This window comes from Polaromonas sp. P1_E12 (assembly GCF_056405975.1).
The window spans coordinates 1-114,314 of the sequence record NZ_JBFUBB010000002.1 but is presented as its reverse complement, the minus strand read 5'-3'; the positions used below and the strand labels follow the sequence as shown (position 1 = coordinate 114,314).

The 114,314-nt window shown below is 62.9% G+C and carries 99 protein-coding genes, 1 tRNA gene and 1 pseudogene; 55 read left to right on the top strand and 46 right to left on the bottom strand.

Annotation, left to right across the window (positions count from 1 at the left end):
• The first annotated feature begins 40 nt into the window (after nt 1–40).
• Nucleotides 41–706, top strand: coding sequence for a YiaD family glycine zipper/OmpA-like lipoprotein (locus tag AC1D13_RS06295; protein WP_477689195.1), 666 nt, complete (start codon nt 41–43; stop codon nt 704–706).
• 147 nt (nt 707–853) lie between these two features.
• On the opposite strand, the gene AC1D13_RS06290 is transcribed toward AC1D13_RS06295, so the two are convergent.
• Complete coding sequence (locus tag AC1D13_RS06290) at nt 854–2,659, bottom strand: acetate--CoA ligase (RefSeq protein WP_477689194.1); 1,806 nt, start codon at nt 2,657–2,659, stop codon at nt 854–856.
• Nucleotides 2,660–2,667: 8 nt separating this feature from the next.
• Between AC1D13_RS06290 and AC1D13_RS06285 the strand changes: the two genes are divergently transcribed.
• The 7 genes from AC1D13_RS06285 (at nt 2,668) to AC1D13_RS06255 (ending at nt 10,687) form a co-directional block, all read left to right on the top strand.
• Nucleotides 2,668–3,603, top strand: coding sequence for an alpha/beta fold hydrolase (locus tag AC1D13_RS06285; RefSeq protein WP_477689193.1), 936 nt, complete (start codon nt 2,668–2,670; stop codon nt 3,601–3,603).
• Between the two features lie 73 nt (nt 3,604–3,676).
• Nucleotides 3,677–4,781, top strand: a protein-coding gene (gene prfB, locus AC1D13_RS06280) for a peptide chain release factor 2 (protein WP_457279890.1) whose coding sequence is annotated in 2 segments (ribosomal slippage) — nt 3,677–3,757 and nt 3,759–4,781 — 1,104 coding nt in all. Because the reading frame shifts where the segments join, the coding sequence is not laid out codon by codon here.
• 68 nt (nt 4,782–4,849) lie between these two features.
• Nucleotides 4,850–7,573 (top strand): aminopeptidase N, encoded by a 2,724-nt coding sequence (gene pepN / locus AC1D13_RS06275; protein ID WP_477689192.1) that lies wholly within the window; start codon nt 4,850–4,852, stop codon nt 7,571–7,573.
• Nucleotides 7,574–7,591: 18 nt separating this feature from the next.
• On the top strand, nt 7,592–8,449 hold the full coding sequence (locus tag AC1D13_RS06270; protein WP_477689191.1) for a tetratricopeptide repeat protein: 858 nt from the start codon (nt 7,592–7,594) through the stop codon (nt 8,447–8,449).
• A 59-nt stretch (nt 8,450–8,508) separates the two neighbouring features.
• Nucleotides 8,509–9,516, top strand: a complete 1,008-nt coding sequence (locus AC1D13_RS06265) for a class 1 fructose-bisphosphatase (RefSeq protein ID WP_477689190.1) — start codon at nt 8,509–8,511, stop codon at nt 9,514–9,516.
• 23 nt (nt 9,517–9,539) lie between these two features.
• A tRNA-Thr gene (locus tag AC1D13_RS06260) sits at nt 9,540–9,615 on the top strand.
• Between the two features lie 166 nt (nt 9,616–9,781).
• Nucleotides 9,782–10,687 (top strand): amino acid ABC transporter substrate-binding protein, encoded by a 906-nt coding sequence (locus AC1D13_RS06255; protein ID WP_477689189.1) that lies wholly within the window; start codon nt 9,782–9,784, stop codon nt 10,685–10,687.
• 41 nt (nt 10,688–10,728) lie between these two features.
• Here the strand turns inward: AC1D13_RS06255 and AC1D13_RS06250 are convergent, their stop codons facing one another.
• Both AC1D13_RS06250 and AC1D13_RS06245 read right to left on the bottom strand, forming a co-directional pair.
• Entirely contained in the window at nt 10,729–11,574 is an 846-nt protein-coding gene (locus tag AC1D13_RS06250; RefSeq protein ID WP_477689188.1) for a DUF2726 domain-containing protein, read from the bottom strand.
• A gap of 173 nt (nt 11,575–11,747) precedes the next feature.
• Nucleotides 11,748–13,085 carry a hemolysin family protein gene (locus AC1D13_RS06245; RefSeq protein WP_457279884.1) on the bottom strand — a complete coding sequence of 446 codons (1,338 nt, stop codon included), beginning with the start codon at nt 13,083–13,085 and terminating at the stop codon, nt 11,748–11,750.
• 23 nt (nt 13,086–13,108) lie between these two features.
• Between AC1D13_RS06245 and AC1D13_RS06240 the strand changes: the two genes are divergently transcribed.
• Nucleotides 13,109–13,975: a symmetrical bis(5'-nucleosyl)-tetraphosphatase gene (locus AC1D13_RS06240; protein WP_477689187.1), complete on the top strand. Its 867-nt coding sequence runs from the start codon at nt 13,109–13,111 to the stop codon at nt 13,973–13,975.
• Here the strand turns inward: AC1D13_RS06240 and AC1D13_RS06235 are convergent.
• The 3 genes from AC1D13_RS06235 to ypfJ form a co-directional block, all read right to left on the bottom strand.
• The gene (locus AC1D13_RS06235) at nt 13,972–14,892 is read right to left on the bottom strand and encodes a YihY/virulence factor BrkB family protein (protein ID WP_477689186.1); all 921 of its coding nucleotides are present in this window, start codon (nt 14,890–14,892) and stop codon (nt 13,972–13,974) included. The genes AC1D13_RS06240 and AC1D13_RS06235 overlap by 4 nt on opposite strands.
• A gap of 168 nt (nt 14,893–15,060) precedes the next feature.
• The gene (locus AC1D13_RS06230) at nt 15,061–16,506 is read right to left on the bottom strand and encodes a DEAD/DEAH box helicase (protein WP_457279881.1); all 1,446 of its coding nucleotides are present in this window, start codon (nt 16,504–16,506) and stop codon (nt 15,061–15,063) included.
• 345 nt (nt 16,507–16,851) lie between these two features.
• Nucleotides 16,852–17,727 (bottom strand): KPN_02809 family neutral zinc metallopeptidase, encoded by an 876-nt coding sequence (gene ypfJ / locus AC1D13_RS06225; protein ID WP_477665517.1) that lies wholly within the window; start codon nt 17,725–17,727, stop codon nt 16,852–16,854.
• 154 nt (nt 17,728–17,881) lie between these two features.
• On the opposite strand from ypfJ, the gene AC1D13_RS06220 reads away from it, so the two are divergent.
• Both AC1D13_RS06220 and pcp read left to right on the top strand, forming a co-directional pair.
• A complete protein-coding gene (locus tag AC1D13_RS06220; protein WP_477689185.1) occupies nt 17,882–18,604 on the top strand; it encodes a DUF4136 domain-containing protein in 723 nt (240 codons plus the stop codon).
• A 141-nt stretch (nt 18,605–18,745) separates the two neighbouring features.
• On the top strand, nt 18,746–19,426 hold the full coding sequence (pcp, locus tag AC1D13_RS06215; RefSeq protein WP_477689184.1) for a pyroglutamyl-peptidase I: 681 nt from the start codon (nt 18,746–18,748) through the stop codon (nt 19,424–19,426).
• Here pcp and AC1D13_RS06210 read toward each other — a convergent pair.
• Together AC1D13_RS06210 and AC1D13_RS06205 are read right to left on the bottom strand one after the other, a co-directional pair.
• The gene (locus tag AC1D13_RS06210; RefSeq protein WP_477689183.1) at nt 19,419–19,673 is read right to left on the bottom strand and encodes a hypothetical protein; all 255 of its coding nucleotides are present in this window, start codon (nt 19,671–19,673) and stop codon (nt 19,419–19,421) included. The genes pcp and AC1D13_RS06210 overlap by 8 nt on opposite strands.
• A gap of 52 nt (nt 19,674–19,725) precedes the next feature.
• Nucleotides 19,726–20,142: a hypothetical protein gene (locus tag AC1D13_RS06205; protein ID WP_477689182.1), complete on the bottom strand. Its 417-nt coding sequence runs from the start codon at nt 20,140–20,142 to the stop codon at nt 19,726–19,728.
• A 173-nt stretch (nt 20,143–20,315) separates the two neighbouring features.
• Between AC1D13_RS06205 and AC1D13_RS06200 the strand changes: the two genes are divergently transcribed.
• The 3 genes from AC1D13_RS06200 to AC1D13_RS06190 all read left to right on the top strand — a co-directional run bounded on the left by AC1D13_RS06200 (nt 20,316) and on the right by AC1D13_RS06190 (nt 22,783).
• Nucleotides 20,316–21,221 (top strand): delta(1)-pyrroline-2-carboxylate reductase family protein, encoded by a 906-nt coding sequence (locus AC1D13_RS06200; RefSeq protein WP_477689181.1) that lies wholly within the window; start codon nt 20,316–20,318, stop codon nt 21,219–21,221.
• A gap of 125 nt (nt 21,222–21,346) precedes the next feature.
• The gene (locus AC1D13_RS06195; protein WP_457279874.1) at nt 21,347–21,769 is read left to right on the top strand and encodes a universal stress protein; all 423 of its coding nucleotides are present in this window, start codon (nt 21,347–21,349) and stop codon (nt 21,767–21,769) included.
• 117 nt (nt 21,770–21,886) lie between these two features.
• A complete protein-coding gene (locus tag AC1D13_RS06190; protein ID WP_477689180.1) occupies nt 21,887–22,783 on the top strand; it encodes an alpha/beta hydrolase in 897 nt (298 codons plus the stop codon).
• Nucleotides 22,784–22,855: 72 nt separating this feature from the next.
• Here the strand turns inward: AC1D13_RS06190 and dcd are convergent, their stop codons facing one another.
• Nucleotides 22,856–23,428 (bottom strand): dCTP deaminase, encoded by a 573-nt coding sequence (dcd, locus tag AC1D13_RS06185; protein WP_457279872.1) that lies wholly within the window; start codon nt 23,426–23,428, stop codon nt 22,856–22,858.
• Nucleotides 23,429–23,724: 296 nt separating this feature from the next.
• Between dcd and AC1D13_RS06180 the strand changes: the two genes are divergently transcribed.
• Nucleotides 23,725–25,941: a PAS domain-containing protein gene (locus tag AC1D13_RS06180; protein WP_477689179.1), complete on the top strand. Its 2,217-nt coding sequence runs from the start codon at nt 23,725–23,727 to the stop codon at nt 25,939–25,941.
• A gap of 47 nt (nt 25,942–25,988) precedes the next feature.
• Here AC1D13_RS06180 and AC1D13_RS06175 read toward each other — a convergent pair whose 3' ends face one another.
• Entirely contained in the window at nt 25,989–26,882 is an 894-nt protein-coding gene (locus tag AC1D13_RS06175; RefSeq protein ID WP_457279870.1) for a response regulator, read from the bottom strand.
• Nucleotides 26,875–30,249, bottom strand: a complete 3,375-nt coding sequence (locus AC1D13_RS06170) for a hybrid sensor histidine kinase/response regulator (RefSeq protein ID WP_457279869.1) — start codon at nt 30,247–30,249, stop codon at nt 26,875–26,877. The genes AC1D13_RS06175 and AC1D13_RS06170 overlap by 8 nt, the downstream gene beginning before the upstream one ends.
• Nucleotides 30,250–30,481: 232 nt before the next feature.
• On the opposite strand from AC1D13_RS06170, the gene urtA reads away from it, so the two are divergent.
• The 8 genes from urtA to AC1D13_RS06130 all read left to right on the top strand — a co-directional run bounded on the left by urtA (nt 30,482) and on the right by AC1D13_RS06130 (nt 38,091).
• Nucleotides 30,482–31,744 carry an urea ABC transporter substrate-binding protein gene (urtA, locus tag AC1D13_RS06165; RefSeq protein ID WP_457279868.1) on the top strand — a complete coding sequence of 421 codons (1,263 nt, stop codon included), beginning with the start codon at nt 30,482–30,484 and terminating at the stop codon, nt 31,742–31,744.
• 131 nt (nt 31,745–31,875) lie between these two features.
• Complete coding sequence (gene urtB, locus AC1D13_RS06160) at nt 31,876–32,790, top strand: urea ABC transporter permease subunit UrtB (protein WP_457279867.1); 915 nt, start codon at nt 31,876–31,878, stop codon at nt 32,788–32,790.
• A 45-nt stretch (nt 32,791–32,835) separates the two neighbouring features.
• Complete coding sequence (gene urtC / locus AC1D13_RS06155) at nt 32,836–34,023, top strand: urea ABC transporter permease subunit UrtC (protein WP_477665510.1); 1,188 nt, start codon at nt 32,836–32,838, stop codon at nt 34,021–34,023.
• Between the two features lie 33 nt (nt 34,024–34,056).
• Nucleotides 34,057–34,800, top strand: a complete 744-nt coding sequence (urtD, locus tag AC1D13_RS06150; protein ID WP_457280956.1) for an urea ABC transporter ATP-binding protein UrtD — start codon at nt 34,057–34,059, stop codon at nt 34,798–34,800.
• Between the two features lie 25 nt (nt 34,801–34,825).
• Entirely contained in the window at nt 34,826–35,515 is a 690-nt protein-coding gene (urtE, locus tag AC1D13_RS06145) for an urea ABC transporter ATP-binding subunit UrtE (protein WP_457279865.1), read from the top strand.
• A gap of 43 nt (nt 35,516–35,558) precedes the next feature.
• The gene (fmdA, locus tag AC1D13_RS06140) at nt 35,559–36,788 is read left to right on the top strand and encodes a formamidase (protein ID WP_457279864.1); all 1,230 of its coding nucleotides are present in this window, start codon (nt 35,559–35,561) and stop codon (nt 36,786–36,788) included.
• A gap of 18 nt (nt 36,789–36,806) precedes the next feature.
• Complete coding sequence (locus tag AC1D13_RS06135; RefSeq protein ID WP_477689178.1) at nt 36,807–37,148, top strand: zinc ribbon domain-containing protein; 342 nt, start codon at nt 36,807–36,809, stop codon at nt 37,146–37,148.
• Nucleotides 37,149–37,404: 256 nt separating this feature from the next.
• Entirely contained in the window at nt 37,405–38,091 is a 687-nt protein-coding gene (locus tag AC1D13_RS06130) for a hypothetical protein (protein WP_457279862.1), read from the top strand.
• On the opposite strand, the gene guaD is transcribed toward AC1D13_RS06130, so the two are convergent.
• The 4 genes from guaD to AC1D13_RS06110 form a co-directional block, all read right to left on the bottom strand.
• Nucleotides 38,088–39,380 carry a guanine deaminase gene (gene guaD, locus AC1D13_RS06125; RefSeq protein ID WP_477689177.1) on the bottom strand — a complete coding sequence of 431 codons (1,293 nt, stop codon included), beginning with the start codon at nt 39,378–39,380 and terminating at the stop codon, nt 38,088–38,090. The genes AC1D13_RS06130 and guaD overlap by 4 nt on opposite strands.
• A gap of 88 nt (nt 39,381–39,468) precedes the next feature.
• On the bottom strand, nt 39,469–39,831 hold the full coding sequence (locus AC1D13_RS06120) for a 6-pyruvoyl trahydropterin synthase family protein (RefSeq protein ID WP_477689434.1): 363 nt from the start codon (nt 39,829–39,831) through the stop codon (nt 39,469–39,471).
• A 23-nt stretch (nt 39,832–39,854) separates the two neighbouring features.
• A complete protein-coding gene (gene queE, locus AC1D13_RS06115) occupies nt 39,855–40,490 on the bottom strand; it encodes a 7-carboxy-7-deazaguanine synthase (protein WP_477689176.1) in 636 nt (211 codons plus the stop codon).
• Nucleotides 40,491–40,750: 260 nt separating this feature from the next.
• Nucleotides 40,751–41,635 (bottom strand): LysR substrate-binding domain-containing protein, encoded by an 885-nt coding sequence (locus tag AC1D13_RS06110; RefSeq protein ID WP_477689175.1) that lies wholly within the window; start codon nt 41,633–41,635, stop codon nt 40,751–40,753.
• A 133-nt stretch (nt 41,636–41,768) separates the two neighbouring features.
• Between AC1D13_RS06110 and AC1D13_RS06105 the strand changes: the two genes are divergently transcribed.
• Nucleotides 41,769–42,173, top strand: a complete 405-nt coding sequence (locus AC1D13_RS06105) for a tautomerase family protein (RefSeq protein WP_477689174.1) — start codon at nt 41,769–41,771, stop codon at nt 42,171–42,173.
• Nucleotides 42,174–42,185: 12 nt separating this feature from the next.
• Here AC1D13_RS06105 and AC1D13_RS06100 read toward each other — a convergent pair whose 3' ends face one another.
• The 7 genes from AC1D13_RS06100 to AC1D13_RS06070 form a co-directional block, all read right to left on the bottom strand.
• Nucleotides 42,186–43,472 carry a YbfB/YjiJ family MFS transporter gene (locus AC1D13_RS06100; protein WP_457279857.1) on the bottom strand — a complete coding sequence of 429 codons (1,287 nt, stop codon included), beginning with the start codon at nt 43,470–43,472 and terminating at the stop codon, nt 42,186–42,188.
• Nucleotides 43,473–43,531: 59 nt separating this feature from the next.
• Entirely contained in the window at nt 43,532–44,584 is a 1,053-nt protein-coding gene (locus tag AC1D13_RS06095) for an adenosine deaminase (protein WP_457279856.1), read from the bottom strand.
• A gap of 108 nt (nt 44,585–44,692) precedes the next feature.
• A complete protein-coding gene (locus tag AC1D13_RS06090; protein WP_457279855.1) occupies nt 44,693–45,841 on the bottom strand; it encodes a BMP family ABC transporter substrate-binding protein in 1,149 nt (382 codons plus the stop codon).
• 99 nt (nt 45,842–45,940) lie between these two features.
• Complete coding sequence (locus tag AC1D13_RS06085) at nt 45,941–46,861, bottom strand: ABC transporter permease (RefSeq protein WP_457279854.1); 921 nt, start codon at nt 46,859–46,861, stop codon at nt 45,941–45,943.
• Complete coding sequence (locus tag AC1D13_RS06080) at nt 46,861–47,970, bottom strand: ABC transporter permease (protein ID WP_457279853.1); 1,110 nt, start codon at nt 47,968–47,970, stop codon at nt 46,861–46,863. The genes AC1D13_RS06085 and AC1D13_RS06080 overlap by 1 nt, the downstream gene beginning before the upstream one ends.
• Nucleotides 47,967–49,550: an ABC transporter ATP-binding protein gene (locus AC1D13_RS06075; RefSeq protein WP_457279852.1), complete on the bottom strand. Its 1,584-nt coding sequence runs from the start codon at nt 49,548–49,550 to the stop codon at nt 47,967–47,969. Before AC1D13_RS06075 ends, AC1D13_RS06080 begins: the two co-directional genes overlap by 4 nt.
• Before the next feature lie 77 nt (nt 49,551–49,627).
• Nucleotides 49,628–50,560, bottom strand: a complete 933-nt coding sequence (locus tag AC1D13_RS06070; RefSeq protein ID WP_477665507.1) for a LysR family transcriptional regulator — start codon at nt 50,558–50,560, stop codon at nt 49,628–49,630.
• A 70-nt stretch (nt 50,561–50,630) separates the two neighbouring features.
• Between AC1D13_RS06070 and xdhA the strand changes: the two genes are divergently transcribed.
• Genes xdhA through AC1D13_RS06055 form a run of 3 tightly spaced genes read left to right on the top strand, consistent with a single transcriptional unit; the run spans nt 50,631 to nt 55,118 of the window.
• Nucleotides 50,631–52,217: a xanthine dehydrogenase small subunit gene (xdhA, locus tag AC1D13_RS06065; RefSeq protein WP_457279850.1), complete on the top strand. Its 1,587-nt coding sequence runs from the start codon at nt 50,631–50,633 to the stop codon at nt 52,215–52,217.
• A complete protein-coding gene (xdhB, locus tag AC1D13_RS06060; protein WP_477689173.1) occupies nt 52,214–54,649 on the top strand; it encodes a xanthine dehydrogenase molybdopterin binding subunit in 2,436 nt (811 codons plus the stop codon). The genes xdhA and xdhB overlap by 4 nt, the downstream gene beginning before the upstream one ends.
• Before the next feature lie 49 nt (nt 54,650–54,698).
• On the top strand, nt 54,699–55,118 hold the full coding sequence (locus AC1D13_RS06055; protein ID WP_457279849.1) for a hypothetical protein: 420 nt from the start codon (nt 54,699–54,701) through the stop codon (nt 55,116–55,118).
• Between the two features lie 144 nt (nt 55,119–55,262).
• Here AC1D13_RS06055 and AC1D13_RS06050 read toward each other — a convergent pair whose 3' ends face one another.
• On the bottom strand, nt 55,263–55,601 hold the full coding sequence (locus AC1D13_RS06050; protein WP_477665506.1) for an antibiotic biosynthesis monooxygenase: 339 nt from the start codon (nt 55,599–55,601) through the stop codon (nt 55,263–55,265).
• 102 nt (nt 55,602–55,703) lie between these two features.
• On the opposite strand from AC1D13_RS06050, the gene soxR reads away from it, so the two are divergent.
• Nucleotides 55,704–56,180 (top strand): redox-sensitive transcriptional activator SoxR, encoded by a 477-nt coding sequence (gene soxR / locus AC1D13_RS06045; protein ID WP_457279847.1) that lies wholly within the window; start codon nt 55,704–55,706, stop codon nt 56,178–56,180.
• Here soxR and AC1D13_RS06040 read toward each other — a convergent pair.
• Entirely contained in the window at nt 56,177–57,439 is a 1,263-nt protein-coding gene (locus tag AC1D13_RS06040; RefSeq protein ID WP_457279846.1) for an Nramp family divalent metal transporter, read from the bottom strand. The genes soxR and AC1D13_RS06040 overlap by 4 nt on opposite strands.
• A gap of 384 nt (nt 57,440–57,823) precedes the next feature.
• On the opposite strand from AC1D13_RS06040, the gene AC1D13_RS06035 reads away from it, so the two are divergent.
• The 5 genes from AC1D13_RS06035 to AC1D13_RS06015 are packed head-to-tail and all read left to right on the top strand — an operon-like array spanning nt 57,824 to nt 61,989.
• Entirely contained in the window at nt 57,824–59,488 is a 1,665-nt protein-coding gene (locus AC1D13_RS06035) for a cbb3-type cytochrome c oxidase subunit I (RefSeq protein WP_477689172.1), read from the top strand.
• Nucleotides 59,478–60,080 carry a cbb3-type cytochrome c oxidase subunit II gene (locus AC1D13_RS06030; RefSeq protein ID WP_457279844.1) on the top strand — a complete coding sequence of 201 codons (603 nt, stop codon included), beginning with the start codon at nt 59,478–59,480 and terminating at the stop codon, nt 60,078–60,080. The genes AC1D13_RS06035 and AC1D13_RS06030 overlap by 11 nt, the downstream gene beginning before the upstream one ends.
• 18 nt (nt 60,081–60,098) lie before the next feature.
• Nucleotides 60,099–60,698, top strand: coding sequence for a c-type cytochrome (locus AC1D13_RS06025; protein ID WP_477689171.1), 600 nt, complete (start codon nt 60,099–60,101; stop codon nt 60,696–60,698).
• 35 nt (nt 60,699–60,733) lie between these two features.
• On the top strand, nt 60,734–61,366 hold the full coding sequence (locus AC1D13_RS06020) for an SCO family protein (RefSeq protein ID WP_477689170.1): 633 nt from the start codon (nt 60,734–60,736) through the stop codon (nt 61,364–61,366).
• Nucleotides 61,363–61,989, top strand: a complete 627-nt coding sequence (locus tag AC1D13_RS06015; protein WP_477689169.1) for a hypothetical protein — start codon at nt 61,363–61,365, stop codon at nt 61,987–61,989. The genes AC1D13_RS06020 and AC1D13_RS06015 overlap by 4 nt, the downstream gene beginning before the upstream one ends.
• Before the next feature lie 26 nt (nt 61,990–62,015).
• Here the strand turns inward: AC1D13_RS06015 and AC1D13_RS06010 are convergent, their stop codons facing one another.
• The 5 genes from AC1D13_RS06010 to AC1D13_RS05990 all read right to left on the bottom strand — a co-directional run bounded on the left by AC1D13_RS06010 (nt 62,016) and on the right by AC1D13_RS05990 (nt 68,204).
• Nucleotides 62,016–62,984 carry a hypothetical protein gene (locus AC1D13_RS06010; RefSeq protein WP_477689168.1) on the bottom strand — a complete coding sequence of 323 codons (969 nt, stop codon included), beginning with the start codon at nt 62,982–62,984 and terminating at the stop codon, nt 62,016–62,018.
• A gap of 119 nt (nt 62,985–63,103) precedes the next feature.
• Nucleotides 63,104–64,162, bottom strand: coding sequence for an RNA 3'-terminal phosphate cyclase (gene rtcA / locus AC1D13_RS06005; protein WP_457279839.1), 1,059 nt, complete (start codon nt 64,160–64,162; stop codon nt 63,104–63,106).
• A gap of 19 nt (nt 64,163–64,181) precedes the next feature.
• Nucleotides 64,182–64,823 carry a hypothetical protein gene (locus AC1D13_RS06000; protein ID WP_457279838.1) on the bottom strand — a complete coding sequence of 214 codons (642 nt, stop codon included), beginning with the start codon at nt 64,821–64,823 and terminating at the stop codon, nt 64,182–64,184.
• Nucleotides 64,810–66,042 carry an RtcB family protein gene (locus tag AC1D13_RS05995; protein ID WP_457279837.1) on the bottom strand — a complete coding sequence of 411 codons (1,233 nt, stop codon included), beginning with the start codon at nt 66,040–66,042 and terminating at the stop codon, nt 64,810–64,812. The genes AC1D13_RS06000 and AC1D13_RS05995 overlap by 14 nt, the downstream gene beginning before the upstream one ends.
• Before the next feature lie 608 nt (nt 66,043–66,650).
• The gene (locus tag AC1D13_RS05990; protein WP_457279836.1) at nt 66,651–68,204 is read right to left on the bottom strand and encodes a vWA domain-containing protein; all 1,554 of its coding nucleotides are present in this window, start codon (nt 68,202–68,204) and stop codon (nt 66,651–66,653) included.
• A gap of 199 nt (nt 68,205–68,403) precedes the next feature.
• Between AC1D13_RS05990 and rtcR the strand changes: the two are divergent.
• Nucleotides 68,404–69,933, top strand: a pseudogene (gene rtcR, locus AC1D13_RS05985) (RNA repair transcriptional activator RtcR); the annotation flags it as partial.
• Between the two features lie 103 nt (nt 69,934–70,036).
• On the opposite strand, the gene AC1D13_RS05980 reads toward rtcR, so the two are convergent.
• Nucleotides 70,037–70,648, bottom strand: coding sequence for a helix-turn-helix domain-containing protein (locus AC1D13_RS05980; RefSeq protein ID WP_457279835.1), 612 nt, complete (start codon nt 70,646–70,648; stop codon nt 70,037–70,039).
• Between the two features lie 75 nt (nt 70,649–70,723).
• Here AC1D13_RS05980 and AC1D13_RS05975 point away from each other — a divergent pair, with 75 nt between their 5' ends.
• The 3 genes from AC1D13_RS05975 (at nt 70,724) to AC1D13_RS05965 (ending at nt 74,643) form a co-directional block, all read left to right on the top strand.
• A complete protein-coding gene (locus tag AC1D13_RS05975; RefSeq protein WP_477689167.1) occupies nt 70,724–71,857 on the top strand; it encodes an NAD(P)/FAD-dependent oxidoreductase in 1,134 nt (377 codons plus the stop codon).
• Nucleotides 71,858–71,920: 63 nt separating this feature from the next.
• On the top strand, nt 71,921–72,919 hold the full coding sequence (locus tag AC1D13_RS05970) for a Bug family tripartite tricarboxylate transporter substrate binding protein (RefSeq protein WP_457279833.1): 999 nt from the start codon (nt 71,921–71,923) through the stop codon (nt 72,917–72,919).
• 206 nt (nt 72,920–73,125) lie between these two features.
• The gene (locus tag AC1D13_RS05965) at nt 73,126–74,643 is read left to right on the top strand and encodes an amidase (protein ID WP_477665501.1); all 1,518 of its coding nucleotides are present in this window, start codon (nt 73,126–73,128) and stop codon (nt 74,641–74,643) included.
• A 65-nt stretch (nt 74,644–74,708) separates the two neighbouring features.
• On the opposite strand, the gene AC1D13_RS05960 is transcribed toward AC1D13_RS05965, so the two are convergent.
• Nucleotides 74,709–76,067: a glycerate kinase type-2 family protein gene (locus AC1D13_RS05960; protein ID WP_477689166.1), complete on the bottom strand. Its 1,359-nt coding sequence runs from the start codon at nt 76,065–76,067 to the stop codon at nt 74,709–74,711.
• Nucleotides 76,068–76,200: 133 nt separating this feature from the next.
• Between AC1D13_RS05960 and AC1D13_RS05955 the strand changes: the two genes are divergently transcribed.
• Nucleotides 76,201–76,536 carry a DMT family transporter gene (locus tag AC1D13_RS05955; protein WP_457279830.1) on the top strand — a complete coding sequence of 112 codons (336 nt, stop codon included), beginning with the start codon at nt 76,201–76,203 and terminating at the stop codon, nt 76,534–76,536.
• 89 nt (nt 76,537–76,625) lie between these two features.
• Here the strand turns inward: AC1D13_RS05955 and AC1D13_RS05950 are convergent, their stop codons facing one another.
• Both AC1D13_RS05950 and AC1D13_RS05945 read right to left on the bottom strand, forming a co-directional pair.
• Nucleotides 76,626–77,606, bottom strand: coding sequence for a tripartite tricarboxylate transporter substrate binding protein (locus AC1D13_RS05950; RefSeq protein WP_477665499.1), 981 nt, complete (start codon nt 77,604–77,606; stop codon nt 76,626–76,628).
• Nucleotides 77,607–77,685: 79 nt separating this feature from the next.
• Nucleotides 77,686–78,774 (bottom strand): tartrate dehydrogenase, encoded by a 1,089-nt coding sequence (locus tag AC1D13_RS05945; protein WP_477665498.1) that lies wholly within the window; start codon nt 78,772–78,774, stop codon nt 77,686–77,688.
• A 101-nt stretch (nt 78,775–78,875) separates the two neighbouring features.
• Between AC1D13_RS05945 and AC1D13_RS05940 the strand changes: the two genes are divergently transcribed.
• Nucleotides 78,876–79,811 carry a LysR family transcriptional regulator gene (locus tag AC1D13_RS05940; RefSeq protein ID WP_477665497.1) on the top strand — a complete coding sequence of 312 codons (936 nt, stop codon included), beginning with the start codon at nt 78,876–78,878 and terminating at the stop codon, nt 79,809–79,811.
• A 12-nt stretch (nt 79,812–79,823) separates the two neighbouring features.
• On the opposite strand, the gene AC1D13_RS05935 is transcribed toward AC1D13_RS05940, so the two are convergent.
• Nucleotides 79,824–81,053: a urate hydroxylase PuuD gene (locus AC1D13_RS05935; RefSeq protein WP_477665496.1), complete on the bottom strand. Its 1,230-nt coding sequence runs from the start codon at nt 81,051–81,053 to the stop codon at nt 79,824–79,826.
• A 202-nt stretch (nt 81,054–81,255) separates the two neighbouring features.
• Nucleotides 81,256–82,092, bottom strand: a complete 837-nt coding sequence (gene xdhC, locus AC1D13_RS05930) for a xanthine dehydrogenase accessory protein XdhC (protein ID WP_477665495.1) — start codon at nt 82,090–82,092, stop codon at nt 81,256–81,258.
• A 170-nt stretch (nt 82,093–82,262) separates the two neighbouring features.
• Between xdhC and AC1D13_RS05925 the strand changes: the two genes are divergently transcribed.
• A complete protein-coding gene (locus AC1D13_RS05925) occupies nt 82,263–82,778 on the top strand; it encodes a hypothetical protein (protein ID WP_457279824.1) in 516 nt (171 codons plus the stop codon).
• 158 nt (nt 82,779–82,936) lie between these two features.
• Here the strand turns inward: AC1D13_RS05925 and AC1D13_RS05920 are convergent, their stop codons facing one another.
• Together AC1D13_RS05920 and uraH are read right to left on the bottom strand one after the other, a co-directional pair.
• Complete coding sequence (locus AC1D13_RS05920) at nt 82,937–83,986, bottom strand: tripartite tricarboxylate transporter substrate binding protein (protein ID WP_457279823.1); 1,050 nt, start codon at nt 83,984–83,986, stop codon at nt 82,937–82,939.
• 84 nt (nt 83,987–84,070) lie between these two features.
• The gene (uraH, locus tag AC1D13_RS05915; RefSeq protein ID WP_477689165.1) at nt 84,071–84,424 is read right to left on the bottom strand and encodes a hydroxyisourate hydrolase; all 354 of its coding nucleotides are present in this window, start codon (nt 84,422–84,424) and stop codon (nt 84,071–84,073) included.
• A 197-nt stretch (nt 84,425–84,621) separates the two neighbouring features.
• On the opposite strand from uraH, the gene AC1D13_RS05910 reads away from it, so the two are divergent.
• The 6 genes from AC1D13_RS05910 (at nt 84,622) to AC1D13_RS05885 (ending at nt 91,619) form a co-directional block, all read left to right on the top strand.
• On the top strand, nt 84,622–85,287 hold the full coding sequence (locus AC1D13_RS05910; RefSeq protein ID WP_457279821.1) for a GntR family transcriptional regulator: 666 nt from the start codon (nt 84,622–84,624) through the stop codon (nt 85,285–85,287).
• Between the two features lie 8 nt (nt 85,288–85,295).
• Nucleotides 85,296–86,231 carry an allantoinase PuuE gene (gene puuE / locus AC1D13_RS05905; protein ID WP_477689164.1) on the top strand — a complete coding sequence of 312 codons (936 nt, stop codon included), beginning with the start codon at nt 85,296–85,298 and terminating at the stop codon, nt 86,229–86,231.
• Between the two features lie 2 nt (nt 86,232–86,233).
• Nucleotides 86,234–88,009, top strand: coding sequence for a 2-oxo-4-hydroxy-4-carboxy-5-ureidoimidazoline decarboxylase (gene uraD, locus AC1D13_RS05900; RefSeq protein ID WP_477689163.1), 1,776 nt, complete (start codon nt 86,234–86,236; stop codon nt 88,007–88,009).
• Complete coding sequence (locus AC1D13_RS05895; protein ID WP_477689162.1) at nt 88,006–89,259, top strand: M20 family metallopeptidase; 1,254 nt, start codon at nt 88,006–88,008, stop codon at nt 89,257–89,259. The genes uraD and AC1D13_RS05895 overlap by 4 nt, the downstream gene beginning before the upstream one ends.
• Before the next feature lie 222 nt (nt 89,260–89,481).
• A complete protein-coding gene (locus AC1D13_RS05890) occupies nt 89,482–90,801 on the top strand; it encodes a C4-dicarboxylate transporter DctA (RefSeq protein WP_477689161.1) in 1,320 nt (439 codons plus the stop codon).
• A 95-nt stretch (nt 90,802–90,896) separates the two neighbouring features.
• A complete protein-coding gene (locus AC1D13_RS05885; protein WP_477689160.1) occupies nt 90,897–91,619 on the top strand; it encodes a GntR family transcriptional regulator in 723 nt (240 codons plus the stop codon).
• Nucleotides 91,620–91,734: 115 nt separating this feature from the next.
• On the opposite strand, the gene AC1D13_RS05880 is transcribed toward AC1D13_RS05885, so the two are convergent.
• From AC1D13_RS05880 to AC1D13_RS05870, 3 genes are read right to left on the bottom strand one after another with little or no spacing between them, the layout of a single operon-like run.
• Nucleotides 91,735–92,613 (bottom strand): phosphate/phosphite/phosphonate ABC transporter substrate-binding protein, encoded by an 879-nt coding sequence (locus AC1D13_RS05880; RefSeq protein WP_477689159.1) that lies wholly within the window; start codon nt 92,611–92,613, stop codon nt 91,735–91,737.
• On the bottom strand, nt 92,610–93,695 hold the full coding sequence (locus AC1D13_RS05875) for a hypothetical protein (RefSeq protein WP_457279816.1): 1,086 nt from the start codon (nt 93,693–93,695) through the stop codon (nt 92,610–92,612). Before AC1D13_RS05875 ends, AC1D13_RS05880 begins: the two co-directional genes overlap by 4 nt.
• Nucleotides 93,696–93,698: 3 nt before the next feature.
• Entirely contained in the window at nt 93,699–94,586 is an 888-nt protein-coding gene (locus tag AC1D13_RS05870) for a phosphate/phosphite/phosphonate ABC transporter substrate-binding protein (RefSeq protein WP_477689158.1), read from the bottom strand.
• 769 nt (nt 94,587–95,355) lie between these two features.
• On the opposite strand from AC1D13_RS05870, the gene AC1D13_RS05865 reads away from it, so the two are divergent.
• The 3 genes from AC1D13_RS05865 (at nt 95,356) to AC1D13_RS05855 (ending at nt 98,060) form a co-directional block, all read left to right on the top strand.
• Nucleotides 95,356–96,357, top strand: a complete 1,002-nt coding sequence (locus tag AC1D13_RS05865; RefSeq protein WP_457280953.1) for an ABC transporter substrate-binding protein — start codon at nt 95,356–95,358, stop codon at nt 96,355–96,357.
• 111 nt (nt 96,358–96,468) lie between these two features.
• A complete protein-coding gene (locus AC1D13_RS05860) occupies nt 96,469–97,290 on the top strand; it encodes an ABC transporter ATP-binding protein (RefSeq protein WP_457279814.1) in 822 nt (273 codons plus the stop codon).
• A 2-nt stretch (nt 97,291–97,292) separates the two neighbouring features.
• Complete coding sequence (locus tag AC1D13_RS05855; protein WP_457280952.1) at nt 97,293–98,060, top strand: ABC transporter permease; 768 nt, start codon at nt 97,293–97,295, stop codon at nt 98,058–98,060.
• Nucleotides 98,061–98,706: 646 nt separating this feature from the next.
• Here the strand turns inward: AC1D13_RS05855 and AC1D13_RS05850 are convergent.
• Entirely contained in the window at nt 98,707–99,195 is a 489-nt protein-coding gene (locus AC1D13_RS05850; RefSeq protein WP_457282094.1) for a cyanophycin metabolism-associated DUF1854 family protein, read from the bottom strand.
• Between the two features lie 14 nt (nt 99,196–99,209).
• Entirely contained in the window at nt 99,210–101,552 is a 2,343-nt protein-coding gene (locus tag AC1D13_RS05845) for a cyanophycin metabolism-associated ABC transporter (protein ID WP_457282267.1), read from the bottom strand.
• A gap of 321 nt (nt 101,553–101,873) precedes the next feature.
• On the opposite strand from AC1D13_RS05845, the gene AC1D13_RS05840 reads away from it, so the two are divergent.
• The 5 genes from AC1D13_RS05840 to AC1D13_RS05820 all read left to right on the top strand — a co-directional run bounded on the left by AC1D13_RS05840 (nt 101,874) and on the right by AC1D13_RS05820 (nt 109,145).
• Nucleotides 101,874–104,081, top strand: coding sequence for a cyanophycin synthetase (locus tag AC1D13_RS05840; protein WP_477689157.1), 2,208 nt, complete (start codon nt 101,874–101,876; stop codon nt 104,079–104,081).
• Nucleotides 104,081–106,687 (top strand): cyanophycin synthetase, encoded by a 2,607-nt coding sequence (cphA, locus tag AC1D13_RS05835; RefSeq protein ID WP_477689156.1) that lies wholly within the window; start codon nt 104,081–104,083, stop codon nt 106,685–106,687. Before AC1D13_RS05840 ends, cphA begins: the two co-directional genes overlap by 1 nt.
• Before the next feature lie 234 nt (nt 106,688–106,921).
• Nucleotides 106,922–107,752, top strand: a complete 831-nt coding sequence (locus tag AC1D13_RS05830; protein WP_477689155.1) for an urease accessory protein UreD — start codon at nt 106,922–106,924, stop codon at nt 107,750–107,752.
• A 257-nt stretch (nt 107,753–108,009) separates the two neighbouring features.
• Nucleotides 108,010–108,495: a hypothetical protein gene (locus tag AC1D13_RS05825; protein ID WP_457282098.1), complete on the top strand. Its 486-nt coding sequence runs from the start codon at nt 108,010–108,012 to the stop codon at nt 108,493–108,495.
• Nucleotides 108,496–108,797: 302 nt separating this feature from the next.
• Entirely contained in the window at nt 108,798–109,145 is a 348-nt protein-coding gene (locus AC1D13_RS05820; protein WP_457282099.1) for a hypothetical protein, read from the top strand.
• 73 nt (nt 109,146–109,218) lie between these two features.
• Here AC1D13_RS05820 and alaC read toward each other — a convergent pair whose 3' ends face one another.
• Nucleotides 109,219–110,454 carry an alanine transaminase gene (gene alaC / locus AC1D13_RS05815; protein ID WP_477689154.1) on the bottom strand — a complete coding sequence of 412 codons (1,236 nt, stop codon included), beginning with the start codon at nt 110,452–110,454 and terminating at the stop codon, nt 109,219–109,221.
• Nucleotides 110,455–110,629: 175 nt separating this feature from the next.
• On the opposite strand from alaC, the gene AC1D13_RS05810 reads away from it, so the two are divergent.
• The gene (locus tag AC1D13_RS05810) at nt 110,630–111,841 is read left to right on the top strand and encodes a cation:proton antiporter (protein WP_477689153.1); all 1,212 of its coding nucleotides are present in this window, start codon (nt 110,630–110,632) and stop codon (nt 111,839–111,841) included.
• On the opposite strand, the gene AC1D13_RS05805 is transcribed toward AC1D13_RS05810, so the two are convergent.
• From AC1D13_RS05805 to urtE (AC1D13_RS05795), 3 genes are all read right to left on the bottom strand, one after another.
• Nucleotides 111,822–112,280, bottom strand: a complete 459-nt coding sequence (locus AC1D13_RS05805; protein WP_477689152.1) for a ribosomal maturation YjgA family protein — start codon at nt 112,278–112,280, stop codon at nt 111,822–111,824. The two genes, AC1D13_RS05810 and AC1D13_RS05805, sit on opposite strands and share 20 nt — an antisense overlap.
• Nucleotides 112,267–113,112: a DUF817 domain-containing protein gene (locus AC1D13_RS05800; RefSeq protein WP_477689151.1), complete on the bottom strand. Its 846-nt coding sequence runs from the start codon at nt 113,110–113,112 to the stop codon at nt 112,267–112,269. The genes AC1D13_RS05805 and AC1D13_RS05800 overlap by 14 nt, the downstream gene beginning before the upstream one ends.
• A 156-nt stretch (nt 113,113–113,268) precedes the next feature.
• A complete protein-coding gene (gene urtE / locus AC1D13_RS05795) occupies nt 113,269–113,961 on the bottom strand; it encodes an urea ABC transporter ATP-binding subunit UrtE (protein ID WP_477665482.1) in 693 nt (230 codons plus the stop codon).
• Nucleotides 113,962–114,314 lie beyond the last annotated feature (353 nt).

The window sequence follows — 114,314 nt, the reverse complement described above, 5'->3', positions numbered from 1 at the left end:
TTCATTCCGATACCTACATTAACTTTCCGAGGAGCATTTCATGAACAAACTGACCATCACATCCATTACCTGTGCGGCGCTGGCTGCGTTGACCCTCTCCGGCTGCGCCAACATGAGCGAAACACAGCAAGGCACCGCCAAGGGCGCCGGTATTGGCGCCGTAGCAGGCGCGGTGCTGGGCGCAGCAACCGGCGGATCCAAAGGCGCAGCCACTGGTGCTGTTCTGGGCGGTGCTGTAGGCGCCGGCGGTGGTTATATCTGGTCCAAGAAAATGCAGGATCAGAAAGCTGCGATGGAAAGGGCGACTGTTGGTACCGGTGTGGCCGTCAGCCAGACCACCGACAACCGCCTGAAGCTCGACATCCCCAGCGACATTTCTTTTGACGTGGGCCGTTCCGCCATCAAGCCGAACTTCGCCCCCATCCTGAACCAGTTCGCCACCAGCCTGAACCAGAACCCGGTAACGACAGTGACCATCATCGGCCACACCGACAACACCGGCTCTGACGCCATCAACAACCCGCTGTCCATTGACCGTGCCGATTCGGCCCGCGACTACCTGGTCAGCCGCGGCGTGGCACGCACCCGCATCGTGACGGACGGCCGCGGTTCGCGCGAACCGGTGGCTGACAACAACTCACAGCAGGGCCGTGACAAGAACCGCCGCGTTGAAATCTACGTGGCTGAACAGGTCGCAGCCCGCTGATTGGCACACCCCTGTTGAGGCTCACTTCGTGTAGCCTCCTCTCCCCTTGCAGGGGACAGGCGCCTTGGGACTGGCAGAGCCAGATCCCGGCCCCTACTGGAAGGAAAAAAGCACCCTGCGGGGTGCTTTTTTTATGGCGGTTCGCTACTACGTTTTTGATGCTTTGAAACGCTCTTCTTCCTGCAGGCGCAGCACGCGCCTTTGCACCTTGCCAGTCGTAGTCATGGGCAGCGCATCAATGAACTCAATCTCCTTCGGATATTCGTAAGGCGCGAGCATGGTCTTGACGTGGGCTTGCAGCTGCAGCGTCAATTCATCATCAAATCGGGCTGTACCGCCCTGGTGGCTTGCGCGAGCAGCTATCAAATCAGGAGCAAGTACGACATACGCCTTGACGACTGCACCGCGCTCGCGGTCGGGCTTGGGCACCACGGCGGCGTTGGCGACGGCTGCGTGCTTGACCAGGCAGTTCTCGATTTCGCCGGGGCCGATGCGGTAGCCGGCGGCCTTGAAGACGTCGTCTGCGCGGCCTTCGTACCAGAGGTAGCCATCGGCATCGCGCCTTGCCAGGTCGCCTGTGCGGCACCAGTCGCCGGTGAACTTGCCGCGGGTGGACTCCTCTTTCTTCCAGTAGCCCAAAAAGAAAATCGGGTCCGGGTCGCCGTGGATGTCGTAGCGGTTGACCGACACATCGCCCGGCACGCCCACCGCGCATTCATTGCCTTCGTCGTCAATCACCGCCACACGGTGGCCCGGGTAGCCTTTGCCCATGCTGCCCGGCCGGGCAGACCAGAAGCGGCTGCAGTTGCCAACGACGTAGTTGATTTCGGTCTGCCCGAACATTTCATTGACGGTGACGCCGAGCTGATCCTTGCAGTACGCAAACACCGCATCGCCCACGGCTTCGCCGGCGCTCATCATGGCCTGCAGTTTCAGCTTGAAGTGCTGCCTGGGCCGGGGGTAGGCCTTCATCATGGCCTTGAGGGCCGTCGGGAACAAAAAGGTGTGCGTGACGCCCTGTTCCGCCATCAGGCTGAAGGCCAGCTCGGGGCTGAAACGGCCGTTGAAGGCGACGATGGGTCGGCCGAAGTAGAGGCTGGGCAGCAAGGCGTCCATCAGGCCGCCAGTCCACGCCCAGTCTGCCGGGGACCAGAAAACAGCGTCGGACTTTTTATTGGTTTTGCCGTCAAAGCCAAACCAGTTCTGGCTGCAGATGAAACCCGGCAGGTTGCCGATCAGCGCCCGGTGCGGCAGCAGTGCGCCCTTGGGCGGGCCGGTGGTCCCGCTGGTGTAGATCAGGATCGCCCCTTCGTCGGCCTTGGTCTTGACGGCGGTGAAGGCGCTCCTGTGTTTCGCCAACGCAGTTTCGTAGTCCACGTCACCCTTGCCCTGCGCCGTACCTGCTGCCACCACCGTGCGCAACGCCGGGCAGTTGCCGCGGATGGCATTCAGGCTGTCAATCGAACTTTCGTCGCAAATGGCCAGCACGGCATCGCTGTCCTGCAGGCGGTATTCGAGCGCGTCAGGGCCGAACAGCATGGACAGCGGCATGGCGACCGCCCCCATCTGGAAGACCGCCATGTAAGCCACAGCGGTTTCAAAACGTTGCGGCATCACGATGGCGACGCGGTCGCCGCGCTGAACGCCCAGGCCGGCCAGTACATGGCTCAAGGCATCGGCAGCGCCCTTCAGTTCCGAATAGGTATAAGAAACGGCTGCAGCGCCCGGCTGGTGAGCGCGAACAGCTATTCTTTTAGTAGCACCCGCCGTTGCACCTTCACCCCTGGCCCAGCGGCTGCAACATACTTCGGCGATGTTGAAGTGCTCGTCGACCTGCCAGCGGAAGCCGGAATGAAGCGCCGCGTACTGGTCGGCTTGCCCGACGGCGGGGGATTTGGGACCGGCCGGCTTGTCCCTGTTTTGACTGCGCGTCAACTCGTGTCTCTTTATCATGGGAACCAATGTACAAAGAAAAACGATCATCACGCAGCGAGTTTGTCCCTATACGTGGCTTGAGTTACCACGTGTGGCTCTGGGAAAGCGCAGCAGGCGCGAACCCGGCATTGCCGCCGCTGGTTCTGGTGCACGGCTGGATGGATGTGGCGGCCTCCTACCAGTTCATGGTGGACGCACTGTCGGATGCCTTCGTCAGCGGCCGGACCATCATCGCACCCGACTGGCGCGGTTTCGGGTTGACCGGCTCCGGCCCCGCAGGCAACCCTGCCGACAATTATTGGTTTCCCGATTACCTGGCGGACCTGGACTTTCTGCTCGACCACTACGCCGGCGACAAACCCGTTGATTTGGTAGGCCACAGCATGGGCGGCAATGTCGCCATGCTGTACGCGGGCGTACGGCCCGCACGCATCCGCAGGCTGGTCAACCTGGAGGGCTTTGGTCTGCCATCCACCCAAGCTGGGCAAGCCCCCGGCCGTTATGCCCAATGGATGAACGAACTCAAAAGCCTGCATCGGGGCGAGCTGGAACTCAAAGCCTATACCGACGTGGCCGGCGTGGCGCGCCGCCTGATGAGAACCAACCCGCGCCTGTCCGCCGACAAGGCCGGCTGGCTGGCCAGCCATTGGTCCCGGCCAAATGCCGAAGGGAAATGGGAGATTCTGGGAGAAGCTGCCCACAAGATCACCAGCGCGCAGCTCTACCGCGTCGACGAGGCCCTCGAGGTCTACCGCTGCATCAGTGCTCCGGTGCTGGCCGTCGAAGCGTCCGACGACTCCCTGGCCCTGTGGTGGAAGGAAAAATACACCCTGGCCGAGTACCACGAACGGCTCAAACAGGTCCGCCAGGCGCAGGTCGCGGTGATCCAGGATGCCGGCCACATGCTGCACCACGACCAGCCGGAACAGCTGGCAACACTGATTGAGGGGTTCTTGGCCTGAAAGGCCCTGCATCATGAGAAAATGTCGGGTTACGCCGCCCAATGCGGCTCCCACCATTTAGGACAGAAAAATCATGGACGCAGAACGCATCAACCTCATCAGCAACCAGCTCGTGGACCTCAGCAACCGGGTCAATGAACTTCGGGGGTATCTTTGACTACCCTGCCAAAGAACGTAAGCTGAACGAAGTCAACGCCGCACTGGAAGACCCGAAGGTCTGGGACAACCCCAAGCGCGCGCAGGAGCTCGGCAGGGAAAAGAAATCGCTGGAAGACGTGGTCCATGTGATCGACCGCCTGAGCGCCGAGCTGGCCGACAACACCGAACTCTTCGAGATGTCCAAGGCCGAAGGCGACGACGCCGGCATGCAGACGATTGAAGGCGAAGCCGCCAAGGTGGCTACGGAAGTCGAAAAGATGGAATTCCGCCGGATGTTCAACAACCCGGCCGACCCCCTGCCCTGCTTCCTCGACATCCAGGCCGGCGCCGGCGGCACCGAAGCCTGCGACTGGGCCAGCATGCTGCTGCGCCAGTACCTCAAATACGCGGAGCGCAAGGGTTTCAAGACCACGGTTGAAGACGAATCGCCCGGCGACACGGCCGGCATCAAGGGTGCGACCATCAAGATCGAGGGCGAGTACGCTTTCGGCCTGCTGCGCACCGAAACCGGCGTACACCGTCTGGTGCGCAAGTCGCCGTTCGACTCCTCCGGCGGGCGCCACACCTCGTTCGCTTCGGTGTTTGTCTACCCCGAGATCGATGACTCGATTGAAATCGAGATCAACCCTTCAGACGTGCGCACCGACACCTTCCGCGCCAGCGGCGCCGGCGGCCAGCACATCAACAAGACCGACTCGGCCGTGCGCCTGACGCACATTCCGACCGGCATCGTGGTGCAGTGCCAGGACGGCCGCAGCCAGCACAGCAACCGTGACGTGGCCTGGAAGCGCCTGCGTTCGCGTCTGTATGACTTCGAATTGCGCAAGCAGCAGGAAGCGCAGCAAAAACTCGAAGACACCAAGACCGACGTGGGTTGGGGCCACCAGATCCGCAGCTATGTGCTGGACAACAGCCGCATCAAGGACCTGCGCACCAATGTGGAAGTCTCGGCCACGCAGAAAGTGCTGGACGGCGACCTGGACGTGTTTATTGAAGCCTCACTCAAACAGGGTGTGTGAGGGCGTGTGAGCGCGTGCCTTTCGACGCGCTCGGGAAGTTGTGAAATTTTGATTTTCAGGAATTAACCATGCTGCATATGCTTGACGGAGCGAGCCCCGGCGCCGCGGTGGTCATCAACCGCGCCGACTACGTCGCGCCCGCCTACTGGATAGACACGGTCGACCTGTGCTTTGACCTGGACCCGCAGAAAACACGCGTGCTCAACAAGATGAGCCTGCGCCGCAACCCGGACGTGCCGGCACAAGCCCTGAAGCTGGACGGCGAAGAGCTCAATCTTTCGCGCGTGCTGGTGAACGGCCAGGGCACCTCCTTCAAGATGGAAGGCAACCAGCTGGTGCTGGAAAACCTGCCAGAAGGCACCGAGCCCTTTGAGCTGGAAATCTTCACCACGACCTGCCCCGCCAAAAACACCAAGCTGATGGGCCTGTACGTCAGCAACAACTCGTTCTTCACGCAGTGCGAGGCCGAAGGTTTCAGGCGCATCACCTACTTCCTGGACCGCCCGGACGTGATGGCCAGCTACACCGTGACCCTGCGCTCCGACAAGGCGCAGTACCCGGTGCTGCTGTCCAACGGAAACCTGGTCAGCCAGGGCCCGCTGGAGCCCGGCCCCAACGGCGCGCGGCATTTCGCCAAGTGGGTAGACCCGCACAAAAAGCCGAGCTACCTCTTTGCCCTGGTGGCCGGCCAGCTGGTGGCCCGCGAGCAGCGCGTCACCTCCCGCGCAGGCAAGGAGCACGTGCTGCAGGTTTATGTGCGCCCCGGCGACCTCGACAAAACCGAGCACGCGATGACATCGCTGATGCATTCGGTGGCATGGGACGAAGCCCGCTTCGGCCTGCCGCTGGACCTGGAGCGTTTCATGATCGTCGCCACCAGCGACTTCAACATGGGCGCCATGGAAAACAAGGGCCTGAACATCTTCAACACCAAGTACGTGCTGGCCAACCAGGCCACCGCCACCGACGTTGATTTCTCCAACATTGAAAGCGTGGTCGGCCACGAGTACTTCCACAACTGGACGGGCAACCGCGTGACCTGCCGCGACTGGTTCCAGCTCAGCCTGAAGGAAGGCCTGACGGTGTTCCGCGACCAGGAGTTCAGCCAGGATCTGTGCGGCGAGGCCTCGGCCCGCGCCGTCAAGCGCATTGAAGACGTGCGCGTGCTGCGCACCGCCCAGTTCCCCGAAGACGCCGGCCCCATGGCCCACCCGGTGCGGCCCGACAGCTACGTCGAGATCAGCAACTTCTACACCGTCACCATTTATGAAAAGGGCGCTGAAGTCGTCCGCATGATGCAGACCCTGGTGGGCCGTGAGGGCTTTGCCCGCGGCATGACGCTTTACTTTGAGCGCCACGACGGCCACGCCGTGACCTGCGACGACTTCGCGCAGGCGATTGCCGACGCCAACCCGATGTCGGACCTGGCGCGCCTCTTGCCGCAGTTCAAGCGCTGGTACAGCCAGGCCGGCACGCCGCGTGTGCACGCGCAGGGTGCTTATGACGCGGCGGCGCGCACCTACACCCTGACCTTGTCGCAAAGCTGCATGCCCACGGCAGGGCAAGCCGTGAAGGAGCCGTTTGTCATACCGGTCGGCCTGGGCCTGCTGGGCGCAGACGGCCAGGACTTGCCGCTGCAGCTGGCCGGTGAGAGCCAGGCACCTGCCCGCACCCGCACCGTGGTGCTGACGCAGGCCAGCGAAACGCTGACCTTCGTCAACATCGATGCCGAGCCGGTTCCCTCCATCCTGCGCGGCTTCACCGCCCCGGTGGTGCTGGAGTTTGACTACACCGACGCCCAGCTGCTGCATTTGCTGGCGCATGACAGCGACCCTTTCAACCGCTGGGAAGCCGGGCAACGCCTGGCCGTCAACCGCGCTATCAAATCAATAGCTGGTGGCGCAGGACCCGTAACGGCTGCGGTGCTGGATGATGCATATCTTGATGCGATGCGCCAGGTGCTGCGCCACCCCGCGCTGGACTCCGCATTTAAAGAACTGGTGCTGACGCTGCCGTCTGAGACCTACCTGGCCGAGCAGCTGGACGTGGTGGACCCGCAGCGCATTCATGCAGTGCGCGAAGCCATGCGGCAGCAGCTGGCCACAGCCCTGGCAGCCGACTGGCAAGCCGTGTACGAGGCCAACCACGACACCGGCGCTTACACGCCTGACCCGGCCTCCTCGGGCCGCCGCGCGCTCGCGGGAATGGCACTCACGCATCTGTGCCTGGCGGCGCAGGCTTCCGGCGATACCGTCTGGCCGGGCAAGACCCTGCAGCGCTTCAAGGACGCCGGCAACATGACAGACCGCTTCAACGCGCTGGCCGCCCTGGTCTCCAGCGGCCACGCGCTGGCCGCCGAGGCGCTGCCACTGTTCCACGCCATGTTCAAGGACGAAGCCCTGGTCATCGACAAATGGTTCGGCCTGCAAGCCGGCGCGCCCGACCGCGGCGGCAACATCCTGCAGGCCGTCAAACAACTGATGAAGCATGCCGACTTCAGCCTGCGCAACCCCAACCGCGCCCGCAGCGTGGTCAGCACTTACTGCCAGGGCAACCCCGCCGCGTTTCATCGCGCGGATGCCGCCGGTTATGTGTTCTGGAGCGACCGTGTGATGGAGCTCGACGCCATCAACCCGCAGGTGGCCGCCCGCCTGGCGCGCGCGCTGGACCGCTGGAGCAAGCTGGCCGAGCCCTACCGCAGCGCGGCGCGTGAAGCAATTGCACGCGTCGCGGCCAAGACCGACCTGAGCAAAGACACACACGAAGTCGTCTCTCGCGCACTGGCTGACTGAACGCGGACGGCACCCGCCATGGCATTCTTCACATTCACCACCCCCGCGCAGCGGTTTGCGAAGAAGTTCAACCCGCTGCGCGACACGGTGTACGACGCCAGCGGCATGTTCAGCGGTTCGCGCATGTCAGCCGACCTGGCCGCGCTGGAGCCCCTGGCCGAGACCCTGGGCGCCGACTCCGCCGAGCTGGCTGACTTGCTGTGGTTGCAGTTCGTGGTGTTCCACAAACGCCAGCTGGATGCCGAGGGCCTGCCCCTGGGCCTGCGCGCCCTGGCCATCCGCGCTGCCAAGGGCAGCCTCACGCCCACCGAGCGCTACGAACAGCATTACGCCATCGGCGAGTCGGCCCTGGAAGCCGAGGAGTACGACACCGCCGTCGAGCACCTTCAGCAGTCGGCCCATTGGGCTGCGCACGAAGGCGCCACGCTAGGCGTCGACCAGAAGCTGGGCATTCGCGAAGAGACAGGCTACGCCCTGCACGAGGCCGGCCGCTTCGCCGAGGCTGTGGCGCACAACCGGCAACTGCTGGCTGATGCACAAAGCGCCTTCGGCTCCGGCACGGACAAGCGCCTTTCCGGCCTCATCAACAACCTGGCGCAAAATACCTACGAGCTGGGCGAACATGCGCAGGCTCAGGCCTGGCTGCAACAGCGCCTGGCGCTGGGCCAGGCCTTGCAGGACACCGACATCTTGCTGGACACCTTGTTCCAGCTTGGCGTGCTCGCACACGAAACGGACCAGCCCGCCGAAGCGCGCGCCCTCTTCCAGCAACGCGTGGACATTGCCCGTGCGAAGGACGACGAGGACCTGCTGGACGACACCCTGGCCACGCTTGCCGAATTTGAAGAACGCGAACAGCAAGGCGAGCCTGGCTAAGCGCCCGCCCAGCCATACGCCGCCCAAACGAACTATCCCTCAACCGAATGGAGCCCCCCATGTCCCAAAAAATCTCCCTGACCCGCTACCTGATCGAGCAGCAGCGCATCGACGGTCACATTCCCTCGCAGCTTCGCTTGCTGCTCGAAGTGGTCGCCCGCGCCTGCAAGAGCATCAGCCAGGCCGTCAACAAGGGTGCGCTCGGCAGCGGCATGGGCAGCGCCGAAAGTGAGAACGTGCAGGGTGAGATCCAGAAGAAGCTGGACATCATTGCCAACGAAGTGCTGATTGAGGCCAATGAATGGGGCGGCCACCTGGCTGGCATGGCCAGCGAGGAAATGGAAGGCATTTACGTGGTGCCGAATCGCTACCCCCAGGGTGAATACCTGCTGCTGTTCGACCCGCTCGACGGCTCCAGCAATATCGACATCAACGTCAGCATTGGCACCATTTTCAGCGTGCTGAAAATGCCCGAGGGCGATCGCGGTGTGGATGAAGGCGACTTCCTGCAGGCCGGCCACAAGCAGGTAGCGGCGGGTTACTGCATCTACGGCCCGCAGACCACGCTGGTCCTGACGGTTGGCGACGGCGTCGCCATGTTCACGCTGGACCGTGAACAGGGCTCCTTCGTGCTGATCGAGGAAAACGTGCAGATCCCTGAAGACACCAAAGAGTTCGCCATCAACATGAGCAACATGCGCCACTGGGATGCCCCGGTCAAGCGCTACGTGGACGAGCTGCTGGCCGGCAAGGACGGTCCGCGCGGCAAGGACTTCAACATGCGCTGGATCGCCGCCATGGTGGCCGACGTGCACCGCATCCTGTGCCGCGGCGGCATCTTCCTCTACCCCTGGGACAAACGCGAGCCCGAAAAGGCCGGAAAACTGCGCCTGATGTACGAAGCCAACCCCATGAGCTGGCTCATCGAACAGGCCGGCGGCGCCGCCACCAACGGCAAACAACGCATCCTGGATTTGCAGCCCACCAAGCTGCATGAGCGCGTCAGCGTCATACTCGGCTCCAAAAATGAGGTCGAACGGGTGACCTCTTACCACTCCGGGCTATAATTGAAGGCTGTATTTGATACAAAGCCGGTGTAGCTCAGTCGGTAGAGCAGCTCATTCGTAATGAGAAGGTCGGGTGTTCGATTCATCTCTCCGGCACCAATTGAAGCCCCTGTTTCGCAAGGAACAGGGGCTTTTTTCATTAACCTCCGCCCAATGATTTCAGCGCAATGAATACCTTGGTCGTACCGGGAAAGTCATCCCCCCGCATTGTTTGCGTGCTTGGGCCTTTTCCATAAGAATAAAACCCAGCAACAGGGGGATTCGTATGGGGATAATTCCGCTTCGTCCTTTTCGACAACGGCTGTTTCCGGCCGTCCTGGCTATAGCGGCGATTGCCGTACCGCAGTGGGCTCAAGCGCAGGCCACACTGGAGAAAATCAAGAGCCGCGGGCAGATCAATGTGGGCTACCGCGCAAACTCCGCGCCCTTCTCGTTTCACCAGACGGCGGAAAAGCCTCTGGGCTATAGCATCGAATTCTGCAAGCCCATCATCGAGCGGCTCCGCCAGGCTGCCGGCAAGCCGAACCTGCCGGTACGGTATATCGAAACGTACGTGGACGCCCGCACACGCTTGCTGTCTGAAGGCAGTGTCGATTTGCTGTGCGAGAACGTAACCGACACACCGGAGCGCCGGGCGCGAATGGATTTCTCGACACCGATTTTTATCGAAGCCGTCCAGGTGGCGGTGCGCACCAAGGACAAACTCAGCGCGCTCGACCAACTGCAAGGCAAAAGCATTGTGGGCATTGCCGGCACCACCGTGGTTCCCGCGCTGGATCTCTACGCGCAGCAGCATTCATTGAAGTGGCAACACGCCAAGGCAGTCAACGCGGATGCCGCCCTCGGACAGTTGCAACTGGGCTGGGCGGCAGGGTACGCCCGTGACGGTGTGGCGCTCGCCGCGCAATTGGCGAGCCTGCCCAATGCAGGCGACTACCTGATCCTGCCGGAACGCCTGTCGGTAGAACCTATTGCCATCGCCTACCGCAAGGGGGATGCAGCCATGGGTGAGCTGGTCAATGGCTCTATCAAGGAATCCATGCGCAGCGGCGCAGCGCAGGGCTGGTATGAACAATGGTTTTTAAAACCCATGAAACCGGGCGGCAAACCGCTGACAGCCGTGATGCCGGCGGAAACGAAGGCATTGTTTGACACCGCGAAAGCAAATTGAGTAACGACTGAAAACCGCAACACCGCTGCGGCTTTAGACGTTCAGGCGTTGGTGCCGTTCGGCGTATCCGGCTCTTCCGGTGTGATGAAAGAGTCTTCCCACTGCACAGCAAAATTGTGGTCGGCGTTGTCATGAACAATGCCTGAACCGGTGCTGAGCGGGTCGAAATTGGTGAACCGTATCCTGCGGTTGCGTTCCAGCTTGGCTTGCAGGCTGCTTCGGGCTGCCGCGATGTCCATGCTGGCGACTTTTGGCGCGTCCTCCAGGAGGGTTCCGTTGGCTGCACGCATGGTATCGGGCACGGTGGCCATGTTGGCATCGGCGTCGGCATCCACCTCGACCGGCAAGGCCAGGGGAGGCTCGCCGAGCACGGCGGGTTCGTCGTCCGACAGGTCGATTTCTCCGAGGAACGCCGCGCGAACATCTTCCAGCGTGGGTAGGTTGCTCGCACGCACGACGGCGTAGGCAATCCCGCATTCTTCAAACAGCTTGCGCTTGAGGTCGCGGTTGCTGGCCTTGAGCCCCCGGGGACCGGGGACATCCAGGCAACCAATGACGGTTCCATCCGCGGCGCATACAGTGAAAGTGCAGTAAACGGTTTTCAGCAATTCAAAGGAACGCTGCCCTTCGGCTTCGGTTCGCGGCGAGACAAAGCGGATGACAGGGACTTTGATCAGGACATGGTGGTCAAAAAAGGCCCGCTGAAGCCAATGCCACACGTCCTGTTCGGCCTCCAGTAGCAGTGGCCTTGGCTGCAGGTGCCAATGCGTGGGAAGGCGCCTTTTTTTGCGCGCGGAACGCGCCAGCCAGCCATGGTGGCAGGCTGCTCCCGTCGCCATTGCAGACACCGCCGTCGCAGTGAGCGCCAACACAAAAACATCAAACATGAGTGCCTTAACTTTTTTTCAGTTTAAACACAGCCCCGTTAAGTTACAACTATTTACGTATGAAGGTGTTGTGAACGCGACTCATGTTGAATCCAATCTACCTAAAAGCGGCCTTTTTTCACATATATGTTCCGCCAATACAACCCAAGTGGTCTACTGGCAGAAACAAATATTTACATATTGGGATCGACCGGAATGGGGCTGGCCAGGATTTTGTCGATCCGCTTGCCATCAAGGTCAAGGACTTCGAAGCGCCAGCCCGCGCATTCCACCCGCTCGGCGGTTTTCAGCAACCGCCCCGAAACGCTTTGAAGCAGGCCGGCCACCGTGTTGTAGCGGCCCCGGCCTTCCTCGGGCAGTTCCCTGATATCCAGACGGGCTTTGAGTTCAGAGACAGGCATGACACCGTCAATGAGCCAGCTGCCGTCCTCTCTTTCGGTCGCCCACGCGTCCATCTGCGCGCCGGGCTGCAACTCACCGGTGATGGCTTCCAGCATGTCCATGGGCGTCATGAGACCCTGCACTACCCCGTATTCATCGACCACAAACACAATGCGGGTGGAACGGGCCCGGAACTGCTCCAGCAACTCCATGCCCGTGAGCGTTTCCGGCACGAAGACCGCCGGCACGGCATAAGCACCGATGCGGTCGGTCACCGAGGGTACCGCGCCCGAGCTCTGGCCGGAAGCGGCGGGCTGGATCTGGCCGCGCAGCGCGAGCAGCTTGGCCACATTGACCACGCCCACCACGTCATCAAGGCTGCCGCGGCAGACGGGGTACCACGAATGGCCGGTGGCGCCGGCCTTGTCGATGGCCTGGGCAATGGTATCGGAAGCATCGAGCCACTCAATGTCGGAACGCGGCAGCATCAGTGACGTGAGCAGGCGGTCATCCAGCAGAAACACGTTCTGCACCATCTGGTGTTCATGCTCCTCAATCAGGCCGGCGTCCACGCCCTCCTCCAGGCTGGCCGCGATCTCTTCTTCGGTGACGGCCCGGCCGGCGCTGTTGTCGATACGCAGCAGCTTGAGTACCGCCTGCGTGCTGATGGACAGCAGCCGGACAAAGGGTTTGAAGCCCGTCGCCACCCACATCATGGGCCTTGAAACCAGACGTGCGACGGTTTCCGGGTACAGCTGCCCGATGCGTTTGGGCACCAGCTCGCCAAAGACGATGGTGATGAAGGTGATGACTGTCACCACCAGCGCGGTGGCGGTGATCTCGGAGACGCGCGGCCGCACGCCGAAGGTCTGGATCCACGCCGCCAAACCGCTGCTGAAAGCCGCCTCGCCAATAATGCCGTTGAGCATGCCGATAGAGGTGATGCCGACCTGCACCGACGAAAGAAACTGCGTAGGGTTGTCCAGCAGCCCCAGGGCCGCCTGCGCGCCCTTGTCGCCGGATTCGCCCATGGCCGAGAGCCGGGCTTTGCGGCTCGAAGCCAGTGCCATCTCCGACATGGCAAACACACCGTTGAGCAAGGTCAGAAAAGCAATCAGGAAAAAGTCCATGGGGCCTGGCGCAAAATAAACACATGTCACTTTACTGTATCGGCGACCTGCAGGGTTGCCACGCACCTTTTCAGCGCTTGCTGGACAAGATCGATTTCTCGCCAAGCCGCGACACTCTCTACATCCTTGGCGACCTGGTCAACCGCGGCCCCGGCTCCCTGAAGGTGCTGCGCAGCCTCTCGGCATTGGGCGACGCTGCGCAATGCCTGCTCGGTAACCACGACCTGCACCTGCTGGCTGTGTGGCAAGGCGTGCGCAAGCCGGGCCGCAGCGACACCGTACAGGACATTCTGGAGGCCAAGGACAGCGAGGAACTGCTCGACTGGCTGCGCCACCGCGCCATGGCCATCCATCGCCACGGCTGGCTGATGGTGCATGCGGGCGTGCTGCCGCAATGGAATGCGGCGCAAACCGTGGCGCTGGGCTCAGAGGTGGAGCAGGTGCTGCGCGGCGGCCATCTCAAGGACTTCCTGCAGGCCATGTACGGCAACACGCCTGATCACTGGAGCGACAGCCTCAAGGGCGCCGACAGGCTGCGGGTCATCGTGAACGCACTCACGCGCCTGCGTTTTTGCACACCCGAAGGCGTGATGGACTTCAGCAGTACCGACGGCCCCGGCAGCGCGCCAGAAGGCCACCTGCCCTGGTTTGATGTTCCCGGCCGGGCCACAGCAGATACGCCGGTGGCGTTTGGCCATTGGTCTACGCTGGCCAGCGGCAAGAACAGCACACCCGCCCTGCGCAACAACACCTTGCCACTCGACACCGGCTGCGTGTGGGGCGGCTGCCTGACGGCGGCCAGATTGGGGACGGCGCCCGGCGAGTTTGAACTGGTCAGTGTGCAATGCGAAGAAGCGCAAAAACCTCGCAAGGCCGGCAAGCCGGCTTAAACCGGTTGCCGCGCGGCACTTGCCGCATCCGCCCAGGCCCGGGCCATGCTTGCAGCCAGCAACAGCACAGCCGACGAAAAGTAAATCCACATCAGGATCACCACCAGTGAGCCCGCCGCGCCATAGGCCGACACAATCGCAGCGGTCGAAAGATAAAAAGCCATCAGGTGCTTGCCGACCGCAAACAGGATGGCCCCCGCCGCGGAACCCATCACCAGATAGCGTAAAGCGGGCTTGGGGCCCACGCTCATTTTCATGAGCGCCACAAAGAGCACCACGCAAAAGCAGAAAGACACGACCTCATTGAGGACCCAGGCGATCTTCTCAATCGGCAAATAGCCGCCTGCCCAGCCTGAGAGAAGGCTCAGAAAAGTCGAGATCGCCAGCGAAACCAGCAAGAGAAAACCGAAGGCCAGGATGTAGGCCACACCTCGCAGCCGCAAAGAAGCGCTGTGCCACCATTTCTGCTGCGGCAGCTCACCACTGCCTTGCCGCCACAGGCGCTCAAACGCATCCTGCAGTTCGGCAAAGACGCCGGTCGCACCCGACAACAGCAGCGCAAAAGCAAACAGCGAAGCCGTGATGCCCTCTGAAGGAGCCTGGGCACTTGAAAGTGCCTGCTGTACCACCTGTGCGCCCTGCGCGCCGATGACGCTGCGGATCTGATCCACCAGGCTGGTTTCGATATACCGGCGGTCCAGCCACCAGCCGAGCACTGCCACCAGCAGCACCAGCAGCGGCGCCAGGCTGAGGATGCCGTAGAACGACATGGCCGCGCTCATGCGCATGCCGCCTGCATCAATCCAGTGGTCGATGGCCTGCCACAGGGGCCGGTAAAGAGGCCTGAAAATCTTCTGAAGGGAAGAAAGCGCGAAGGCCGGCGGGGCCTGAACATGCGGATCGGGTTTCTCCATCATCCCGAAAGCTTAGGAAACCCGCAGCAAAGACCCAACCGGACAGCAGCTCCCTGCACCGTAGGCGTGAACCGACGGGAGTATGGAAACTGGTGGAGGAAATCGGGTAGAGGCGCTGCTCAGCGCCCCGCAATGAACCGGTGCTGGACGGGCGCGCCCTAACCGGTTGTCTTAACCGGCTGTCTTGAACAGCGCTGCGACTTTTTTCTTCGGCTTGATATTGGCCGACACACTGCTGCGCGCGGGGGCGGCCTTGGCGGCAGCCTCCCAGGCGGGCGTGGCATCGGGCGCAGCGGTTGCTTCGTAGGGCTGGTCGAAGAACGGGTCACGCGGCGCCGCCGGCTGGCGATGCGGCGTGTACTCGCGCCGCTCCCGCGGCTGGCGCGCTTCACGCGCATGGCCGCCCTCTTCACCTTCACGGTACATGCGGCGGCCGTCATTGATACGGCCCTGCTCGCTGATCCGGGGCTGGTCTTCCTCGAACTCGATGGGCTCCAGCTCGATCTTGGTCTTGATCAGCTTCTCAATATCAGCCACAAGGCGCTGGTCGCTGCTGGCAACAAAACTCACAGCCAGGCCCGATGCGCCGGCCCGGCCGGTACGGCCGATGCGGTGCACGTAATCTTCGGCATTGAAGGGCACATCGAAGTTGAACACCGCGGGCACATCCTTGATGTCCAGGCCGCGCGCCGCCACGTCGGTGCACACCAGCAGGTCGACTTCGCCCTTCTTGAAGGCTTCCAGCGCCTTGAGGCGTTCGTCCTGGCTCTTGTCGCCGTGCAGCGCCGTGGTCTTGAGGCCTTCACGTTCCAGGGAACGCGCCAGCCGCGCGCAACCGAGCTTGCTGTTGACGAACACAAAAGCCTGCTTCATGCCGCGCTGTTTCAGGATCTGGTGCAGGGCACGGCGCTTGTCGTCAGCGCCCACGCTGTAGAAATGCTGCTCGACGGTAGAAGCCGTCGCGTTGGAGCGCGCCACTTCAATCGTGACCGGGTCCTGCAGGTAACTGGAAGCCAGGCGCTTGATTTCAGGCGAAAAAGTCGCCGAGAACAGCAAGGTGATGCGCTGCTTGGGCAGGTAGCTCAGGATGCGCTGCAGGTCGGGCAAGAAACCGATGTCCAGCATGCGGTCGGCTTCGTCGAGCACCACGTATTCGACCTGGTTGAGTACGGCGTTCTTGGCTTCAATGTGGTCAAGCAGACGACCCGGCGTGGCCACCAGCACTTCAACGCCTTTTTTGAGCTCGGCCGTCTGCGGCTTCATGTCCATGCCGCCAAACACCACGGTGCTGCGCAGATTGGTGTATTTGGCGTACAGCTCGACCTGCTGGGCCACCTGCACGGCGAGTTCGCGCGTGGGTAGCAGCACCAGCGCGCGCACCGGGTGGCGGGCTGGYGACGTCGAGGCGTTCTCGTGCTTCATCATGCGCTGCAGCAGGGGCAGCGCGAAAGCCGCGGTCTTGCCGGTGCCGGTTTGCGCGGCGCCCATGACGTCTTTACCCTGCAGGACGACCGGGATGGCCTGTTCCTGGATGGGCGTCATGGTTTCGTAGCCCATTTCGGCCACGGCGCGGGCCAGCGGTTCTGCCAGCGAAAGATTGGAAAAAGAGGATGTCATAAAAAGGCTTGGCGGTACTCTGCGGGTTGTCTTGCGAAGGGCGCGCGGACCGGCGCGCTGGCAGCCAACGGCACCGCTGCACCATTGGCAAGAAAGGGAGCGCGGCGGGCCGCCCGGCGTGGCACGGTCAGCGACCATGATGGGGCTGTTGCAGCGCTTCCTCAGCCTTCTATTGTCGCACTTTAGGCCCCGATGCCGGCTTTGCCGGCCCACTGCGCCTTCAGGGCCATTTGGGCCAGGGCAGCCACTGGGGCAATGCCCGTCTATTGCTATCTATTTTATAGCTACTTTCGCACGTCAGTAAAGGGCTACAGCCCGATTTCACTCTAAATTGTTGACTGCCGGCTAAATACTGCGGGCACTAAAGGTGTCGCAGGCCTTCATGCTGCCGGTTTTCAGGCCCGTGTCGAACCACCGCTGCCGCTGGGCGCTGGTGCCGTGGGTGAAGCTTTCCGGCACTACCGCGCCACCACCGGCCCGCTGCAGGGCATCGTCGCCGATTTTGGCGGCCGCGTTCATGGCCTCCTCCACGTCGCCCTGCTCCAGTATCTGGCGCGCGTTCTGTGCGTTGTGCGCCCAGACGCCGGCAAAACAGTCGGCCTGGAGCTCAAGGCGAACGCTCAGGGCGTTGTATTCGGCCTTGCTGACCCGCCCGCGCATCTGGTCCATCTTGCCGCTGATGCCGAGCAGGTTCTGCACATGGTGGCCCACCTCATGCGCGATCACATACGCCTGGGCGAAGTCGCCGGGTGCTCCCAACCGGCTACGGAGGGTTTCGTAAAAACCCAGGTCGATGTAGACCTTCTGGTCGCCCGGACAGTAAAACGGCCCCATGGCGGCCTGGCCCTGGCCGCAGGCCGTTTGCGTGGCGCCACGAAAGAGCACCAGCCGCGGTTTCTGGTAAGTGCCGCCGCCCTTGGCAAACACATCGGTCCAGACATCTTCGGTGTCCGCCAGCACGGTGGAGACGAATTTCGCCATGCGGTCATCGGCCGGCGGCTTGGGAGCCGGGCCCTGTTGTACCTGTGCCGGCGGTCCGCCGCCGCTGAGCAGGCTCAGAATGGTCATCGGGTTGATGCCGAAGATCCAGCCGCCGACCAGCGCCACCACGATGGTGCCGATGCCGACGCTGCGGCCCCCAAAGCCGAAGCCGCCTCCCCCGCCACCGCCGTCGCGCCGGTCTTCAACGTTGTCGGATTCGCGATTGCCTTCCCACTTCATGGTGTCTCCCTGTCTGTCATCCGTGCATACTGGCCTTTCCGGCCCGCTGCGGCACCTGCCCCAAAGCCCGGTCCGCTGTCAGCGCATGCGCCGACTTTACTTGAGCGGCCCCCCCGCCGTGGAACAAAATTGCACCCTGGTGTATCCATTCGTCATGACTACTTTTGCCCACCCAACGCCCGCAGGCCCCGGCACCCAGGGCGGCGCCATTTCCGTGTTTTTCCCGCTACGCCTGGCGCTTGCGGTGCTGCTGGCTGCGCTGCTGACGGCCTGCGCCAGCCCCATCACCACCCGCGTGACCAGCTTCAACCAGTGGCCGGCCGATACGGCAGGCGCGACCTTCAGCTACATCACGCCGGTGGACACGACACGGCAGCTGGAACAAGCCACCTATGAGGGCTATGTGCAGGCCGAACTGGAAAAGCGCGGCCTCAAACGCGCACCTGAAGGACAGACCGGGCGCCTGCACGTCGACGTGGCGGCCAGCAGCCGCAGCGAGGAAAAAACCTTTGTGCAGCCGGTTTACCAGGACAACTTTGTCTTCATGCCGCCCTACCGCGACGCCGCGGGCCGTCTTTACGCGGGCGGCTGGATGCCCGACCCTTTCGGGCCGCGCTATGTGGGTGACCGGCAGCTCAACATGACGGTCTACACCAACAGCCTGCGCGTGCGGCTGCTCGACACCCAGGGCACGCCGCCGGGCAAGCCGCCGCGTACGGTGTTCGAATCACGCGCCGTCTACGAGGGCGGCAGTGGCGACCTTCCGCTGGTCGTGCCTTACCTGGTTCGCGCCGTGTTTGACAACTTTCCCGGCCAGAACGGCCAGGTGCGCGTCGTGAAATTCGACAGCGAAACCGGCGCGCTGATCAAAAAGTAAGCTCAACCGCCGAACAATCGGGTGGAGCCCGGTCGCCCGTTTCACCCACCCGGAGGGCCGGTATCCGGCGCGGCAACGGGCACGGAAATGTCCGGATGGGCTGGGGATAGCCAAAACACTGCCGTCCTTCACAATGGCGGCATGCGCACAGCCCCTTCCGCTTCTTCGCTCCCCCGTGTCCTGCTCACCGGATTCGACCCCTTCGGCGACACCGGGCACAGCAGCCTGCCCCTCAACCCCAGCTGGCTGGCGGTGCAGGCGCTGGGCGGCAAGCGCATCGGCGGCCACCTCCTGGTGGCGGCGCAATTGCCCACCGTGTTTGGGGACTCCGTCACCGAACTCGTCCGGCTGATGGCCTTGCACAAGCCCGCGCTGGTCATTTGCGTGGGCCAGGCCGGCGGGCGCAGCGCGATTTCTCTGGAGCGCGTTGCCATCAACGTGAACGATGCACGCATTTCCGACAACTGCGGCAGTCAGCCCATCGACACGCCAGTGGTGGCAGGCGGGCCTGCCGCCTACTTCAGCAGCCTGCCCATCAAGGCCATGCTGCAGGCGCTGCAGGAAGCCGGTGTAGCGGCCGAGGTGTCACAGACTGCGGGCACCTTCGTCTGCAACCACGTGTTTTATGCGCTCATGCATGCGCTGGCCACCAGGCGCGGCTTGAAGCGCACGCGCGGCGGCTTCATCCATGTACCTTATGTTCCCGAACAGGGCAAACCCAGCCTGCCGCTGGAAGAAATTGTGCGCGGGTTGCGGCTGGCCATAGCAGCGGCGCTGGCCACGCCCCACGACATTGTCAAAGGCGCCGGGGCCGTCAATTAGCGTCTGGCGCTTCTGTGTTCTGCGGGGGTGCAGCAGGATCATCCCGCAGCAACCGCCACAGCAGGAAGGTGCCAACCACGGCGTTACCCAGCGCAAAACAGGTAACCAGCACCGTGGCCCAGGCATTCAAGGGACGGTTATGCACCACCCAGGCCAGCGCTGGCGACAAGGCATTAAGCGTGAGCATCAGCCAGAACAGGGGATTGCGCGGCTGGTAAAGGCGCGAGAGCGGACGTGACGGTTTCATCGTGGCCACATGCTAACCGCACCGGCCGCAAGACCTTCCGATGATTGCTGAATCAGCGGATAGCGAAGGACGCCGGCATAAAGCCCTGCGCCGGCTGCATTGGCAGCATGCTGCTGACAGTGGCGCCTGCTGCGTTGCTGGCCATCACACCGCTGGATTCCCCCGATGAATCGGCCACGACCTGACCTTTTTGCGCGCTGGCGATCACGGGCGGTAAGGCTGAGGCGGCCGCGACGCGGGCCTGCTGGATACAACCCTGGCGGGCGGCACCGGCGGTGTTTTCGATGCACTGCGCAATCGCCTGCACTTCAACCTGGCGCTGATAGTCGCGGATCCTGGCTTTGGTGACTTGCCCGTCCGCCACAAACGCGAAGGCTGCCAGCTGGCAAACAAACACCAGCCCAGCCGCTACCCAGAGCAGCGTCTTGTAAGGCATTTTGTCGAATTTTTGCAAGTGGTCAGAAAACATGGCAGGCCTCCCTGTGAACCTGTTTTCATCCTAGGGAAGTGTTTGCGGTTTCCATCCAGCACTTTTCCCGGGAATATGTAGGATAAAAACCTTTCATTTTTTTACGCGACGTAACGCCGGGCGCCGACACCTTCTCGTATCGCCCCTCCACTTCCTCCCTTTACCATGGCCCCATGACGCCCACGCTGCTCAGCCCCGCCCAGACCGCCGCCCGCCTGCCTTACCCATTGCTGGTCAGCGAGCTGACGCACCTGCTCAAGGACAGTTCCGTCCAGGTGCCGCCGCGCGTGGTGCAGCCCCTGCCCGGGGGCGGCAGCCTGTTTGTGATGCCGGCGCTGGACGACCGCACCGCGATCACCAAACTGATCACCTTCACGCCTGGCAATGCCGGCACCGGCCGACCCACTATCCAGGGCGACGTTGTGGTGTTTGACGTGGCCACCGGCAGTCGCCGGCTGATGCTCGACGGGCCCACCGTCACCGCCCGGCGCACGGCAGCCGTCTCACTGCTGGCCGCGCAGCGGCTGGCGCCCAACACGCACGGCCCCATGCTCATCGTCGGTGCCGGTGTCCAGGGACTTGCGCATCTGGAGGCTTATGCCGAAGGCCTGGGCGTGCACGAATTTCGCATCGCTTCGCGCAGCTACGCCAGCGCCCAGGCCCTGGTGCAGCATGCAGAGGCGCTGGGCGTGAACGCCCGCGTGGTGCACGACGCCGATGCTGCGCTGGCCGACTGCCCGCTGGCCGTTACCTGCACGCCGGCTGCCGCCGTAGTCCTCAGCGCGCTACCCCGGCCTGACGGCTTCATCAGCGCCGTTGGGGCTTTCACCCCTGCCATGATGGAACTGAGCGCCGCGTTATGCCAATACTTCGCGGCGAAGGGTTCGGTGTTTGTCGACACGGCTGATGCCATCCACGAGGCAGGGGACCTGCTGCAGGCCGGACTGGACGTGGCCCGCTTCGCCAGCCTGGGCGATGTGATACGCCAGGACACCAAAAAGCCCGCCGGGCCGGTGCTGTTTAAAAGCTGCGGCTGGGCAGGCTGGGACTTGGCCGCGGCACGGACAGCGCTGGCTTGAACGGCGCCAAGTCGGCACCTGGAGCCAAGCCATTTTCCCCGGACTGCAAGACGAAAACAGGCGCTCACCTACAGCGGTACGAGGGCGCTGGTGTTACGCTGATCCGATCACACCGGAGAAAAACCATGAAGATTCTGTTCGCCGCCGATGGCAGCAAATACACCAAAAAGGCCCTGGCCTTTCTGGTCAACCACGATGAACTCGCCGGTACCGAAGGCGAAGTGGTGGTGATCAATGTGCAGGCTCCCGTGCCGGGGCGCGTCAAGACCATGCTGGGTTCGGCCAACGTCACCGCCTACCACGCCGAAGAATCGCAAAAGGTGCTGGCGCCGATCGAGCGTTTCCTCCAGCGCCACAAGATGGCGTTTAGAACTCTCGCCGTGGTTGGCTCGCCCACCGCTGAAATACTGCGTGCCGCCAAGCGCGAAAAAGTGCACCTTATCGTGATGGGCACACACGGCCAGGGCCTGCTCAGCCGCGCGCTGATCGGCAGCGTGGCCCAGCGCGTGGTCGCCGAGTGCGAGATTCCGGTGTTGCTGGTCAAGTAGCAAGGTTCACCGAGGCCCAGTCCCGCCCCCGGGGCATCCGTTGAGCCGCTGCGTGAGAGCGCTTTCATGCGTCCGGGATTTACCGGATACTTGCCCTCACACAACAAGGAGCTCAAGATGGAGACAGGCATGGGGTTCAAGTCGATTCGCAAACTGCTGGGCTGGGTTTTACTGGCACTTGTTGCGGCTGGCGCACCGCTGTCGTTTGCCAGCGAGGTCACCGTCAGGTCCTTCAACTCAAAGGCCTTGAGCGCAGACTACCGCTACACCATTTACCTGCCGGACGACTATGAGAACGGCCGGCTGCGCTACCCGGTGCTGTTTCTGCTGCACGGCAACGGCGGCGACCACAATGACTGGCCGGTCAAAGGCCAGGTGCAGGCGACCATGGACACGCTGGTCAGGGAAGGCCGCGTCCAGCCGGCCATCATCGTGATGCCGGGCGGCGGCTCCACCTGGTGGGTGGACGGCAACAAGGACAAGGCCGAGACCGCGCTCATCAAGGAGCTCATCCCGCACATCGACACCAACTTCAGGACCATCACCGCGCGTGAAGGCCGCATGATCGCAGGGCTGTCCGCCGGCGGTTTCGGCACGGTGAACGCCGTTTTCAAGTACCCCGAGCTGTTTGTTTCCGCCGCGGCGTTGAGCCCGGCGATCTATTCACCGACACCCCCGGGCCACTCTTCGGCCATGCAGGTGGCGCCGTTTCAGGCAGGCGGCAAATTTGACCAGGCCTCGTGGGACCGCCTGAACTACACCGCCAGCTGGGAAGCCTACAAAAGCAAAAAAATCGTGGTACCCCTGTACATCAACAGCGGCGACCACGACACCTTTTCCATTGCCTACCACTCGGCCGGCCTGTTCCAGAAATTGTTTGAATACCAGCCCAAGCTGGTGGAGTACCGCGTCGTCGACGGCGACCATGAATGGCCGGTGTGGCGCGACACCATTGGCGACGCCATCAAATACATGAGCGGCTTTGCCAGCCGCCCCCAGGTCGCCAAACCCTGAGGCTGTAGAGGGCAGAAACGAAAACGGACGCCCTTTGCAGGCGTCCGTCCAAATCAGTCGTGTAGATGTCCGTTACGCCTTCGGCAAGGTCACCCCAACCTGCCCCTGGTACTTGCCGCCGCGGTCCTTGTAGCTGACCTCGCAGACGTCGTCCTTGTCGCTCTCGAAGAACAGCACCTGCGCGCAGCCCTCACCCGCGTAAATCTTGGCGGGCAGCGGCGTGGTATTGGAGAACTCCAGCGTTACATAACCTTCCCATTCGGGCTCAAACGGCGTGACGTTGACAATGATGCCGCAGCGCGCATAGGTGCTTTTGCCCAGGCAGATGGTCAGCACATTGCGCGGGATGCGGAAGTACTCCATGGTGCGGGCCAGCGCGAAGCTGTTGGGCGGGATGATGCAGCTGTCACCGTGGAAGTCGACAAAACTTTTTTCGTCAAAATTCTTCGGATCCACCACCGTGCTGTGGATGTTGGTGAAAACCTTGAACTCAGGCGCGCAGCGGATGTCATAGCCGTAGCTGCTGGTGCCGTAGCTGATGATCTTCTGGCCGTCCCGCTGGCGGATCTGGCCGGGTTCAAAAGGCTCGATCATGCCGTGCTGCTCGGACATGCGGCGTATCCATTTATCGCTCTTGATGCTCATGGGATGGGGCTCCTGTTGTGGCTGTGATTGTAAGTTGGGGTTGGAGCGCCACCCCCACTGACCGCCAGTCCGGAGACAGCCAGCCCTTCCTCACCAAGGGGCCTGTTGGCAAAAGCACGGGGCTGAGGGCTGTCGCTGCCCCACAATCCGATAAAACGCCAGGGACGCATGGACGGGGAAAGTGCCGCTGGTCAAGACATCACATTCCGCGTAACGTTGCCCCTACGACGGGCACAGGTGCAAGCTGAAGTGCCGTTTTCCCCTATCTGAAGCCGGTTCATGCGAGGCGCCCCACTATGAAAACAAGTTCTACCCAGAACAAGGACCGTATTCTTGTCGTGGACGGCAGTCTCGGAATTCACGATGCCTTTCACAAAATACTTGTTGAAGATGACAATGCACAGGGGAAATTCGAACTGGATGGTGCCCGCGACACACGCGAGGCGCTGGCCCTGGTACAACAGTCGCTTCTGGCTTCGCGCCCCTACACCGTGGCATTTATCGGTGTTTCTGGTACGGCTGGAGGAAATGCGCTCGAAATAGCACCTCAAATATGGGCGCTTGATCCGGGAGTCCAGATAGTGCTTTGCGCGGAGCGACTGGATTTTTCTTCTGATGCACTGTTCGCAGCCATGGGAGCCATGAATAGCAGGTGGCTGGTGCTCAAGACGCCGCTTGATCCCGTAGAAGTCATCCAATCGGCATACTCCCTGGCAGAGAAGTGGCATTTGCAACAACTCGCCGGGTCTCATCCAGGCGGGCACCCAGAGGCGGATGCCACGGAGAAGGGGAGCGCGGCGGCTGACTCCCAGATCAACGAGCAGGATTTGTTGCGCACGCTTCTGGACAACGCTCCCGATCACATTTATTTCAAGGATGCGCAGTCCCGCTTTCTCAAATGCAGCAAGGCACAGGCGCTGCAGTTTGGGGCATCACCGGAGGAGCTGGTGGGCAAGACGGATCACGATTTTTTTTCCGAAGAGCATGCGCGCCCCGCCTACGAGGATGAACAGGAAATCCTGCGCACAGGTCAGCCGATCATCGGCAAAGTGGAGAAGGAAACCTGGAAAGACGGACGCGGTGAATCCTGGAAGCTGAGTACAAAGATGCCACTGCGCAACAACGCCGGAGCCATCATTGGTACCTTCGGTATTTCCAAGGACATTACTGCCCTGAAGCAGACTGAAGCAGCGCTGGCGCATCACCGTGATTTGCTGGCTACGCTGATGGAGAGCTCACCAGATTCCATCTTCTTCAAAGATCTGAAATCACGTTTGGTAAAAGTCAGCCGCTCGGAGGTTCACAACCTCCTGCGGCTATCGATCAGCCGCTATCGCGCAGCACATCCGGACATGGGTGAGGAGACACTTCCACCGCATTTGGCCAGTGTGGAGGAGTTTGAAAAGTATGTGATTGGTAAAACCGATGCAGACATTTACGGCCAGGACAGGGCGAGTGAATTTAGCCACGACGAAGAAGAGATTATCCGGACGGGGAAACCCATCCTCGAAAAGAGCGAAAAAACCGTTCATCCTGATGGGCGTGTCGTCTGGTACCTCACCAACAAGGGGCCCTGGAGAGACAGGAACGGCACACTGATCGGAACCTTCGGGACTTCGAAAAACATGTCCGAATTGAAGGAGGCGGAACGAAAAATTGAAGAGGTTCAAGCCCAGCTGCTCACCACGGCGCGTCTGGCGGGCATGGCAGAGATCGCAACCAACGTGCTGCACAACGTGGGGAATGTTCTCAACAGCGTCAACGTGTCGGCCGAACTGATTGGCAGCCAGTTGCGGACGTCCAAGCTCAAGGGGCTCGCCCGCTCTGTGGGTTTGATGGACGCTCATACCGGAGATTTGGGGGAGTTTTTGACGCGGGACAGCAAGGGCAAGCTGTTACCCGCCTATCTGCGCGAGTTGGCGCGGACACTGGAGGCAGAGCATGAATCCATCGCGAAAGAACTCGACGCACTTTGCAGCAGTGTGGACCACATCAAACAGGTCATCGCGACCCAGCAATCATACGCAGGCACCCCGCGTGTCGTCGAATCCGCCAAGGTGGATGAGTTGCTGGACGACGCGCTGCGCATGAATGCGGATGCACTGACGCGTCACAAAGTGGATGTTGAAAAAAAATACGCAACGTTGCCCACCCTTTTGCTGGATCGGCAACGCGTTTTGCAGGTTCTGGTGAACCTGATCAGCAACGCCAAGCAGGCTTTTGGCACGATTACAGACAGGCGCCCGTTCATTACGCTCAATGCTGTTTTGCTGGAAGGGCCCGTGCTGCGCATCACGGTGACGGACAACGGGGAAGGCATTGCACCGGAGAACCTGACGCGCGTTTTCTCCCACGGCTTTACCACTCGCAAAAACGGGCATGGCTTTGGTCTGCACAGCTGCGTTCTGGCCGCGCAGGAAATGGGCGGTAGCTTGCAAGTCCACAGCGACGGCCCCGGGCAGGGCGCATCGTTCATCCTGGAGATTCCCGTCGCAACCGCGCAGGTTCATTGAACGCGCCAAAAAAAAGTTTTTTTCGCCCAGGCAGGGCTTGGGCCGGCTTAAAAAACATGCCCGGTCGCCAGTGCCGCGGCTGCTGCCCGTGTTTCCACGCCCAGCTTTTCAAAAATGTGCTCCAGGTGCTTGTTCACCGTGCGATGGCTCATGCCCAGGATGTCGCCGATGTCGCGGTTGGTCTTGCCCTTGGCCAGCCATGAGAGGACCTCGGTTTCCCGCGGCGTCAACGCGGCATTGGCCAGGCGCGAGGGCGAGGCGACATTCGCACCGCGCTGCTCCAGCAACAGCATGGTTTCGCCTATGCCGACCCGGCCCATGTTGCGCACCGACAGCTGCACGCCGGCCAGGGCCAGCAGCACCTCATCGGTGTCGCCTTCCAGCGCCGCATGGACCGCATCGGGCAACCGCCCCGGCTGCACACCGCCTCCGGCGCCTTGCAGCCACAGGGCCGCTTGGGGCGATCGCCAAGCGATGCGCCCGCGCGCATCGACCAGCACCACGCCGAAGCCGGCCACGTCCACGGCCTCACGCGCCAGCCGCGTAATGCGCGCATTGCGCGTATGGGTGTGCAGGCGCGCCACCACTTCCTGCGCGCGCAGCGGCTTGACGACGTAGTCGACACCGCCGCAGGCAAAACCTTCCAGCACGTGCGGCGTCTCCGACAAGCCTGTCATGAAGATCACCGGGATGTGCGCCATGGCGGGGTTGGCCTTGATCTGCCGGCAGGTGTCAAAGCCCGAGAGGCCGGGCATGACGGCGTCCAGCAGGATGGCGTCAGGCGCGACCAGCTCCAGGCGCTGCAGCGCCGAATCGCCGTCGCGCGCCACCAGCACGGTGTAGCCCTCGCCTTCCAGCGTGTCGCAGAGCATGCCCAGGCTGCTGGGGGCGTCGTCCACCACCAGCACGACAGGGCGTTGTTCTTCAGCGGCTTCAAGCATCGACGCCCTCCGTCAAATGATCGAGCAGCAACTCAAGCTCGCAGCGGCTCACAAAGCCGCGCAGCCGCGCGCAACTGGCGGCCAGCGTGGGGTCTTCGGTCGCGACGCGGTCCAGCAGGCGGTGCAGGCCGTGCACGTGGCCCAGCTTCACCAGCCGTATTAACCCCGCGCGGGCCTCCTCGGGCAGGCCCAGCGAACTCTCCCCAGCCGGGCTCGCCAGCGGCGCCGGGGAGACCACGGAGGTCACCCACTCCAGCCCCAGGTGGCGCTGCAGCGCGTCCATCAACTCGGATTCGAGCACCGGCTTGCCGACAAAGGCCTGGCAACCCGATGCCTTCAGGCGCGAGGCCTGGTTCTCGAACACATTGGCCGACACCACGATGATGGGCACCCCGGCATAACCCCGGCCGCGTATCTGCAGCGCGGTTTCCCAGCCATCCAGGTCGTCCATACTGATGTCCAGCAGGATGGCGTCGGGCACGCCGTCCTTGAGGCTGTCTATGCATTCCAGCCCGCTGGCCGCCTCTTTCACATCAAAGCCCAGCGGCGTGAGCATGCCGGCCAGCATCTGACGCTGCACTGGCTGGTCGTCCACCACCAGTAGCGTCCTGCGCTTGCCGAAGAAGCCGGCGATCTGGTGCGGCGGGTCGGCCAGTGGGCCGGGATCGTCGATCTCGCGCAGGTACAGGCGCACGCTGAAGGTGCTGCCCTTGTCAGGCTCGCTCTTCAGGCTCAGGTCGCCACCCATCAGCGCGGTCAGCAGCCCGGTGATGGTCAAGCCCAGGCCTGTGCCCGGCTCGCCGCGGCGGCGGCCCGCGGCGCCGCGTTCAAAAGGCAGGAAGATGCGCTGCTGGTCCTGCGGCGCGATGCCTATACCGGTGTCCACCACGTCGAATCGGATCACCTCGCGCCGACAGTCCACATGCAGCTTCACGCTCCCCGTGTCGGTGAACATCACCGCATTGCTCAGCAGGTTGATGATGATCTGGCGCAGCCGCTTGGCGTCGGCTTGCACCCAGGCCGGCATACGGCCGCTGTGGGTATAGAAAAAATCCACGCCCTTGGCTTCGGCCTGCGGCCGCACCATGCTGACCAGGCCTTCGAGGAAGTCGGGCAGTGGCACGGGGATCGGCTCCAGCCGCAACCGGCCGGCCTCGATGCGCGCCAGGTCGAGCAAACCGTCGACCAGTTGCAGCAGGTGCTCGCCACTGCGCTGTATGGTCTGCACGGCTTCGCGCGGCGTGCTGGCCAGCGCCTCGCTTTTGAGCAAAATCTGCGAATAACCCAGGATGCTGTTGAGCGGTGTGCGCAGCTCGTGCGTCATGCCGGCCACATAGCGCGTCTTGGCCTGGTTGGCCGACTCGGCCACTTCCTTGGCGGTCTGCAGCGCCGCGTCGGTGCGCTGGTGCGCCTCGATCTCGCGCGACAGCAGCTGGTTCTGCCGGTTCGACTCGTCCTGCGCCATGCGCCGGCTTTCGCTGCCGAGCACCACCCACCAGCTGCAGACAGCGACGATCAACAGCAACATGGCGAACACCTTCACGAAGGCCGAGCGCAGCAGGCCGGAGAGATCGCCCGACAGCGGGAAAGCCGTTTCCTGCGTGTACACCATGCCCATTACGGTGGCCAGCAGCGCGCACAGCGACAGCATCACCACCATGTAGTGGCCGACGCGAAAGTTGACCCGGCCCGACAGCGCGCCGGGCAGCAGCGTGCTTAAAAACTGTTCGGCCTGCTCGGCCGCGCGTGAGCGCGTCTTGCAGCGATCGTGGCAGCGCGACTCCAGCGTGCAGCACAGCGAGCAGATGGGCGCACCGTAGGCGGGGCAGCTGGCCATGTCCTCGGCCTCAAAGGCGTTCTCGCACACATGGCAATGCACCATCTGGCCCGGCGCGCCCATGGCCTGCGGCTTGCGCGCGATGTAATAACGCCCGCCGGTGAGCCAGGCCAGCAGCGGCGACAGCACCAGCGCCAGGCCCAGCGCGATAAAGGGCGAGAAGGCCTCGGCCTGCGGGCCCATGGCGCCGGTGTAGGCAAACACACCGGCCGTGGCGGCCAGCAGCATGGAGCCCAGGCCTACCGGGTTGATGTCGTAGAGGTGCGCGCGCTTGAACTCGATGCCCTTGGGACTCAGGCCCAGCGGTTTGTTGATCATCAGGTCGGCCACCAGCGCGCCGACCCAGGCGATGGCCACGTTGCCGTAAAGCCCCAGCACCTTTTCCAGCGCCGAGAACACATCCAGCGTCATCAGCAGCAAGGCGATAGTCACGTTAAAGACCAGCCACACGACGCGGCCCGGATGGCTGTGCGTGAGGCGCGCAAAAAAGTTGGACCATGCGAGCGAGCCCGCATAGGCGTTGGTCAGGTTGATCTTGAGCTGCGACACCACCACAAACAACACGGTGGCCGCCAGCACCCAGGCCGGGTTGCTGAAGACATACGCAAAACCTGCCAGGTACATCTGCGTCGGCTCCATGGCTCTGGCCGCCGGCAACTCATGCTGCAGCACCAGAAAAGCCAAAAAGGCGCCGCCCAGCATTTTCAGCATGCCCAGCACGATCCAGCCCGGCCCCGCCATCAGCACCGCGCCCCACCAGCGCACGCGGTTGACGTGGGTCTTTTCGGGCAGGAAACGCAAAAAGTCCACCTGCTCGCCGATCTGCACCACAAGCGAGAACGCCACCGTGGCGGCAGCACCAAACATGAGCGGATCGAACTCGCTGCTGCCCGACGTGCGCCCGGCCAGGCCGGTGAAGTCGAAAAAAGCCTGCGGGTTCTTCCACAGCACGGCCAGGTAAGGCAACAGCAGTAGCACGCCCCACAGCGGCTGTGTCCACATCTGTAGGCGCGAGATGAGCGTGATGCCGCGCACCACCAGGGGCACGATGACCACCGCGCTGATGACGTAACACCAGGCAATGGGAATATCGAGGTACATCTGCAGCGCCAGCGCCATGATGGCCGCCTCCAGCGCGAAGAAGATGAAAGTGAAGCTCGCGTAGATCAGCGATGTGATGGTGGAGCCCAGGTAACCGAAGCCCGCGCCGCGCGTGAGCAGGTCCATGTCCACGCCGTAACGCGCCGCGTAGTAGCTGATGGGCAGGCCGGTGAAAAAGGTGATCAGCCCCACCACCAGGATGGCCCACAACGCATTGGTAAAGCCGTAGTTCAGCGCAATGGCCGCGCCTATGGCCTCCAGTGCCAGAAACGACACCGCACCAAAAGCCGTGTTGCCCACGCGCCATTCCGACCACTTGCGAAAGCCGCGCGGCGTGTAGCGCAGCGCGTAGTCCTCGATGGATTCGTCGGCCACCCACGCGTTGTACTCGCGTCGAATACGAAAAATTTTCTGGGTGGCGATAGTCAAGAGAAATCTCCGTCGAACGGCCGGTTGGCTGCAACAGGTTCCGCAAGAAGTGTGCCCGCATCTGGTGCAACGCACCAAGACAGGTGGCTACGTTGATTGACGTATAGGGATGCGCAGCCCTTGTGAACATGATTCACCTGACCAGAACGTAAGCCTTCCTCTTTTTATTGCGTCAGTTTTCTCCCCTTCAACTTTTCACGTTTTCACTTTTCACCAACCGCAGGAGCCCAGCATGTCCAACGACGATCGCGATCCATCTTCCTTCATCAACCGCCGCCGCCTCATGCAGGGCGTCGCCGCGGCCCTGCCGCTGGCCGGCTTGCCAGGCTGGGCGCAAGCCCAGCAATTTCCCACAGCCAAGGTCAACACCACAAAGCTGGCCGTCACCGACACCGAAGTGACCGTGGGCCAGTTGCACTCGGCCACCGGCACCATGGCGATTTCCGAAACGGGCTCCATCCAGGCCGAGCAGCTCGCCATCGACCAGATCAACGCCATGGGCGGCGTGCTGGGCCGCAAGATCAAGGTCATCAAGGAAGACGGCGCCTCCGACTGGCCGACCTTCGCCGAAAAATCCAAGAAACTGCTGGTCAACGACAAGGTCGCCGCCGTGTTCGGCTGCTGGACCTCGGCCTCACGCAAGGCCGTGCTGCCCATCTTCGAAAAAGAAAACGGCATGCTCTACTACCCGACCTTTTACGAAGGCCTGGAGCAGAGCAAGAACGTGATCTACACCGGACAGGAAGCCACGCAGCAAATTCTCTACGGCCTGGACTGGGCTTCCAAAGAAAAGAAAGCCAAGACCTTCTTCCTGGTCGGATCCGATTACATCTGGCCGCGCACCTCGATGAAGATAGGCCGCAAGCACATTGAAAGCCACCTCACCGGCAGCAAGGTCGTCGGCGAAGAATACTACCCGCTGGGCCACACCAACTTCAACTCGCTGATCAACAAGATCAAGGTCGCCAAGCCCGACTGCATCTTCATCGCGGTGGTGGGAGGCTCCAACGTGGCTTTCTACAAGCAGCTCAAGGCCGCGGGCGTGACGGCAGACAAGCAGTTCCTGCTCACCATCTCGGTCACCGAAGACGAGGTGCTGGGCATAGGCGGCGAGAACATGAAGGGCTTCTACGCTTCGATGAAGTACTTCCAGTCGCTGGACAACCCCAACAACAAGGCTTTTGTGACGGCCTTCAAAGCCAAGTACGGCAAGGATGCGGTGATCGGCGACGTGACACAGGCCGGCTACCTCGGCCCTTGGCTGTGGAAAGCGACGGTTGAAAAAGCCGGCAGCTTCGACGTGGACAAGATCGCCGCGGCCTCCACCGGCATCGAGCTCAAGACCGCACCCGAAGGTTACGTGAAGCTGCACGAAAACCATCACCTGTGGAGCAAGGCCCGCATCGGCCAGGCGCAACCGGACGGCCAGTTCAAGGTGGTGGCCGAATCAACGGCACTGATCGAACCCAATCCCTTCCCCAAGGGCTACCAGTAAGCGTTGACGCTGGCTCCTACCGGTTCACTCCGCCCTATGGCTGGGTGAGCCGGCAGGGGCTTCTTCTTTTCTTCCTCACAGACACCTTGCCTTTTTGGCATTCGACCCACCCGCCGCACCGGAGCCCCGCCATGAATCTTTCCGAAATGCTCAACATCGGCCTGATGCAAGGCTTTGCCGGGCTCAGCCTGTTTTCCGTGCTGCTGCTCATGGGCCTGGGACTGGCCATCATCTTCGGCCAGATGGGCGTCATCAACATGGCGCATGGCGAGTTCATGACCATAGGCGCTTACACCATCTACCTGTTTTCACACCTGTCCGAAACCTACGCACCGGGTTTCGTGCAGGCCTACTTTCCCTTCGCCATCGCGGCGGCCTTCATCTTCGCCTTCGCCGTCGGCTGGCTGGCCGAATGGGCTTTCATACGCCACCTCTACAAACGCCCGCTCGATACTCTGCTAGCCACCTGGGGCCTGTCGCTGGGCATGCAGCAGATCTTCCGCACTACCTTCGGTGCCAAGGAAGTCAGCCCCACCCTGCCCGACTGGCTCATGGGCTCCTGGGCGCCGGCGCCCGGCCTGGACATCCCAATCAACGGCCTGTTCGTGATGGCGCTCACGCTGGTGGTGACCTGCGGGGTGCTGATCGCGCTGCACAAGTCGCGCTGGGGCCTGCGTGTGCGCGCCACCGTCGCCAACCGCGTGATGGCCAACGCCACCGGCATCAACACCAAGAAGACCGACCGCCTGACCTTTGCCATCGGCTGCGGCATCGCCGGCGTGGCCGGCGCGGCCTTCACCACGATTGGCTCCACCGGCCCGACCAGCGGCTCGCTTTACATCGTCGACGCCTTCCTGGTCGTCACCTTCGGCGGCGCGGCCAGCCTGCTGGGCACCGTGGTCTCGGCCTTCGGCATCGCGCAGACCCAGTCCATCGCCGAGTTCTTCATGACCGGCTCCATGGCCAAGGTGCTGACGCTGATGACCATCGTGACGATTTTGATGCTGCGCCCGCAGGGCTTGTTCGCCTCCAAGGTGCGGCGCTGAGTTTTCATTCCATTCCCACGGCAACCTAGACAACCGGAGTTTTTCATGAACAGCCTCAAGCAATGGATAGTGCGCAACGGCCTGGGCAACGTCGCCCTGCTGGCCCTGGTGCTGCTGGTGGCCTTTCCGCTGGCGCTGGATCTGTTCCGCCTCAACCTCGTGGGTAAATACCTCAGTTATTCCTTCGTCGCGCTGGGCCTGGTGATGCTGTGGGGCTACGGCGGCGTGCTGAGCCTGGGCCAGGGTGTGTTCTTCGGCCTGGGCGGCTACGGCATGGCGATGTTTTTGAAGCTTGAAGCCAGCGACCCCATCACCACCAAGATCCAGTCCACACCCGGCATTCCCGACTTCATGGACTGGAACCAGATCACCGCGCTGCCGATCTGGTGGAAGCCTTTCCAGTCATTCCCACTGACGCTGCTGCTGATCCTGGTCGTGCCCACGCTGCTGGCCTTCATCATCGGCTACGCCATGTTCAAGCGGCGTGTCGGCGGCGTCTACTTCGCCATCATTACGCAAGCCGTGGCGCTGATCCTCACGGTGCTCATCATCGGCCAGCAGGGCTACACCGGCGGCGTCAACGGCATGACCGACCTCAAGACCATCCTGGGCTGGGACACACGTACCGACAGCGCCAAGTACATCCTCTACTTCCTCACCGCCGGCCTGCTGCTGGGCGCCATCGTGCTGTGTACCTGGATCCAGAAGAGCAAACTGGGCACACTGCTGCTGGCCATGCGTGACAAGGAAGACCGCGTGCGCTTTTCGGGCTACGACGTGGCCATGTTCCGGGTTTTCGCCTTCTGCTTTGCGGCCATGCTGTCGGCGGTGGGCGGTGCCATGTTCACCCTGCAGGTGGGCTTTATGTCGCCCTCTCTGGTCGGCATCGTGCCGTCGATCGAGATGGTGATCTTCGCCGCCGTGGGCGGGCGCATGTCGCTGGTGGGCGCGGTTTACGGCGCGCTGCTGGTGAACTTCGGCAAAACCTATTTCTCCGAGAGTTTTCCCGACCTCTGGCTGTTCCTGATGGCCGGCATGTTCCTGGGCGTGGTGCTGGCCTTCCCCGACGGCCTGGCCGGCGTCTACACGCAGCGCGTCAAACCCTGGCTGACCAAGCGCTTCACGCGCCGCGAGAAAGTCGCCCCGCCTGCCGCCCCGCCCATGGCGCCCCCGCCGGTTGCGGCCCAAGCAACGCCCCCGCTGCCCGCTGGCTTGACCGGCCAGCAGACCTGAACACCCAAGGAAGCCACCATGATCGCTCCTGCCATGACCCCCAACGACTTCGTGCTGTCGGTCGAAGACCTGACCGTGTCTTTCGACGGCTTCAAGGCCATCGACAGCCTGAACCTCTACGTCGACCAGAACGAGCTGCGCGTGATCATCGGCCCCAACGGCGCAGGCAAGACCACGCTGCTGGACCTGATCTGCGGCAAGACCCGCGCCAGCCACGGTCGCATCAAGTTCAAGAACGCCGAGATGACGAAACTGCCCGAATACCAGATCGTGCGCTCCGGCATAGGCCGCAAGTTCCAGACACCGTCCATCTACGAAAACCTGAGCGTGTTCCAGAACCTGGAAGTGTCTTTCCCGCGCGGACGCGGTGTGTTCGGTGCGCTGTTCTTCAAACGCAGCGAGGAAGTCAAGGCCCGCGTGCAGGCCGTGGCGGCCGAGATCGGACTGGACGGACAGGTGGATACCGAAGCCGGCCTGCTCTCGCACGGGCAAAAGCAGTGGCTGGAGATCGGCATGCTGCTGATGCAGGACCCTGAGCTGTTGATGCTGGACGAGCCGATCGCCGGCATGAGCGTGCGTGAGCGCGAGCTCACGGCCGAGCTGCTCAAGCGCATCTGCAAGGGCCGCGCCATGATCGTCATCGAGCACGACATGGAGTTCGTCAAGCGCATCGCCGACAAGGTGACCGTCATGCACCAGGGAAAGATTCTGGCCGAAGGGTCGATGGAAAAAGTACAGGCTGATCCCCGCGTGATCGACGTGTACCTGGGCCACTAAGCACCAAAGCATCAAGGGAACCACCATGCTCAACGTCAACAACCTTCACGTCAGCTACGGCCAGAGCGAGGCGCTGCACGGCATCACCTTCTCCGCTAAGAAAAACGAAACCGTGGCCATCATGGGCCGCAACGGCATGGGCAAGACCACGCTGTTCAAGTCGCTGATCGGCATCCTGCCGCTCAAGTCCGGAACGATTGAAGTCGACGGCCTGGACATCTCGAAAGACGAAAGCTATCAGCGCGTCGCAAAGGGCGTGGCCTACGTGCCGCAAGGCCGCATGATCTTCCCGACGCTGACGGTGCAGGAAAACATTCTGACGGGCCTGGAGAACGCCAAACACAAGCAGATCCCGGACGAGATCTACGCGCTGTTCCCGGTGCTCTTCGACATGCGCGGCCGCAAGGGCGGCAACCTCTCGGGCGGCCAGCAGCAGCAGCTGGCGATTGCCCGCGCGCTGGTGACCAACCCCAAGGTGCTGCTACTCGATGAGCCGACCGAGGGCATACAGCCTTCCATCATCAAGGACATCGCGCGTGCGCTCAACGAGATCCGCAAGATGCGCGAAATCACGATTGTGGTGTCGGAGCAGGTGCTGAGCTTCGCGATGGACGTGGCCGACCGGCTCTTCGTCATCGAGGGCGGACAGCTGGTGCACGAGAGCACACGCGCCGGCACCGACACGGCGCGCATCAAGCAGTTTCTTTCCGTCTGATTTTCCTTTCCTTCCTTTATTCATCATCACCAGGAGATATGGCATGACCGACACGCTGATCAAGGTTGACCTGACGAAGTCGCCCACCCTCAACGAGAACATCCACAACCGCTGGCACCCGGACATCCCCATGGCCTGCTGGGTCAACCCGGGCGATGATTTCATCCTGGAGACCTTCGACTGGACCGGCGGCTTCATCAAGAACAACGACAGCGCCGACGATGTGCGCGACATCGACCTTTCCACGGTGCATTACCTGTCAGGCCCGGTCGGGGTCAAGGGCGCGGAACCCGGTGACCTGCTGGTGGTCGACCTGCTGGACATAGGCGCCAAGCAGGACAGCCTCTGGGGTTTTAATGGTTTCTTCAGCAAGAAGAACGGCGGCGGCTTCCTGACCGACCATTTCCCCGAAGCGCAGAAATCGATCTGGGACTTCAAGGGCATGTTCACGAGTTCGCGCCACGTGCCGGGCGTGAACTTCGCCGGGCTGATCCACCCCGGCCTGATAGGCTGCCTGCCCGACAAAGCCATGCTGGAGATGTGGAACACGCGCGAACAGGCGCTGATCGACAGCGAGCCGACGCGCACGGGTCTCGCCAACCCGCCTTCGGCTGGCACCGCCCACATGGGCAAGATGACGGGCGCGGCGCGCGACAAGGCCGCGGCCGAGGGCGCGCGCACCGTGCCGCCGCGCGAGCACGGCGGCAACTGCGACATCAAGGATTTGTCGCGCGGTTCCAAGGTCTACTTCCCGGTCTACGTCGACGGCGCGGGCCTGTCTGTGGGCGACCTGCACTTCAGCCAGGGCGACGGCGAGATCACCTTCTGCGGCGCCATCGAGATGGCCGGCTGGGTGCACATGAAGGTCACTCTGATCAAGGGCGGAATGGCCAAGTACGGCATCAAGAACCCTATCTTCAAGCCCAGCGTGATCACGCCGCGCTACGACGACTATTTGATCTTTGAAGGCATCTCGGTCGACGAGGCCGGCAAGCAGTACTACCTGGACGTGAACGTCGCCTACCGCCAGGCCTGCCTTAACGCCATCGAATACCTGAAGAAGTTCGGCTACTCGGGCGCGCAGGCGTATTCCATCCTGGGTACGGCACCGGTGCAGGGCCACATCAGCGGGGTGGTTGACGTGCCGAATTCCTGCGCCACGCTGTGGCTCCCGACCGGCATCTTCGACTTCGACATCAACCCGAACGCGTCGGGACCGGTCAAGCACATCGACGGCAAGATCAGCATGCCGCTGTCGCCCGACCTGCGTTAAGACCCCAGGGGAAGCACCATGCCCACCTACGACTACGACTGCCCACAGTGCGGCAGCTTCGACGCGCTGCGCTCGGTCTCCATGCGCAACCAGGCGGCGGCCTGCCCGGCCTGCGGCGGCCCCGCCGCACGCATTCTGTCCGTCCCGCCCTCGCTGGCGTTGATGGAAGACGGCGCGCGGCGCGCGATGGACACCAACGAGCGCGCGCGGCATGAGCCCAAGCGCTCGGGCGACTACGCGCGGCTCAAGCATCCGGCCGGATGCGGCTGCTGCTCCAGCGGCAAGCGCGGAGCCACGCTCACCGCGCCCAATGGCAATAAAGCTTTTCCGAGCAAACGCCCCTGGATGATCAGCCACTGAGGACACCCTTCACAAGGAGCACGACATGATTCACGGCGATATTTCAAGCGGCAAGGTCACCGTCGGCGCGGCGTATCCATTTGTCGTTTTTTTGATGCTGATTGCGTTCTTTTCCCATAACCCTGTGTGATGCTCCTCTTCTAAAAGTCTGCCTGCCCACAGTCCCGAAAACCCGAAATCCTGGCCAAAGCGGGCCGTGGACACCCTCTGGCGGTGTGCTTAAATGGCACATCACTACACAACAGGGGGAGCGGCAATGAACTGCAAAACTTGGATGGGGATCGCCGCAGGGACCGTGCTGATGCTGCTTGGCGCCGGGGCACAGGCGCAGAAGATGCATCGCTGCGGCAACGTCTACCAGGACCGCCCCTGCGACACGGTGCAACCGGGCACTGAAGTGCGCAATTTCGACAATGCCCCCCGACCCGTCGCCAGCGCGGGCACGGACACACAGTGCCGGCAACGCGGCATCGACTCCCAGAAAATTGTCTGGTCTCGCGAAGCGGGAGCGCAGGCGGAAAAACTCAGGGCCGCCGCCTATTCGGAAGAAGAGAAAACCCTGATCACCGAGGTCTACGGCAAACGCGGCACCGCACCGGAAGTTCGTGCCAGCATCGAAGCCGACTGCATCGCGGCCAAGAAACATGCCCAGGAGGTTGCGGCGGCGCTGGCCGCCGTGGGAAAACTGCCCGGCAGTCCGGCGCCAGGCGTCGCGCCTGCGCGGCCTCAGGCCATGGAATCCAGGGCCGTCGAGGCTGCGCAGGGCGGCGATGCCTCCGCGCTGCGATCCGCCGAATCGCAAAAGAGGCGTTGCAGCAGCATCAACACCAAAATTGAGGGCATCCAGAAGAGCCAGCGCAGCGGCGGCAGTGTGGCTGCCATGGAAAGCCTGAACCAGCGCCGGCGCGACGCGGAAGCCGAACGCGACCGGGCCGGCTGCTAGGCTGCGCCGCCCGCCTGGGAAATCACGGCCTTTGCAATCACCCGGTCGTCACCCAGCACAATCAGTGCGAACAACAGCTCGTCCAGGCTGGCGGCTTGCGCCGTCTTGCGCGCCAGCAGCGGCGTGGCCTGCAGGTTGAGCACGACAAAATCGGCTTCGCAACCGGGCTGCAGGTTACCGACAACGCCTTCCAGGCCCAGTGCACGCGCCGCACCCGCCGTGTGCTGCCACCACAGGTGCTGCGGCTTGAGCGACAGGCCGGTTTTGGTCTGCCCCTCTCTTCCCACGTAGTAGGCCGCCAGCATGGTGTGGAAAGGGCTGAACGAGGTGCCGCCACCCACGTCGCTGGCCAGGCCATAGGGGAAACCGATGCGGTCTGCACCCTCGTAGTCAAAAAAACCGCTGCCCAGAAACAGGTTGCTGGTCGGGCTCACGGCTGCCGCCGTGCCGGTGCCGCGCATCAGGGCGCGGTCTTCGTCGTCGATGTGGATGCAATGCGCATATACGGCGCGCGGGCGCAGCAGTCCGAACTGTTCATAGACGCTGAGGTAGCTGCGCGCCTTCGGATAGAGCTGGCGCACCCAGGCGATCTCGTCCTTGTTCTCCGCCACGTGCGACTGGATCCACACGTCCGGGTATTTCGCGGCCAGCTCGCCGGCACCGCGCAGCTGTGCTTCGCTGCAGCTGGGCACAAAACGCGGCGTGATGGCGTAGCCCAGCCGGTCTACGCCATGCCAGCGCTGGATCAGCGCTTCGGTGTCCTGCAAGCTTTGCACCGTTTCGTCGCGCACGCCGTCCGGGGCATTCTGGTCCATCAGGCATTTTCCGGTCATGAGGCGCAGCTGGTTTTTCTGTGCCTCGGCGAACAGCGCGTTGACGGATTCCACATGCGAGGTCGCGAAGGCCAGTGCCGTGGTGACCCCGTTGCGAAGCAGTTCTGCTATGAAAAACGTAGCTGCTTGCGCACAGTGGTCCTTGCTTGCGAAGCGTTTTTCTTCTGGAAAAGTATAGTTTTCAAGCCAGGGCAGCAGCCCTTCGGCAGGCGAGCCGATCACGTCCAGCTGCGGATAGTGAACGTGCATGTCGACAAAACCCGGCGCGATGAGGCGGCCCGGCAGGTGTTCGGTGGGCACCTCGGCAAACCCGGAAACCAGCGCGTGGTAGCTGCCGACGGCTTGCACCACCTGGCGGCCTTCGGCATCGGGCCCGGTCACCAGCAGGCCATCAGCCTCATAAACGGCCTGCGCAGGCGCGGCAAAGTACAGGAGGGCGGCGCGATAGGCTTTCATGGCTGCAAGATTAACCCAGTCACCGGCGGGCTGAATATTCAAAACCCGATAAGGCCTATTGGGCTTGTTGCCAGCCGGACAGCCGGGTTCAGCGGCTCACACGGCAGCCGTCGCCCAGCGAGGCGCGCCAGACCCGTACCGAAGTCAAGCCCGGCAGGCGTGCGTCCAGCTTGCGGAAGATGAACTGGCACAGGTTTTCCAGCGTGGGCGGGCCCAGATCTTTCACGTCGTCGAGCAGGTGGTGGTCCAGTTCCTCGCGCAGCACCTCGATCTCGCGCCGCACCAGTCCCAGGTCCATCACCATGCCGGTGACCGCGTCGGGCTCGCCAGCGACAAAAACCTCGGCGTTGTAGGTATGGCCATGCACGCGCTTGCTGCTGTCGGCCTCGATGACGCGCTTCAGGGTGTGCGCCGCGTCAAAGTAGAAAGTCTGGCTGATCTCGCAGCGCATGGGTTCTGGCGTGGGGAGCTTTTTCATCGGATGCCCGTGATTTTGTGGGTCTGCAGGCTCAGGCGCCAGGCCGGGCGTGCCATGCACAGCTGGATGCAGGTTTCGGTGTTCTGCTGGCGCTGGGGGTTGTCCATGGGCTGCAGGTAGCGGTGGGTGAAGTCGGCAGCCTCAAGTTCGGCCAGGTCGAAACTTGGCTGTGGCCAGACGACCTTGAGCTCCTGACCCGCGCGTTGCACCCAGGGTGCGCCGGCCTTGGGACTCACGCAGATCCAGTCAATGCCCTGGGGCGCGGCAATGGTGCCGTTGGTTTCCACCGCAATCTGGAAGCCGCGCGCATGCAACGCGGCGATCAGTTCGGCATCGACCTGCAGCAAGGGCTCGCCGCCCGTCATCACCACAAAGCGGTGGGCACTGTCGCCCGCCGGCCACTGCGCTTCAATTTTTTGGGCCAGCGTATCGGCATCGGCAAACTTGCCGCCCAGCGTGCCGTTGGTGCCGACAAAATCGGTGTCGCAAAACTGGCAGACGGCCGTGGCACGGTCCTGCTCGCGGCCTGTCCACAGGTTGCAGCCCGCAAAACGGCAGAACACCGCAGGCCGTCCGGCATTGGCGCCCTCGCCCTGCAGCGTGTAGAAAATTTCCTTGACCTGGTAGCTCATGGCGCGGCTTTCGCAGCGTCATGGCCGCAGCGCGCCACAGGCAGTTGCCGGGGCGAAGGGAGACATTGAGCGGGAGAAATAAAACAGGCGCCCACTGAGGCCGAAAGACCGGGGGTCGCGAGGTTTTTATACATGGTAGTCCTCTACATGGCCCCGGAAACAAAGCAAATGCCGGCGCGCCGAGGCAGCACGCAAGCCCTGATTTTAACGGCCAGCGGCCAATAGCGGGATTTCGGGGGATTTACCGGCCAATAGCGGCTTCAGGGCGCGGGAGCTTCGTGTGCCTGTTTTTCCAGCCAATCGCAGAATTTGTCCAGCCGCACATTCGCCCGGGCCCGGCGCCTGGCCACGTACTGGTAGCTGCTTTCCTCAAAGCCCAGCGGCGCCACCAGCCGTCCCGCGCGGATATCGTCCATCACCAGGTGCCAGGGCGCAATGCAAACGCCCAGGCCAGCCACTGCCGCCTCCAGCGTGAAGTAATAGTGCTCAAACTCAGGACCGTCCTGAATAGGAAGGGCAAGGCCGCGCGACTCACACCACATCTGCCAGGCATCCCGCCGCGTTCGGGTGTGCAGCAGCGGCAAGCGGGCCAGGTCGATCGCTTCACGCACATTCGCCTGATTGGCGAGCGCAGGCGCCATGACAGGTCCCAGGCGCTCCACAAACAGCGGCAGCAGCGTGCCCGATTTTTCGCTGCCCCGCCCGTCTACCGTGATGACGAGGTCGTAGCGGTCACGGTCCACATCGACCACACGCTCGGCGGCGCTGAGCCGGACGTCGATATCGGGATGGCGCGCATTAAAGTCATAGAGACGCGGAATCAGCCATTTGACGGTGAAGGTGCTGAAGCAGGAAACGTCCAGCGTTCCGGCCTCGCTGCTGCGCACTTCACGCACGGCGGCTTCCATCTGGTCCAGCCCAGCGGCAAGGGCCGGCCACAGCGCGGCGCCGGCAGCGGTCAGTTGTGGCTTGTTTTTGGCACCTTCGAAGAGCGGCACGCCCAGGGACTGCTCCAGCTGGCGCACCTGCCGGCTGATGGCGCCGGGGGTCACCGACAACTCCTCAGCCGCAGCCGTCATGCGGCCCAGCCGGGCAGCGGCTTCAAAGGCACGCAGGGCATTCAAGGGTGGGAGATGACGCTTCATCATTATGTGAGTTTATGGCACATATGACTTGCGAACAAATCGCTTTGCCTGACGGCCATTGCTTGCAAGAATTCGCGCCACCTCGGTGAAAGATTCAATTCATCGCCATCTATTTAAATTGAGGAAAAATCACATGCCTTTTGTCCGTACCAGCGTCCACCGCAGCAGCAGCCCCGAGCAACGGCAAGGCATCGTCGACGGGATTCACCAGGCGCTGGTCGACAGCATTGGCATGCCTGAAGACGAGCTTTTTAATTCGGTCAGCAGCTACGATGCGCAGCAGTTCTTCTTCAACCGAAGCTTCAACGGCATGGCACGTTCAGAGCAGCCGGTGGTCGTCGAGATCACGATGCGGCGCGGCCGCAGCGACGCGATGAAGCGAGCACTCTATGCGGCCATCGCGCGCAATTTAAAGACCAACGCCGGTGTTGCCGCCGATGACGTTTTCATCTTCATGCATGAAAACGACTATTCGGACTGGTCGGTGGGCGGCGGCAAGTTTGCCATGGCGCTGGTGCAACAGCCCGGTCCTGACTGATGAGCGAAGCGCTTACTTCTGCGCCGCTACGCCGCCAGACGGTAAAGCCGGCAGTACCGGATAAGCCTTCGCCATCCACCCATACACCACAGCGCCCACCAGCAGCGAGGCCGCCGCAATTTCCAGCGACATCGTGAAACCCACACCCGCGTTGGGTGTGCGCCGCAGCAGCACGGCCACCAGCGGCGGGCCGAGGATCTGGCCGACACCGTAGGTGGCTGTCAGAAGGCCCATGAAACTGGCGGCTGTGGCGGGCTTCAGGCGGCGCACTTCCTGCATCGCAAAAAAAGTGATGGCGGTAAACGGTATGCCCAGCATCAGGCTACCGATGGCAAAGCCCGCGAGGCTGGGGCTCCAGAGGCTGGCGGCAATACCCAGCGCCTGCAAAAAGTAGCAGCCGGCCAGCAGCAGGCGGAAATCTTTGCCCGGCGGCAGGCGTGTGGCCAGCAGCGCACCCACCATGACGCCCAGGCCGAAGATGGGCCAGAACATGTCCAGCCAGGCCGATCCCGGCAAGGCCGCACGCGCGATCACCGGCAAAAAAGTGGCGGTAATGATGTAGCCAAAACCGGCCAGGCCATAGGCCAGCGTGAGCAGGGTCATCTCGGCATTGCCGTGGTGCTGCGGCGCATCACCCGGCCGGGCAGCAGCGCGCGGCGCCAGTGCAATCAGGCGTTCATCGCCGCCGCGCAAGACATGCCACACCGAGGCTGTCAGCGCAAACGCCAGCACGCCGAAAATCATCCAGCCCGTGGCGGCCGTCCAGTGCCAGGCGACCATGCCAGTGGCAAACAGGCCACTCACCAAAATGCCGGCGCCCGGCCCGACGTAGATGATGCCGCCCATCGCGGGAACGCCACGCTTGGCCAGCTGCGAGAGGCACCAGCCCGAAGTAAACACAAACACCACCGCGCTGGTCACGCCCGCGGCAAAGCGCAGCAGCGGCCATGCAGCCGGAAAATGCCAGCCCATGGCCAACGTCAGCACGCCTGTGGCAACCAGACCGGCGCGCACCAGGGACGAGTACGCCAGGTGCGGCAGCCACTTGAAGCGCGCCCACAGCCAGGGCTGCAGCGTGCAGAGAATCGCACCCAGCATGTAGCCAAAGTAGTTGGCGCTGGCCAGCCAGCTGGCCGTCGGCAAATCGACCACGCCGTCGTTGAGCATCATCGGCAGCAGCGGCGTGAAGGCAAAGCGCCCGAGGCCCATGGCCACCGCCAACGCTACCAGCCCCGCCAGCGCGATGGGCCAGGGGTTTTGGGCGACAGGGGTTTGCCCTTCTTTTGGCGTCAACGCCATACACAGTTCTCCGTCATGTTGAATTCAGGCCGTGCCTTGGGGGCAACGCGCTGATAGGCTTATTGAAATGTTTCGAAGGCCTGATGGAGGCGGTCGACATAGCGGGACTTTGCCGAGGCTTCGATGAAACTTGCCTCAAAGCTGTTGCGCGCCAGCACATAGGCATGCTGCGCATTCAGCCCCGTCGCAGCAAAAGTCTGCGTGAAGTTCTCATTCATGTAGCCGCCGAAATAGGCTGGGTCGTCTGAATTGACGGTGGCCACCAGCCCGGCATCGAGCAGCTCGCGCAGGTTGTGGCTGGCAAGGTCCGGGAATACGCAGAGTTTGAGGTTGGAGAGTGGGCACACGGTCAGCGGAATGCGGTCTTTCGCCAGACGTTGCATTAGCGACGCATCGCGGCTGGAGCGCACACCGTGGTCCACGCGCTCGACCTTGAGCACGTCAAGCGCCGTCCAGACGTATTCGGGCGGGCCTTCCTCCCCGGCGTGGGCCACCAGGTGAAAGCCCAGCTCGCGGCAGCGCGCAAACACACGGGCGAATTTTTCAGGCGGGTTGCCCACCTCGCCCGAATCAAGCCCAATACCGATGAATTTGTCGCGGAACGGCAAGGCCTGCTCCAGCGTTTTAAACGCGTCCTCCTCGCTGAGGTGGCGCAAAAAGCACAGGATCAGCGAGGCGCTGACGCCCAGCCCGGCCTGTGCATCCACGCAGGCGCGGTGCAGGCCGTTGACGACCGTTTCCATGCTGACGCCGCGCGCCGTATGCGTTTGCGGGTCGAAGAACATTTCGGTGTGCACCACGTTGTCAGCGGCAGCTTTGCGCAAGTAGGCATAGGCCATATCGTAAAAATCCTGCTCGGTGATGAGCACGCTGGCACCTGCGTAGTAGATGTCGAGAAAGCTCTGCAGGTTGGTGAAGGCATACGCGCTGCGCAATTCTTCAACGCTGGCGTAGGGAATGCTCACGCCGTTGCGGCGGGCCAGTGCAAAGATCAGTTCGGGCTCAAGCGAGCCCTCGATGTGCATATGCAGCTCGGCTTTGGGCATGCTTTTGAGCAGCTCAGGCAGGCGGTCCGCGGACACGGGTTTTACATTGAATGGTGCGGGCGTCATTTCAACTCCAGAAACAAAAAAAGCTGCCCGAAGGCAGCTTTGAAACTACGTTGCGAGCGCTCCGGCCCGGGAACTGTTGCCCCAGGCACGGCGCTGCGTCCATTATCCTCAGTTGCCGGGAACCTTGCCTTCGACACCCTTGACATACGTCTTCAGGCCGCCGAGAAATTTGTCGTCCGCCACCACATCCTTGGCCAGCAGCTCCTTGCCGGTGTTGTCGGTGATGGGGCCTTTCCAGATCGAGAAGCTGCCGTCCTTCAGGCCCGCCTTGACTTCGTCGATGCGCTTTTTGGTGTCGTCCGGCACATCGGCGGCAATTGACACGATGTCAATCGCGCCTTCCTTGACGCCCCACCAGGCAGCGGTGTTGCCCGTCCATTTGCCTTCAAGGGCCTCACCCACGGATTTCACGTAGTACGGGCCCCAGTTGATGATGGCCGATGCCAGGTGGGCCTTGGGGCCGTAAGCGGTCATGTCCGAATCCCAGCCGAAGGCGCGTTTGCCCATTTTTTCGGCGGTCTGCAGCACGGCGGACGAATCAGTGTTCTGGAACAGCACGTCGGCCCCACCATTGATGAGAGCGGTGGCAGCCTCGGTTTCCTTGGGTGGGTTGAACCATTCATTGACCCACACCACCTTGGTCTTGACCTTGGGATTGACCGACTGCGCGCCCAGCGTGAAGCTGTTGATGTTGCGCACTACTTCAGGAATCGGCACCGAGCCAACCACGCCCAGCGTGCCGGTCTTGCTCATCTTGCCCGCGATCACGCCGGCCATGTAGGCGCCTTCGTAAGTGCGGCTGTCATAGGTGCGCATGTTGGCGGCCTGCTTGTAGCCGGTGGCGTGCTCGAACTTCACGTCTTTGGTGTCGCCTGCTACCTTGAGCATGGGCTCCATGTAGCCGAAGGTGGTGCCGAAGATCAGCTTGTTGCCCTGGGCTGCCATGTCGCGGATCACACGCTCGGCGTCGGCTGACTCGGGTACTTTTTCGACGAAGCTGGTGACAACCTTGTCGCCATAGGCTTTCTCCACGGCCTTGCGGCCGTTGTCGTGCGCGAAGGTCCAGCCGCCGTCGCCCACAGGGCCCACATAGGCAAAGGCAATTTTCAGAGGCTCGACCTTGGCAGGCGCTGCCGCCGCCGGTGCGGCAGGCGCCGCTGCCGGCTCTTCCTTCTTGCCGCAGCCCATCAGAGCTGCCCCAGCTACAGCCGACAGGGCCGCCAGCTTGAGCAGGGAACGTTTTTGCAGGTCAGTCATGTGAACTCGCTTTCGTTGTAGGAAATGACATTGAAATGGAAAGTGGAACGGGAAGGCGAAAAAAAGCAATTATGCGGCGGATCGGCCGGCAATACACCATCAGGCCCCCGGGTAAAAAGGCTTGCCGATGGAGCTGGGCATGTTGACGCGAATCCACAGCGGGTTGCGCGAGATCAGGACCAGCACCACGATGGTGGACAGGTAGGGCAGCATGCTAAGGAATTGCGTGGGCATATTGACGCCCAGGCTTTGCAGGTGAAACTGCAGCATGGTCACGCCGCCGAACAGGTAAGCACCCAGCAAAACCCGTGCCGGGCGCCAGGTGGCAAAGGTGGTGAGCGCCAGCGCGATCCAGCCTTTGCCGGCGATCATGCCCTCCACCCACAGCGGCGTATAGACCACCGACACATAGGCGCCCGCCAGCCCGCACAGCGCACCGCCGGCCACCACGGCCGCCAGCCGGATGCGCCGCACCGGGTAGCCCAGCGCATGCGCCGACTCGGGGCTTTCACCCACCGAGCGCAACACCAGGCCAGCGCGCGTGCGGTACAAAAACCAGATCAACCCGGCCGTCAGCGCCATCGCGATGTAAACCATGGGGTGCTGGCGGAACAGCGCCGGGCCCACGAGCGGAATATCGGCCAGGAAGGGAATCGGGTACTGCGACTGTTCGGGCAGCTTCTCTTGCACGTATTTGATGCCGGCAAAGGCCGAAAAACCCGCGCCGAACAGGCTGAGCGCCAGGCCTGTGGCGTACTGGTTGGTGTTGAGCCAGATCACCAGCACACCGAAAACCGCGGCCAGGAACGCGCCCGCCGCCATACCGGCCACAAAGCCCAGCCAGCTGTTGCCGGTGTGCACCACGGTGGCAAAGCCGGCAATGGCGGCGCACAGCATCATGCCTTCGGCGCCCAGATTGACGATGCCGGCCTTCTCGTTGATCAGCAGGCCGAGCGCGGCAATGGCCAGCACGGTGCCCGCGCTGAGTGTGGCCGCGATGAGCAATGCGGTGGAGTCCATCAACCGGCTCCTTTCACAAGGTCGGTGGAAGGAAGCGTGGCCACCTGCACGGGGATGGGCCTGGACAGCCTGAGCCTGTAGGCGATCAAGGTATCGCAAGCCAGCAGGCTGAAGAGTAGCAAGCCCTGGAACACGCCGGTGATCGACTTGGGCAGCCCCAGGCGCGACTGCGCGAGCTCGCCACCAATGTAGAACATGCTCATCAGGATGGCCGAGAACACCACGCCGACCGGGTGCAGCCGCCCGACGAAGGCGACGATGATCGCGGCAAAACCATACCCCGCCGGCACATAAGGCGTGAGCTGGCCGATGGGGCCGGCCACCTCCAGCGCGCCTGCCAGGCCCGCCGCGGCACCCGATGTCAGCAGCGCCAGCCACAACGCGCGGCGCGACGAAAAGCCGGCGTAGCGCGCGGCAGCAGGCGCCAGGCCGCTGACTTCATGCCGGAAACCCGCGTGTGTGCGGAACATGAACAGCCACAGCCCGGCCACACCCAGCAGCGCGAGGATGATGCCGATGTTCACGCGCGAGCCCTGCATGAGCCGCGGAATCTGCGTCACGGCCTCGAAAGTTTTGGTTTGCGGGAAGTTGTAGCCGTTGGGGTCTTTCCAGGGGCCGAAGACGAGGTAGTTCAGCACCATCTCCGCCACATAGACCAGCATCAGGCTGACCAGGATTTCATTGGCGTTGAAACGGTCTCGCAGCAAGGCGGTGATGCCGGCCCACACCATGCCGCCCGCAAGGCCTGCCAGCAGGATGGCCGGAACGATCCAGGGGCCGGTGGTTTTTTCAGCCAGCAGCGCCACGCCGCCTGCGGCGATCGCACCCATGACGAACTGGCCTTCGGCGCCGATGTTCCACACGTTGGAGCGAAAACACACGGCCAGCCCCAGCGCGATGATGAGCAGCGGCGTGGCCTTGACCAGCAGTTCGCCGATGGCATACGGCGACTTGATGGGTTCCCAGAAAAACACCTGCAGCCCCTTGACGGGGTCTTTGCCCAGTGCCACGAAGAGCGCCACGCCGATCAGCACGGTAATCAGCAGGGCCAGCACCGGGGAGGCATAGCTCCAGAAGGAAGACGGCTGGGGACGGATTTCGAGCTTCATGCCGAGGCCTCCGCCGTGGTTTGTGTTGTTTCTGTTGGGTGCGTGCCGGGCGCCCAGAGCCCGCTCATCCACTGCCCCACCAGTTCCACCGTGGCGTCGACGCGAGGCAGCGAGGGTGAAAGCTGGCCTTTGGCCATCACGTACAGCCGGTCGCAGATGTCGAACAGTTCTTCGAGTTCCTCGCTCACCACCAGCACCGCGCAGCCGGCATCGCGCAGCTTGAGCAGCTCGCCGCGGATCTGCGTGGCCGCGCCCACGTCAACACCCCAGGTCGGCTGCGAGACGATCAGGAGTTCAGGCCGGGCATCAATCTCGCGGCCCATGATGAACTTCTGCAGGTTGCCGCCCGAAAGGGATTTGGCCACTGCCTGCGGCCCGCCCGACTTCACCTTGTACTCGGCAATGATGCGGTCGGCCTGCGCCTGCAACGCGCCGCGGTCGAGCCAGCCGCTTTTGCCGACGGCCTCCTTGCGCGTGAGCAACAGGTTGCGCGCCAGCGAAAGCGACGGTACGGCGCCGCGGCCCAGGCGTTCTTCAGGCACAAAGTGCAGGCCCAGTGCGCGCCGGCCACCCGGCCCGAGCTTGCCCACCGGCTGGCCTTTCACCGCAACCGCATCGGCCGCAGCGCGGGTATCTTCGCCCGACAGCGCATAGAGCAGTTCCTTCTGGCCGTTGCCCGACACTCCGGCGATACCGACGACCTCGCCGGCGCGCACCTGCAACGCGACCTGGTGCAGGTCGACGCCGAACTGTTCTTCTTTGGACAAGTCGAGCTGTTTCACCTCTAACACCACGGCGCCGGTGCGCACCGCCCGGTGTTCCAGCGCGGGCGGCTCGGCGCCAATCATCAAACGGCTCAGCGAGGCGTTGGACTCCTGCCGTGGATCGCAGAAACCGGAAACCTTGCCGCCGCGCAACACCGTACAGGCGGTGCACAGCGCGCGGATTTCATGCAGCTTGTGGCTGATGTACAAAATACTGCAGCCCTGCGCGGCCAGTGTCCTCAGCGTGACAAAGAGGTTCTCGACCGCCTGGGGCGTCAGCACCGACGTGGGTTCGTCCAGGATCAGCAGCCGCGGATGCGTGAGCAGCGCCCTGACAATCTCCACCCGCTGGCGCTCGCCGACGCTCAGGGTATGCACGGGACGTGTCGGGTCCAGCTGCAGGCCATAGGCTTGCGTCGTCTGCATGATGCGCTGCGAGACCTCGGCCAGCGTGAGGTGTTTGTCCAGCCCCAGCCAGACGTTTTCGGCCACCGTCAGCGTGTCGAACAGGCTGAAGTGCTGGAAGACCATGCTGATGCCCAGCGCCCGCGCTTCGTGCGGGTTGCGCACCACGACCGGTTTGCCGTCCATCGCCACGCTGCCGGCGTCGGGCTTGACCGAACCGTAGATGATCTTCATCAGGGTGGATTTGCCCGCGCCGTTTTCACCGAGCACGGCGTGGATCTCACCGGGCTGAACCGTCAGCGAAATGCCGCTGTTGGCCACCACGCCGGGGTAGCTTTTGGTGATGCCGGAAAGCTGCAGCCGCGGCGGCTGGCCGGGCGGGCTGTCAGTCTGGGGCGGGGCTGCGGTCATTGTCTCTGGGGTATCCGGTTTTGTCGTCGGTTTATAGGTAATTCCGGCTGCAGCCCATACAAGACGGGCGCAAGCAGCTATTCTTTTCGTAGCGTTGAGGCCACGGACTTGACACGTTCGCGCAGCCAGCGGGCCGAGTTGGAGGCGTGCGTGCGTTCGTGCCAGAGCTGGTAATACATCATGCGGGGAAAGGCGATCGGGGTGGGCAGTATTTTCACCGGCAGCAGGCTGGCAAAGCGTTCGCAGTACTGGCGCCCGGTGGTCATCACCAGCAAGCTTGATGCCACCATGGACGGCATAAGGCTGAAGTGCGGGCAGCGCACCGTGATGTTGCGCACCATGCCCAGGGTGTCGAGATGCTCGTCGATCACACCCTTGGCGCCGGGGTGCGTGGCGGTAGGGGCGATGTGTTCGGCTTCCAGCCAGGTCGCGGCATCCCAGCCGCGGCGCACCGCCGGGTGGTCTTTGGCGACCAGGCACACCACTTCGTCGCCGAAAAGCCGCGCCATGTGCAGGTCGTCGGGCGGTGCGGCCCAGTTGCCTATGACAATGTCGGCCTGGCCTTGCGCCAGGTGCATGCGGTAGTCGGATTCAGCGGACAGCGGGTGGATTTCAATATGGCAGAGCGGCGCCTGGGATTTGATCTGTGCCACCAGTTGCGGCAGGAAAGACGGGTCCAGGTAGTCGCTCGCCGCCAGGCGAAAGGTGGTTTCTGCCGTGGCAGGGTCAAACCCCCGCGCGTCACTGAACAGCATGCCGGCCGCGCGCAAAATGCTGGCCGAGGGCTCGATCATGCGCAGGCCCGCATCCGTAGGCACCATGCCGGAGCCGGACCGCACCAGGATAGGGTCACCCGCCAGCGTGCGCAGGCGCTTGAGCGCCGCGCTGACGGCGGGCTGGTACATACCCAGGCGGAGGGCGGCGCGTGATACGCTGCGTTCAGTAAGCACGGTATTCAAGACCCTGATGAGATGGAGGTCTATCTTGTCGAAAAGCGCCTGGTCTTTCATACCTTTTCACCCATGCGGTTGATATGCACTTTTGTATGCTGGCCGCGGCGCGACTGTTTTAACCTGAAGCATGGCTGTCCCATCTTTTTCCAGACCCATCCGCTTCGTCAGGCGGGGTGAAGTTGTTTCCGTCAGCAATGTACCACCCAGCCGCACCCTGCTGGAGCTGCTGCGCGAGGACCTGGCCTGCACCGGCACCAAGGAGGGCTGCGGCGAAGGCGACTGCGGCGCCTGCACCGTGGTGCTGGGCGAGGCGGCCGGCGGCAAGCTCGAATACCGCGCCATTAACAGCTGCATTCGCCTGGCGCATTCCATTGACGGATTGGCCGTCTGGACCGTGGAAGATATTGCCCCCACGCTTTTCACTTCGCCTTCGGCTTCGTGTAATGCGCTGCCCCCCGAGGGGGCGCTGCGCCTGCGGCCCGGCAAAGCCGGTTCCGCGGCCCCTGCTGGCGAGGGAGAAGGGGTTGAACCAGCGCTACATCCTGCCCAGCAAGCCATGGTCGACAAGCACGGCTCCCAATGCGGCTTCTGCACCCCCGGCTTCGTGATGAGCCTGTTCGGCATGTACCAAAACCACATCTGCAAGGGCGAGCCTGTCACGCGGGAGCTCGCGCAGGAAGAACTTTCGGGCAACCTCTGCCGCTGCACCGGCTACCGGCCCATCCTGGAGGCCGCGCAAACGATGGGCAGCCTGCGTCCCGTTCGGATCGACGAAGCCGGTTTGCTACAAAAACTGGAGCTGCTTGCGCCCGTCCCTATTGGGCTGCAGGCCGATTTGGCTTACAAATCGCCGAAAACACTGGCAGCCCTGCTGCAGGCCCGCGCCGCCCACCCTGGCGCCCAGCTGGTGGCCGGCTGCACCGACGTGGGCTTGTGGGTGACCAAGCAGCATATGCAGTTTGGCGAAGTGCTTGACGTCACCCGGGTGCGGGAGCTGCGCCGCATTGAAGACTACCCGCGGCACATCGCCATTGGCGCCGCAGTGACACTGGCCGACGCCTATGCGGCGCTGGTCAAAGACCGGCCGCAGTTGCACAACTTCGCGGCCCGCTTTGCGGGGCTGCCGGTGCGCAATTCCGGCACGCTGGGCGGCAACATTGCCAACGGCTCGCCGATTGGCGACTCCATGCCCTTGCTGATTGCGCTGGGGGCCAACATCGTCCTGATGAGCGTGCGCGGCCACCGCGAAATGCCGCTGGAAGCGCTTTACACCGGCTACCGCAAGAACCTGATGGCGCCCGACGAAGTGCTGGCCTGGATCAAGGTGCCCAAGGCGCAGCCCCGGGAGGCGATGAAGGCTTACAAAATCTCCAAGCGCTACGACGACGATATTTCCGCCGTCTGTCTGGCGATCAATCTGCAGATTGAAAACAACACCGTGGTCACTGCGTCCATCGGTGCGGGCGGCGTCGCCGCCACGCCGGTGCGTGCCATCCAGACCGAGGCGGCGCTGACGGAGAAACCCTGGACGCAGACCACTGTGCAGCACGCCATCGCTACGTTACGCGCCGAGTTCTCGCCCATCTCGGACATGCGCGCCTCTGCGGCCTACCGCAGTCAGGTGCTGGGCAACCTGCTCCAGCGTTACTGGCTTGAAAGCCAGGGACTGCAGCAGATCAACCTGGCGAGCTTCCGGCTGGAGGAAGCCGCATGAACGCCGCGAAAGACATCTCCGTCAGCCGCGATGCGGTGGCCGACCCGGACGTACGCGCAGCCAACGCCCGCGCTGGTGATATGCCCGCTGCGGACCTGGCGGAAAAAACGTCGCTGGCCAAAAAACCTGCAGGCACGCAGGCGGCGGGCCGCTCGACGCCCCATGAAAGCGCTCGCGCGCAAGTCGCCGGCGCCGCCACCTATGTCGACGACATTCCCGAGGTGCGCGGCACGCTGCATGCCGCGCCCATTTTGTCGACCGTGGCACACGGAAAGCTGCTGGGCGTCGACACCACTGCGGCGCTGGCCATGCCGGGCGTGCACGATGTGATTCTGGCGCGCGACATTCCGGGCGACCCGGTGCTGGGCAATTTCTCGCACGACGAACCGGTATTTGCGCAGGGCACGGTGCAGCACATCGGCCAGGTGATCGGCGTGGTGGTGGCCGACACCGTCATGCAGGCCCGCCGCGCCGCGCGCAAGGTGGTGTGCAACATCGAACCCCTGCCTGCATTGTTGACCGTGCGTGATGCACTCAAAGCTGAGAGTTATGTATTGCCGCCGGTCTTCGTCAAACGCGGCGATGCGGCAGCTGCACACAAAAAAGCTCCGCACACGCTGCACGGCACACTCGAAGTGGGCGGCCAGGAGCACTTTTACCTCGAAGGCCAGGTTGCCTACGTTGTGCCGCAGGAGCAGCAGCAATGGCTGGTGTATTCGAGCACCCAGCACCCCGGCGAAATCCAGCATTGGGTGTCGCACGCACTGGGCATTGCCAACCACGCAGTGCGCGTTGAATGCCGGCGCATGGGCGGCGGCTTTGGCGGCAAGGAAACGCAGTCAGGCCAGATGGCCGTCTGGGCCGCCATCGCTGCCCACAAACTGCATTGCCCCGTCAAGCTGCGGCTGGACCGCGACGACGACTTCATGGTCACCGGAAAACGCCACCCGTTTGCCTACGAATACGACGTGGGTTTTGACGAGACCGGCCGGCTCAGCGGCCTCAAGCTCATGATGGCGGTGAACTGCGGCTTCAGCGCCGACCTGTCGGGCCCGGTGGCCGACCGCGCGGTTTTCCACGCCGACAACGCTTACTTTCTGGAGGACGTGGAGATAGCGTCCTACCGCTGCAAGACCAACACCCAAAGCAACACCGCCTTCCGCGGCTTCGGCGGGCCGCAGGGCATGATCGTGATTGAAGCCATCATGGGCGACATCGCACGCACGCTCGGGCTGGACCCGCTGGAGGTGCGAAAACGCAACCTCTACGGCATCGGTGAGCGCGACGTCACCCACTACCAGATGAAGGTCGAGGACAACATCCTTGAGCCGCTGCTATCAAAACTGGAGCTGTCCGCGCTTTATTCACAGCGCCGCCAGGCCATTTCTTCCTGGAACACCCAAAGCCCGGTCATCAAGCGTGGCATCGCCATCACACCCGTCAAGTTCGGCATTTCGTTTACCGCCACCCTCTTCAACCAGGCCGGCGCGCTGGTGCACGTCTATACCGACGGCAGCGTACAAGTGAACCACGGCGGCACCGAAATGGGCCAGGGACTGAACACCAAAGTCGCCCAGATCGTGGCCGATGAACTGGGCGTGCCCTTCGCTCAGGTGCTGGCCACCGCCAGCGACACCAGCAAGATTCCGAATGCGTCAGCCACCGCAGCCTCAGCCGGCACCGACCTCAACGCGCGCGCCGCGCAATACGCCGCCCGCAATGTGCGCGACAACCTGGCGCAATTTGTGGCCGGCTTGGACCGCTGCGGCGCGGGCGCCGTGCAGTTTGAGGGCAGCAAGGTCGTCACACCCGCAGGTACGCGGCCCTTCACCGAAGTCGTGAAGCTGGCCTATGCCAACCGCATCCAGCTCTGGAGCGATGGCTTTTACCGCACACCCAAAATCCACTACGACAAGGCCACATTGACCGGCCGGCCGTTTTACTACTTCGCCTACGGGGCAGCCTGCACCGAAGTGGCCATCGACACCCTGACGGGCGAAAGCCGTGTACTGAAAGTCGACATCCTGCATGACGTAGGCACCAGCATCAACCCGGCCATCGACATCGGCCAGATCGAAGGCGGCTTTATACAAGGCATGGGCTGGCTCACCACCGAGCAGCTGGTGTGGAACGACAAGGGCCTGCTGACCACGCACGCCCCCAGCACCTACAAGATTCCCGCGACCGGCGACGTACCCGAACACTTCAAGGTCGATCTATGGCCCGAGCCCAACCGCGAAGACAACGTCTTCGGCAGCAAGGCCGTGGGCGAACCGCCGCTGATGCTGGCGATCAGTGTGTACGAGGCACTACGGGATGCGGTGGGGGCTGGAAAGCCAGGGGATCAACTTGTGGTGATGGATGCGCCGGCTACGGCGGAGAATGTGCTGAGGGCCGTCGGCTATGGTGATTCGCCAAAATTATTGACGTAGGCTCATGCCCCTGGACAGATCAACATCAAGCCGTGCAAGGGAGCAACGCATGTGGCAATCCGCTTTATTAATATTCGTTCTGGGATTCACCATTTCAGGCGCAGAGGCGCAAGGCTCCCCTTCTCTGTGCTGGGTTCGTAGCACCTCGCTGTCCGACACAGGCGAAGCAATTGTGAAATTCGATCCTGCTGCCCGTGGGTTTATGGGCATCACGTCTCCCGGCGCCCAACAGCCGGATACGACCTTCTCCCTGGTACCCGAAAGCAGCAACGAGAACGGGAGCGACTCTACGGTGCGTATCCCAAAAAACAAGGAGGCCTGGTTGCGCCAAGGCCATGAAGGCTGTGAGTTTCGATGGGCCCAGGAAGGCGGCAGCTCAGGCATACGCATCAGTGCGACCAGTTCCTACGTCCCGCCAGGAGCCGCACCAGCGACTGCGCATGCATTTGTTCCTTTCTCGAAAAAATGACTGTGCCTGGATTCCTCGCGCGCCGTTGCCAATACTTCACGACAACAGGCGGGTCCACGCTTCGCCCAGGCGTGGTCAAACACAGCGGTAGCCTGCGACCCCGCAGCTACGGCAGCGTTTGAGCGCCTGATCCGAGACGGAAAATCAAGCCTCGCGGTACATCCCCGAGTCGCCCCGTACGCCCAGCTTTTTCCGGAAAGCCTGAATATCAAAGCCCTCGCTGGCGAGCTGCTTTTGCATGACGGTCTGGGCGGCGGCCACCGCATCGGCATTGGCCCACTCGACCACGGTCACCACATCGAACTCGCTGCTGTCGCCCGTCTGGGTCAGCACATGTTTTTGCAGGCAGCCGGGCTGCTCGCCCAGCATGCGCTGGACCTGGTGAATGCGCTCGACAAAAGCGGAGATCGATTGCGAGGGCACGACGAATTTGTCGACGCGGAACACGGAGGCGGAAGCGGGGCTTGATAAATCGCTGGACATGAAAACAACTCCTTTGAAATAAGCGGGCCGGATTGGCCTGAAAAATGAGGAGTCTGAAACCTCAAGTAAAGTTTAGGTCAAGCATTTTTTTCAAGGAAATCCATGGGCACGGAACTGGAACAGGCCGGCATCTTTCCCACACTCTCGGTCGGCGACATGGCACGCCGCAGCGGCGTGGCGGTGTCCACCCTGCACTTTTATGAGAAAAAAGGGCTGATCAGCAGCACCCGCACCGAAGGCAACCAGCGTCGCTACGCACGTGAGATGCTGCGTCGCGTGGCTTTTGTGCGTGTGGCGCAGCGGGTGGGCATTGCGCTGGCCGACATCGAGGCAGCCCTGGCCACCCTGCCCGCGAAGGCGGCCCCCAGCCGCGCGGACTGGGCCCGACTGTCGGCAGCCTGGCGCGCCGACCTGGACGAGCGCATGGCCCAGCTCAAAAAACTGCGCGACACCCTGGACGACTGCATAGGCTGCGGCTGCCTGTCGATTGACAAATGCCGGCTGCGCAACCCGTATGACCAGCTCGCCGGGCAGGGCGCGGGGCCGCAGCGTTTGTGGGTTCGTCGCCGGGAAGCCTAGAACAAGGGGCGGATCAGATCCAGCAACATCATCGCCACCGCAAAGCCCATCACCACCACACCGCCCCAGCCGAACCACGTGGTCTTCAGGCCCGAGGTGAAATTGCCCATCACCGATTTCCGGCCGGCCAGCAGCATCAGGCCGGCCATGATGGGCACGGCCACCACGCCATTGATCACGGCACTCCAGTAAAGCGCTTTCATCGGGTCTATGCTGGTGAAGTCCATGCCCGTGCCTACCACGGTAGCAATGACGATGATGGCGTAAAAGCGCTTGGCTTCGTACCAGTGGCGCTCCAGGCCTTCGGGCCAGCCGAAGGCCTCGGCCACGGCGTAGGCAGCTGACGAGGCCAGCACCGGCACGGCAAGCAGGCCGGTGGCGATGATGCCGCCGGCGAACAGCGCAAAGGCAAAATCGCCGGCCAGTGGCCGCAAAGCCTGCGCCGCCTGCGCGGCTGATGTCACATCATGGATACCGGCCGCATACAACACCGCACCACCCAACACCATGATGAAAAAGGCGATGGCATTAGAGAAAAACATGCCGATGTAGGTGTCGCGCTTGACGCGGCGAAGGTCGCGGCGGATCTTCTTTTCAGCGCCCAGCACGCCGCCCTTCAAGCGCAGCTCTTCGACCTCCTGCGAGGCCTGCCAGAAAAACAGGTAAGGCGAAATCGTGGTGCCCAGCAGCGCGACGATCATCATCCAGTAGCCCGAGGTCCATTGCAGTTTGGGAACGACCAGGTCATGCAGCACCTGGGCCCACTGCACCTGCACCAGGAACACGGCGATCACATAGGCAAAGAGAAAGAGCGTGAGCCATTTCAAAATGGGTGCGAGCTTGCGGTAAGGCACAAACACCTGCAGCAGTACGGTGATGATGCCGAAGGCCACCGCATGAAAGTGGTCGCCGCCGCCCACAGCCAGCTGCAGCGCCTCGCCCATGGCGGCAATGTCGGCGGCGATGTTGATGGTGTTGGCAATGACCAGCAAAAACACCATGCTCATCAGGAAGGCGCGCGGCGTGTGCTCGCGCAGGTTGGCCGCCACACCCTTGCCGGTGACGCGACCTATGCGGGCGCTGACCAGCTGGATGGCGATCATGAAGGGCAGTGACAAAAATACCGTCCACAGCAGCCCGGTGCCGAACTGCGCCCCCGCCTGCGTGTAGGTGGCGATACCGGAAGGGTCGTCATCGGCAGCGCCGGTGACTACACCTGGGCCGACATGGCGCAGGAAAGAGGGGATGCGGTTCAACATGGCCGCGAGGCTAACACGGCTTGATGAGGCCTGGCTTAAGCCAGATCAACATATCGATTCAGGCTACAGACCAATGCAGGCGAGCGCCAGCAGCTATAAAAACAGTAGCAGATGACTGGAATACAGCCTGGCGTCCAGGCTGGCAGCCATCAAAGGCGTAGTATGGAACACCTGCGGCAAGTTCTCGCGGCCCCACCCGACCGGCGCCAGGCAGCAGATGGCGTCTGCGGGTTTTCACACCGGAGAAATCATGACAGTTGCACCATGCACAAGCGGCGGACCGGCTCAGTCGTTCAGATGGCTGACACCGCTTTTTCTGGAAACCCGGAGCGCGGGCAATGAGAACCCGACGATGCCGCGCGCGTTGCCTGCGGGAGCTGCATGATGGACAGCGCCGCCCTCAGCCTTCTGGGTGCTTTCCTGTTGTCCATCATCGGACTCTTTGTCTTCATCTGGTCGCTGCGCAAAGGTCTGCTGCAAGAAAACCCTGTCGCGGCTTCCGTCATCTTCGCGCACGGCGAGATCGGCCAGGTCGACGACCCCGCGCTACAGGACGCAGCACAGGCGTCAATGCAGAAGGTAGTGAAGGAAGGCGGCATCAAGACGCACGCGGCCGACGCCGCCGAACTGCTGGACCGCATCACGTCCGACCGCTCCACCGCGTTTCCGGTGTTCATGTTCATCACCTTTGCCTGCCTGTGGCTCATCGTGGGCTCGATGGCGGGGCTGGTGTCGTCCATCAAGCTGCATGAGCCCGACTGGCTCACCGACTATGCCTGGCTGACCTTCGGCCGGATACGCACCGTGCACCTGACCGGCGTGCTCTACGGCTGGATCACCAATGCGGCGCTGGGAATGATCGTGTGGCTGCTGCCGCGGCTGCTGCGCACCCGGCTCTACGGCGCCTTCTGGGTCATGCTGGGCGGGGCGCTCATCAACATGGGCATCGCCGGCGGCATAGGCGCCATCGCGACCGGCTGGAACGACGGCATGGAATACCTGGAAATTCCATGGCAGATCGCGATCTTCATGTTCGCCGGCTTTGCCCTCGTCATCCTGCCGGTGCTGTTCACGCTGGTCAACCGCAAGGTCTCGCACCTGTACGTCAGCGTCTGGTACATGACGGCGGCGCTGCTGTGGATTGCCCTGCTCTTCCTGGTCGGCAAGATGCCCGGCGTGCACACCGGCGTGCAGCAGGCCACCACCAACTGGTGGTATGGGCACAACGTGCTGGGCCTGTGGTTCACGCCCGTGAGCGTGGGCGCCATCTATTACTTCCTGCCCAAAATCATCGGCCGGCCGATACGCTCCTACAACCTCTCGCTGCTGGGCTTCTGGACGCTGGCGTTTTTCTACGGCCAGGTCGGCGGCCACCACCTCATCGGCGGCCCGGTGCCCGGCTGGCTCATCACGCTGTCGATCGTGCAGAGCGTCATGATGGTGATTCCGGTGATCGCCTTCAGCATCAACATGGGCGCCACGCTGCAGGGGCGCATGCACCTGGCGCGTTATTCGCCGACGCTGCGCTTCATGATGTTCGGCGGGCTGATGTACCTTGCCTCATCGCTGCAGGGCTCGCTGGAGGCGCTGCGCAGCGTCAACCAGATCACCCACTTCACCCATTTCACGGTGGCCCATGCGCACCTGGGCGCCTATGCCTTCGTCACCATGGTGCTGTTCGGCGCCATCTATTTCATGATGCCCCGGGTGCTGAACTGGGAGTGGCCGTACCCGAAACTGATCACCCTGCATTTCTGGCTGGCGGCTGTCGGGGTGACGATATATTTTGTCGGGCTCACCATCGGCGGCTGGCTTCAAGGTGTGGCGATGCTGGATGCCGCCCAGCCCTTCATGGCTTCCGTCGAGCTGACCCTGCCCTACCTGAAATGGCGATCCGTGGGCGGCGGCCTGATGGTACTCAGCCATCTGGTGTTCGTCGGCCATTTCCTGGCCATGGCGCTTCGCTTCGGGCCGGGCCGCGCGGGCGCCGCCCTCTTCTGGCCCAACGACGCACGCAGCGCTGAAATGGGAGCCGCTCATGGAAAATGAAGTCAAGCTGGCATCGGGCGCCATGGTGGCCCTGGGCATCGCCACGGCGGCCCTGGTGGTGATGCCCTACATGCAGGTACGCGACATCAAACCGCCGCCGGAGCTGAAAAACTACACCAGCGCCCAGCTGCGCGGGCGCGAGGTCTACATTGCCAATGGCTGCGTTTATTGCCACAGCCAGCAGCCGCGTGACCGGAACTTCGGCCCCGACGCGGAGCGCGGCTGGGGCCGGGCCTCGGTGCCGGGCGATTATTTCTATGACAGGCCGCATTTGCTGGGCAGCATGCGCACCGGGCCGGACCTCTTCAACATCGGGGCGCGCCAGCCGAGCAAGGACTGGCACCTGGGCCACCTGTACCAGCCGCGCGCCTATGTGCCCGGCTCCATCATGCCGTCCTACCCCTATCTCTTCACGGTGAAGGACGCCAAAGACGCCGAAAGCGAGGGCGAGCAGCCGCTGGCCCTGCCACCCGCCTACGGGCCGAACATCGGCCAGGTGGTCGTGCCTTCGCCGCAGGCGCTGGACCTGGTCAAGTACCTGCAGGGCCTGAACCACACCTACCCGGTGCTGCCACCCGCCCCCAAGCCCTGAGCCACACAAGGTCATCCCATGTTGAACGACAAGACATCTGAAAGCCGGGCCCAGGAGCGGGAACAGGCGGAGCCCTCTGAAAAGAGTCAGCCCATCCCGCTGATCTTCCTGGTCGGGGCATTGGCCCTGGTGCTGTGGGGCGCGGGCTACATCGTGCTGTCCGGCTCTTTCGGCCGCGCCGACCTGGGGGACAAGCGCACCCTGGCGGACCTCTCGGGCCCCGCGCCGGGCGCTGCGGCCAACGGCAAACAGCTGTTCACCGCCAACTGCGTGGCCTGCCACCAGGCCACCGGCAAAGGGCTGCCCGGGGTGTTTCCACCGCTGGACGGCTCCGAATGGGTAACCGGCGACGAGCGCACCGTGGCCAACATCCTGCTGCACGGCGTCACGGGCGAGATCACCGTCATGGGCAACACCTTCAAGGGCGCCATGCCGGCCTTCGCGCAGCTCAGCGATGCCGAACTGGCCGCGGTGGCAAGCTACGTCCGCGCCGAATGGTCCAACAAGGCGGGTGCCATCAAGCCCGAGCTGTTTGAAGCCGAACGCAAGGCCGGCACGCGCACCACACCGTTCAACGGCGCTGCCGAGCTCAAGGCGCTGGCGGCCAAAAGCTCCTGAGCTGAAGGGGCAGCAAGCGTGGTGGGCCAGCCCTGATGCTTCGCACCGCCTTGCTCAGCGTCATGCTGGCCCTGGCGGGTTACGCCGCCGCCGCGTGGCTGACGCACGACTTTCAGGTCTGGACCGCCGAGGGCGCCCGTCGGCTCGATGTTGCACTGCGACCTGTCGCAACCCCCGCAGTCAGCGTCGACGGGCCCGGCATCACCTCTCAGGCACTGTCGCAGCATCTCGCCGACGGGCAGTCCGTCACGCTGGTGGATTTCATCTACACACGTTGCCAGACCGTCTGCCTGGCGATGGGCAGCAGCTTCCAGCAAATGCAGCAGATATTGCAGGCGAGGCAGGAGCGCGGCGGCAGGGTCAAGCTGCTGTCGATCAGCTTCGATGGGCGTCACGACAGCCCCGCCGTGCTGCAGGCCTATGCAGCGCGATTGAGCGCTGACCCGGCGCTGTGGCGCTTTGTGCGTGTGCAGGACCCGCGGGACACCCAGCGCCTGCTGGCGGGTTTCCAGGTCGTGGTGGTTCCTGATGGCCGCGGCGATTTTGAACACAACGCGGCGCTGCTGGTCATCGACCAGAAAGGCCGGCTGGTTCGCATTTTTGACTACGCGGAACAGCAGCTCGCGCTCGACTATGCGCAGCACCTTGCGCAGGCTGCCCCGCCATGAAGAGGCTGGCGCCTCCCTCGCGCGGCACCCTGGCGGTTATGGCCGTCGCCCTGCTTTGCCTGCTGGCCTTGCCCGGCCTGCGGCATGGGCTGGAAGCCAGCATGACACTTCATATGCTGGTGCAGTATCCCCTGCTGGCGCTGGCCGGCTATCTGCTCGCCACAGCACTGCCGGGGCGCTGGCTGGCTCGCCTGGGGCTCTGGAATGCCCACGGCATCAGCGGTTTGTTCGCTGCCGCGGTGGTGCTCGCGATCCTGATGATCCCCCGCGTACTAGACCTTGCGCTGGTGGACGGCCGCATCGAAATCCTGAAATGCCTGGCCCTGCTGGCCTGCGGCGCCGCCGTGCGCTTGTCCTGGCACGCGGCGGGCCTGCTGGTGCAGGGTTTCTTTCTGGGCAATGTGCTGCCGATGATGGCAGTCGTGGGCAACCTGTATGAAACTTCGCCGGTACGCGTCTGCAACGCCTACCTGCTGGACGATCAGGCGCGCCTGGGGCAGATGCTGGTGTGGATTGCAGCAGCGATTGCCGCTGCATGGTTTACCTGGCTGGTCCGTGCCTTGATGCAAAGAGACACTGCCATGCTGCCTGACGATGCAGCAACGAAACCCACGGCACGCTGACACCACTCATGCCGCCGGGGCGCCACTCACATGGCAAGGTTCAGATCCACTTCCAGGCCTGCCCGCTTCATTTCACGTGCCAGCAGCAGCCGCCACAATCCGGCCTCGTCGACCGAAATGCTTGTAGCGCCTTTCAGGACATCCGGCAAGGCGTCGTCTTCGGACAGCAGGCAGGCAATGCGGTTACGGCCGAGCGCGGCCAGCATGAACCCGATGGCCAGCATGGCCGCTGGCGCATCGGATTTGTTGCCCGGCAGGAGCAGCAAAAACGCCACATTGCGCAGCCCCTCCAGCTGGTCGATGGTGACGGCGTCGAGTATCGCCGCCTCCAGCCCCAGCTGCTCCATGAACTGGCACGCGTCGCCCACGGCATCTCCGCCCAGGCCCAGGATGGCCACGCGAGAACCGGACACGGCTTGCGGCGCGGTGGCGGAAGAGAGATCGGTCTTGGACATGGGCATCCTCGTTGGAATGGAAGGTGAAGGTGTGGAGATCTGCTCCGGTTCCGGCTCCGGTTCCGGTGCTGGTTCCGGTGCTGGTGCTGGTGCTGGTGCTGGTGGGGGCGGTGGTGGGGGCGGTGGCACCGGTTTCGCCTCCGCAACCGGCTCCACTATCGGCGCTGCAGTGCCATCGAGGTAGTCGCTCAGCAGCTTCTTGGCCGCATTCACGCGCATGATGGCCAGATCGATCCCTTGCCTGACTTTTTGCTGGCGTTCGTCGTCCGTGAAGCGGTCGCCGAAAGTCTTGTCCAGCAGAAAATCCTGTATCGCGACGGCAAACTGCCGGTATTCGGGCGTGCCCACGCCAAAGCTGTCGGCCAGGGTGGTGTTGACTTTCTTTTGCAGGGACTCCACGCTCGAATCCCAGCCGGTTTGCGTCACCGATATTTTGAAGGCCCGCAGAATCTTGATCTGCCGATTGACCTTTTCGATCGCGTTCTCGATCTGGGCTTTATCGGGGGCGCCGGATGGTAGTGTATTTTTGCCGTTGGACATGCAGGTTCCTCATGCGACCAGCCCATACTGTAAGGCTTCTCTGGTTCCGGACTCAACACCAGCAACGTCCCGCAGTTTTCATATTGGCATGCATCGGCCAGGAATGACCCGGCCATTCATCACATCTGCAGCGAAATCACCGTTCCGCCACCGCATGGCTCGCATGAGAACTTCACAGGCAGGAAGGCTTCGATGGTCCGCGCATTGGTGCGGGTGTGCTCGGTCAGCTCCGTCGCCCAATAGCGACCCATCCGACCCTGCAGGCCCGCCAGTGCCATGGGAATCATCAGCTGGTCTGCCAGGTGCGGGCCTACCGGCGCCTCGTGTGCCTGGTAATCCTTCACTTCCTGCAGCACACGGCGGGCAACCTGCTCGGCACTCACGCTCTTTTCGCCATAGGCAGCAAAGACCTCGGTGATGTTTTCATAGCGCAGGACAGCCAGCAGCGCATTGCCCGGCCCTTCGTTGCTGCGCAGCCCGCGGTCGCGCAGGCAGTCTTCCTGCCAGCCAAGCCCCTTGCGCAACACGTCCAGCTCACGCTCGGCCACACCTCTCGGCAGGCCGGCGTGCAGACATTCGGCGTATGCCTCTACCAACGCGCCACGTTCCATGAGGTGAATGGCCGAAAAGCCGTGCGCGGGCGGGTTCAGGCGCACGCGCGCCTCCCCGCCTCCCGCCGGGTAGAAACCGTGGCGGCGCAGTTCAATGTCAAACAGTGCCTCGCCGCTGCCGGCGAAATAAGGCGCCAGCGCGGTCAGAAAGGAACACGACGGCGCCATCGGGTTGTGCGTGCCGCCGCTGAGCAGCAGCGTCGAAGCCGCCTCGGCCTGCAGTAGCGGCCACAGCACGGTCTGCAGCACCAGCATGCAGCTGCCTGCCGAGCCGACCGCAAATTCGTAGTCGCCCGCGCGCACCTCACCTGGCGTGAACAGCAACGTGGTTTCGCCAATCTGCACGGCCTGACCGGTGGCATTGACGGCAGAAGTCTCATCGCCGCCGCCGCCCACAGCCACAGCCGCGTTCACGCAGGCCAGGTGCTGGCGCATCAGGCCGGGCTTGGGCCGCTTCGCACGGATGTTGTTCATGCGAAACGGCTTGCCCGTGACCAAGCTGAGCGCCAGAGCCGTGCGCAGAATCTGCCCGCCGCCTTCGCCTTGCGAGCCATCGAGTTCAATCATTGTTTTTCTTCTTTCATCATCAGTCAGTTGCGCTGGCGGCAAGCACGCTCAAGGTCCGGTTAACAGGGTTCCACACCGTCAGGCACCAAATGCCCCACCACTCTTTTCCCGCTTCAAAATAGTTACTCCATTGGCTGCGCGATGGTTCAAGATCAGGATCACCAACCCAGTCGATCACCTCAGGAAGATGGCCCGGGATCAAACCTAAAATTTGACACCACCGATCAAACAGCGCCTTCGCGTCAGCATCTTTCATGAAACCGTAAGGTGGGTCACTAAAACTCAAAAACAAACAAGGCGCACCGGCTGGATGCGCCGCGCAGGAAAAGAGGTCCTGTACTTTTTCCACCGGCAAAATTTCCGGACTCGCAGCGGCACAGTCGTAGTCGAGCTGATGAAAATTCGACGCACTAAATTGCGGAAATTTTTTGATGGCCTCCTGGTGGTTTACCAACCATCGCTCCCGTACGTCCGCGAACAGCAGCTCCAGCGCGCACCGATGCAGCGCCGCAGAAGGATCAATGCCTTTCTCCAGCGTGTAAACAGCAAAATCAAATACGCAGCCTGCTTCGGCAAGTTTTGCCCGAAGAGCCGTCAGGGCAGGACCGGACAATGCCTGCAGAGCGTTGTCCTTTTGCCCCCCTCCCTCAACCTTTGACACACACCACCTGCTTGAGCGTGTAAACCACTTCCACCAGATCACTCTGGGCCAGCATCACGGCGTCAATGTCCTTGTAGGCCATCGGGATCTCGTCGATCACCTCCGCGTCCTTGCGGCATTCCACGCCTTCGGTAGCCTTGATCTGGTCGTCCACCGTAAACAGCTTTTTGGCCTGCGTACGGCTCATGGTGCGACCTGCTCCGTGGCTGCAGCTCATGAAACTGTCCGGGTTACCCTTGCCGCGCACGATGAAACTCTTGGCGCCCATGCTGCCTGGAATGATCCCGAGCTCTCCCGCCTTGGCGCTCACGGCACCCTTGCGGGTCACAAACACCTCTTGCCCAAAGTGCGTTTCCTTCTGCACATAGTTGTGGTGGCAGTTCACCGCCTCCAGGTGCGTCTCGAAGGGCTTGCTGATCACCTTGCGCAGCGCGCCAATGGCGGCCTGCATCATCACCTCGCGGTTCAGGCGCGCAAATTTTTGCGCCCAGCCCACACCGCGCACATAGTCGCCAAAGTACTGCGAACCTTCTTCGAGGTAGGCCAGGTCCTTGTCGGGCAGGTTGCGCTGGTGCAGCTCGGCGTCTTTCTTCGCGAGCTCGATGAAGTGCGTACCGATGGCGTTACCCACCCCGCGCGAACCACTGTGCAGCATGATCCACACCCCGCCGCCTTCGTCGAGGCACACCTCGACAAAGTGGTTGCCGCCACCCAGCGTTCCCATGTGGCGGTGGTTGTTGGTGTTCTTCAGGCGTGGGTAGTCCAGGCAGATTGCCTCGAACTCTTCGACCAGCTGGCCCCAGGCCGCATCTGCCGCGCTGGGCGGATTCGTCCAGGCGCCGACCTCTCGCACTGAACCATTCCTGCGATAGGTCTTGGGCGCCGAGCCGTGCGGCACGGCTTTTTCGATCTCCGAGCGCAGCGGACCCAGGTTGTCAGGCAGGTCTTCGGCGCGCAGCGTGGTTTTGCAGGCCATCATGCCGCAGCCGATATCCACGCCCACCGCAGCTGGAATGATCGCCTTGAAGGTCGGGATCACGCTGCCGATGGTCGCGCCCAGGCCGTAATGCACGTCGGGCATCACGGCCACGTGCTTGAACACAATGGGCAGGCGGGCGGAGTTTTCCAACTGCTTCAGGGCCTGGGCTTCCACCGGTACGCCGTTGGTCCACATCTTGACCGGCACACCGCCGGTGACTTCATGTTGTTGGTAGTTCATTGTTTTTCTTCCTTTTTCAATAAAAACGGATGACTAGAGCTTGTGAAATGAAATTCCGCCACTTGTTGCCAAGCTGGGGCTTGAACCCAGACCCCGCGCCTTTCAGCGCGAGAGCGTTTGCACGCCGCGTCTACCTGTAATTTCACGGGCATTCATCCAAAACCTTTTGATCACCAGCAGCAACAAAATTGTTGAAATGGATACGTGCTCTACCAGACTGAGCTACGGTGCTGCAATGGGCTCGGGCACAAGCCCATTGCAGCACCGGCGGGATTCGAACCCGCGACCTCGGCATTAACAGTGCTGTAATTCCAACCGCATTTGCCGCCGGCAATCAAAACTTTTTGCTCTCTCTTCAAGAACTTTCAAAAACACGACAAGGATCGGTGAGATTTTCATGTGCATTCAGTTTCCTGTGATGCACATGGCCAGAGTCGAACCGGCTATATCCAATGTAATCCCGCCAGCATTCGTGCTTTTGAAAACCCTCTTGCCAATCTTTAAAAAAGGCCCCCGCCTGAGGACTAACAGTTGTGTGATAGAAACAGTTTGGATGTAATCACACCGGCATTCCTCAGGCGACGACGCTCAACACATCGAGTCATGGCTTACAAAGCCAGCTCGTCTATCAATCCGACCCAGTGGTCGGCTCCCAACGCCCCCGCGGCAAACAAAGCCAGTACCTTGAACACTTCATCGGTAAAACCGCCGATGTTCAGGATGTCAGGCCGTTCAAGCGCCTGCGTATGGGCGTAAGGCTGGATGTCGATACACACCAACCTGGCTTGCGGGTTGCGCTGCTTGAACACTTCCCATTCACGCAAGGTTTGCGTCGCACCGGCACGCTTGCTATCCACCCATGACTCGTTGTCCGACACCAGCACCACCAGGTCTGCCTTGGCCTTACCGGCGTTCAACAGGGCCAACGGCGCCGAGCAGTTGGTTCCGCCACCGCCCACGGCAGCCAGTTTCTCCGCATTGGTCATCACCGAGTCACGCGGGTTCAACGACAAGTTGACGACTTTCTGCTCAAACGGCAGCACCATGGTTGCCGGGTTCTTGCGCAGCAGAGCCGCAGCCACCAGGGCCGCCACGTCAATACAACGCACCGCACTGGTTGCAGAACCACGGTGTCCAGACACCGCCGAGCTCATGGAGCCCGACACATCAGGACACACCACCACCTTACCCACCAGAGCGGGCACGTTCTTCAACGCGATTTCCATCGCGTCTTGCAATGCTTCACGTACCTGCAGAGGAACGGTTTCATCCGTCGCTTTGTAGGCAGCCATCAACTGGTAGGGCAACACGCGGGCCTTCTCAATGCTCTGCACATCACGCAGTTTGGCGGCAATGGCCTTTTCAGCCTTGGTCGTACCAAACACACCGTGGCGCGCAAAGGTGTTGAGGTTCTGTCGAACCATCTGCCACGAGCCGTTCTTGGCAATCTGGGTCCACTGGTTGGTGGTCAGGTTCAACGCGGTCAGCATCTGAAAAGGCACATCGGGTGCCGCACCGCAGCGGTCCTTTTTGTAGGCTTCAAAAGCACGCGTCGCCTCGGGCAACTGGCTCACGTCAAAGTCACGGCCAATCAACCAGGCAAACCACGCGGCGCGCCAGGCCTCAGCCGGTTTTGGGTGAACCATCTTCACGACGTCGGCCAATGACGGGCTGTTACCCACGCTGGCGTTCAGCAGCTGCTTCTCGCTTGCATTGCACAACCAGGCCTGCACCAACTTCTTGGGACGCGAACCCATTGACTTACGGCCCACACGGCCGCTACGCAGAATTTGCACCACGTTACGCAGCATCTTGCCGTTGTCCACGACGCGAGGAAACGCCTTGGCAAACAGTGCCACATCGCGGGTCGCCAGCGAGGCCAACAGCAGCGCCGGCATGTCTTTCATATGGCCGCGCTCACGGGCATAGATGGCGGTTTTGGCCACGAAGCCCGCATCCACCTGCGCAGCCAGCTCCAGCACTTTGTCCAGTTGCTCGGCAGCACCGGCGTAGTAAACATTGTTCAGGCAACCGGTGACGGCCAACTGCACCAGCGCATGCCGAGGTGCCAGAGCATAAGCCACACCACCCGCCTCGTTGACAGTGGTGGAAGCAGACGGGAAAGCGCCTTTGCTGTTTTGAAATAGTTGAGTGTTTGCCATGTTCTTGTTCCTTGTTTGCATTCACCGTTGTGGTGACGAACTATGTATTGCAGGCAGCGTGCCAACTCTTCAAAACTTTTTCTCCATCACCGTAGATCATTGATTTAATTGAGTATTTTTCATAAAAATCAAAAAATAACCGGTTCATCTTCACTCATCTCTCCTATTTTTTTAGCTTTAAAGCTAGTACATTAGAAATATGAAGAAGAAAGTGGTGATGGGTTTCCTGGGTACCCAACTGGATTCGGGCCTGAGTGCTTCCCGTTGGGAGAAATGGCGGCCGACGGTGTCGATCGCACAGCATGAGGACCTGATCGTCGACAGGCTGGAGCTGATGCACGACGTGCGCAACAAGGCGCTGGCCGAACGGGTGCGTGACGACGTGGTTCAGCTCTCGCCCGGCACCGAGGTTCGGCTGGTCGAAATGAACCTGGCCAACCCCTGGGATTTCGGCGAGGTCTATGGCGCGCTGTATGACTGGATGCGTGCTTACGCCTTCGACACCGAGCGCGAAGAGTACTGGGCGCACATCACCACCGGCACCCATGTAGCGCAGATCTGCCTGTTCCTGCTGGTCGAGGCGCGCTTCATTCCCGGCGTTCTGTTGCAGACGGCGCCGCCCAGGGGCCGGCAAGGCCACGGTGTGGGCAGTTATGAACTGATTGACCTGGACCTCTCGCGGTATGACGCGATCAACACGCGGCTTGCGGTGGCGCAGCAAGATGCAGTGTCCTTCCTCAAAAGCGGCATCGCCACACGCAACCCCCGCTTCAACAAGTTGATCGAGGAAATCGAACACATCGCCGTCCAGAGCAAGGCGCCCATCCTGCTGACCGGACCGACCGGCGCGGGCAAGTCGATGCTGGCGCGGCGCATCTTCGAGCTCAAAAAGTCACGCCACCAGGTCAGCGGCAGCTTTGTCGACGTGAACTGCGCGACGCTGCACGGCGACGGTGCAGGCTCCACGCTGTTCGGCCACAAGAAGGGAGCGTTCACCGGGGCGGCCAATGACCGTCCCGGCCTGCTGCGCACCGCCGACAAGGGCGTGCTGTTTCTCGACGAGATTGGCGAGCTGGGCCTGGACGAGCAGGCCATGCTGCTCAAGGCCGTGGAAGAAAAGCGCTTCCTGCCCGTAGGCGCCGACAAAGAAGTCGAAAGCAGCTTCCAGCTGATCGCCGGCACCAACAAGGACTTGCGTCTGGAAGTCGCCCGCGGGCGCTTCCGCGAGGATCTTTTTGCGCGTATCAATCTGTGGACGTACACCCTGCCCGGCCTCAGCCAGCGCCGGGAGGATATCGAGCCCAACATGGACCACCAGCTCATGCTCGCATCCGAAGATCTGGGCAGAAAAACCCGCATGACCGCCGAAGCCCGCGCCGCCTACCTGCGATTTGCACAATCGGGCGAGGCCATCTGGGCTGGCAATTTTCGGGACTTGAGCGCATCCATCACCCGCCTTGCCACGCTGGGCGACAACGGCCGCATCGGCGCGAGCCTGGTGGAGGCCGAGATCGCGCGGCTACGCTGGCAATGGCAGGCCACAGAACAGGAAGCCAGCGGCGGCGCTGCCTCACTCGCCGAATTAATGGGAGGCGCCGCGGACACACTCGATTACTTTGAACAGCTACAGCTTCAAGCCGTGATTGAGGTTTGCCGCAAAAGCGCTTCCCTCAGCGACGCCGGGCGGGTGCTCTTCAATGTCTCACGTACCCAGCGCAGCGTGGTGAACGATGCGGACCGGTTGCGCAAATATCTGCTGAAATTTGACCTGACCTGGGAGCAGCTGTCGACCTGAACCTGGGTACAAACCCGAGACACAAGGCCAGGCAGCCCTATTCGCTCATCACCACCAGCACCTGCGCATCGCTGCGGCCCAGCGAAAGATAGATGTGGCCCACGCCACTGTCGAAATAGGCCGACTCATGGCGCCCCACTTCGATGATTTCGCCGGTCTCGAACTCGATGCGCACACGGCCCGACAGCACGATTACGAACTCCTGGCCTGCGTGGCGGATGAAGTCAGGGAACTGGCTGCGGCTGCGCGCCACGATGCGGCCGTGCATCGGCGTCATGCGCTTGCCCGGAAAGCCGGCGGCCAGCGCGCCGTAGTCATAGTTGCCAGAGCTGTAGGCTGGCGCACCGCCCGCCTCGGACCAGACCACCACCGGCTTTGCAGCGCCGGGGGCCGGCGCCGCGGCCCGCGCGTCCAGCAGTTGCCCCACGTCCAGCGACAGCGCCCGCGCCACGGCGGCCAGCTTTTCATAGCTGACCGAAATCTGGCCCAACTCCATCTTGGACAGCGTGGACAGCGCGACGCCGGAACGGCCGGACAGGTCCTTGAGCGTCAGCCGCCGCACCTTGCGGTGCCCGCGCAGGCTCAGACCGAGCCGCACCCGGTCCGCCTCGGGGGCGGCGGCAGGGTTGCGGGCGGGGCGTGCAGGCATGGTGTTTTCCCTTTTTTCGAAAAATCCCGGTAAATGGGCTGGACAGGCACGATTCTCGCATGTGAGAATTCTCAAATGAGAGAATTTGACATCCTGATCTTCGGCGCCGGCATTGCGGGCGCATCTTTGGCCTGGCGCCTGGCCGGGCAACGCAGCGTTGCGCTCGTCGAACGTGAATCCCAGCCGGGGTTTCACTCCACCGGCCGGTCGGCGGCCATGTTCATGGAAACCTATGGCCCGCCCATGGTGCGGGCACTGACGCGTGCCAGCCGCGGGTTTTACGAACGGCCGCCGGAAGGGTTTCACCCGGCGCTGATACAGCCCCGGGGCGTGCTTTACCTTGCCACGCACGGCCAGGAAAAAGAACTGGCGCACACCCGCCAGGAACTGTCCGCAAGCTGCCCCGGCCTGGTGACGCTGGACGCCGACACCACGCTGGCCCATGTGCCCTGCCTGCGGCCCGATGTGGTGCACGGCGCGCTGTACGACGCAGGCGCGCAGGACATGGATGTGCATGAACTGCATCAGGGCTTTCTGCGCGGCTTTCGCCAGAAGGCAGGCGCCGACGGAGAGCTGCGCACCGCCGCCACACTGACACAGGCCACGCATGACGGACAGCGCTGGGCCCTGCAATTCAGCGACGGCGAGACGCTGCGCGCCAAAACCGTGGTGAATGCCGCAGGCGCCTGGGCTGACGAGCTGGCCGCCATGTTTGGCGCGCAGCCCATCGGCCTGGTGCCGCACCGGCGCAGCGCCTTTACCTTCAAGGCGCCCGAGGGCATGGACGCCTCACACTGGCCCGCCGTGGTGGGTGTGGACGAAAGCTATTACTTCAAGCCCGATGCCGGGCAGCTGCTGGGCTCACCCGCCAATGCGGACCCGACGGTTCCGCACGACGTGGCTCCTGAAGAGCTGGACATTGCCATGGGTATCCACCAGATCGAAAGCGTGTCGACACTGACGATCCGCCGCCCTTCCAGCACCTGGGCCGGCCTGCGCTCTTTTGTACCCGACGGGGAAATGGTGATTGGCCACGACAACGCCTGCCCCGGTTTTTTCTGGCTCGCGGCGCAGGGCGGCTACGGCATCCAGAGCGCGGCCGGTGCAAGTGCGCTGGCCGATGCGCTGATCCGCCAGGCGGCGCTGCCTGAAGAGCTGCGCCAGCAAGGCGTTGAAGCCTCCAGGCTCGCACCGGCCCGTTTGCGTTAACTCTTGAGCCCGCCCCTTCGAATCACCCCCTTCCGATTGATCAAATTTTCAACGAGGCCTACCATGCAACACATGTCTTTCAAAGCAATGCGCCGCACGCTGGCCGCCAGCGCTGTCTTTTTTTGTGGACTTGCCGCCGTGGGCGGGCCCGCCCATGCGGCCGAGTTTCCTGAGCGGCCCGTCACACTGGTCGCACCCTTCCCAGCTGGCGGTGCGGCCGACGTGCTGGCGCGCATCCTTGGCAAAGCCCTGGGTGACCAGCTGGGCCAGCCCGTGGTGGTCGAAAACAAGCCGGGCGCCGGCACCGCCATAGGCGCCGCCGCAGTGGCCAACGCCAAGCCCGACGGCTATACCCTGCTCGTGAGCTCCAACTCCACCTTCACACTGAACCCGGCGCTGCAACCCAAGCTGTCTTATGACCCGGCCAAGGGCTTTGAGGCGATAGGCATGGTGGGCTCAGTGGCGCTGGCCATGCTGGTGAACCCGTCGGTCACGGCCGCCGACGTGCACCAGTTCGTGGCGGCGGCCAAGGCCAATCCGGACAAATACCTGTACGGCAGTTTCGGAAACGGCACCAGCTCCAACTTCGCCGGCGCGATGTTCAATACGGCCACGGGCCTGAAGATGACGCATGTGCCCTACAAAGGCTCCGGCCCCCTGATGACCGATCTGATCGGCGGCCAAATCCCGGTGTCTTTCGACACCGTGGTCGCCGCATCGCAGCAACTCAAGTCCGGAAAGATCCGCGTGCTGGCCGTGGCCATGAACAAGCGCTCGGCCCTGCTGCCGAATGTGCCGACCATGGCCGAGGCCGGCTACCCAGCCGTCGACATGAACGCCTGGCTGGCCGTGGTGGCGCCCAAGGGCCTGCCGGCGCCCGTCAAGGCACGGCTGGAAAAGGCCCTGGCCACGGTGATGGCCAGCACCGAAACACTGGACAAGCTCAAGGCCGCCGGCTTCGAACCCGGCTATACCGCGGTTCCCGACTGGTCCGGCTTGGTGACGGCCGAGATCGCGCGCATGAAGGCGCTGGCCGAACGCTCCCAGATCAAAACAGATTAGTCATGACGGCCCCCACGCTCSCCACTTCGTGTGCTTCGCTGCCCCCCCCCGAGGGGGCGCGTTCCGCCTTGGGGCGGCCCGGCGGCGAGACCTGGCCCCCACGCTCSCCACTTCGTGTGCTTCGCTGCCCCCCCGAGGGGGCGCGTTCCGCCTTGGGGCGGCCCGGCGGCGGAACATGACCATTTCCTTCGACACAAGACATTGATATGCACTCCACCCTTCCAGACATCTCCGCCGTCGAACTCCGCAGCCTGATCGCCAGCCGCGAGGTATCGCCGGTGGAGCTGATGGACGCCTGCATAGACCGCATCGAACGCCTCAACCCCGCCATCAACGCGATCTGCGCGACCGACTTCACGCGTGCGCGCGAGGGTGCACGCGAAGCCGAAGCGCAAGTGATGCGCGGGGGGGCGCTGGGCCCTTTGCACGGACTGCCGCTGGGGGTGAAGGATCTGCAGGACACCGCGGGCCTGCTCACCACCTACGGCAACATAGGACTTCGCGGCAACGTGCCGGCCAAAGACAACGCACTGGTGGCCAAACTGCGCGCGGCCGGCGCCATCGTCACGGCCAAGACCAATGTGCCCGACATGGGCGCCGGCGCCAACTCGCGCAACCCGGTGTGGGGCGCGACGGGCAACCCGTTCAACCCCACGCTCAACGCGGGCGGTTCTTCCGGCGGCTCGGCGGCGGCGCTGGCAGCCGGCATGCTGCCGATCTGCACCGGCTCCGACACCGGCGGCTCGCTGCGTATTCCGGCTTCGCTCTGTGGCGTGGTCGGCCTGCGGCCTTCGCCCGGGCTGGTGGCCAACGACGCCCGGCCCCTGGGCTGGTCTGTCATCTCCGTGCTGGGGCCGATGGGGCGCAACGTGGCCGATACGGCGCTGCTCTTTGCCGCCAGCGTGGGCGCGAACGCACGCGACCCGCTTTCCTACCCGGTGGATGCCTCCACGTTCTGGCCCTTGAAGCAGGTGGACCTTTCCACCTTGCGTGTGGGCACCACGGAAGACTTTGGCATGTGCATCGTGGACCCGGAAATCCGGCGCGTGTTCCGCCAGCGCGTGGAAGCCGTCCGGCCGCTGGTAGCGAGCTGCGAGCCGATAGACCTTGAATTGGGCGATGCCGACCGCGCCTTTGACACGCTGCGCGCAGAAAGTTTTGTAGCGGCATTCGCCGATACCTATCGCAACGCCCCCGAGACCCTGGGCCCGAATGTACGCGCCAACATGGAAATCGCGGCTGCCATCACGCTGGCGGACCGCGCCTGGGCGCACCTGGAACAAACACGCATTTCACGCCGCTTTGCCAAGGCTTTCGAGCAATACGACATCATCCTGGCGCCCGTCACGCCGGTCACACCCTTTCCCTGGACGGAGCTGTATGCCGGCAACATCGACGGCCAGGCCATGCGCAACTACTACCACTGGCTGGGCCTGACCTATGTGGTGACCCTGGCCACCAACCCGGCGCTCGCGCTGCCCTGCGGCAAAGACGAACACGGCATGCCCTTCGGACTGCAGGTGATTGGACGGCTGCACGCCGATGCGCAACTGCTGGCTGCATGCCAGGCGCTGGAACAGGTCTTTGAGGCCAGCGACACGCTGCGCAGGCCGCAACCCGATTTGCAAACTTTGCAGACGGCACGGCCGGAACTCAAATCCATCGTCACGCATCCGCCCGAAATCAGCGCGGCGCCCGGCACAGGTGGTTTGACAGCCGTGTGAGGCTTTTTTTCGCCTGTTTTATGTATCAAACAGGCCCGCAGCGCAGGTAGAACCTGCGCGAGCAGCTACAAAATCAATAGCGCCCGGAAGTCATTGACGTTGGTATGTGTGGGCCCCGGAATGACCAGGCCACCCAGCGGCTCGAAGTAGCCGTAGGCGTCGTTGCGGTCCAGGTACTGGTCCAGCTTCATGCCTTTGGCCAGTGCGCACTGCAGTGTGTCGGGCGCTACATAGGCACCCGCGTTGTCTTCCACACCGTCGATGCCGTCGGTGTCTGCTGCCAGCGCATACACGCCCGGCTGGCCTTGCAGGGCCAGGGCCAGGCCCATACAGAATTCGCCGGCACGGCCTCCGCGGCCGCGCGGCGTGCCTTCTGCTTGCTTGCGAACGGTCACTGTGGTTTCCCCGCCGCTCAGGATCACGCAGGGCTTGCTGAAGGGCTGCCCCTTGAGCGCCACGGCACGGGCCAGCGCCGCATGCACCTTGCCGACCTCGCGGGATTCACCTTCCATCTCGTCGCTCAGGATGTGCGCCTGCAAGCCGGCTGCGCGCGCCACTGCGGCGGCAGCCTCCAGGCTTTGCTGCGGCGTGGCGATCATGTGCACCTCATGGCCTTTGAAGACCGCGTCGCCCGGCTTGGGGGTTTCGAGTGCGCCCTGCTCCAGCAGGCTCATGATGGCGCCCGGCACTTCAATGCCGTAGCGCTGCAGGATGGCCACCGCCTCGGCGCAACTGGTGGCGTCGGGCACCGTCGGGCCGCTGGCGATGATGGACGGATCGTCTCCCGGCACATCGCTGATGGTCAGCGTCACCACACGCGCCGGCGCGCAGGCTGCGGCCAGGCGGCCGCCCTTGATGCGCGAGAGATGTTTGCGCACGCAGTTCATCTCGGAAATATTGGCGCCACTGTTGAGCAGCGCCTTGTTAATGCGCTGCTTGTCTTCCAGCGTCAGGCCTTCAGCCGGCAAGGTCAGCAACGCCGAGCCGCCCCCCGAGATCAGGCACAGCACCAGGTCGTTTTTGCCCAGCCCCTGCACCATGGCCAGGATGCGCTGTGCAGCTTCCAGCCCTGCCGCATCCGGCACCGGGTGCGCGGCTTCGACAATCGCGATGCGCTGTTTCAGTCCCTCGGGGCGCGGCGGGATGTGGTGGTAGCGGGTCACGACCAGGCCTTCAAGCGGTGCGTCGGCGGGCCAAAGTGCCTCCACCGCCTGCGCCATGGAACCGCCGGCCTTGCCCGCACCGATCACGATGGTCCGTCCGCCGCTTTCGGGGGTGGGCGGTTTGGGCAGGTAGCGTGCGGTGTTCTCAAGCGGCAGCGCGCGCGCAACGGCGGCGGCGTACAGGTGCTCGAGGAACTCGCGCGGCTGGGTGGCGGCGTCCGGGATGGGCGTGCCGGGGGTAGGTGTCTTGGCTGCAGTCATTGAAATGTCTCCACCCCGGATTGTGCCGTGGTAACCGGGCAGTAACCCGGCAACGCGGGAGGGTTTGGGATTTCGCCGGAAAGGCAGCTTCCTAGAATGAGCCATCATCCACCGAAGCAGAAAGAAGAGCCTCATGAACGCTTACCTGGCCCTGGGCATTGCCATCGTTGCCGAAGTCATTGCCACCACGGCACTCAAGTCCAGCGACAGTTTCACGCGCCTGGTGCCCTCGTTGATCAGCATCGCGGGTTATGGCACCGCGCTGTATCTCCTCACGGTGACGATGAAGTCCATCCCCACCGGCGTGACCTACGCAATCTGGTCGGGCCTGGGCATTGTGCTGATCAGCATCACCAGTTTCTTCGTTCACCAGCAGAAGATTGACCTCTGGGGCATGGTGGGGATGGCGCTCATCATTGCCGGCGTGGTGGTGTTGAACCTTCTTTCCAACACCACCAGCCTCCACTGACGCCCCGGTCTTGCGGCCCTGACAGGACTTTCATCTCACGGCAAAGATCCGACATTGGAGTTGAAGCCATAACCGACCGGCGCCGGGAGCTACTTTTTCCCCAGGCCCAGGCGCTTCGCACCTTCGGTGTAGATACGGATGCGCTCCTTCATGAAGCCGTCCATCTGGTCCAGGCCCACGCTGACGAGTTCAAAGCCATTTTTGGCGGCGAGTTCCTTCATCTCGGGGTCGTTGTTCAGCACGGCCCACATGTCGGACAAGCGCCTGCGCGCCTCCAGCGGGGTGGATTTGGGCACGCCAATGCCGCGGTAGGCGCCGTCCACCCAGTCCACACCGAGCTCCCTGAAGGTGGGCACGTCGGGCATCATCGGGTGGCGCTTTTCCATGGCGACTGCCAGCGGGCGCACCCTGCCCTTGTTGCCGATGGCAAACGGCGTGTAGGTCATCGCACCGTCGACCTGCGAGCCGATCACGGCCATCGACATGTCGCCCGTACCCTTGTAGGGCACGTAGGTGCTCTTGACGCCGAAGGCAGCGTTGAGCCGCTCATGCGCCGCATGGTTGGCGGAGTTCAGCCCCGAGCCGCCCAGGTTCAGCTTGCCGGGGTCTTTTTTGGCTGCGGCGATGAAGTCTGCAAACGTTTTGATCGGGCTTTTCTCGGGCACCACCAGCACGTCGGGGGTGTAGTGAAACCAGAACACCGGCACGATGTCGGCAGTCTTGTACTGCACCTCGCCCTCGATGGGCTGAAACACGATGTGCGGCAGGTTGATGCCCACTACATTGAGGCCGTCGCCCGGCAGGCTGTTCATCTGGCCCCACATCAGGCCGCCGCCGGCGCCCGCCTTGTACTGGATGATGGTGTCGACGGCCGGGCATTTTTTCTTGAGCACGACCTGCTGGTGGCGCGCCGACAGGTCCGACTCACCACCCGGTGGAAAGGCCTGCCAGTACAGCACGTTCCTGTCGGGGCACACCACACCCGCTGCGGGCGCGGCAGTCTGCGCCATCGCGGCGGGCACTGCGACCATGCAGAAAATGCCTATCCACTTTTTCACTTCAACTTTCATGGTGTGTCTCCTGAATGTTTCTGAAGCGGAAAACTCGCCGTCATGCGTAGCCTGGTTGCACCGGCTTTCACTGAAAGGCTCAAGCGGCCTGCAGTAGTCGCTGCCTGCCGACCTCTGCACAGACGGCCTCGGTGACCTGCGCCGTGGTAGCGCTTCCGCCCAGGTCGCGCGTATGCAGGGCGACGTTCGCGGTCGCCTTTTCAATCGCCGCCATCAACACCGCGGCCGCACCGGTTTCGCCCAGGTGCTCCAGCAGCATGACACAACTCCAGAAAGTGCCAATAGGGTTCGCCAGGCCTTTTCCCATGATGTCGAAGGCCGAGCCGTGAATCGGCTCGAACATGCTCGGAAAGCGGCGCTCGGGGTCGATGTTGCCGGTCGGTGCAATGCCCAGGCTGCCAGCCAGTGCAGCGGCCAGGTCGCTCAGGATATCGGCGTGCAGGTTGGTGGCGACCACGGTGTCGAGCGATGCGGGGCGATTGACCATGCGGGCCGTGCAGGCGTCGACCAGTTCCTTGTCCCAGGTCACGTCCGGAAACTCCCGGCTGATCTGCAGCGCGATCTCGTCCCACATCACCATGGCATGGCGCTGGGCGTTGGACTTGGTGACCACGGTCAGCAGCTTGCGCGGGCGGGACTGGGCGAGCCTGAAGGCAAAGCGCATGATGCGTTCAACACCGGCGCGGGTCATCATCGACACATCGGTGGCCACTTCGATCGGGTGGCCCTGGTGGGCGCGCCCGCCTACGCCTGAGTACTCGCCTTCGGAGTTCTCGCGCACGATCACCCAATTGAGCTGCTCCGGTGTGCAGCGCTTGAGCGGCGCGTCGATGCCGGGCAGGATGCGCGTGGGCCGCACATTGGCGTACTGGTCAAAGCCCTGGCAGATTTTGAGGCGCAAGCCCCAGAGCGTGATGTGATCGGGGATGTGCGGGTCGCCGGCCGAGCCAAACAGGATGGCGTCTTTGTCGCGCAGCGCGTCCAGGCCATCCTCCGGCATCATCATGCCGTGCCGGCGATAGTAGTCGCCGCCCCAATCGAAAGCACTGAAGCTGAAGGCGAAACTCTTTTGTGCCGCGGCCAGGGCCTGCAGCACCTGCTGGCCGGCCGGTATGACTTCCTTGCCAATGCCGTCGCCGGGGATGCAGGCGATCTTGTAGGTCTTCATGTTGGTTCCTCTGTTTTCTCGGTTGTGATCTGCTCACTGTAGCGATTGGCACAGGCAATAAAACCTCTTAAAGTAAGATCACTGTTAACTACAGGTTATGAATGAATCCGGTCAATACAGCCCCCTCGGAGATGGCTTTTTTCAGCCTGCTGGCGCGCTACGGCAGCCTGTCGGCTACGGCGCGCGAGCTCGGCGTCAGCACGGCAGCCGTCAGCAAGCGGCTCGCGCAGATGGAGGCCAGGCTGGGGGTGCAGTTGCTGAGCCGCACCACGCGGCGCGCCAACCTCACGCAGGAAGGCGAGATTTACCTCACGCACGCGCGCCGCATCCTCGCCGACATTGACGACATGGAGCAGCAGGTGTCCAGTGCCGTGGCGGCGCCCAAGGGCCTGCTGCGCGTGAACGCCACCATAGGCTTCGGCCGCAGCCATGTGGCGCCGCTGATCTCGCGTTTCGTGAAAGCCCATCCTGAGGTGGAAGTGCAGTTGCAGCTCACGGTCAATCCGCCGCCGCTGACTGAAGACGCCTTCGATGTTTGTGTCCGTTTCGGTGAACCGCCGGACGCCCGCGTGATTGCGCGGCTGATCGCGCCAAATCGCCGCCTGCTCTGCGCTTCACCGGCCTATCTGGCCCGCCACGGCACGCCCAGGGTGCCGCACGACCTGGCGCAGCACAACTGCATCGGCATACGCCAGGGCGACGAGGCCTACGGCATGTGGCGCCTGGCGTCCGGCAAGCACACGCAGGCCATCAAGGTGCACGGCAACCTCAGCACCAGCGACGGCGAGATTGCGGTGAACTGGGCGCTCGATGGCCACGGTATTTTGATGCGCGCCGAATGGGACATCGCCAAATACCTGCGCAGCGGCAGGCTGGTGCAGGTGCTCGAGAACTACCGCACACCGGCAGCCGACATCCATGCGGTGTACCCGGCCCGCCACCAGCATTCGGTGCGGGTCAGGGCTTTTGTGGATTTCCTGGCCCAGCACTTCGGCAAGCCGTCCACACGCGCTGCGGGGCTGGCGGGCAACTGGTAAGGCTTGCCCGGCTTACTGTGTTTTGGCGCCCGCATCGAACCACTGCCTGATCGCCTGCCGCTCGGCCTCGGTGATGCCCGTGGCATTGTTCATGGGCATCAGCCGCGTGACCACCGCCTGCTGGTAGACCTGCGTCGCGTGGCGCGCCAATGCCTCGGGCGAATCAAGCCGCACGTTTTTCATCTGCACCTGCGCACCGTGGCACAGGTAGCAGCGCTGGGCCATGATGGCCTGCACTTGTTGAAAGCTGTTTTGGCTTGCAGCGCCCACTGGTTGTGCGCCACCAGCTACTGAATTGATAGCGCCCACAGCGACAGGAGGTTTCATCCAGACGATCACGGCGGCGATGACAGCCACGCCCACCAGCGCATACGGCAACGGGTGTCGGTTGCGGCCCAGCTTGTAGCCGTGGCGCAGCACAAAGAACTGGCGGATGGCCGCACCGGCCAGCATCATCAAAATCAGCACCAGCCAGTTCTGCGGGTGGCTCCAGGTGAAGCTGTAGTGGTTGCTGAGCATGGCGAACAGCACCGGCAGCGTGAAGTAGGTGTTGTGCACGCTGCGCTGTTTGCCGCGCTGGCCGTGCACCGCATCGACCGGCTCGCCGGCCTTGATGGAGGCCACCACCTTGCGCTGGCCGGGGATGATCCAGAAGAACACGTTGGCGCTCATGGCGGTGGCCATCATGGCGCCTACCAGCAGGAAGGCCGCGCGCCCGGCGAACCAGTGGCAGGCCAGCCACGAGGCTGCGCACACCAGCACCGCGACCAACGCGCCGACGATGGCGTCTCCGTTTTTCTTGCGCCCGAACAGCTGGCAGATGCCGTCGTACAGCATCCAGAAAATTACAAAGAAGGACAGCGCCACCGCACCGGCCGCACCGGGCGACCAGTTCATCAGCGATTTGTCGACGAGGTAGGTGCCGGCGTTCCACAGATAGGAAATCGTGAACAGCGCAAAGCCCGACAGCCAGGTGCTGTAGCTTTCCCAGTAAAACCAGTGCAGATGGGCCGGCAGCTGCGGCGGCTTGACGGCAAATTTGACGGGGTGGTAAAAACCGCCGCCGTGCACCGCCCAGAGCTCGCCGCTCACGCCCTGCTTTTTGAGGTCTTCATCCTCGGGCGGCGTGAGGCTGCTGTCGAGAAAGACAAAATAAAACGAGGAACCCACCCAGGCGATGGCGGTGATGACATGGACCCAGCGCAGCAGCAGGTTGGCCCAGTCGAGAAGGTAGTTTTCCATATCTCTCAACCTATGCAGCACGCGAGGGCGCTGCCTTGTGCAACCTGCTCACCACTGCGGGCGCTGTAAGCAGAAAACGTGGCCGCGAACAAAAGAAGCTGGCGCCAACTTGAAGTTAGCTCCGGCTTCCCGGCTCCGCTGCGGCCTGACGCGCCAAGTTTATAGAGTTTGGCTTCAGCTCCGAAAAATTTCTGCGCCGCGCTCAACCCGCGTTGATGGTTTGCAACAGCTGGGCCGCTACCGCCACGGCGATGACTTCTGGCTCCTTGCCGGTAATGCCGGGCACGCCGATGGGGCACGTCACTTGCGCCAGCTCGCCCGCGGCGAAGCCTCGAGCTTCCAGGCGGTGGCGGAATACCGCCCATTTGGTCTTGCTCCCGATCAAGCCGATGTAGGGTAAATCGGATTTCTCTCGCTGGCGCAGCAGGCAGGCGGCCACGATGTCCAGGTCTTCCGCGTGGCTGAAGCTCATGATGAGCACACGGGACTGCGGCGCCAGGCCAGGCACGGCGGCTTGTACGGGATCGGAATGTTCGGCCATCACGCGCGGCGGCACGCTGGCGGGAAACACGCCATCGCGGCTGTCTATCCAGGTGAGTGAAAACGGCAAGGGCGCGAGCACCCGCACCAGCGCGTGGCCGACGTGGCCGCCGCCGAACAGCGCCACCGGCGTCAGCGCGGCCTGGCCCAGCCGCAAGGCGAGCGCCTGTATGTCACCCACGCTGACGCACTCAAAGCGAAGCTCCACCACGCCGCCGCAGCATTGGCCCAGCGAAGGACCCAGCGCCACGCGCACGGTTGTCGCCTGACGCCCCTCGGCGCCATCCGCGAGCAGCGCACGAGCTCTGGCGATGGCGTCGTATTCCAGGTGGCCGCCGCCTATGGTGCCCACCAGCGCATCGGGAAAGACGGCCATCCAGGTTCCCGCCTCGCGAGGCACCGAGCCCTGCGCCTCTGCCACCTCCACCAGCACCGCCGGCGCCGAGGCCAGGCGGGCCAGGAAGTCTTCAAGTTGCAGACTGGAGACACTGGAAACCATTGGTGACGACTTGACAGGTGGGTGGACAAAATATTGGGCAAAATGCCTTGAACGCCACCTTAGCACCACCTTGGCCCCTGGCAGCTACGGGGCGTGATAGCAGGTATATACAGAATTCAATGAGCCGGCCGCTCAAAAAGCCGGCAAAGGCAAGCACGATGAGACAAGACATGTCCGACTCCACACCGCGCCGCTTCTGGCTGGTGGCCCTGCTTTCTGCAGCCGGTGCAGCAGTGGTGAGCGCCTGCAAGACCGCGCCGGAACCCGCAGCACCGACATCGAAGGCCCCGGAACCCTCTTCCCCGGTGATCGGGCCGATCGCGGGGCCGCAAGGTTCCGCCAGAAGTTCGGGGGCGTCTACACCGCGCGCCTACCGGGAAGACGGCGCCACGCACATCTACGGCCTCAATTCCGACCGTATCTACAAAGGCCGCATGCCACCGCTGCTGTATGCCGTGGGTGTGCTGAATGTGGAAATCGACAGGGTCGGCCGCGTCACCCGCCTGGACTGGATGCGCGCACCGCGCCATGCACCCGAAGTGATAGCGGAGATCGAACGCACCATCCAGCAGGCGTCCCCCTTCCCGGCGCCTACGCGCATGGGCAAGGTGGTCTACACCGACACCTGGCTTTGGCACAAGAGCGGCAAATTCCAGCTCGACACCCTTACTGAGGGACAGGACTAGAACTCCGCCGACAAAGGGCAGAAGCACGAGAAGAAGGCGATGCGATGCGAAGCGAGCCGGCCATGCCAGCATGAGCCGCGGAACCGGCTTTGCCGGGCCGCAGGCGAGCGGCCCCCTCGGGGGGCAGGAAGCTACACGAAGTGAGCGACCGTGGGGGCCTATTCAATCTTCAGATTCTGCGTTTTAACGACGTTGCGCCAGGCGCGGTAGTCGGCTTCGATGAAGTGGCCGAGCAATGCGGGCGAGCCGGGTGCGGCCTCCACGGCGTCGGCCTTGAACCGCGCCACCACCTCGGGCAAAGCCACGACCTTGTTGATGGCCGCGTTCAGTGCATTGACGATGGTTGGCGGTGTACCGGTGGGTGCCATCAATGCGAAGTAATTGACAACGTCAATGCCCGCCAGGCCGGCTTCCGTCATGCTGGGCACGTCGGGCAAGGCACTTGAACGTTTGGCGCTTGTTACCGCCAGTGGCTTGATGCTGCCGTTTTTGATGAAAGGCAGCAGGGCCGGGATGGTGCCTGTGATCAGCTGGATCTGCCCGCCGATCATGTCCATGGTGGCGGGCGCCACACCGCGGTAAGGAATGTGCGTGATGAAGGTACCAGTACGGGCTTTCAGCAACTCAAGCACGAGGTGGTTGACACCGCCCGCCCCGGCCGAGCCGTAGTTCAGCGCGCCGGGCTTTTGCCGGGCCAGCGTGACCAGCTCTTTCATGGTGTTGGCCGGCAGCTTGGTGTTGGCCGCCCAAACCAGCGGTCCGCTGGCGATCATGCCCACCGGCGTGAACTGGCGCAGCGGGTCGTAATTGGCGCTGGGCAGGGAGGCCGCCACGGTGGTGAAGGGTGAGGCCACCAGCAGCAGCGTGTAGCCGTCGGCCGGGGACTGCGCCACATACTGCGTGCCTATAGCGCCGGAAGCGCCCGCACGGTTGTCCACCACAAAGGTGGCATTCATGGTTTCGCCGAGTTTTTGCGCAATCAGTCGTGCCATGGCGTCGGTGCCGGCGCCGGGGGCAAAAGGCACGACGATCTTGACGGCGCGCTCAGGATAGATGCCGGCGGGAACGGATGCGGCCGAGGCCGGTGAGCCGGCAGAACCCGCTGAAGGGCCTTGGGCCAATACGGCTGGAGCCACGAGGCTGGCGGCGGTGCCTGCGGACAGCAGCAGGGCCTGGCGGCGGCTCAGGGTCATTGGCTTGACATTCATGGAGGAGGAAGAAAGTTGCACAAACCGCTGATTGTCGCCGCCCCGGATGACGGCGCCATGACACGGGTCTGGCCTGGCACCCGCTCAGCTGCCGCGATAGGTGGAATAACTCCAGGGGCTGACCAGCAGGGGCACGTGGTAATGAAGGTGCGGATCGGCCACACCGAAGTCCAGCGTCACCTGGTCCAGGAAAGCCGGCTCGGGCAGTTTCACGCCGCGCGCCTTGAAGTAGGCCGCCACCTCGAACACGAGCCGGTAGGTGCCGGCTTTCAGATTAACGCTGTCGTATAGCAGTCCATCGGGATTGCGCCCATCTTCATTGAGGATGAAGTGCTTCACCAGCGTCGCCTGACCCGCATGCGTGGTGTAGAGCGACGCCTTCATGCCGCCTGCCGGCGTGCCGTGCATGGTGTCCAGTACATGTGTGCTCAAGCCCATGGTATTCCTTGGTAGTAGTTGAGGGAGCTGCTCAAAAAACCCTCCTGGCGTTGTTGCGCCACCTTGCCGTGCTGATAGCACTGTCTGCGGCGACGCGCCTGGCCAGGACCGCTTCGCTGGGTTTTTGAGCAGCTCTTGCTTTGATCCGGTTTACCAAAAGTGTATACACTTTTCAGCATTCCGGCTATTATCGACCGATGGAATCGTCAACCACCCACACCATCGTCGAAGCCCTGACCAAGGCTATTGTGGAGCACAGGCTGCATCCGGGCACCAAGCTGGCCGAGCAAAAACTGGCCGACCATTTCGGCGTCTCGCGCACACTGGTGCGGCAGGCACTGTTCCAGCTTTCGCAAAACCGCCTGATCCGCCTGGAACCGGCCCGCGGCGCTTTCGTGGCCGCGCCGTCCGTGATGGAAGCGCGGCAGGTGTTTGCCGTGCGCCGCATGCTCGAAGCCGAAATGACACGGGCCTTTGTGCGCGAAGTCACCCCCGCCAAAATCAAGGCACTGAAGGAACACGTCGCACGCGAAAAATCCGCGGTGGACCTCGGCGACGTTTCGGGCCGGACGGAGTTGCTGGGCGACTTTCATGTGCGCATGGCCGAGCTCATGGGCAATGAAGTGCTGGCCCAGATGCTGGGCGAGCTGACCTCGCGCTGCGCCCTCATTACCCTGATGTACCAGACAGCCAGTGCTGCTGAACACTCCAATGACGAGCACGCCGAAATCGTCAAGGCGCTGGCCGCCAGGAACGAAGCGCTGGCCGTACGCCTCATGAATGACCACCTGCTGCACGTCGAGAAGAGCCTCGCCTTTGACCGCAAGGTACCGACGAACGATATTTCCATGGCGCTGTCATGAGTACTGATATGAACACTGGCTACCCTAGAAATTTGGTCGGCTACGGCCGCAACCCGCCACAAGCCAACTGGCCGGGGCGGGCACGCATCGCCGTGCAGTTCGTCCTCAACTATGAAGAAGGCGGCGAAAACTCGGTGCTGCACGGCGACGCCGGCTCCGAACAGTTTTTGTCCGAGATGGCCAATCCACCCAGCTTTGCCGACCGGCACCTCAGCATGGAAGGCATCTACGAATACGGCTCACGCGTGGGCGTGTGGCGCATCCTGCGCGAGTTTGAAAAGCGCAAGCTGCCGCTCACGGTGTTCGGCGTGGGCATGGCGCTGCAGCGCCACCCCGAAGTCGCCGCGGCTTTCACCGAACTCGGCCACGAAATCGCCTGCCACGGCTGGCGCTGGATCAACTACCAGCAGATCGACGAGGCCACCGAGCGCGAACACATGCGCCTGGGCCTGGACGCCATTGAAAAACTCACCGGCACACGCCCGCTGGGCTGGTACACCGGACGCGACAGCCCCAACACGCGCCGGCTGGTGGCCGATGACGGCCGGCTCGAATACGACAGCGACTACTACGGCGACGACCTGCCCTTCTGGACCGAGGTGAAACGCACCGACGGTCAGGTCGTGCCGCGCCTGGTGGTGCCCTACACGCTGGACACCAACGACATGCGCTTTGCCCTCCCGCAGGGCTTCTCGCAGGCCGATGATTTTTTCATCTACCTGCGCGACAGCTTTGACGCGCTCTATGCCGAAGGCAGTGCGTCGCCCAAGATGCTGAGCATCGGCATGCACTGCCGCCTGCTGGGTCGGCCGGGCCGCATCGTGGCGCTGCAGCGTTTTCTTGACCACGTGCAAAAGCATGAGCGCGTCTGGGTCTGCCGCCGCATCGATATTGCGCGCCACTGGCAGGCCAACCATCCTTACATGCCCCGGCAGGAAAGCTGAACATGGCCATCACGCTGGAACAAGTCAATGCCGTACCGCGCGCAGAAGCGCTGCAACTGCTCGACGGCCTCTATGAGCATTCCCCCTGGATTGCCGAAAAGGCGCTGGACGCCCGCCCTTTCCAGTCCCTCGCCCACCTGAAGCACACCATGGCGCAAGTACTGCGCGAGGCCGGCAAGGACGCGCAGGTCAAGCTCATCCAGGCCCACCCCGAACTGGCCGGCAAAGCCATGGTCAGTAAAAGCCTGACGGCGGAATCGACCAACGAGCAAGGCAAGGCCGGCCTCACGGACTGCACGCCCGAAGAGTTCGTCACCCTGCAAAAGCTCAATGCCGACTACAACGCGAAGTTCGGCTTTCCTTTTATCCTGGCGGTGCGCGGCCCGCGCGGCGACGGTTTGAGCAAGCAGCAGATCATCGAGACCTTCGCTCGGCGCCTGCAAAATCACCCTGACTTCGAGCTGCAGGAAAACCTGCGCAACATCCACCGCGTGGTGGAACTGCGGCTCAACGACAAGTTCGCCGCCACGCCCGCGCTGGGCAACGACGTGTGGGACTGGCAGGAAACCCTTTCGCAGTACAGCGATCCGGGCTATCTTGAAAAGGGCCAGCTCACGGTGACCTACCTCACTGATGCGCACCGTGCCTGCGCGGCTTTCATCAGCAACACCATGCGGGACTGCGGCTTTGACGAGGTGAAGATCGACGCGGTCGGCAATGTGGTGGGTATCTACAAGGCCGCCACCCCCAACGCCAAGACCCTGCTGACCGGCAGCCACTACGACACCGTGCGCAACGGCGGCAAATACGACGGCCGGCTCGGCATTTTTGTGCCCATGGCCTGCGTACGCGAGCTGCACCGCCAGGGCAAGCGCCTGCCCTTTAATTTTGAGGTGGTCGGCTTTGCCGAAGAAGAAGGCCAGCGCTACAAAGCCACCTTTTTGGGTTCAGGCGCGCTGATCGGTGACTTCAAGCCCGAGTGGCTGGAGCAGAAAGACGCTGACGGCATCACCATGCGCGAGGCCATGCACAACGCTGGCCTCAAGCCCGAAGACATCACGAAGATCAAACGTGACGCGGACAACTACCTCGGCTTTATCGAGGTGCATATCGAGCAAGGCCCGGTACTCAACGAGCTCGACCTGCCGCTGGGCATCGTGACCTCCATCAACGGCAATGTCCGCTATCTGTGCGAGATCACCGGCATGGCCAGCCACGCCGGCACCACGCCCATGACCCGCCGCCGTGACGCCGCAGCGGCCGCGGCCGAACTGCTGCTGTATGTGGAACGGCGCGCGGCGCAAGACGGAAATTCCGTCGGCACGGTCGGCATGCTGCAGGTGCCCAGCGGCTCCATCAATGTGGTGCCCGGGCGCTGCCTCTTTTCGCTCGACCTGCGCGCGCCCATCGATGCGCAGCGCGACGCGCTGGTGGCCGACGTGCTGGCCGAACTCAAAAGCATTTGCGAGCGCCGCGGTGTGCACTTCACGACCGAATTGACCGAGCGCGCCGCCGCTGCCCCCAGCGCACCTGCCTGGCAACAGCGCTGGGAAGCCGCTGTGCAAAGCCTGGGCGTACCCCTCTATCGCATGCCCAGCGGCGCCGGCCACGACGCGATGAAACTGCACAAGGTGATGCCGCAGGCCATGCTTTTTGTGCGGGGCCAGAACTCCGGCATCAGCCACAACCCGCTGGAAAGCACCACCAGCGACGACATCGAACTTGCGATCCAGGCCCTGGCGCATCTGCTCACTAATCTCTCTCCTGAACAACAATGACCCTCACCACAGATTACGCCCGGCTTGACAGCTGGATCGATGCCCATTTCGACGAAGAAACGGTATTCCTGCAGCAGCTCATCCGCGTGCCCACCGACACGCCACCGGGCAACAACGCGCCACATGCCGAGCGCACGGCAGAGCTCATCAAGGCCTTCGGTTTTGACGCTGAGAAATACCCCGTGCCCGAAGCCGAAGTGCGTGGCTACGGCATGGAGTCCATCACCAACCTGATCGTGCGCCGCCACTATGGCGGCAAGGGCGAAGAAATGGAAAAAGGAAGGACCATTGCCCTCAACGCCCACGGCGACGTGGTGCCGCCCGGCGAAGGCTGGACCAAAGATCCCTATGGCGGCGAGATTGAAGGCGGCAAAATTTACGGCCGCGCCTCAGCTGTCAGCAAATGCGATTTCGCAAGCTTCACCTTTGCGGTGCGCGCGCTCGAATCACTGGACGCACCACTCAAAGGCAGCGTTGAGCTGCATTTCACCTACGACGAGGAATTCGGCGGCGAGATGGGCCCGGGCTGGTTGCTCAAGAAAGGCCTTACCAAGCCTGACCTGTTGATCGCGGCAGGCTTTTCTTACGAGGTCGTCACCGCGCACAACGGCTGTCTGCAGATGGAAGTCACGGTGCACGGCAAGATGGCGCATGCCGCCATTCCCGACACCGGCATCGACGCCTTGCAGGGCGCGGTGCACATCCTCAATGCGCTCTATGCGCAGAACGCGCAGTACCAGCAGGTCACGTCCAAGGTTGAAGGCATCCAGCACCCTTACCTCAACGTGGGCCGCATCGAAGGCGGCACCAACACCAACGTCGTGCCCGGCAAGGTGATGTTCAAGCTGGACCGCCGCATGATCCCCGAAGAGAACCCTGCCGAGGTCGAAGCCAACATCCGCAAAGTGATTGCCGACGCGGCGGCTGGCTGCAAGGGCATCACAGTCGACATCAAACGCCTGCTGCTGGCCAACTCCATGCGGCCGCTGCCCGGCAACAAACCCCTGGTCGACGCCATCCAGAAGCACGGTGAGGCGCTCTTCGGCCAGGCCATCCCGGCTATGGGCACGCCGCTGTACACCGACGTACGGCTGTACGCTGAGGCCGGCATTCCCGGCGTGATCTACGGCGCCGGGCCGCGCACCGTGCTGGAGTCCCACGCCAAACGGGCCGATGAGCGGCTGGAACTCGAGGACCTGCGTCGCGCCACCAAGGTGATTGCGCGCACCTTGCGGGACCTGCTGGCCTGACGGGCCCTCTGCACATCCTGCCGAAAACTCCCGCTTCAGCGGGAGTTTTGCTTTGTGGCACCTCTTTTAAGGGTGCTTCAGCTTTAACCGGATCAGCATCAATAGCCCCGGGATAACCCTGTGACAGCAGGCAAAAAACTTGCCTACATTGCTTGTATTCAAGATTTGCGTGCAAAGAACAGCGACGTCCTGCTGCCTATAACTACTCTTTCGGAGACTGACATGCCCAAGTTTTTCCGCTCCCTGTTCGGCCAGGTGCTCCTGGCCCTCCTTGTCGGCGTGATCGTCGGCTTTCTTTGGCCCGAAACGGCCGTCAAGCTCAAGCCCCTGGGCGACGGCTTCATCAAGCTGATCAAGATGCTGATTCCCCTGATCGTCTTTTGCGTGGTCGTGCACGGCATCGCAGGCGCCGGTGACTTGAAGCGGGTCGGGCGCGTTGGCGTCAAGGCGCTGATCTACTTCGAAGTGGTCACCACCATCGCCCTGGTGATCGGCCTGGTGCTGGCTTTTGTGTTTCAGCCCGGCGCGGGCATGAACGTCGACCCAAAACTGCTGGACGCCAAGGCTATGGCCGCCTATGCCGAAAACGCCGGCAAGCTCACCGGCGGCGGTACGGTGGAGTTCCTGATGAAGCTGATTCCCAATACGGCCATCAGCGCCTTCGTCAACGGCGACGTGCTGCAGGTGCTGCTGTTCTCGGTGCTGTTCGGCTGCGCGCTGGCCATGCTGGGCAACAAGGGGCAGAAGGTCGTCGGCCTCATCGACGACCTGGCGCACGTACTCTTCAAGACCATGGGCATCATCATCAAACTGGCACCGCTGGGCGTGCTGGGCGCCATCGCCTTCACCGTCGGCAAATACGGCATCGGCTCGCTCAAGCAACTGGGCATGCTTGTCGTGCTGTTCTACGCTGCAGTGATCATTTTCGTGACGGTCGTGCTGGGCGGCATCATGCGTTTTTCGGGCTTCAGCCTCTTCAAGCTGCTCAAGTACCTGCGCGAAGAACTCATGGTGGTGTTTGCCACCACCTCGTCCGACAGCGTGCTGCCGCAAATCATGGCCAAGCTCAAGCGCATGGGCATCCGCGATTCGACCGTCGGCCTGGTCATCCCGACCGGCTACTCCTTCAACCTCGACGCGTTCTCCATCTACATCACGCTGGCCGCCGTCTTCATCGCTCAGGCGACCAACACGCCGGTCTCGATGAGCGACCTGCTGACCATCCTGGCGATCTCGCTGGTCACCTCCAAAGGCGCACACGGCGTGCCCGGCTCGGCCATCGTGGTGCTGGCCGCCACGCTGCAGGCGATCCCTGCGATCCCGGCAATCGGCCTGGTGCTGGTGCTGTCGGTCGACTGGTTCATGGGCATCGCCCGTGCCCTGGGCAACCTGATCGGCAACTGCGTGGCCACCGTGGCGGTGGCGGCCTGGGAGGGCGACATCGACCGCGAGCGGGCTCTTGCGGTACTCGACGGCCGCTATGTGCCGCCGGCCGAAGACGACATGGACATCGAAGTGAACGCCGTTCCGGTCAAAGCCTGAGGTCTCGCTCCGGAAAACGCATCATCTTGCCGTCGATTTTCTTCAAACGCTCCGCCTGCTGAATCACCCCGGGGTCGCTACACTTCCCAGCACATATGAGCATCAGCCAGGTCCAGATCGCCCAGCAAGTCGTCGAATCCATCCTCGCGCAAAAACTCGCGCCCGGTGAACGCCTCGGCGAGCAGGAGCTGGCAGAGCTCTTCGGTGTCAGCCGCACCCTGGTGCGCGAAGCACTGATGCAGTTGCAGGCACGCGGCTTTGTCGAGGTGCGCACCCGCAAGGGCTGGTATGTGGTGGAGCCTTCCGTCGAAGAAGCGCGGGACGCTTTTTCAGCCCGGCGCATCATCGAAACCGGCATCCTGCGCGAAGCCGGGCGTCCGCTGCAGTCGGTCCTGCGCAAACTGCGCCAGCACATCGCCCAGGAGGAGCAAGCCATCGAAGAAGCCGACGCCGCCACCCGGGCCTTTTTACTGGCCGACTTCCATGTTTGCCTGGCCGAATGCCTGGGCCAGAAGCTGCTGTGCGATGTGCTGCGCGACCTGACCGCGCGCACTACGCTGGCGGCATCTCTCTACCAGTCCAAGCACGACGCCGGCCAATCCTGCGCGGAGCATGCCGGCATTGTGGCCGCGCTCGAAAAAGGCCAGCTGGACCTGGCCCGCGAACGCATGCTCGCGCACATCGGCAGCGTCGAAGCCGCCCTGGGCTCATCGGCGCCGGGCATCTCACCCGGTAACGAACGGCTGCGTATCGCGCTGTCGCAGCTGGTACAGCCGCCCCTGCGTAAAGCTGTCCGGCACAAAACGCTCCCGATTTGATAGCTGGCTGCGCCCGTCCTTCAATGGCTACAGCCAGATAACCACAAAAAATCAGGCCTCCGGACACCAAGCCTGGGCAGCCTCCGCAAGGAGCGCCCAGACCTGCCGCCTCCCTTCACTCGTGGGTGTAGTCCAGCAGCGCGAGATATTCCTTGCGTTCGGCCTTGACCCACTGCTTGACGCCGATCTCGGACATGATGCTGGCCGACTGGCTGTTCATGGCCAGCAGGGAATCCTGCAGGCGGCTGATCATGTCCGCCGGCACGCCGGGGGCGGCCAGCACCGACCAGTTCACCACGGGCTGGGTTTCACCAATGACACGGCCCCCGCCCTCCTGCCATTTCCTGGCGATGGTCGGATTCACCGCACCCACCTCGGCAAGGCCTGCCGCCACCTGTGCCGACACGGAATCCTGATAGCGTGTGTAGGAAATATAGGGTTCGCGCACGTTCAGGCGGCGCATTTCGGCACGCGCGACCGCCACCGTGGCGGACGATTCGTCGGGCATCAGGATCTTCTTGCCGCTCAGTTGCCCGATGTTGTTGATGGGTGAGTTGTTCTTCACGATAAAGGCGGCCTGGTAGGGCTCGGGCCTGCGCACCAGGGGTTGGTAACCTCCATCGCGAACCAGCTTGGACAGCTGGTTGACGGATTTTCCGAACACCATGAGGGGCTTTTGCTCTGACGATGCCTGCCGCACGAAGTTCTGGATGTCGATGACGGGGTCAACCACCACCTGCTTGTTGCGGATCTGCCCTCCCAGGTAGTCGGCCAGCCCCCGGTAACGCAGGGCCAGCATCGAAATGCTGAGGTCTGCCGTAACCGCCTCATTGATCAGCAGCCTCCAGCGATCAACACCCGCCAGCTGGCCCGCCGCCTGCTGGCTCCAGCTGACCATGGGAAAGCCCTGCCAGGCCACGGCAACCGCGGTGCCCACCACACCGCGAAGAACCGCGCGGCGACCGGTAACTTGTGACAGCAACGGAGTATTCATTTGATCACCTTCAAAGGGTTAATTGCAGATTGCACGGTCTTCTTCGCTGCCTCGTCTTCCCATTGCCTGGCAGCTGTCAAGGTTGCCTTGAATGCCAGCGCACTCTCAAGCAGCCATTTCTTGTTGTCTTCCGAGAGCGCGTAGCTCAACCTGAACTCGTCCATCGGCATGCGGTCTTCCCGCACGGCCTTGATCAACCGGTCTACCTCTGCCGCGGCATGCGCGGGTGTAGACAGCAGCACCAGGCGGCTCATCTTGTCGGGGTTGTTGGGTACATGGCAGTTCACACATTGCGACTCGCGCATCTGCAGCGCCAGGTCACGGTAGCGTTTGTCTACGTTGCCCAGATGCGGGTTTTCCGGCCGGTACAAGCCGTCGAACAGCGTCACCGCCGGTTGGGTGTGGCCCTTGTCGTCAGTCCAGAGCCATGGGCCCTGGTATTTTTCATGCTGCACCGTCTGCACCGGTTGCAACAGCGGCGTGGGCGCCACGTCGGTGAACTGCGCTACCTTGATGGTTCCCGTTTCGGGGCTGATCCAGAGCATCATGCTGCGGGCGTTTTCGTACATCGACCACTTGGCCTCGTCGTGCCAGAACGGATAAGGAAACTGGCCCGGCGGCAGGCGGTTGCGAAAGGCCGCCTCAAGCCGCACCAGGAACATCTTCTCGTCGGCCACCCACTCCACGGTATGCCGGCCGTTGAACATGAAGAGCGGCGCATACATGCCGGTCCAGGCGTCAGGGGCGAACTGGGTCAGGTTGGTCTGGCGCAGGGTGGCGTTGTCCTTTTTGTTTTGCCGACCCCACAGCATGATGGGCGCCACATGTGCACGCAGCTGGCTCGGGCCGAACAGGGTTTGCCGGCACTGCGTGTAGGCATTGACGTCACCGGCCGGCGCCAGCGGGCAACTGCTGGCGAGCTCCGCGGCAATTTCAGCCGCTGCCTGTGCGATGTTGGGCGGTATCGCCCTTTTTTCCTGGGCTTGTACGCCGCAGGAAAATGCCAATATGGCGGCCAGCAGTCCGGCCCGCCATGGCGAAAGTGAAAGTGAAAACAGACGTGCTTGAATCAACGTACCCATTTTTTACTCCCTCGTGTAGTCCAACAAATCCAGGTAGTCCTTCCGTTCCGCTTTAGCCCAGGCCTTCACGCCCATCGAAGCCATCACTGCTGCGCTTTCCGAATTGGTGGCCAGCAGCGCGTCGCGCAGCTGCTGCACCATGTCCGCCGCCAGGCTGGGACTGGCAAGCACCGACCAGTTCACCACCGGCTGGGTTTCAGCCACCACGCGCCCGCCCTCTTCCACCCACTTTTTGGCAATGGTGGGATTGACCACGCCGATCTGGCCCATTCCGGACTTCACAAACTGCGCGACTTCCTCCTGGTAGCGAACGTGTGTCACGCGGATCTGCCCAAGCTTTTGCCGCCGCAGTTCCGCCAGGGCCACCGCACTGGTGGCGGCAGACTCGTCGGGCATGATGACCTTTGCATCAGCCGCATCCGCCAGGGTTTTAATGGGCGAATCCTTGGCCACGATGAAGGCCGCCTTATAAGGGTCAGCGCGCCGCACCACCGGCTGGTAGCCGTTGTCGCGCACCAGCTTGGCCAGCTGGTTGACGGACTTCCCGAAGACAAACTCCGGCTTGCTGGCGCCTTGGGCTACCGCCATGAAGCGCTTGATATCCACCATGGGCTCCACGACGATAGGCCGTCCCTTGAGCTGGACGCTGATGAAGTCGGCGGCAGGGCGATAACGGTTGGTCAGCAAAAAAGAGTTGGTGTCCCCCCCCACCGCTTCATTGATCAGCAGCCGCCAGTTCGCGCCACCTGCGGGTTTTTTAGCAGCAGAAGCAGCGGCTGCAGCCGAAACCTGGGCCCAGGCGTTACCCGGCCCACCCATACCCCCTGCGAGGGCGCCCAGGCCCAGGATTGACAACATCTGACGGCGAAGCTGCGAGGAAGGTGTTTTCATGAAAGCCTTGTTTTGGAAAGCCCGCTAACCCAGTACATCGTTGCTGGATGACTTCGGCTACTGCCCCAAGGCTTTGTCAAGGCTTCGGAACTGCATGGCCTTGCGGCTTAATCCTTGTCACCTACGCAAATACACTCTATGGACGGGCCGCAAAAATAGTCAAAGCCTGTTCATGGCGTCCGCCCTGTCAGGACTGACAGGTGAAACCTGCCATGGGCATGGGCGCGGCGGTGCCCGGCCCAAATCACCGGCAGCTGCCCCGCTCAAACGTAAACAGCTGTAACAGCTTCAGCCTTCCTCCAGAACTTCCTGGCGGCCAGGAACAGGAGGTGCCAGCGGCCACCTTTTTAATAGCTGCCTTTGGGCATCCTCCCGGCCAGGGCCGCTCAATGTGCGGAAAGCAGGCCAGCCGTACACCCAAAAATACGGAGGCCGATACATCACAAAATGCATCCTGTGAGTAATCCCAGTGTGCGAAAACTGACAGCACCTGAACGCGGCAGGTGTTGCTCTTAGGCCAATCCGCATCGCCCAGCGGCAAGACCCACCAGACACCTGAACTGCCGGGGCAATGCCAAAGTTCTACTCCGCAGCGTGGCAGGCATTGTTTTTGCTGTATCGTTTTGAGGTTCGCTTCGATTTCACGGCCACCGCGTTCTTATGCTGATTGCTGGCCTGCCGGTTTCCCCTTTTGCAACCCCTTCAAGAAAATCCCGCCATGAAAAATCGTGCACCTGCCGCATCTGCCTTTCCCAGCCTTGTAGCCAGGATGACCGGGGCGGTGATCGCCCTGGCGGCCCTGAACGCCCATGCGCAAAACACGCCGATCAAGTTCCAGCTCGACTGGCGCTTCGAAGGCCCGTCCGCCCTCTTCCTCACGCCGGTGGCCAAGGGGTACTTCAAGGCCAACAAGCTCGACGTGACGGTGGACGCCGGCAATGGCTCAGGCGGGGCGGTGACCCGTGTGGCCTCGGGCACCTACGACATGGGTTTTGCCGACATGGCCTCGGTGATGGAGTTTCACGCCAACAACCCGGACGCACCCAACAAGCCGGTAGGCGTGATGATGGTCTACAACAACACGCCGGCCTCCGTCATGGCGCTCAAAAAATCAGGCATCAAGACGCCCTCCGACCTGAACGGCAAAAAAATGGGCGCGCCGGTGTTTGACGCCGGCCGCCGCGCCTTCCCGATTTTTGCCAAGGCCAACAACATCACCGGCTTCCAGTGGACAGCCATGGACCCGCCGCTGCGCGAAACCATGCTGGCCCGCGGCGACGTGGACGCCATCACCGGCTTTACCTTCACCTCGCTGCTCAACCTGGAGGCGCGCGGCGTGAAGGCTGAAGACGTGGTGGTGCTGCCCTATGCCGACTTCGGCGTGAAGCACTACGGCAACGTGGTGATCGTCTCGCCCAAACTCATCAAGGAAAACCCGGCCGCCATCAAGGCGTTTTTGCAGGCCTTTACCAAGGGCGTGAAAGACGTGGTGGCCGACCCGGCCGCCGCCATCGAATTCGTGAAAGCGCGCGACGGCATCATCAATGTGCCGCTGGAAGTGCGCCGCCTGCGCCTGGCCATCGACACCGTCGTCAACAGCCCCGACGCACGTGCCGAAGGCTTCGGCCAGGTCAAAGCGCCGCGCCTCTCGCTGATGGCCTCGCAGGTGTCGGACGCTTTCGGGACCAAGACCCGTGTCAACCCCGACGCAGTGTGGAACGGCTCCTTCCTGCCCACGGCAGCCGAGCTCAATGTGCTGCCGAAGAAATAAGTCCTGGCCTCAGGCTCTGTGCCTGGCGCCATGCCTGCCCGGATTGCTACACTTTTAATAGCTGCTTGCGCACATCCCGATTGGGCCAGCAGCCGTTTTCCTACCTAAAACATGCCCCTCGCCACCGCTGACAGCCCTTTTGTTGACTTCCGGGACGTCTGGCTTGCCTACAACGACGAGCTGTTGGCGCGCAAACAGTTTTCCGTTGAAGCCATCGATCTGCAGGTGCGCCAGGGCGAGTTCATTGCCATCGTCGGGCCCTCGGGCTGCGGCAAGTCCACTTTCATGAAGCTGGCCACCGGGCTGAAGATGCCGTCGGCCGGGAGCATCCTGATTGACGGACGGCCAGTGACAGGGCCCCTGAAGATTTCCGGTATGGCCTTCCAGGCGCCATCGCTGCTGCCCTGGCGCACCACCGTCGACAACGTGTTGCTGCCGCTTGAGATTGTCGAGCCTTATCGCAGCCAGTTCAAGGCCAGGCGCAAGGAGTTTGAAGAGCGGGCGCGCAAGCTGCTGCAGAAGGTGGGCCTGGCAGGCTATGAAGACAAATTCCCCTGGCAGCTGTCTGGGGGCATGCAGCAGCGCGCCAGCATCTGCCGCGCGCTGATCCACGAGCCCAAAATGCTGCTGCTCGACGAGCCCTTCGGCGCGCTCGATGCCTTCACGCGTGAAGAGCTCTGGTGCATCCTGCGCGACCTCTGGACCGAGCAGCGCTTCAACGTGATCCTGGTCACGCATGATTTGCGCGAGTCGGTGTTCCTGGCCGACACCGTCTATGTGATGAGCAAAAGCCCGGGACGCTTTGTCGTGCGGCGCGAGATTGAACTGCCGCGTCCGCGCGACCTGGAAGTCACTTACACCCGCGAGTTCAGCGACATCGTGCATGAGCTGCGCGGCCACATCGGCGCGGTGCGCGGCGGAGCCGCCGTATGAACATGAACAACAAACAGCTCGAACGCTGGGCGCCATGGGTGTTACTGGCAGCCGTGGTGGCGCTGTGGCAGGCGGTGTGCGCCGGTTTCTCGGTGCCGGAGTTCATCTTTCCCGCGCCGCTGGCCATTGCCCAGGCCATGCACGAATTCGCGGGCCCGATTGCCGAAGCCGCCTGGAAAACCTTCTGGGTCACGATGGTGGGTTTCGGCCTGTCCATCGTGGTCGGCGTATTGCTGGGCTTTCTGGTGGGCTCGTCGCGGCTGGCCTATGCCGCGGTCTATCCGCTGCTGGTGGCTTTCAACGCGGTGCCCAAGGCCGCGATTGTTCCCATCCTCATCGTCTGGTTCGGCATCGGCGTGGGCCCCGGCATCCTCACGGCTTTCCTGATCTCGTTTTTCCCCATCACCGTGAACATGGCCACGGGCCTGGCCACGCTGGAGCCAGAGCTGGAAGACGTGCTGCGCGTGCTGGGCGCCAAACGCTGGGACGTGCTGGTCAAGGTCGGCCTGCCGCGCTCCATGCCCTTCTTCTTTGCCTCGCTCAAGGTCGCCATCACGCTGGCTTTTGTCGGCACGGTACTGGCTGAAATGACTGCGGGTGATTCAGGCATTGGCTACCTCATGCAAAGTGCCGGGTCGCAGCAACGGCTGGCGTTGGCTTTTGCCGGGTTGGTGGTGATTGGGGCGATGGCTATGGCGATGTATGAGTTGTTTAGCTATGTCGAGAAGCACACTACGGCGTGGGCGCATCGGGGGTCGCAGAACGGCTAAGGTATTGGTCGGGTCTTGCTCCGGCCTTTGCGCTCTTTGCTGAGGGCTGTTGGCCGGGGGTTGCCCGGCATGCAAGTAACTTTCTTTTGCTTCGCCAAAAGAAAGTCACCAAAGAAAAGGCGACCCTGGTTCCTGCGTTCCTTCGCTTCGCTGCGGGCAGCCTGGTGCTCGGTCCAGCCGGGGTCAAAAACAACTCGCTTCGCTCAAACGAGTTTTTGCCCCGATCCGTCTGGACCTCCGCTCCTCGGCGCATCCACAAGGGCCAATCGGGAACGGGGACCGAATACCAAAGACAAATACCAACCAGGACTCGCCAGGGCGAGTCCTGGTTTCTTCTGGTATTCCGGGTTTTGTCTTCGGTTGTTTGGTATTCCTGCCTCCACCCCCTTCTGTCTGCGCCGAGGAGCGCAGGTTCAGGCGGATCAGGGATCGCGATTGTCTGAGCCGAAGGCGAGTTCGAGCGAGACCCCGCCTGGACCGAGCACCACAGGTTGCCCGTAGCGAAGCGCAGGGACGCAGACAGCAGGGTCGCCTTTTCTTTTGCTTACTTTTCTTTTGGCGAAGCAAAAGAAAAGTGAGTAGCTGCCGGGCTACCCCCGGCCAACAGCCCTCAGCAAAACGCACAAAGGCCGGAGCAAGACCCGGCCTAAAGAAACCGCTCCAACAACCGCCGCGACCCCCGGTCCAGCGCCGTCATATCCCGCACGCTGTACTGCACCCCCTGGCTGCCTGCAATCAGCAGCCCCGTGCGCCCCAAACGGCGAATATCTTCTTCGCCCTTGAGCACAAAAGACGTCTCACCCCGGTCGGTCTCCACCGTCCACACACTGGGGGTGGCAAAGGTCGAAACGCTTTTCAGCCGCGTCACCTCGGGCACAAAGTCGCGCAGCGCCAGCTCTTCTTCCAGCAAGGTGCGTGCATCCGCCGGCAATGCCTGCAGGTTTTCCACCCAGGCAACCTCGTGCCCTTCGGTGTTGACCAGTGAAATGCCTTCATCGGGCGCGGCCAGGGGAAAGGCCCGCACCGGCACGACGCCAGCATGCTGCTGGCCACCGGCATCGACGAACACCAGCCGGCCCGACGCCGTGCGTTCCAGGGAAAATGAAGTGGAAGAGAAATGAGAAGAAGTTGTCATGTGCAATCCTTGGCTCACCGGTTGCCGGTGTGCTGCGCGGTGTGGGCCAGTTGCGAGGTGGCCAGTGCGATGCGGCTTTGCTCGACTTCCTCGCCGCCCTCTTCGCTGTCGACCTGCCGCGCCTGGGCTTCGTACAGCCGCCAGTAAGCACCCTGCTTCGCCATCAATTCGTCGTGCGGCCCCACTTCCACCACCTGGCCGCGGTCCATCACCACCAGGCGGTCGGCCTTGCGCAGCGTTGAAAGGCGGTGGGCAATGGCAATCGTGGTGCGGCCCTGCACCAGGTTGTCGAGGGCACGCTGGATTTCTTTTTCCGTTTCGGTGTCTACCGACGAGGTCGCTTCGTCGAGGATCAGAATGCGTGGGTTGATCAGCAAGGCACGCGCAATCGAGATGCGCTGGCGCTCACCGCCCGACAGCCCCTGGCCGCGCTCACCCACCAGCGAGTCGTAGCCCTGGGCCAGCCGCAAAATGAATTCATGCGCATGGGCGGCACGCGCGGCCGCGACGATTTCAGCGCGCGTGGCGCCCGGCTTGCCGTAGGCAATGTTTTCGGCAATCGTGCCGAAGAAAAGAAACGGTTCCTGCAGCACCAGGCCGATGTTGCGGCGGTAGTCGGCCACACCGAAGCGGCGGATGTCGGTGCCGTCCACGCTGATGGAGCCGTCGCTCACGTCGTAAAACCGGCAGATCAGGTTGACCAGCGTGCTTTTGCCCGAACCGCTGTGGCCCACCAGGCCGATCATTTCGCCGGGACGGATCTGCAGATCGAGCCCGCGAATGACCGAGCGGTTGCCGTAACGGAACCCGAGGTTCTTCATGTCGATGCGGCCTTCGAGCGCGCCAATCTTCACCGGGCTGGCCGTTTCGGGCACGTTGGAGACATGATCGAGGATGTCGAAAATGCGCTTGGCGCCGGCGGCGGCCTTTTGCGTGACGGAAACGATGCGGCTCATCGAATCGAGCCGGCCGTAAAAGCGGCCGATGTAGGCGATAAAAGCCGTCAGCACGCCGACCGTGATCTGCTGGCGCGACACCAGCCAGATGCCAAAAGCCCAGACCACCAGCAGGCCGACTTCTGTGAGCAATGAGACGGTGGGCGTGAACAGCGACCAGGTCTTGTTGAGCTTGTCGTTGACCGCCAGGTTGTGCTGGTTGACCTCACGAAAACGCTGGGCCTCACGCTTTTCCTGGGCAAAGGCCTTGACCACGCGGATGCCCGGAATCGTATCGGCCAGCACGTTGGTCACGTCCGACCAGACGCGGTCGATTTTTTCAAAACCGGTGCGCAGCTTGTCGCGCACCACATGGATCATCCAGCCGATAAACGGCAGCGGCAGCAGGGTCACCACGGCCAGCCAGGGGTTGATGGAAATGAGGATCACCGCGGTCATCACGATCATGAGCACATCGGTCGCGAAATCCAGCGCATGCAGCGACAAAAATACGCAGATGCGGTCGGTTTCCGAGCCGATGCGGGACATCAGGTCGCCGGTGCGCTTGCCGCCAAAGTAGTCCAGCGAGAGCTCCAGCAAGTGGTCGAAGGTGGCGGTGCGCAGGTCAGCGCCTATGCGCTCGGACACCAGTGCCAGCAAATAGGTACGCGCCCAGTTCAGCGCCCAGCCCAGCACGGCCGCGCCCAGCAGGCCACCCAGCAGCAATCCCACCTTCCAGGGCTCAATCTTCTGGCCGTTCTGGAACGGTATCAGGATGTCGTCCATCAACGGAATCGTGAGGTAAGGCGGCACCAGCGTGGCGGCGGTGGAGGCCAAAGTCAGCAAAAAACCGGCCAGTAGCTGGTAGCGGTACGGATCGGCAAACCGCCACAGGCGCAGCAGCACCCAGGTGGAAGGCGGCGTGTGCAACTCGCGTGCGCAGGCCGGGCACTCTTCGCTGTCAGGCGGCAGCGGCAGGTCGCACTCGGGGCACAGGGCTGTGTCCTCGGCCAGTGCCGTGGCATCGCCCGCCGCCGGGGCCTGCTGCTGGGCAAACAGGCGCACCAGGCGCAGGGCCTGCACATTGGCACCCAGGGTAAACCGCCAGCTGGCCAGCCGCCGGCCCGCTTCATGCAGCTCCAGCGTACCCACGCCGGCATGGTCGAAATGGCGCAGTGAAAGCCCTTGCAATACGGTGCCGGCGGCGTCCGCCGTGGGCCAGCTGGCCCATACGCCTTCGGGGTTGCAGGCCAGCAGCCGGCGGTCCGTCAGGGCCAGCAGGCCCCGGGCGAAATGAAGTTGGTTATCCAGGTCAACCACCAGCGTGCACAAAACGTTCTCTTGGGTTGCAAGTTGTGAGCGAAGCCCTGCCAGAACAGGGTCGGTAGGGCTGGAGTCGTCTGCCGGGTGGTTGTGTTGCATTGTGTTGTGGAAAATCTTGGCGTCCCGCATCTGGCGCGGCAGGGTATTCGCAGGTTCTTCGTAGTTGTGCGAATAGGCCCGAAACAGGGATTTTCGCCGAATGCGGCCTGAAGCGACCGGTTTGACCATATCAACCCCCTGAAAATGACGGAACCATCAAAATCGACCCCTGGCGGCCATCGCCGAGACAAAAACAACAACATAACGAGACACAGGGACCCACCGAGACCTTGACAGGCCTCACACTGAAATCCATCGGCCAGGGCCGAGGCTTGCCCCCGGGGGTACCAAGGCCTAACCCTGCCGACAATTTTGCGAAAAATGAGCCCACAGGACGACATCAAGCTGCTGCGCATCAATTACCTGCGCGGCCCCAACATCTGGACCTATCGGCCCGTGCTGGAAGTCTGGCTGGACCTCGGCAGCCTCGAAGACTTCCCCTCCAACCTGTTACCGGGCTTCAATGACCGCCTGGTCGCCCTGCTGCCGGCCCTCGTCGAACACCACTGCGGCGTGGGCGAGCGCGGCGGCTTCATCCAGCGCCTGCTGGAAGGCACCTGGTCCGGCCATGTGCTGGAGCATGTGGTCATCGAGCTGCTGAACCTTTCCGACATGCCGACCGGCTTCGGCCAGACGCGCAGCACCTCCCAGCGCGGCGTTTACCGCATGGTGTTCCGCGCCCGCGACGAGCAGGTGGCCCGCACCGCGCTGGCCGAAGGCCACCGCCTGCTGATGGCCGCCATCAACGGCACAGACTACGGCCAGGCCGGCGTGCAGTCCGCCGTCGAGAAAATCCGGACCAAGGTGGACGACTGCTACCTCGGCCCCAGCACGGCCTCCATCGTGGCCGCGGCCACCGACCGCCGCATTCCCCATATCCGGCTGAACGACGGCAACCTGGTGCAACTGGGTTACGGCGCCAGCCAGCGCCGCATCTGGACGGCCGAAACCGACCTCACCAGCGCGATCGCCGAAGGCATCGCCCACGACAAGGACCTCACCAAAAGCCTGCTGGCCACCTGCGGCGTGCCGGTGCCTGAAGGCCAGATCGTCGGCACAGCCGAAGAAGCCTGGGAAGCGGCCGAAGACATCGGCCTGCCGGTGGTCGTCAAGCCGTCCGACGGCAACCATGGCCGGGGCGTGTCGCTGGACCTCAAAACGCGGGCCGAAGTCGAAGGTGCGTTCGAGGTTGCGGCCCGGCATGGCAGCGAAGTCATGGTCGAGCGCTTTGTACGCGGCAATGAGCACCGCCTGCTGGTGGTAGGCGGCCGTGTGGTCGCCGCCGCGCGCGGCGAGGCGGCCTGGGTCACCGGCGACGGCAGCTCGACCGTCTCGCAGCTGGTGGACGCACAGCTCAACACCGACCCGCGCCGCGGCGTCGGTGAAGACTTCCCGCTGGGCCGCATCAACACGGCGAGTGACGGCGCCATCATTCTTGATCTGCAGCGCCAAGGGCTGAGCCCCGAAGCCATACCGGCCGTGGGCCGCGAGGTGCTGATCCAGCGCAACGGCAATGTGGCCATCGACTGCACCGACCAGGTTCACCCTGACGTTGACCACATCGTGTCGCTGGCCGCCCGCGTGGTGGGCCTGGACATCGCCGGGGTCGATGTGGTGGCGCAAGACATCTCGCGCCCGCTGCACGAGCAAGGCGGCGCCATCGTTGAAGTGAACGCCGGCCCAGGCCTCCTCATGCACCTCAAGCCGGCCGAAGGCGCGCCGCGCCCGGTGGGCCGTGCCATCTGCGACCACCTTTTCCCCGCCACCGACTCCGACAGCCCTGACGGCCGCATTCCCATCGTCGGCATTGCCGGCTCCAGCGACAACCAGCGCGTGGCGCGTCTGGTGGCCTGGCTGCTGCACCTGTCGGGCCGGCACACCGGCCTGGCCTGCCAGGGTGGGTTGTTCCTGGACCAACGCTGTGTGGACGCATCCAACTGCGCCAACTGGGAAGCCGGCCAGCGCCTGCTGATCAACCGCGCCGTGCAGGCGGCCGTGTTTGAAAACGGCGCCGACACCATCTTGCGCACCGGCCTGCCCTATGACAAATGCCAGGTGGGTGTTGTTACCGACCTGGGCGGCGCCGAAGGCCTGGCCGAATTCGACATCACCGAAGCCGACCAGATGTACAAGGTCATGCGCTCGCAGGTCGATGTGGTGCTGCCCGGCGGCGCCGCCGTGCTCAATGCCGCAGATCCCCGCATCGCCGAAATGCAGGAGCTCTGCGACGGCGAAGTCATTTTCTACAGCACCGACCCCAAGGCCGAGGCCATTGCGGCGCATTGCGCCAAAGGCGGCCGTGCGCTCTACCTGCGCCAGGACCAGGTCGTGCTGGCCACCGGTGCCAGCGAGGCTTTTTTGCCGGGCCTCGGCAAGCTTGCCGCCTGGCGCGAACGCCGCGGACTGTCCGAGGGTGGACTGCTGGCCGCCGTGGGCGCCGCCTGGGCGCTGGGCATCCCCCTCAATTTGATAGGCGCCGGCATGGAAGCCTTTGAAACCACCCCTAAAACCGCCGGGAGTGCCGAGTAATGGAAGTGTCCCGTATCCGGGCCCTGCGCGGGCCCAACCTCTGGAGCCGCCACACGGCGCTCGAAGCCATCGTTGCCTGCACTGCGGTGGAGTGCAATATCACTGGTCTGCCAGGCTTTGAGCCGCGCGTGCGCTCGCTGTTCCCCGAGATGGGCGCCTTCCGGCAGACCGGCCACGCAGGCCCCGTCTCACTGGCCCATGTGCTTGAAGCCGCCGCGCTGGCGCTGCAGACGGCTGCCGGTTGCCCCCTCACTTTCAGCCATACCGCCTCTACTGTTGAAGCGGGCACCTACCAGGTCGTGGTCGAGTACAGCGAAGAAACCGTCGGCCGGCTGGCCTTCGAGCTGGCGCAAGCATTGATCCACGCCGCCCTGCGCGACACCGCCTTCGACCTGGACGTCGCGATTGCCCAACTGCGCGAACTCGACGAAGACGAGCGCCTCGGCCCCAGCACCGGCGCGATTGTCGACGCCGCCGTGGCACGCGGCATTCCCTACCGGCGCCTCACCAAAGGCAGCATGGTGCAGTTCGGCTGGGGCTCCAAACAGCGGCGCATCCAGGCCGCGGAAATCGACGCCACCAGCGCCGTGGCCGAATCCATCGCGCAAGACAAAGACCTCACAAAAAAACTGCTGCGCGCGGCCGGCGTTCCCGTGCCGCTGGGCCGCCCGGTCACCGATACGGACGATGCCTGGGCCGCGGCCCTGGAAGTGGGTTTGCCGGCAGTCGTGAAACCGCTGGACGGCAACCAGGGCAAGGGCGTCACCGTCAACATCACCACGCGCGAACACCTGGACACCGCCTGGAAGGCAGCCGCCGAATATGGCGAAGTGATGGTCGAAAAATTCCTGCCCGGCAGCGACTTCCGCCTGCTGGTGGTGGGGAACAAGCTGGTGGCCGCCTCGCGGCGTGAGCCGCCACAGGTCGTGGGCGACGGCCTGCACACCGTGCGTGAGCTGGTCGACATCGTCAACCAGGACCCCAAACGCGGCGAAGGCCATTCCACCTCGCTCACCAAAATCCGCTTCGACGACATCGCGGTGGCCCGCCTGGAAGCACAGGAGCTCACGCCCGAATCCATCCCCGCCAAAGGCCGGCGCGTCATCCTGCGCAACAACGCCAACCTGAGCACGGGCGGCACGGCGACCGACGTGACCGACGACGTACACCCGGCTGTAGCCGCCCGCGCCGTGGCTGCGGCTCAAATGGTCGGCCTGCACATCTGCGGCGTCGACGTGGTGTGCGAAAGCATGCTGCGCCCGCTGGAGACACAAAACGGCGGCGTCGTGGAAGTCAATGCCGCGCCAGGCCTGCGCATGCACCTGTCGCCCTCCTACGGCAAGGGCCGCGCCGTCGGCATCGCCATGATCGACGAGTTGTTCGGTCCCGGCGGAAATGACGGTAATAACGGCCGCGTGCCGGTGATTGCCGTCACCGGCACCAACGGCAAGACCACCACCACACGCCTGATTGCCCACCTGCTGGCCGCCGACGGCCTGCGCACCGGCATGACCAACACCGACGGCGTTTACATCAACGGGCGGCAAACCGACAGCGGCGACTGCAGCGGCCCCAAGAGTGCGCGCAACGTGCTCATGCACCCCGACGTCGATGCAGCCGTGTTCGAGATCGCCCGCGGCGGCGTGCTGCGCGAAGGCCTGGGCTTTGACCGTTGCGAAGTCGCCGTTGTCACCAACATCGGCAGCGGCGACCACCTGGGCCTGAACTACATCACCACGGTGGAAGATTTGGCCGTGCTCAAGCGCGTGATCGTGCAGAACGTCTCGACCACCGGCTACGCAGTGCTCAATGCCGCCGACCCCATCGTCGCCGACATGGCCGCCACCTGCCCCGGCAAGGTGATCTTTTTCGCTGCCGACCGGCACCACCCGCTGATGGCCACGCACCGCGCACAAGGCAAGCGCACCGTGTACGTCGACGGCGCCATGCTGGTCGCCGCCGAAGGCGCCTGGGTCGAACGCATCGCGCTGCAGGGCGTGCCCGTCACACGCGGCGGCACCATCAGTTTCCAGGTCGAGAACGTCATGGCCGCCGTCGCGGCCGCCTGGGGTGCCGGCATCAACTGGGACACCATCAAGCGCGGGCTTTCCAGCTTTGTGAACGACGCGCACAACGCGCCCGGCCGTTTCAACGTCATGGACTACAAAGGCGCCACGGTGATCGCCGACTACGGCCACAACCCTGACGCCATGCGCGCCCTGGTGGCGGCTGTTGACGCCATGCCGGCCACGCCAGGGCAGCGCCGCAGCGTGGTGATCAGCGGCGCCGGCGACCGCCGTGACAGCGACATCCGCGACCAGACCATCATCCTGGGCAGCGCGTTCGACGACGTCATCCTCTACCAGGACGCCGCCCAGCGCGGCCGCGCAGACGGTGAAGTCATGGGTCTGCTGCGCGAAGGCCTCGACAAAGCCCGCCGTACCAAACAGATTGACGAGATACGCGGCGAGTTTCTGGCCATCGACACCGCACTTTCGCGCCTGTCACCCGGTGACCTCTGCCTGATCCTGGTCGACCAGGTGCAGGAAGCGCTGGACCACCTGGCCGCGCGGGTGAAGGAAGCTAAAGAGAAAGTCACGAGCTGATCCCCCAGGCCTGCAGGCGGCAAAAGAGGAGCGAAAGGCGCCAGGGGCATCACCCTGCTGCCTTTCGCCGACTCCGAAGCCTTCCAAGCCTCCGAGAAGCCTGATAAACACAAAAAAATCGCTTCCAGAGCCCAAAATTTAAGCAAAAAGAGGCTACGGCGCATACAGAATCTGCGCGAGCAGCTCCTGAATTGATAGCAAAGCCAGGCTGCCTGCCCGCGTTAAACTTGCCCCATGACCTGGAACGCGACCCTCGCACTCGACTACACCCACCAGGCCGGCAAGACCCTTGCCCACTTTCGCCATAGCGGCCCCCTGCGCATCCTGCAAAGTCTTTACCCCGAAGGCGACGCGATTTGCCACAACGTCATCGTGCACCCGCCCGGCGGCCTGGTCGGCGGCGACACGCTGGACCTGGCCTTCAGCGCAGCACCCGGCACACACGGCCTCATCACCACGCCCGGCGCCACGCGCTTTTACCGCTCCGCCGGCGAGCCCGCCCTGCAGCGCACCCGCCTTGACCTGCAGGCCGGCGCCCGCATGGAATGGCTGCCGCTGGAGGCCATTTGCTACAACGGCTGCCTTGCCGAAAACCACCTCACCATGACGCTGGCGCCCGGCGCCGAACTGATCGGCTGGGACGTCACCGCCCTGGGCCTGCCCGCCGCCAGCCTGCCGTTCGAGAGCGGCAGCTTTCGCCAGCACATCGAAATGCCCGGCGTCTGGCTCGAGCGCGCGCGCATGGATGCCGAAGACACCTTGCTGATGAACAGCCCGCTCGGCATGGCCGGCAACCGCTGCCTCGCCTCACTTTTTTTTGTGGCCGGCAGCAAGCTCGAGCGCCATCGCCGCCAGCTGGCGCTGGACTGCGCACGTGAGGTGATGCAGGCCCACGCGCTGAGTGCCAGCGCCGGTGCGACCAGCCCCGACGGGCAGGTCGTCGTCGTCCGTGTGCTGTCGCCAGTGGTTGAACCTGCCATGGCCTTGCTCAAGCAGGTCTGGCAAGCCTGGCGCACACAGCTCTGGCAGCTGGCGCCCTCCACCCCGCGCATCTGGTCGATGTAGTTCTGCAGCTGCTCACGCAGGCTGTACAAAAAAACATCTTCAGAAAATTCGTTACGCCGGCCCCGCAGCTCAACGGGTTTTGTAGTCTTTAGTTAGCCGCGCGAGCCCCGGCCTCAACAGCCGCTGAAAGACCTGTCCTACAGGCGAATGGGCTTAGGGCACGGCTTACCCGGACCTTTTCCTTTCATGGCCGTTTCAGGTAGCGGCCCAGACTCCATTTATCGATATCCATCGAGTTTCGAACAAGGAGTTTGACCATGACCTCATCCCTGAATTTCCGCCTTGCGCGCACTGCTGCCTGTTTCGGCGCTGCCGCCCTGCTTTCCCTGGGTGCCGCGGCCCAGATTGCTTCCGGCACCACCGGGATCGACGCCACGGGTGACGCCAGGAGCGAAATGGCCGCCTGTAACAACGGCAAGACCCAGCAAGACCGGGCAACCTGTATCACTGAAGTCAAGAACGCCAACGCCGCCAAACGCGCCGGCAAGGTCGACAACGCCAATGGACAGTTTTCCGCCAATGCCTTGAAGCGCTGCGATGTCTTCAAGGGCGAAGACCAGGTCGCCTGCCAGGCCCGTATCGTGGGCTACGGCAAGGCTGATGGCAGCGTCGCCGGCGGCGGTGTCGTGCGCCAGGTAGAAACCGTTGTAGTGCCCCCGGGCGCCACCAACGTTCGCGTGCAGCCGCAGACCTCGACAGACATTGTGGTGATCCCGGCGCCCGTCGCCTCACCGCCGCAATAACCAGTTGCCACTCGCTCCGCCGGGGTTTGATGAATTCACCGGATGGAGCAGAAGCAAAGGTGGGCCGCTTGCGGCCCACTTCTTTTTTGTGTGCGTTTTATGGGCAGGTTTTCCACATCGCCGGTTTCTCCAGGCGACGCATATTTCATTCGCCGCCAAACACAGGTAATCCTCCCGTAAAGTCCACCCGGTCAACGGATTTCGCGTGCATGATGAGGGGGACTATCGCGCGTCCACTGCGGGACGCCGTCTCCATGCTCCCCCGGCCATTACCCGCCACGTCACCCGCCACGAAAGCATCCATGCAAAAACCCCAGAACACCTCGCCCGAGAAGCCACAACTGGCGCGAGCGCTCGAAAAAAACGATGCCGTGCAGGACACAGTGGAAAGATCCGCACAAGAACTGCTGCTGATCAACAAGGTCCTCGAAAAAGAAATTCCACCCGCGGTCAAAACAGGCGACGTTGCGATGGCGCTGGTAAAAACCGCGGAACTCGAAGACAAAATCCAGAGCTCCGCGGAAGAGCTGGCACACGTCAACGACCTGCTGGAACGGGAGATTGCGGAGCGTGCCGAACTGGAGAAAAAACTGCTGGCAGCCACAGCCGGTATCGCAGAAAAAGACACGCCCAACGCCACCGGCAGTTGAAAAAAACAGCGCCGACACCTTTGGTGCCGGTCTTGAGTCATGTCAAAGTGGACCGCTTGCGGCCCACTTTTTTTTAGCCTTCCTGCTTATCGGTTTGTGCGGATTTCAGCACCCCATCCGCCTTGAACATGGCCTTGATGCCGCGCACCGCCTGGCGGATGCGGGCCTCGTTTTCGATCAAGGCAAAGCGCACATGGTCGTCACCGTGGTCGCCAAAGCCGATGCCGGGTGACACGCACACCTTTGCCTTCTCCAGCAGCTGCTTGGCAAACTCCAGCGACCCCAGCTTGCGGTAAGCCTCGGGAATGCGCGCCCAGATATACATCGACGCCTTGGGGCAGTCCACCGGCCAGCCCGCTTCGGTCAGGCCCTTGTAGAGCACGTCGCGCCGCGCCTGGTATTGCGCGGCGATGTCCTTCACGCATTGCTGGTCGCCTTCCAGCGCGGCAATCGCCGCCACCTGCAGCGGGGTGAAGGTGCCGTAGTCGTGATAGCTCTTGATGCGCGCCAGTGCGGCCACCAGGTCGGGGTTGCCCACCATGAAGCCGACGCGCCAGCCCGCCATGTTGTAGCTTTTGGAGAGTGTAAAAAACTCCACCGCGATGTCTTTGGCGCCCGGCACCTGCATGATGGACGGCGCCTTCCAGCCGTCGAACACGATGTCGGCATAGGCCAGGTCGTGCACCACAAAAATGTCGTGCTTGCGCGCCAGTGCAATCACCTTCTCGAAAAACTCCAGCTCCACGCATTGCGCGGTGGGGTTGGACGGAAACCCCAGCACCATCATCTTGGGCTTGGGGTAGCTGCCGCGAATGGCTTTTTCCAGCTCGGCAAAAAAATCCGTGTCGGGTGTCAGCGGCACCGAGCGAATGTCGGCCCCCGCGATCACCGCGCCGTAAATGTGGATGGGATAGCTCGGGTCCGGGACCAGCACGGTGTCGCCGCGGTCCAGCGTGGCCAGCATCAGGTGGGCCAAACCCTCTTTGGAGCCGATGGTGACGATGGCCTCGGTGTCAGGGTCAATCGCCACCTGGTAACGGCTCTGGTACCAGTGCGCAATGGCGCGCCGCAGCCGCGGAATGCCCTTGCTGGCCGAATAGCCGTGCGTGTCGGGCCGCTGCGCGACCTCTGTGAGCTTGGCCACGACGTGCGCGGGCGTGGCCCCATCGGGGTTGCCCATGCTCATGTCGATGATGTCCTCGCCGCGCCGGCGCGCCGCGATTCTCAGCTCGGCCGTGATGTTAAAAACGTAGGGGGGAAGCCGGTCAATGCGCGCAAAACGGCGCTTGCCTGAAGAAGAGGCGGACATAAGAAACTTTCACGTAAGCGCCCGGAACCGTCCGAGCGACGTGGCTGGCAATGGGGCCAGCCGACGCCATGGTAACCGACAGGCAGGCCGCTTACAACCGGCGCCACCGCCATGGTCTACCATGCGGGGCTTGGCCGCCGGCACGGAGCCGGAAGGCATAAAAACAAGGGGAACCATGGACTCCGCAATGACCACCACCGAAACCTATTTGATCGCCATGGCGCTCATCTTCGCGGTGCCCTACCTGATCTGGCGGGTTCTCGGAACCGACTACTACGCGCCACTGGTGGTGGTGCAGATGATCGCCGGCATTTTGCTGGGCCCGGGCATCCTGGGCAAGGTCTACCCTGACTACTACGCCTTTGTCTTCAGCGCGCCGGTGGTGCAGTCGCTCAACGGCATTGCCTGGTGGGCCGTCATGGTGTTTGTCTGGATCGCCGGCATCGAGCTGGACCTCAAAAAGACCTGGGAACACCGGCGCGAAAGCGGCATCACCGCCGGCCTGGCGCTAAGCACACCGCTGGTGTTGGGCTGCGTCGTGGCCGCAGGCATGCTGATGTACCCAGGGTGGCTGGGCACGCAAGGCATGCCCTGGCAGTTTGTGGTGGGTGTCGGCATGGCCTGCGCCGTGACGGCGCTTCCCGTGCTGATCCTGCTGATGGACAAGCTCGCCATCCTGCGCCAACCGGTTGGCCAGCGCCTGATACGTTACGCGAGCCTGGACGACATCGCGATCTGGGGCGTGCTGGCGCTCATCCTGATGGACTGGAAACGCGTGGGCACCCAGGTCGGTTTCCTCGTGGCGTTCGGCGTCGTGAGCTACGCCTTCCGCAAGCTCATGGTGTGGCTGCCCGAGCGTGACCGCTGGTACGTCGGCTTGATCTGGCTGATCATCTGCGCCTTCGGCGCGGAATGGGCCGGGCTGGACTACATGATCGGGGCTTTCCTGGCCGGCGCCGTCATCGACGGTGAGTGGTTCGACCAGGAACACATGGACCTGCTGCGCCATCACGTGCTGCTGGTGATGATGCCGGTGTTTTTCCTCAGTGCGGGGCTGCGCACCAACTGGTCCGTCGGCGGAGAAGCCGTTTTTATCGCCGCGGCGGTGCTGCTGGTGGCCTCGGTCGGCGGCAAGTTGATGGGCACTTACATCGCAGGCAAAGTGCTGAAATGGGCGCCCGGTGAAGGCTCCATCATCGGCTGGCTGCTGCAGACCAAGGGCCTGATCATGATCATCTTTGTCAACATCCTGCTGGGCAAGAAAATCATCACCAACGAGACCTTCACCGCCCTGCTGCTGATGGCCATTGCCAGCACCATGCTGACAGTGCCGATGACGGCGCCCCGGCTTCAGCGCATGAAAGAGATCATCTCTCGCTCGAAGTAACCGGCGCAATCGGAGTAATTGGCCTTCTGGCAGCCTTCCAGCGGGCCAGCAGAAACTCCAGCGCCAAAACCAGCAGAAATCCGCAGGCATAGGCCAGCACGTCCATCCAGTCAGCCACCGAACCCAGCAGAATCTTCAGCACCCGGTTCTGCACGTGCCAGCCGTTGACGCTGGCCACATACTGGGCCAGCTCCACCAGGCAACCCACCGCAAACGCCACCAGCGCCAGGTTGCGGGTGTTGGCCTTGATCACGGTCTTGAGCAAAAGGTACACCCACACCACCGCCAGCACGTCACCGACAAAACCCCGCAGCCAGCGGTGGTGTGACCACACAGTCGCGATCAGCACTTCAATGATGAAGATGAAGACCGCCCAGAGTGCAGCCTCGCGGTCAAAGCGCAGCTTCACGCGGGAAACGCCTGTCTCAGTCGGGGACATGGATGCGCGCCTTCACATGCTTCAGGTTGGCCACGATGGTGAAGGTCATGACCACCAGCAGTGACCAGGAACTCCATTTGCCCACATGAACAAGGGACCAGGCGCCCAGCTGGTTGGGGTAGTGCCACAGGCTGAAGAACGTGCTGATGTTTTCAGCCACCCAGATAAAGAAGCCGATCAGCAAAAAAGCCAGCAGCAAGGGCATGCTCCGGTCCCGGTCATAGGGCCGGAAGATCACCGTGGACCTGGCGTACAAGCCGCCCAGGCAGGCGGCGATGTACCAGCGGTAGTCGGCCCAAAAGTGGTGCGCGAAAAAGTTGCCATAGATCAGCAATGCAATCACCACGCCCATCCAGTAAGGCGGGTGATGCCGGATGCGCAGGTCAAACAATCGCCACGCCTGGATGATGTAGCTGCCCACCGCCGCATACATGAAGCCGGAAAACAGCGGCACGCCAAACACCTTGGTATAGGCAAAGTCCGGGTAGCTCCAGGACTGGATGGACCCGGAAGTCTTGAAGACTTCCAGCGCAAACCCCACCACGTGAAAGAGGCAGATGGCCTTCAGCTCATCCAGGGTTTCCAGCTTGGCCAGCACCATCCAGCCTTGAATCAGCAGCGCTATCAAAAGCAGCAGGTCGTAGCGCGGAACACCGGCCACGCCTGCCCGCGGCACAAGGAACACCGCTGCAAAGAACAGCCCGGCAAAGAGGCAGGCCCTGGCTTCCTTGAGGCCGAAGCAGCCAAACTCCACCAAAAAGCGGCGAAAGCCCGACAGGCCCGCATGAGATTTCGTCTGGATCAGCCAGTTGTCCAACGCAAGCAACGCCATCGGCATCTACCTTTTTTTGATTGTTTTTTGCCGGTTTGTTTCGGCGACCGCTGCGATTCTACGTTCGCGGAACTGATACGAATATCGGCATGCCTGCAGGCACAAAAAAGCCCGGACAAACCGGGCTTTGACGCAAGGCGACGACAGGCACCCTGCTTAAATCGCCACCAGCTGCCGCACGCCGTTGGTTTCCATGTCCTTGCCCTGGCCGCGCGCAATGAATTCGCCGCGCTCCATCACCAGGTAGTCGTCGGCCAGTTCCTGCGCGAAGTCGTAGTACTGCTCCACCAGCAAGATGGCCATGTCACCGCGATCGGCCAGCATGCGGATCACGCGGCCGATGTCCTTGATGATGCTGGGCTGAATGCCCTCGGTTGGCTCGTCAAGAATCAACAGCTTGGGCTTGGCCGCCAGTGCACGCGCAATGGCCAGCTGTTGCTGCTGCCCACCCGACAAGTCACCACCGCGCCGGTTCAGCATTTGCTTGAGCACCGGAAACAGCTCATACAGCTCGGCAGGAATCGGCGTGCTCGCGCTTTTGTAGGCCAGGCCCATGCGCAGGTTTTCTTCCACCGTGAGGCGTGCAAAAATCTCGCGGCCCTGGGGCACAAAGCCGATGCCTGCGCGGGCGCGCTCATACGGCGTGTTGCCCTGGACAGGTTTGCCGTCGAATTCAATCGTGCCGGTCTTGATGGGGATCAGGCCCATCAGTGATTTGAGCAACGTGGTCTTGCCCACGCCGTTGCGGCCCAGCAGCACCGTAACCTTGCCCAGGTGAGCGTCCAGGCTCACGTCCCGCAGGATGTGGGAGCCGCCGTAGTATTGGTTGATGTTTTTGGCTATGAGCATTTGGATTTCCTTACTCTGCCGAAGGCTGGGTTTTGTCGAACGAGCGCGTCCTGCTGAGGGTAGCTGGCCGGGGGTTGCCCGGCATGCAAGTAACTTTCTTTTGCTTCGCCAAAAGAAAGTCACCAAAGAAAAGGCGACCCTGGTTCCTGCGTCCCCTTCGCTGCGCTACCGGGCAACCTGCGGTGCTCGGTTCAGGCGGGGTCTCGCTCGAACTCGCCTTCGGCTCAGACAATCGCGATCCCTGATCCGCCTGAACCTGCGCTCCTCGGCGCATCCACAAGGGGCAATCGGGAGCGGGGACCAATACCAACAAGGACACGCCATGGCGTGTCCTTGTTTCTTCAAGTGTTCGG

Coding starts and splice junctions, on each gene's coding strand:
- AC1D13_RS05940 (WP_477665497.1), top strand. CDS start 78,876: ATGAATCCGGTCAATACAGCCCCCTCGGAGATGGCTTTTTTCAGCCTG.
- AC1D13_RS06085 (WP_457279854.1), bottom strand. CDS start 46,861: ATGGACTCCACCGCATTGCTCATCGCGGCCACACTCAGCGCGGGCACC.
- puuE (WP_477689164.1), top strand. CDS start 85,296: ATGAACACTGGCTACCCTAGAAATTTGGTCGGCTACGGCCGCAACCCG.
- urtB (WP_457279867.1), top strand. CDS start 31,876: ATGAATCTTTCCGAAATGCTCAACATCGGCCTGATGCAAGGCTTTGCC.
- AC1D13_RS06040 (WP_457279846.1), bottom strand. CDS start 57,439: ATGTTGAACCGCATCCCCTCTTTCCTGCGCCATGTCGGCCCAGGTGTA.
- AC1D13_RS05960 (WP_477689166.1), bottom strand. CDS start 76,067: ATGACTGCAGCCAAGACACCTACCCCCGGCACGCCCATCCCGGACGCC.
- AC1D13_RS05845 (WP_457282267.1), bottom strand. CDS start 101,552: ATGCAACACAACCACCCGGCAGACGACTCCAGCCCTACCGACCCTGTT.
- AC1D13_RS05840 (WP_477689157.1), top strand. CDS start 101,874: ATGAGCCCACAGGACGACATCAAGCTGCTGCGCATCAATTACCTGCGC.
- AC1D13_RS05955 (WP_457279830.1), top strand. CDS start 76,201: ATGAACGCTTACCTGGCCCTGGGCATTGCCATCGTTGCCGAAGTCATT.
- queE (WP_477689176.1), bottom strand. CDS start 40,490: ATGAGCTACCAGGTCAAGGAAATTTTCTACACGCTGCAGGGCGAGGGC.
- AC1D13_RS05970 (WP_457279833.1), top strand. CDS start 71,921: ATGCAACACATGTCTTTCAAAGCAATGCGCCGCACGCTGGCCGCCAGC.
- dcd (WP_457279872.1), bottom strand. CDS start 23,428: ATGAGCATCAAGAGCGATAAATGGATACGCCGCATGTCCGAGCAGCAC.
- guaD (WP_477689177.1), bottom strand. CDS start 39,380: ATGAAAGCCTATCGCGCCGCCCTCCTGTACTTTGCCGCGCCTGCGCAG.
- AC1D13_RS06265 (WP_477689190.1), top strand. CDS start 8,509: ATGTCCCAAAAAATCTCCCTGACCCGCTACCTGATCGAGCAGCAGCGC.
- AC1D13_RS06050 (WP_477665506.1), bottom strand. CDS start 55,601: ATGTCCAGCGATTTATCAAGCCCCGCTTCCGCCTCCGTGTTCCGCGTC.
- AC1D13_RS05800 (WP_477689151.1), bottom strand. CDS start 113,112: ATGGCGTTGCTTGCGTTGGACAACTGGCTGATCCAGACGAAATCTCAT.
- fmdA (WP_457279864.1), top strand. CDS start 35,559: ATGACCGACACGCTGATCAAGGTTGACCTGACGAAGTCGCCCACCCTC.
- AC1D13_RS06200 (WP_477689181.1), top strand. CDS start 20,316: ATGACGCCCACGCTGCTCAGCCCCGCCCAGACCGCCGCCCGCCTGCCT.
- AC1D13_RS06055 (WP_457279849.1), top strand. CDS start 54,699: ATGTGGCAATCCGCTTTATTAATATTCGTTCTGGGATTCACCATTTCA.
- AC1D13_RS06010 (WP_477689168.1), bottom strand. CDS start 62,984: ATGTCCAACGGCAAAAATACACTACCATCCGGCGCCCCCGATAAAGCC.
- AC1D13_RS06135 (WP_477689178.1), top strand. CDS start 36,807: ATGCCCACCTACGACTACGACTGCCCACAGTGCGGCAGCTTCGACGCG.
- AC1D13_RS05830 (WP_477689155.1), top strand. CDS start 106,922: ATGACCTGGAACGCGACCCTCGCACTCGACTACACCCACCAGGCCGGC.
- AC1D13_RS05885 (WP_477689160.1), top strand. CDS start 90,897: ATGAGCATCAGCCAGGTCCAGATCGCCCAGCAAGTCGTCGAATCCATC.
- AC1D13_RS06205 (WP_477689182.1), bottom strand. CDS start 20,142: ATGTTTTCTGACCACTTGCAAAAATTCGACAAAATGCCTTACAAGACG.
- AC1D13_RS06285 (WP_477689193.1), top strand. CDS start 2,668: ATGTACAAAGAAAAACGATCATCACGCAGCGAGTTTGTCCCTATACGT.
- AC1D13_RS05990 (WP_457279836.1), bottom strand. CDS start 68,204: ATGGCAAACACTCAACTATTTCAAAACAGCAAAGGCGCTTTCCCGTCT.
- uraD (WP_477689163.1), top strand. CDS start 86,234: ATGGCCATCACGCTGGAACAAGTCAATGCCGTACCGCGCGCAGAAGCG.
- AC1D13_RS06250 (WP_477689188.1), bottom strand. CDS start 11,574: ATGTTTGATGTTTTTGTGTTGGCGCTCACTGCGACGGCGGTGTCTGCA.
- AC1D13_RS06105 (WP_477689174.1), top strand. CDS start 41,769: ATGCCTTTTGTCCGTACCAGCGTCCACCGCAGCAGCAGCCCCGAGCAA.
- urtE (WP_457279865.1), top strand. CDS start 34,826: ATGCTCAACGTCAACAACCTTCACGTCAGCTACGGCCAGAGCGAGGCG.
- AC1D13_RS06130 (WP_457279862.1), top strand. CDS start 37,405: ATGAACTGCAAAACTTGGATGGGGATCGCCGCAGGGACCGTGCTGATG.
- AC1D13_RS05810 (WP_477689153.1), top strand. CDS start 110,630: ATGGACTCCGCAATGACCACCACCGAAACCTATTTGATCGCCATGGCG.
- AC1D13_RS06035 (WP_477689172.1), top strand. CDS start 57,824: ATGGACAGCGCCGCCCTCAGCCTTCTGGGTGCTTTCCTGTTGTCCATC.
- urtC (WP_477665510.1), top strand. CDS start 32,836: ATGAACAGCCTCAAGCAATGGATAGTGCGCAACGGCCTGGGCAACGTC.
- AC1D13_RS05910 (WP_457279821.1), top strand. CDS start 84,622: ATGGAATCGTCAACCACCCACACCATCGTCGAAGCCCTGACCAAGGCT.
- AC1D13_RS06120 (WP_477689434.1), bottom strand. CDS start 39,831: ATGCGCTGCGAGATCAGCCAGACTTTCTACTTTGACGCGGCGCACACC.
- AC1D13_RS06090 (WP_457279855.1), bottom strand. CDS start 45,841: ATGACTGACCTGCAAAAACGTTCCCTGCTCAAGCTGGCGGCCCTGTCG.
- AC1D13_RS05820 (WP_457282099.1), top strand. CDS start 108,798: ATGCAAAAACCCCAGAACACCTCGCCCGAGAAGCCACAACTGGCGCGA.
- urtE (WP_477665482.1), bottom strand. CDS start 113,961: ATGCTCATAGCCAAAAACATCAACCAATACTACGGCGGCTCCCACATC.
- AC1D13_RS06210 (WP_477689183.1), bottom strand. CDS start 19,673: ATGAAACCGTCACGTCCGCTCTCGCGCCTTTACCAGCCGCGCAATCCC.
- xdhC (WP_477665495.1), bottom strand. CDS start 82,092: ATGGTTTCCAGTGTCTCCAGTCTGCAACTTGAAGACTTCCTGGCCCGC.
- AC1D13_RS06070 (WP_477665507.1), bottom strand. CDS start 50,560: ATGAAAGACCAGGCGCTTTTCGACAAGATAGACCTCCATCTCATCAGG.
- AC1D13_RS06195 (WP_457279874.1), top strand. CDS start 21,347: ATGAAGATTCTGTTCGCCGCCGATGGCAGCAAATACACCAAAAAGGCC.
- AC1D13_RS05945 (WP_477665498.1), bottom strand. CDS start 78,774: ATGAAGACCTACAAGATCGCCTGCATCCCCGGCGACGGCATTGGCAAG.
- AC1D13_RS05975 (WP_477689167.1), top strand. CDS start 70,724: ATGAGAGAATTTGACATCCTGATCTTCGGCGCCGGCATTGCGGGCGCA.
- AC1D13_RS06095 (WP_457279856.1), bottom strand. CDS start 44,584: ATGACGCCCGCACCATTCAATGTAAAACCCGTGTCCGCGGACCGCCTG.
- AC1D13_RS06295 (WP_477689195.1), top strand. CDS start 41: ATGAACAAACTGACCATCACATCCATTACCTGTGCGGCGCTGGCTGCG.
- AC1D13_RS05980 (WP_457279835.1), bottom strand. CDS start 70,648: ATGCCTGCACGCCCCGCCCGCAACCCTGCCGCCGCCCCCGAGGCGGAC.
- AC1D13_RS06290 (WP_477689194.1), bottom strand. CDS start 2,659: ATGATAAAGAGACACGAGTTGACGCGCAGTCAAAACAGGGACAAGCCG.
- AC1D13_RS05995 (WP_457279837.1), bottom strand. CDS start 66,042: ATGAACTACCAACAACATGAAGTCACCGGCGGTGTGCCGGTCAAGATG.
- AC1D13_RS06175 (WP_457279870.1), bottom strand. CDS start 26,882: ATGCTTGAAGCCGCTGAAGAACAACGCCCTGTCGTGCTGGTGGTGGAC.
- cphA (WP_477689156.1), top strand. CDS start 104,081: ATGGAAGTGTCCCGTATCCGGGCCCTGCGCGGGCCCAACCTCTGGAGC.
- pepN (WP_477689192.1), top strand. CDS start 4,850: ATGCTGCATATGCTTGACGGAGCGAGCCCCGGCGCCGCGGTGGTCATC.
- rtcA (WP_457279839.1), bottom strand. CDS start 64,162: ATGATTGAACTCGATGGCTCGCAAGGCGAAGGCGGCGGGCAGATTCTG.
- soxR (WP_457279847.1), top strand. CDS start 55,704: ATGGGCACGGAACTGGAACAGGCCGGCATCTTTCCCACACTCTCGGTC.
- AC1D13_RS05920 (WP_457279823.1), bottom strand. CDS start 83,986: ATGAATGTCAAGCCAATGACCCTGAGCCGCCGCCAGGCCCTGCTGCTG.
- xdhB (WP_477689173.1), top strand. CDS start 52,214: ATGAACGCCGCGAAAGACATCTCCGTCAGCCGCGATGCGGTGGCCGAC.
- pcp (WP_477689184.1), top strand. CDS start 18,746: ATGCGCACAGCCCCTTCCGCTTCTTCGCTCCCCCGTGTCCTGCTCACC.
- alaC (WP_477689154.1), bottom strand. CDS start 110,454: ATGTCCGCCTCTTCTTCAGGCAAGCGCCGTTTTGCGCGCATTGACCGG.
- AC1D13_RS06255 (WP_477689189.1), top strand. CDS start 9,782: ATGGGGATAATTCCGCTTCGTCCTTTTCGACAACGGCTGTTTCCGGCC.
- AC1D13_RS05870 (WP_477689158.1), bottom strand. CDS start 94,586: ATGAAAACACCTTCCTCGCAGCTTCGCCGTCAGATGTTGTCAATCCTG.
- AC1D13_RS05875 (WP_457279816.1), bottom strand. CDS start 93,695: ATGGGTACGTTGATTCAAGCACGTCTGTTTTCACTTTCACTTTCGCCA.
- AC1D13_RS06190 (WP_477689180.1), top strand. CDS start 21,887: ATGGAGACAGGCATGGGGTTCAAGTCGATTCGCAAACTGCTGGGCTGG.
- AC1D13_RS06025 (WP_477689171.1), top strand. CDS start 60,099: ATGTTGAACGACAAGACATCTGAAAGCCGGGCCCAGGAGCGGGAACAG.
- AC1D13_RS06100 (WP_457279857.1), bottom strand. CDS start 43,472: ATGGCGTTGACGCCAAAAGAAGGGCAAACCCCTGTCGCCCAAAACCCC.
- AC1D13_RS05895 (WP_477689162.1), top strand. CDS start 88,006: ATGACCCTCACCACAGATTACGCCCGGCTTGACAGCTGGATCGATGCC.
- AC1D13_RS05950 (WP_477665499.1), bottom strand. CDS start 77,606: ATGAAAGTTGAAGTGAAAAAGTGGATAGGCATTTTCTGCATGGTCGCA.
- AC1D13_RS06220 (WP_477689185.1), top strand. CDS start 17,882: ATGACTACTTTTGCCCACCCAACGCCCGCAGGCCCCGGCACCCAGGGC.
- urtA (WP_457279868.1), top strand. CDS start 30,482: ATGTCCAACGACGATCGCGATCCATCTTCCTTCATCAACCGCCGCCGC.
- AC1D13_RS05925 (WP_457279824.1), top strand. CDS start 82,263: ATGTCCGACTCCACACCGCGCCGCTTCTGGCTGGTGGCCCTGCTTTCT.
- AC1D13_RS05855 (WP_457280952.1), top strand. CDS start 97,293: ATGAACAACAAACAGCTCGAACGCTGGGCGCCATGGGTGTTACTGGCA.
- AC1D13_RS06270 (WP_477689191.1), top strand. CDS start 7,592: ATGGCATTCTTCACATTCACCACCCCCGCGCAGCGGTTTGCGAAGAAG.
- AC1D13_RS06020 (WP_477689170.1), top strand. CDS start 60,734: ATGCTTCGCACCGCCTTGCTCAGCGTCATGCTGGCCCTGGCGGGTTAC.
- AC1D13_RS05850 (WP_457282094.1), bottom strand. CDS start 99,195: ATGACAACTTCTTCTCATTTCTCTTCCACTTCATTTTCCCTGGAACGC.
- AC1D13_RS06180 (WP_477689179.1), top strand. CDS start 23,725: ATGAAAACAAGTTCTACCCAGAACAAGGACCGTATTCTTGTCGTGGAC.
- xdhA (WP_457279850.1), top strand. CDS start 50,631: ATGGCTGTCCCATCTTTTTCCAGACCCATCCGCTTCGTCAGGCGGGGT.
- AC1D13_RS06075 (WP_457279852.1), bottom strand. CDS start 49,550: ATGACCGCAGCCCCGCCCCAGACTGACAGCCCGCCCGGCCAGCCGCCG.
- AC1D13_RS06110 (WP_477689175.1), bottom strand. CDS start 41,635: ATGAAGCGTCATCTCCCACCCTTGAATGCCCTGCGTGCCTTTGAAGCC.
- AC1D13_RS05890 (WP_477689161.1), top strand. CDS start 89,482: ATGCCCAAGTTTTTCCGCTCCCTGTTCGGCCAGGTGCTCCTGGCCCTC.
- AC1D13_RS05825 (WP_457282098.1), top strand. CDS start 108,010: ATGACCTCATCCCTGAATTTCCGCCTTGCGCGCACTGCTGCCTGTTTC.
- AC1D13_RS05860 (WP_457279814.1), top strand. CDS start 96,469: ATGCCCCTCGCCACCGCTGACAGCCCTTTTGTTGACTTCCGGGACGTC.
- AC1D13_RS05805 (WP_477689152.1), bottom strand. CDS start 112,280: ATGTCCCCGACTGAGACAGGCGTTTCCCGCGTGAAGCTGCGCTTTGAC.
- AC1D13_RS06245 (WP_457279884.1), bottom strand. CDS start 13,085: ATGGACTTTTTCCTGATTGCTTTTCTGACCTTGCTCAACGGTGTGTTT.
- AC1D13_RS06240 (WP_477689187.1), top strand. CDS start 13,109: ATGTCACTTTACTGTATCGGCGACCTGCAGGGTTGCCACGCACCTTTT.
- ypfJ (WP_477665517.1), bottom strand. CDS start 17,727: ATGAAGTGGGAAGGCAATCGCGAATCCGACAACGTTGAAGACCGGCGC.
- urtD (WP_457280956.1), top strand. CDS start 34,057: ATGACCCCCAACGACTTCGTGCTGTCGGTCGAAGACCTGACCGTGTCT.
- AC1D13_RS06030 (WP_457279844.1), top strand. CDS start 59,478: ATGGAAAATGAAGTCAAGCTGGCATCGGGCGCCATGGTGGCCCTGGGC.
- AC1D13_RS06015 (WP_477689169.1), top strand. CDS start 61,363: ATGAAGAGGCTGGCGCCTCCCTCGCGCGGCACCCTGGCGGTTATGGCC.
- AC1D13_RS05965 (WP_477665501.1), top strand. CDS start 73,126: ATGCACTCCACCCTTCCAGACATCTCCGCCGTCGAACTCCGCAGCCTG.
- AC1D13_RS05865 (WP_457280953.1), top strand. CDS start 95,356: ATGACCGGGGCGGTGATCGCCCTGGCGGCCCTGAACGCCCATGCGCAA.
- uraH (WP_477689165.1), bottom strand. CDS start 84,424: ATGGGCTTGAGCACACATGTACTGGACACCATGCACGGCACGCCGGCA.
- AC1D13_RS06235 (WP_477689186.1), bottom strand. CDS start 14,892: ATGATGGAGAAACCCGATCCGCATGTTCAGGCCCCGCCGGCCTTCGCG.
- AC1D13_RS06080 (WP_457279853.1), bottom strand. CDS start 47,970: ATGAAGCTCGAAATCCGTCCCCAGCCGTCTTCCTTCTGGAGCTATGCC.
- AC1D13_RS05935 (WP_477665496.1), bottom strand. CDS start 81,053: ATGGAAAACTACCTTCTCGACTGGGCCAACCTGCTGCTGCGCTGGGTC.
- AC1D13_RS05880 (WP_477689159.1), bottom strand. CDS start 92,613: ATGAATACTCCGTTGCTGTCACAAGTTACCGGTCGCCGCGCGGTTCTT.